The sequence below is a fragment of the Nocardia heshunensis genome, from assembly GCF_054782115.1.
Genome location: NZ_BAAGTC010000009.1, coordinates 1,181,998 through 1,294,762, shown reverse-complemented (window position 1 = coordinate 1,294,762; position 112,765 = coordinate 1,181,998). Strand labels below are relative to the sequence as shown.

Below are 112,765 nucleotides of genomic sequence, written 5' to 3'. Positions count from 1 at the left end.
CAAGACTCGGGTGTCGCGCGCCGGATCCAAGCCGAGCAGTCGCATCGCGCGCACCCGGTCCTCGCGGCGTTCCTTTTCTGAGAGCACGACTTCCAGGAGCGCTGGATCATCCATGCGCAGTGGGTTCGCGGCCTGCCGCGCCGACACCACCCGCAGGCAGTGCCGCAGCCGATCCAGCACCACCTGATCAAGCGGATGCGCGATGCCGACCCTCCCCATCTCCTGTCGCACCGGCTCATCCGGCCGACGTGCGGCCGGGCGCTCCAGCCATACGGCGGGCTCCGCTCCGTTCGCGTGGTCGGGTGTGGCGGTGGCGGGCAGTAGGCGACCGGCGGCGTCGTAGCGGATCACCGTGTCGGGGGGGCCAGATTGCGCCGACCGGGCATTCGGTCAGGAGGGCGGCGGCGCGGATTATGGTGTCGGCATTGGCTGCGGACTCGGTGAAGGCGTCGAAGTAGGCGATCACCTGCAGCATTCCGGTCGAATCGGCGGGGAGCTCGGACAGGCGCAGTGCCTTCGGTGCAGCCTCGATCACGCCGGTCCCTCCACTCCGATGGGATTTCGGATCAGCGTGGCGACAACCTGGTCCGGCGTGCCGGGATTCGGGCAAACAGTCCGACTGGGTGGGACTCGGTGTGGCGGGTTACGTTCCGGACGGAGTCTGTTTGCCGCGCGGGGGCAGGACGCCGGTGCGGAGCAACCGGACGAGGGCTACCAGGCGATCGGTGGTGGCTTCGGCCGGGTCGGTCAGGCGGGATTGGAGGAGTTCGCGGCCTGCGGCGTGCAGGATCCGCGCGGTGTATTCGGGGTCGGGGAGGTTGGGGAAGGCTTGTAGCAGTTCCTTTTCCAGGAAGGCGCGGACCAGGTCGCGGGATTGGGCGAGGCGCTGGTGGAGTTGGGGTGGGGCGCCCTCGGGTGGGAAGAGGAACAGTCGCCAGGTGGCGGGGTGGGCGTCGATCGCGTGCAGGGAACCGGCGAAGGCGTTGATGAAGGGGTCGGGGTCGCGCAGTTCGGTGATCGCCTCGGCGAATTGGGTTGCGGCGCGCGCCGATTCGCGGTCGATGAGGGCGATGAAGACGCCTGCCAGGTCGCCGAACTGCTGGTAGAGGACCGGGCGGGTGATACCCGCGGCGTCGGCGATGCGGTTGGGGGAGGCGGCGTGGAAGCCTTCGGCGTCGACGATGGCATGCGTGATGTCGAGGATTTGCTCGCGGCGGTTCTCCGCGGTCATCCGCCTGCGCACACCGGGGCTCGTCACCCTTGACAGTCTAACTTACAACCTGTCAGTCTATAACTAACAGGTTGAAAGTTGAGGTGTGCGATGACGCTCCACTACCCGGAACTCGCCGAAAGAGTGCGCAGCCAACAGGATTTGCAGCCCGGCCTCTACGGCGGCATCGACTTCCACTCCTCCCCTTACCGATTCACCACCGACCCCGCCGACAAATCATCACTCCCGAAATGGGTCGCCGAGCGAGAGCCGCTGCTCGCCGATGAGCGCATGGTCGAATTGATGCGGACGGCAACCATGCTCGGCGATGTGGTCGCCGACCCTTATGCCGCGCTGGTGGCGCGCTGCGGCGTGCCAGGTCTGATCGGCATGCTGCGGCAGGCGTGCCGCGGCGGCGTCGACTCGGTCCCCGACGCACCCACCGAACTGCGCGCCTTCCTCGCAGCCATGGAGGCGACCCCCGACTGGGTGGACATGGACTTGGTCGAGAGAGGCGCGCGGCACATGCGGATCGGCGCGGCGTACCTGTCGCCCTTCCTGATTCGCGGCGCCTTCCTCGCGACCTTCCTCAATACCTATGCGGCCCTGCCGATGGCCATCACCGGCGCGCTGTCCGGACGCCGCGCCGCACACCGCGTCAACGAGACCGCGACCTTCTTCACCGTCACCACCCTGCCCGGCGCGCTCGCCCGCCACGGCGAGGGCTTCGAAGCCGCGGCCATGGTCCGGCTGATGCATTCGATGGTGCGCTACAACGCCCTCGAACGCTCCACCCGCTGGGACGCCGAGGTGTACGGCATCCCGGTGCCGCAGGTCGACCAGATGCCCGCCGGGCTCATCAACATGTACCTGCTCGCCGCCCTCGCCCGGCAACGCGGCCGCACCGAATTCAGTCGACGCGAACGCGCCATGCTCGAATTCAGCCGCTGCCGCTGCTTCCTGCTCGGCCTCCCCGAGGAACTGCTGCCCACCACCGCCGAGGGCATCATCGAGGTCTTCCACGCCCGCGCCGCCCTGCTGCGCGACGGCTTCGACGACACCACCTGCGGCGAACTCGTCCGCTCCACCATGGACGCCTACCTGCGGCCGGGCCGGTCCCCGTTCGACCGCGCCGCCGAGGCGGTCGAAAACAGTTGGAGCCGAGCCTTCTTCCTGGGATTCAGCGGCGGCAACCGGAAGGCGGCCGCCGCCATGAGCGTCCACCTGAGTCCCGCCGATGCCGTCCGCGTCGCTGCCACCGCCCCCTTCATCATCACTCGCTTCCTGCTGATGACGATCGCCGGTCACCGCCCGGCCCTCCGCAAGGCCGTCGACGCTCGCACCATTCGCGTCATCAGGAAGCGCCTCGCCACCTACGGCAGTGCCGAATACACCACCGACGCAAGCACTTACACACCATCCCACCCCTCGACCGCCGCTGGATCCTGACCCGCCTGCATCCTCGAGCGGCTAACCGCAAGGCGTTCAGCCCGAATCGGACTCCGCCGTGCGCCACTCGCCGGTGCATATGATGGGCGTGGTGGGGTCTGTGACGTTTCGAGGGACCGCGATCGCCCGGTGTCTACCGGCGGTGCTGGCCGCCGTCGCCGCGGTGCTGGCCACGCTTTTCGTCGTCGGGCCAAGGATTCTCGCGGGCTCGGTACCTGGCGGCGCGGACAACGACGGCATCGGCGACGCCTTCCGAACCGCCTTCCTCACCTACTGGCAATCCGGCGACCACACCTTTACCCCGAGCCTGCAAGCAGCCGTCGATTACTGGTTCCGCTATCACGTGGCCAAGGCGGTATTCGCCGCACTCGCGCTGATCGTGCTCGCAGCCCTCGCCACGCTGTTGTGGAAGGCGTTCCTGAACTCCGCAGGCCCCGGAGTCGGCAAGCGGATCGCGGGCGCTACCGCCGCAGTCTTCGTCACCCTCTGCGCACTGGCCTCATTGTTGTTGGTGATGGCCAACATTCAAGGCGTGCTGGCCCCGTTCTCGTCGCTACTTCCGATGCTGATGGACGACGAGAGCAACCCCGATCTGGCGGCCGCGATCGACCAGGCCAGATCCCAGGCGGACGCCTACCCCAGCACCCGAACCCAACCCGCCACCCAGGTGATGATCGACGACTTCGCCTGGTATCACCTGATCATGGCGGTATTGACCGCGCTGGTCGGCGTCGCCTCGCTAGCCGCAATCGCATTGCTGTGGAGACGCTTCCGGCGCACGGATCCCACCGACAGAAGAACCCGCCGCGCCACGCTCTCCTTCACCATCGCCGCACTTCTGCTGGCCCTGACCATGTTCGTGGTCGCCACCGCCAACACCCTCACCACGGCAACCCCCGCCCCAGCACTGGCCGCCCTCCTGAACGGTGGCTGGTAGCCGCCCAGTGGCACATCCTGGAGGGCCTTGCCCGAATTCGCCTCCAGGGTGTGCCATTCGGCGAACTAGTTGTCGCCGTCGTCGTTGGCCCAGCCGCAGGTGACGTTGCCGTTGCCGTCGTCGTTGCAGACGGTGCCTGCGGCGCACGGGCGGACTATCCATTGGCCGTTGGAGCAGGTGGCGTAATTGGAGTCATCCCAGCAGACGTCGACCTGGCCGTCCGCGACGTCGCAGTCGCCGCCCTCGATGACGTCGGTGGAGGAATCGGACATTGGGAAATCCTTTCGGTTGGGGATCTCGCAGAGATATTGAAGCAATCCCGAGATCGGGTGCACGCGAATTCCGCTGTATTCGTTACGAATCCATCGGCGTGTGTGAATCTTGGGATATGTGGTCGGCGGTGGCGGCGTGGACAATTCGGGCAATATTCGCAGCGGTGTTCGTCGTGGCCGCGTATGGAAAGGTGAAAGCCCCGGCCGCTACTCGGGATGCGCTGGCAGCGTTCGGAGTAGCGGCGCGGCTGGTTCCGACGGTGGCGTGGTCGCTGCCGATGGTGGAGGCATCGATCGCGCTCGGCGTTGCCGCGCCCTACGTCTGTGTACCCGCCTCCGTTGCCGGAGTGATCCTGATGGGCGTCTTCACCGGCGCGGTGGCATGGCGGCTGTGGCAGGGTGAACGACCGGCCTGCGCCTGTTTCGGCGAGCCCAGCGCCACCCCGATCGGGCCCGGCACGCTGGTGCGCAATCTCGTACTCCTCGCCGTCGGTGTCGCCGCGACGGTCGGCGCCGTGCGGTATCCGCGTCTTCCGATCACGGGGATCAGCGGCGATCGGCTGCTGTTGGTAACCGCCTGCGTCGTACTCGCTGCGGTCCAGGTCCGCCAGGCGATGGCGATGCGTGCCTTGCACGCCCGCATCGAGGAGTCGAACGGCAAAGTGGCGGTGCAACTCCCGATCGGTTCCCGCGCACCGAGTTTCGAGCTGCCCTCCACCACGGGCAGTACCTCCCTACGGCAGCTGCTCACCTCCGGCCGCCCACAATTACTCGTCTTCCTCCAACCCGCCTGCGGCCCCTGCAAGTCCATCGCCGGAGTTCTCCCCGAACTCGCCGCCGGGGTCCGCGAATGGGTCGATGTCGTTGTCATCGGCTCGGGCACTCTCGAAGAAAATGCGTTGTGGCGCACCGAATATGGCATCAACGACTATCTGGTCCAACGCTCCAGCGAGATAGGCCGCCGCTACGCGATCACGGGCACCCCCGCGGCGATCCAGATCGACCCCGGCGGCCGCATCCAATCCGAACCTGCGGCGGGTTCGGGTGGCATCCGCAAACTGTTCCGCGAGAATCCCGCCATCCCTCATCCCTCGGATTTGCCTGTCCCGTAAGTGACAGCGGCCGCCGACAGGATGGCCACGGCGGCGCAGCATGCCGTTCCCGTCCAGCCAAACCAGCCGACCGCGGCCGCACCGAACGCCGTACCCACGCTGCCGCCGACGAAATAGACGACCATGTAGGCGCTGTTGAAGCGGGCCGGGGCGGAGGGGTCCAGGGCGAGGACCGTGCTCTGGTTGGCTACCTGGGCGGCGAACAGGCCCGCGTCGAAAAGGCCGAGGCAGAGCAGGGTCAGCGGGGTGATCGACAAGGAGACGGCGAGGGTCACGGTGCTGACGATGGCCAGGGCCAGGCCGATGAGGATGACGCGGCGGGCGCCGATGCGGTCGGTCCAGGCTCCCGAGATTCGGGTGGCGATGATGCCGAGCAGGCCCGCGAAGGCGTACAGGCCGATTCGTTCCGACGAATACGAGAACGGCGGTTGGGATAGCGCAACCGCGAGGCCGGACCAGATCGTGCAGAAGGCGAAAAACCAGAGCGAACCGCGACCTGCTGCCGCTCGGAGGGCCGGATACTGGGCGAACAGGGTGGGCATGTTGCGCAGTGTCGCAAGGTAACTCGCGGTAGCGGAGGCCGCCGAGGTCGGCAGTGCCATGCGGGATGCTCCGGCGATCACAACGCAGGCGGCAGCGAATACGAGCAGCATTCCTCGCCAACCCAGCGCGTCCGACAGCCAACCACCCGCAATCCGGCCCGCCAGCACCCCGGCCGAGATGCCGGCGGTCACGATCCCCAGCACGGTGGCCCGACGCGACGGTGGGGCGAAACGGCCTGCGACCGAACTCAATTGCGCGCCCACCGACGAGGCCGCGCCGATCAGGCCGACGGCCACACCGAGCAGCCACACCGACCCGACCGCCGAGGTCGCGGCCAAAGCCAGTGCCAGCGAACAGAATTGGGCCGAAATCACGGTGCGCGGCGCGATCCGGTCGACCAGCGGCACCAGCAGCGCCAGGCCCAGTAGATAGCCGATCGGACCGCAGGCCAATGCCGTCCCCACCGCCGCGACCGGGACGTGCAGGGACCGCGCCAACTCCGAAATCGCCGGCTGCAGTGGATAAATGCTCGCGGTGCCGATCCCCGCCGCCAAGGCCATGAACCACACCGTGGGCGTCCGCAACACCGTGACACGGGGTTCGGGGATGAGATCGAGTTCCATATTTCTGACGGTAAGGATGCGCGGATCGAGAATCCGGCGGGAATCGGTCCCCATAGTGATGACCCACCAGTTACGACCAGCGCCCGCCCGATCGCATTGCGAACCGACCCGAGCCGACCAGACCGAGCCGGGTCCGGCCGGGTCCAGTCGAGCCGGGCGTTATGATGCGGCTACCGTATGACGGTCGTTATATCCAGGAGGTGGAGGTGGCCGGGGAGTCGTCGGACTCGCGTCGGAAGCTGGTGGCCGGTGCCGCGGACATGATCCGGCGGCGCGGGTTGAACGCGACCAGTGTTCGTGAGCTGGCGAAGTACGCGCATGCGCCGCTCGGGTCGACCTACCACTACTTTCCGGGCGGCAAGACTCAGCTCGCCACCGAGGCGGTCACGTTCGCGGGCGATCTGACCGCGGAGCTGCTCACCCGCGAACTCGCCGATGGCCCCGTCGACGCATTGCGCGCCTTTCTGCGGATGTGGCGGAAACTCCTCGTGGACACCGATTTTCGTGCCGGATGCCCGGTGCTCGCGGTGGCCGTCGAGGACCTGCCCGACGGCGAGGACGCACCGCGGCTCGCGGCGGCGGCCGCCTTCCGCCAGTGGACCGACCTGATCGCCGGTTCCCTGCGCGAGCACGGCGCGGACCAGGCCGACGCCGAACGCACCGCCACCTTGATCATCGCCGCCGTCGAGGGCAGCGTGGCCCTGTGCCGCGCCGAACGCGGCGTCGAACCACTCGACAAGATCGGCGAGCAGCTCGAGCTGCTCGTGCGTCACGCCATCACACCGGCGAATCCGTAACTCTGCGAAGGAGAATCAGTCTTGGGATCGGCCACCGCCCTCGAGCACCCGTTCGACAATGCCACCGAACTGACGCCCGTCAGCGAGGGCGTCTTCCTCGGTCGCTCCGCCCCCGCATACTCGAACATGGTGGGCCCGTTCGGCGGCCTCACCGCGGCGACGATGCTGCGGCCCGTCCTCGACGACCCACGCCGCATCGGAAGCCCGCTGTCGATCACCGTCAACTTCGCGGGTCCCGTCGCCGATGGCGCGTTCACCATCGAGGCCGATCCGGTCCGCACCAACCGCAGCACCCAGCACTGGATGGTCACCATGAGCCAGGACGACGCCGTGGTCACCACCGCGACCGTGGTGTGCGCGGTGCGCCGCGAGACCTGGTCCGACACGGAGATCACCCCGCCCGCCGCACCCGCCCCGGATACCGTCGAACCGGCGAAGATGCCGGAATTCCCCGCGTGGCTGGGCAATTACGAGATGCGCTTCGTCGAAGGCGGCATCGCCTTCGACGCCGACAGCCCCGCCGCCCCGACCTCCACCACCACCCTGTGGGTCCGCGACACCCCCGCCCGCCCCCTGGACCACCTGTCCCTGACGGCCATGAGCGACATCTTCTTCCCCCGGATCATGATCCGCCTCGGCCACATGGTCCCCGCCGGCACCGTCTCCATGACCGTCTACTTCCACACCGACACCACCCAATTCCCCACCAACCCGGCGGATTTCGTCCTCGCCACCGCCCGCGCCCAGCACTTCGGCAACGGCTTCTTCGACCAGTCCGCCCACCTGTGGACCGCCGACGGCACTCCCCTGACCACCAGCCACCAGGTCGTCTACTTCAAGGCGTGACCGGCGTTCAGACGAGAGAGCGAGTGAGCATCAGCGTCGCATCGTCATCGAGGGTGAACGTCTCCCCGAACTCGACGGTCCGATTGGCATAGGCGACCCCGTATCCATCGGGCATATAACCGCGCCGAATGTACAACCGCTGTGCCGCACCGTAATCCGCGTGCAGTCCGACGCCGAGCCCCACGACGTCGGACCGCTCCCGCGCCACCCCCTCGACCGCATCGAGCAGCCTGGCACCGACACCCCGATTCCGATGCCGCGGAAGCACATTCAAATCCTGGATCTCGGGTATCCCCTTGACCCGAAACGGCTCGTACGACGATCGCCACACCAGCGTGCAATACCCGGCCAACACCGAATCAAGCTCCGCCACAAGGCAAACGCGCCCACCACCCGCCTGCTCGGCCAGATACCCGACATACTGCCCAACAGGTTTGGTAGTCCACCCCAACTCGGCGAAGGCCGCCGCGATCGGCACAGGATCGGCAGCAGCCATCGGACGGATGCGGAAGTCGGCACTCACCCCCGGATCATCGCCGCACAGCGGCGAACCGGCAACCGCGTTCCCGCGCGCCGTCAGCGCGCCCAGATACCGCTGGCGATGAAGGACCGCCAATCCCCCTCCGGGAACCACAGTTCCGGACCGCAATCCTTCGAATCCCGGACTCCCACCATCGATTCGCCGAAGTAGACCTCGACGCACTCGTTCTGGGTGGCAGACCTGGTCGACTTGAACCATGTCGCAAGAGGCGGGTTGCTGGTCACGCCGCATACTCCTTCGCCAACCTCAGCACCAGATCCCTGGTCGCTTCCTCCGTCAAAGCTACCATCTGCATATCAGCCACAGCCGCCGAAAAACGTGCGACCAGATCGGTTTCGTCGGTATAGAGCGACTCGCCTGCCGTTTCGGCATACACAACAGGGGGTGCCGCAATCTTGTTCGGCAACATCAGCGGAAATCGAAGCAGGGTAAACGATCCGGTCGCCAGGCCGGAATGGAAACCAACCGCCATCGGAACGACGCGAACTGTTACGTTCGGCCTCTCACTATCGGCGATGAGCTGAAACAGCTGCACCGCCATAGTTTTCGGGTCGCAGGGCCGATGATGAAGCACGGCCTCGGACAACAACGCCGTCACCCGACACGACTCTTCATCCAGCTTTTGCCGCCGTCTGGTGCGGAGCAGGTTCAAAGCGAGTTCGGCGTCGAGCGAGGTGGTTTCAGGTTTGGTGCCCTTGATCATCGCGCGCCGATACTCAGGGGCCTGGAGCAGGCCGGGTACGACTACGAGTTGATGGGTCGTCAGATGCTCAGTGGCAGATTCGAGCAGTAGATACCTCTCGAAGTCCCGGGCGTAGTGATCGCTATAGCCCTGCCACCAACCTTTGAAGGTCCCCGCCGCTTTCGCGATCTTCTCCTGAGTCTTGATGTCAGCCCAGAGACCGAGTGCATGTGCCAACTGGTCGGCATCCGCCGCGTAGTACTCGAGCAGAACGCGTATCTGAGGCGTCGAAATCTTCGATGGGAACCCATCTTCCATGCGCATGATGGTCGGCGGTGAGACCTCGATCTGCTGCCCGGCCCTGGTCATGCTTCGCGGCCCGCGCAGTTGGCGCATGAATCCACCGAATGCCATTCGAACCGCAGTTACGCCAGCCATTTCGTTATCCTCGCTATCCAACAGTCGTTCGCGGTGAAATGTTTCATGCTGTAGCCCACAGTATTTCGAGACGACTTCGCTCCGATTGTTTCATGGAACCCGAACTCGGGTGTCTACTGATCGAAGAGCGCTCGCGAAAACAATTTTCGGCCCAGGTGTCACATCTGGGCCATTCCCTCCGATAGGACATCGGGAGTCGCAATGCCTTGGGATGAGTGGATTTTGTCGCTTATGACGGTTATGGGCGGAGCGCTGATGGCGTTCTGTGTTCTTGAAGACATCAAAGGTTCTGGGAATTCTCATCGCAAACGATCCGGTCGGCATCGTGCAGCGCGGCGACAGGTCGGGAGTTGAGCTGTGGCGCAAGCAATCAGCCATGAGGTACCCGACTATCCGGTACAGAATCTCGAAACAGCTCGGCGCGGACTGGAGACCCACCGAGCCTGCACGAAAGGATGTGAGGCCAAGCGGTACTTTGTTGCCCTCGTACCACATTTGGAGATGATCGCGCGACGGCGCGCAGCCTCCGCGGGATGGAACCTCTGGACGAATCACACGTAGGGATCGGTGATTTCGCGTAGGCGGCTCATGATCTCGCGGAGTTGACGGGTGCGGGTCGCGGACATCGACTGGATGCACGGCACGGGCCCCGAAATCCGCGGGCCGATCACCGCCTTGCTGCTACTCATCACGGGCCGCCCCACCCACGTCCCCGACCTCACCGGGGACGGCGTCCCCCTCGCCACCGCTCGCCTCCGAATACGTAGCACGTAGCGACTCCGGCCGAGCTCATGCGCACAGGACCGAGGGGTCTGCGCGGATTGGGTTGTAGGAAGGGGTCAGGGAGTACTCAGCGCGGAAAATCGGACAGATTTCCGCGCTGAGTACTCCCTGATCTTGAAGCTGACTTACTCGGCGGCGGGTTCGGTTCCGGCGTGGGCGTACTCGGCGAGGGGGCCCGCGAGGGAGGCGGGGACTCGGGCTCGGACGCGGGTGCCGGATTCCTCGTGGTCGGAGCTGAGGATTTTGCCGTCGGCGTGGATGCGGGCCAGTAGGTCGCCTCGGGTGTAGGGCAGCAGGACGCTGACTTCCACGTCGAGGCCGCCGAGGATCTGGGCCAGGCGGTCGCGGAGTTGGTCGACGCCTTGGCCGGTTTTGGCCGAGACGAAGGCCGCGTCCGGGAGCCAACCGCGCAGCTGGGTGACTTCCAGCGGGTCCAGTGCGTCGATCTTGTTGACCACCAGGAACTCCGGCGGGGCCGGGGTCTTGGATTCCTTCAGCACATCGGTGATGACCTCGCGGACCGCCTTGATCTGCTGATCGGGCAGCGGGTCCGAACCATCCACCACGTGCAGCAGCAGATCGGCGCCGGTCACTTCCTCCAGCGTCGAGCGGAACGCCTCGACCAGCTGCGTGGGCAGGTGGCGGACGAAACCGACGGTGTCGGTGAAGACCACCTCGCGGCCGTCCTCGAGGGCGGCGCGACGCGTCGTCGGATCCAGGGTGGCGAACAGCGCGTCCTGCACCAGGATTCCGGCGTCGGTGAGCGCGTTCATCAGCGAGGACTTGCCCGCATTGGTGTAGCCGACGATCGCGACCTGCGGGATGCCGCTGGCCGCACGCTTGGCGCGCTTGGTGTCGCGAGCGGTCTTCATCTCGCGGATCTCGCGGCGCAACTTCGCCATTCGCTCACGGATGCGGCGACGGTCGGTCTCGATCTTCGTCTCACCGGGACCACGCAGACCCACACCGCCATTGCTGCCCGCGCGACCACCGGCCTGCCGGGACATGGACTCACCCCAACCACGCAGACGCGGGAGCATGTACTCCATCTGCGCGAGCGAGACCTGCGCCTTGCCCTCACGCGACGTGGCGTGCTGGGCGAAGATGTCCAGAATCAGGGCGGTGCGGTCGATGACCTTCACCTTGACGACCTTCTCCAGCGCGGTCAGCTGCGCGGGGGAAAGCTCACCATCACAGACGACGGTGTCGGCGCCGGTCTCGAGGACCATGCCGCGCAACTCGTCCGCCTTGCCCGAACCCAGGTAGGTGGACTTGTCCGGCTTGTCACGGCGCTGCACCAATGTGTCGAGCACCTCGGAACCCGCGGTCTCGGCGAGTGCGGCCAGTTCGGCCATGCTCGCCTCCGCCTGCTCGGCCGAGCCCTCGGTCCACACGCCGCACAACACCACGCGTTCGAGGCGTAGCTGCCGGTACTCGACCTCGGTGACATCTTCGAGTTCGGTGGACAGACCCGCGGTGCGACGCAGGGCGGCGCGCTCATCGAGCTGCAGCTCACCGACGGTCGGCGCGGCCTGCCAGCCGTCACGACCGGTCTCGGGGGCGTCGTTGATCTCCTCGTCGATCTCTTCGGCGGGAGTGAACTCATACGTTTCTGGCTTACTCATACACCTCCATAGTCCCACGTCCCAACGAGCAACCGCATTCGGTTATTTCGCCGCGACCTTCGTCACTGCGCGGCGAAGCGTTCCCCGGCCCGATCGATCACGTCGTCGAGCACCTCACGAGAACGCAACAGGTCGGCGATGGTGCGATCGATGCGGTCGCGCTCGGAGCGTAGTTCGTGGACCAGCTCGGGCGTGGCGCGCTCGTTCGCGCCGCCGTCGGTGTCGCGCATGCACGGGAGGATCTCGAAGATCTTCTTGCTGTTCAGGCCCGCCGCGAACAGTTCCTGAATGTGGATGACGCGGTCCACGGCCAGCTCGGGATAGTCGCGCTGGCCGCCGGGAGTGCGCGACGCCACCAGCAGGCCCTGCTCCTCGTAGTAGCGCAGCGAGCGTTCGCTCACGCCGGTGCGTTTGGCCAGCTCACCGATTCGCATGCGGCACTCCAGATTCCAGGGCTTGCACCTCACATCAATGTCAAGTTTTACCTTACCGGCATGACGAACACAGACCTCTTCAGCACCGGCCGCATCGGCGCACTGGAACTCCCGAACCGCCTGGTCATGGCGCCGTTGACCCGCAATCGCGCCGAGGCCGACGGGACTCCGTCGACGCTCATGCGGACCCACTACACCCAGCGGGCCGGGGCCGGCCTGATCATCGCGGAGGGCACCACACCCAATCGGGTCGGGCAGACGTACCCGAATATTCCTGGCATCTACAGCGATTCACACATCGCGGGCTGGCGGCACGTTACCGATTCGGTGCGGGACGCGGGTGGGCGGATGTTCCTGCAGTTGCAGCACGGCGGCCGCGTCGGCCACCCCGACAACAGCGGGCTGGTGCCGGTCGCGCCGTCGGCGATCGCGTTGCCGGAAGGCATTCACACCCCGTCCGGGCATCAGGAGGCGGTGACTCCTCGCGAACTCAGCCCGGACGAAATCCAGTCCACCATCGCCGATTTCGCCCAGGCCGCCCGCAATGCGGTGGCCGCCGGATTCGACGGCGTGGAGATCCACAGCGCCAACGGCCATCTGCTGCACCAATTCCTGGCAGGGAACACCAACCACCGCACCGACGCCTACGGCGGGTCCATCGCCAACCGCGTCCGATTCACCTTGGAGGTGGTCGACGCGGTCATCGCGGCAATCGGAGCAGACAGGGTCGGAATCCGTATCGCGCCCGCAGTTACCACCAACGGGATCGCCGAAGACGACACCGACGACCTGTACCCGGCCCTAGTCAGAGCACTCGCACCCCGGAATCCCGCCTATTTGCACGTGGTCTTCGCCACCCCGGAAAGCGCTCTGTTCCAGCAGATTCGGCAGCTCTGGCCGCACACCCTGATCGCAAACCCGAACCTCGGTTGGGGCGTCCCGCTCCCCGTCGACGGCGGCAAGGCCGCCGCCGAAGCCCTACTCGCCGCGGGCGCGGACCTCGTCTCCCTCGGCCGGGCATTCCTGGCGAATCCGGATCTGGTGGACCGCCTGCGAATCGGCGCACCCCTCAACCCCATTCGCGACACACCGCTGATGTACGTCGGCGGCCCGGAGGGCTACAACGACTACCCCACCCTCACCGACTCGCCCGCGCTGAGCGCCGCGGCAGTCGCGTGATCAGCCCGTCATCCCGGCGTGGGTTTGGCCGGGATCCACACCTAGAGGCGCGGTGGCCGCTCGTGTGGATTCCGGCCAAGAGCACGCCGGAATGACGGACGTGATGACCTGCCTACCGATGCAGGGGTTAGGCGTCCTGCCACCACTTGGCGGCGAGGCGGCCCGTCGCGACGAGTTCCGACGGGCCGCGCAAGGTCGCTGTGCCGTGGTCGATGCCAACGGTGACCACGCCGCCGGGGATGCGGACCTTGATGTGGCCGGTGTCGGAGGTGAGGTCGAAGCCGTCGCGGGCTAGGGCGGCTGCGGCGGCAGCTACGGTTCCGGTTCCGCAGGAGCGGGTTTCGCCGACGCCGCGTTCGTAGACGCGCATGTCTACGCCGCGTTCGCCGTCGGAGCCGACGCTCAACGGGGTGAGGATTTCGAGGTTCACGCCGTGGGGGAAGAGGGTGTGGTCGAAGCCGGGGGCGTGTTCGAGGTTGAGGGCGGCCAGGAGCGCGGGGGTCAGGTCGGGGGTGACGCAGGCGAGGTGGGGGTTGCCGACATCGATTCCGAGACCGGTGAATTCGCGGCCGTCGAGGGTGGCGGTGGAGGTGCCGAGGGTTTTGACGCGGCCCATGGCCACGGTCACCTCACCGTGCACGGGGTCGGCGTGATGCACGATCACCGGGCGGGCACCGGCACGGGAGCCGACCACGAATTCGGATTGCTGCTCGAGCCCGGTCGCGACCAGGTAATGGGCGAAGACCCGCACGCCGTTGCCGCACATCTCCGCGATCGAGCCGTCGGCATTGCGGTAGTCCATGAACCAGTCGGCCGCGCTGACGCCCTCCGGCAGCGCGCCGAGCACACCGGTCTCGATGAGCGCGCCCGCGCGCGCCACCCGCAGCACCCCGTCCGCGCCGAGTCCGCGCTGCCGGTCACACAGCGCCGCGACCCGGGATTCGGTGAGCTCGAGCCACGCGTCGGGGTCGGGCAGCACCACGAAATCGTTCTGGGTGCCGTGTCCCTTGCTGAACTCGATGTCGGCGGCGTCGTTCTCGCTCATAGTCCTCACCGTAGCGTCCGGCGCTGCCGGGATATTTCGTAGAGGGCCACCGCCGCCGCGGCGGGCACACCGAGAGTGCCGTCGGTCGGAATGCACACCAGCTCGTCGCACACCTGCTGCCAGGCAGGGGCCAGGGATTCGCTCTCGTCGCCGAGGACCAGCACCGTGCCGCCGGTGAAGTCCACGTCGTCGAGGGCGACGCCGCCGTGATCGTCACTGCCGACGATGCGGGTCCGCACGCCCCGCGCCCGCTGCCGATCCCGGAAGGCAGCCACCTGCGCCGGACCGGACACCCGCAGCACCGGCACCGAGAACAAGGCCCCGTCGGAGGCCCGCACGCTCTGCGGGTCGTAATGGTCGACGCCGGAACCGGTCACGATCACCCCGCCCGCGCCGAACGCCACCGCCGAACGAATCAGCGAACCCAGCCGGATCGCCGAGGAGGGCCGGTCGATGACCACCACCGTGGCCGGGTCGTCGGGCGTGCCCGGCGCGAACTCCTCGATTTCCGGCCGCTGCGTCACCGCCACGGCCACCAGTTCCGGCACCGCTTCCAGGGGTTCGGCCAGCCCGGCCATCACCTCCGGCACCAGCCCGACGCTCGGCACGCCACTGGAGTCGAGGACCTGCCGCGCCCACGGCGACGGCTCCGGCCCGCCCAACCGGTAGACGAGAGTCTCCAGCGGCCAACGACATTCGAGGGCGCGGCTGATCGGCCGCATGCCCTGCACCAGAAATCGGCCATCCCGGATGCGAGCGGCACGGGTGGTCAGGTACGCCTGCCACACCGCGACCGCGGCGGTGCGAGTGTTCTCGCGACGCGTCACTATGGTTCCTGTTCGTCCCTCATGTGGAGGAGTCGACGAGCGCCAGCGCGGTGTCCGCCAGGGCGGGATCCGCGCCGTCCACCCATCGCACCCGTTGGTCTCGGCGGAACCACGAACGCTGTCTCCGGACATAGCGCCGGGTGCCGATGAAGGTGCGCTCCTGAGCTTCGTTCAGGTCGTATTCGTTGTCCAGGAAATCGAGGACTTGCGCGTAACCGATGGCGCGCCGGGCAGTTTGGCCGTGCCGCAGGCCGTGGGTGATGAGCCGCTCGGTCTCCTCGACGAGACCCGAGTCGAACATCTTCGCGGTGCGCAACTCGATACGGGCATCCAATTCGGCGGTGTCGCGATCGACACCGATAATGACCGTGCCCCAACGGGGTTCACCGATCTGCGGAGCGGACGCGGCGAACGGTTGACCGGTGAGCTCCACCACCTCCAGCGCGCGCACCATGCGACGGCCGTCGGTGGGCAGGATGGTCGCGGCGGCCACCGGATCGGCCTGCTTCAGCGCCTCGTGCACGGCGACCGTGCCGCGATCGGCCAGCACCGTCTCCCATTTCGCGCGGATCTCCGGATCGGTGGCGGGGAAATCCCAATCGTCCAGCAGCGCTTGGACGTACATCATGGAGCCGCCGACGATGACCGGGGTGTGACCGCGCGCCATGATCGCCTCCACATCGGCACGGGCCGCCGACTGATAGGTGGCGACGGTGGCGGTCTCGGTGACGTCGAGCACATCCAGTTGGTGATGTGGGATGCCGCGGCGTTCGGCGACCGGCAGTTTTGCGGTGCCGATATCCATGCCGCGGTAGAGCTGCATGGCGTCGATATTGACGATCTCGCCGTGCAGGCGCTGCGCCAATTCCAAGGCCAGGTCGGATTTTCCGGTCGCGGTGGGGCCGACGACGGCGATGGGCCGGGTCACCGGGCGGCCCCCGGACGCCATACGCTGACGTGGTAGGCGACACCGAACGGGGCTGCGGCGTACAACGTTTCGACCTCCGGATCGACCGGATCGGCGGTGAAGAGCCCGGCCAGCACCTGGTAGGCCGCGCGGCCCTCGACGGCGATCTCGCCGCACAGCCCGGTGTCCAGGGCGGCGATAGCCGCGCGGTCGCCAGCACTCAGTGCGCGGTCGATATCGGCCTGCACCGCTTCGGCGCGCTCGTCGAGGTAGCGAGGGGCCTTGAGCGAAAGGGTTGCCGCACCGTCGCCGACTACCAGAACGGCGACCGGTTCGGACTCGGCGTCGAGTTCGGCGCGCAGGTGGCGGCCGAAGGTCGAGCAGTCGGCCGCAGAGGCATCGGCGGAGATCAGACGGCATTCCGCGGATGCCTCGGGCGCGACTTGCTCACGCAGCCAGCCCGCGATGAGCGCGGGAAGCGGCAGCAGCGGATCCGCGACGGCGGTATCGGTGACCGATCCGGTCAAACCAACCCGGACATCCACGCCGTATCCCCGGAATGTGCCCACCGCGTCAGAACCGATCAGCCGGTTCGCTTCTGTGGTGCCGGAGATTTCCTCCGGTTCCGCCACGCCGATGACAATCCACCGCGACGCGCGGGCCGCCAACTCCCCCGCCGCGGACAACACCGCAGCTCGCAGGGCCGCAACCTCGGTATCGGCCGCCGCACCGGCCGCGCCCTCGAGTTCGGGCACCAGCACGGGCGGTGAGGGAACCAGCGACGCAACACAGAACACGCCGTCAACCGTAGCGCTAACGCACCTCACCAGCCCCACCCCGGCCGGGTCGCCGCGCCGCCGAAGCGGGCTCAAAGACAGCATTTCCCATCTCAGCCTGGTTGAATGGGATGCAGTTAGACGAATGAGCTAGGGCGTAACCAGGCAGCCGTGACGCGCGGCAGGGACGAGGAGCAATGACCGAGAACAACGGAACCGAGAAGGCTACCCACCCGGAGTCGACCCCGACGCCCAAGCCCGGCGCCGCCGCACCCGCTGCACCCAACGCATCCGCATCTACTGCGAGCGAAGCATCGGTGCCCTCCCCGAGTTCAGCCCCGGTCCCCACCCCCAGCGAGAGCCCCAAGCCGTCTCCGGCGGCCGCCGCCGCGCCACGGCCCGGCGCCCCTCGTAATAAACCCGAATCCCCCAAACCTCATGCCGTCAAACCCACGCCCGGCTCGGCACATCCGCACCCCCATCCGGTGGTCGTGCCGTCGGTGAGCGACCCCAGCCAGTGGGGCCGGGTCGACGACGACGGCACCGCCTGGGTCAAGAGCGCCGACGGCGAACGCGTCATCGGTTCCTGGCAGGCCGGTGACGCCGCCGAAGGGCTGGCCCACTTCGGCCGCCGCTACGACGATCTGGCCACCGAGGTCGCGCTGCTCGAGGCCAGGCTGGCCGCCGGCACCGACGCCCGCAAGACGAAGACCGCCGCCACCGCGCTTGCCGAAACATTGCCGACGGCCTCGGTCATCGGCGATCTCGACGGGCTGACCACGCGGCTGCGGGCCATCATCGAACACTCCGACGAGGCGGCCGCGCACGCCAAGGAGGAGAAGGAACGCAGCCGGCACGAGCAGACCGAGCGCAAGGAAACCCTGGCCGCCGAGGCCGAGCAGATCGCCAACGAATCCACCCAGTGGAAGGCCGCCGGGGATCGGCTGCGGGAAATCCTGGACGAGTGGAAGACCATTCGCGGCGTGGACCGCAAGGTCGACGACGCGCTGTGGCGGCGCTTCTCCAAGGCCCGCGAGGCCTTCAACCGCCGCCGTGGGGCCCACTTCGCCGAACTCGATCGCGAACGCGCCTCGGCGAAGACCCGCAAGGAAGAACTCTGCGTCCGCGCCGAGGAACTCTCCGGGTCCACCGATTGGCCCGGCACCGCGGCCGTCTTCCGCGATCTGCTCACCGAATGGAAGGCCGCCGGCCGCGCCCCCCGCGAGGCCGACGAGCAGCTGTGGCGTCGTTTCAAGGCCGCCCAGGACATCTTCTTCGCCGCCCGCAACTCCGCGGCCACCGAACGCGACCACGAGTTCGAGGCCAATGCGTCCGCCAAGGAAGAACTCCTCGCCGCCTACGCCCACATCAACCCCGACACCGACCTCGACGCCGCCCGCAACGGCCTGCGCGAACTGCAGGAAAAGTGGGACGCCCTCGGCAAGGTCCCGCGCGAACGCATGCACGACCTGGAATCGCGTCTGCGCGCCATCGAAAAGAAGGTTCGCGAGGCCGTCGACGCCCAATGGCGCCGCAGCGACCCCGAGGCCATGGCTCGCGCCGCCCAATTCCGCGAACGCGTAGCCCAATTCGAGGAACAGGCCGCCAAGGCCCAGGCCGCGGGCAAGGCCAAGGACGCCGAAAAGGCTTTGGAACAGGCCAAACAGTGGCGCGAATGGGCCGAAGCCGCCGAAGGCGCCGTCAGCCAGCGCTGAGAACCAGCACCGGACAACCGAATCCGGCCCGGCCAGCAGGCCGGGCCGGATTCGTGGCCTCACAGGGTGGTCCGCAGGGTTGCGCGTTCGCGGTTAGGCTCGCGGGCATGGCACCGAGTCGGGAAGAGTTGATTGCGCATCTGCTGGCCACGGGGATGGCCGGGCGGGTGGCTACGCCTCGGGAGAACAATCTGGCGCATTATTGGCGGCTGGCGCAGCGGGATCCGGGGTATACGTTCGGGTTGGAGATCGGGCCGGAGTGGGATGTCGACGCCATTTTCGAGTTGATGGTGCGGCGGGTGGGGGTGGATGCGCGGCGGAATCATCGGCGTGGAGTGGACACCATCGATCCGGAACGGACTGTGGCGGCGCTGGATCGGTATGCGAAACGGTTCGACAAGGCATTGCGGGAGCGGCAGCGGGTGTTGTTCGCGACCGGGCATCCGCAGCGGCTCGGGCCGATGTATCAGCGGTTGGCTTCAGCGCTGGCCAAGGCCGGGGGGACGGTGGTCGAGGCGGGCGCGGGGGCGGGGTACAACGATGAAACACGGTATGGCGCAAAGCGGCTCGTGATCGATTACTTCTTCGGCGTGGGTACGTTGATGGATGCCGGTGGATCGATCCACACGCATTCGGCGATGCCGATCAGACTGGCTCTCGACGCGCTACGCAGATCCGGGCAGCCGATGCCGGATCTTGTTGTCGCCGACCACGGTTGGTGCGGTGGCGCGGCGCAAGCGGGCATCGACGCCATCGGGTTCGCCGACTGCAACGATCCCGCGTTGTTCGTGGGTGAGGAAATCGGCGTCGTCGCGGTGGCGGTCCCCCTCGACGACGGTCTCGCGCCCGAACAGTACGGGCTGCTCGCGGAATACATTCTCAGCGTGTCATCTGCGAGCTGAAACTAGTTACCGCTCAAAGCAGTTGGGCGGATTCGGTGACCACCTCGTGACGGGTGGGGCGGTGCGAGCGGCGATATTCGCTCGGTGAAACGCCTACCTCGCGATTGAAGTGGGTGCGCAGATTAGCGGGGCTGCCCAGACCGCAACGGTCGGCGACCACATCGACGGGGAGATCAGTGAGCTCGAGCAGTTCCCGGGCGCGGATCAGACGTTGAGTGAGCAGCCAGCGCAGCGGAGTCGCGCCGAGTTCGGCGTGGAAGCGGCGGGCCAGGGTGCGGTCGGACAGGTTGGCATGCGTGGCAAGATCCGAAACCGTCAGGGGGCGTTCGAGATTGGTGAGCGCCCAGTCGAGGGTGGTCGACAGGCCGGAATCCGCGGGCTGGGTGGGAACCGGGGACTGCAGGTATTGGGCTTGGCCGCCCGCGCGATGCGGGGAGACGACCAGGTAGCGGGCGGCGGCATTGGCGGCCTGCGCGCCGAGGTCCTTGCGGATCAGGTGAATACACAGGTCCAGCCCGGCGGTGGTGCCCGCGCTGGTGAGGATGCGGCCGTCGTCGATGTAGAGCACGCCCGGATCGATCTCGAGGTGCGGGTGGCGGGCACGCATGGCGTCGATGTGTCGCCAGTGCGTGGTCGAGCGGCGGCCGTCGAGCAGGCCCGCGGCGGCCAGCACGAACGCGCCGGTGCACAGCGAGGCGATGCGCGCGCCACGCTCGTGAGCCGCGCGCACGGCCTCGACCAAATCGGCGGGCGGATCCTCGCGAACGTTCGGGGTGGACGGGACGATCACCGTGTCCGCACGGATCAGATCGTCGTAGTCGTATTCGGTCAAGGCCACGAAGGGATCTCGCAGCGTGGCGTGGTGCGTACCGCGGGGACCGCAGAGCCGAAAGTCGTACCAGTTGTCGGGGTCGACGCCGATGGGCGGCTCGTAGAACACCTGATACGGGATGGCCACCTCGAAGATGGGCATGCCGGGTGCGACGGCGACGGCCAGGGTGCCGGGACCCGTCGCGGAGGGCTGGCCGATGCGATCCATGACTCCAACCTAACGCCGGTCGTGTCAGAAATCTAGCGCACTATGGCATTCCTGCCACTCGTCGCCGAAGCCGCGACTTCGGATAGTCGAAGGCATGACCACGACGACCGAACGCACTCCCCCGGTCCCGCAACCGGATACGGCCCCCGACCCGCGCCGCTGGCGGGTACTCGCCATCGCGGGCATCGCCCAATACCTGGCAATCCTGGACCTTTTCGCGGTCATCGTCGCGTTCCCGGCCCTGCAGCAGTCCTTCGGGAACGCCTCGACGAGCGCGGTGTCGTGGACGTTGAACGCCTACACCATCGTGATGGCCGCACTGCTGGTTCCGGCCGGTCGGTTCGCTGACGATACCGGCCGCAAACGCGGATTCCTGCTCGGCATCGCGCTTTTCGGCCTCGCCTCCATCGCCTGCGGCCTCGCCCCGAACCTGCCGATCCTGATCGTCGCCCGCATCCTGCAGGCCGCGGCCGCCGCCCTGCTCATCCCGACCGGACTGGGCCTGGTGCTGCCGGTGTTCGCAAAGCGGGAGCACACCACCGTCATGGGCATCTGGACCGCCATCGCCGCGGCGGGCGGCGCGAGCGGACCGGTGATCGGCGGGCTACTGTTGCAGGCCGGATGGCGGTGGATCTTCCTGCTCAACGTGCCGTTCACGGTGGTGGCCTTCGCTTTCGGGCTGCGGATCCTGCCCGATATCCAGCAGCGCGCCAACCGTCGCCTGGATCTACTCGGCGCGTCCCTCATCCTCGGCGCGACAGCGGCGTTCACCACCGTGTTCGTGCAGGCCACCGACTGGGGCTTCACCGCACCCGCGACCCTCGGCTGCCTGCTCGCCGCCATCGTCCTGACCGCGTTGTTCGTCTGGCACGTGCGTCGCCACCCCGACCCGGTGGTGAGCCCGATCGTGTTGCGGCACAAACTGTTCCGCACCGCCACGCTCGGCGTGTTCTGCTACTACCTCGCCTTCGCCGCCATGATCCTGGAGGCGACGCTGTTCATGACCGAGGAATGGCACTACTCGACGCTGCGGGCCAGTCTGGGCGTGGCCGCCATGCCGATCAGCTGCCTGCTGCTGTCCCCGTTCTCGGGCCGTTTCGTCGCACTGGTCGGGGCCCGCGCCTCGGCGGCGCTGGGCGGTGCCGCCATTGCGCTCGGCTGCGCTTGGTGGGTGCTGGCCAGCAGCTTCTCGAACTCCTATGCGCTGGTGATGATTCCGGGTGCCATCCTGGCCGGGGCCAGCACCGCCCTGCTGCAGCCGCCGCTGTTCGGGGCCTCGACCCTGCTGCCCGCCGACCAGATCTCGCTGGGCTCGGGCACGCTGATGATGGCGCGCCAGACCAGTTCCGCGCTCGGCGTCGCCATCCTCACCGCGATGCTGGGTGACGCGGCCACCCGGACCATGTCGGAGTTCCGGGCAGGCTGGATCTACATGGTGGTTGCGGGCCTGGCCGCCATGGCCGCGGGACTCGCCTACCGCCCGGACCGCGCCCCGGCCATGCCTGCGTAGCCGTCCGCCCCCGGGTACGAGAAAGGCCCGGTGGCAACCGGATTCGGTTTGCCCCCGGGCCTTGCGTGAAAGCTCAGTCGTCGCCGAACAACCGGCGGCGCTGCTGCTCTTCTGCCTTCGCCGCGGCCAGGCGGCGCTGTTCCTCGGCGGCCAGGTGCACATTGGTGCGCGCCCACACCACGCGCACCCAGTGGAAGGTCAGCACGATGATGGCGATGGTGGCCAGGATCAGGCCGATGCCCGGGCCCGCACCGTGATAGTTGCCGATGCCGGGCGTCTGGCGGTGCCAGATCGACAGCACGCCGAACACGCTACCGATGGCCGAGCCCGCCACCGCGATCCACGCCAGCAGCCAGCGGCGGGTGATGAGCGCCAGCACCGAGAACCCGATACCGAAGATCACCACGAACCAGACGAACAGTCGCGACGGCAGCCCGATGTGGTCGCCCTGGGCGACGGTGTCGTACAGCAGCACGTCGAAGCCGCGGGTCTTGCCCGCATGCGGCAGTACCAGCGAGGCCAGCAGCACGAACACCGCACCGGCGACCACCATGGCGCGCACGCCCGGATCGATCTCCCCGGCGATCTTGCGTTCGACGGCCTCGAGGTCCGCGCGGAACTGCTCGAAGTCCTGATTGTTCTCCGCGGCCTTCATGCTCTCCTCGTTCGCCTCGGTCGGTTGCGCCTGTGCCGCTTCGCCTTCGGGATGCGCCGGGCCGGCCGGGGGTTCCGGCCGCTCGGCCGACTCGTCGGGGCCGGTGGGCTGCTGCTCGGTCATTCCGCTCGCGATCCTCGCTCACGCACCGCGTTCGCGCGCGGTACTGAAATGGTCGGCGGCGTGCGGTCGGAAGTTCCCGGCTACGGGCGAATCCTGCCGCACGTACCCCAGGCATCCTGCCCTATGACGCTGCGTAGTTGACAGCGACCCCGGCGTTCGCGACGTCGGCACCTGGGCAGGACCGATCCGGTCAGTCGCCGCAGGACGAACCGCAGCCTGCGGCCGCGGTCTCGACCACGATCGGGGCGCCGATGCTGGGCAGGCCCAGGCCGACGCCGATGGGGGCGGTCTTGGGGGTGATGCCGCGTTCGTGGGCGTCGCCCGCGCGGGTGCGGCGGTGGGTCAGGACCTCGCCGTCGGCGATCAGGTAGTGCGGGGCCGCGCCGGTGACATCGACGGTGATGACGTCGCCGGGGCGAATCTCGCTGCCGGGGGCCGGGTTCGGGGTGGGGCGGAAGTGCACGAGGCGGCCGTCGCGGGCGCGGCCGGACATGCGGGCGGTCTTGTCGTTCTTCTTGCCCGCGCCGTCGGCGACCAACAGCTCGACCGTGGCGCCGATGAGCGCCTGATTGCCCTCCAGCGAAATCTGTTCCTGCAGTTCGATGAGCCGGTCGTAGCGTTCCTGCACGACCTCCTTGGGCAGCTGATCGGGCATGGTCGCGGCGGGCGTGCCGGGCCGGATCGAGTATTGGAAGGTGAAGGCGCTGGTGAATCGGGCCTGCCGCACCACATCCAGGGTCGCCTGGAAGTCTTCCTCGGTCTCGCCCGGGAAGCCGACGATGATGTCGGTGGTGATGGCGGCGTGCGGCATGGCCGCGCGCACCTTCTCGATGATGCCCAGGAACTTGGCGCTGCGGTAGGAGCGGCGCATGGCCTTGAGCACGCGGTCGGAACCGGACTGCAGCGGCATGTGCAACTGCGGGCACACATTCGGCGTCTCGGCCATGGCCTCGATGACGTCGTCGGTGAATTCGGCCGGGTGTGGGGAGGTGAAGCGGACCCGCTCGAGGCCCTCGATGGTGCCGGTGGCACGCAGCAGTTTCGCGAACGCGCCGCGGTCGCGCTCCTCGGTCGGGTCGGCGAAGAAGACGCCGTAGGAGTTCACGTTCTGCCCCAGCAGTGTGACCTCGAGCACGCCCTGATCGACCAGCGCCTGCATCTCGGCGAGCACGTCACCCGGGCGGCGATCGACCTCCTTGCCGCGCAGCGCCGGCACGATGCAGAAGGTGCAGGTGTTGTTGCAGCCCACCGAGATCGACACCCAGCCCGCGTAGGCGGACTCGCGCTTGGCGGGCAGCGTCGACGGAAACGCTTCCAGCGCTTCGATGATCTCGACCTGGGCTTCCTCATTGTGGCGGGCCCGCTCCAGCAGCACCGGCAGCGAACCGATGTTGTGGGTGCCGAACACCACGTCCACCCAGGGGGCCTTCTTCACGACGGTGTCGCGATCCTTCTGCGCCAGACAGCCGCCGACCGCGATCTGCATGCCCGGCCGACCGGCCTTGATCGGCGCGAGGTGGCCGAGGGTGCCGTAGAGCTTGTTGTCGGCGTTCTCGCGGACCGCGCAGGTGTTGAAGACGATCAGATCGGCGGTCGCGCCGGTGTCCGCCTTCACATATCCGGCGTCCTCGAGCAGACCCGAGAGGCGTTCGGAGTCGTGCACGTTCATCTGGCAGCCGAAGGTGCGGACCTCGTAGGTCCGCGCATCGGCCTGGACTGCCTCATCACGCGCTGAAACCTGCGCCAACGAATTCACCCAACCAGGGTAATGGCTGACCTCGAACGACCCTAAAACGCATCCGCATCTCGCAGCCGATCCCCAGGCCGTTCGCAGGGTTACGGGAGGATGTCGAATTCCCTCGGCGCACCCATGTGCCACCCAAAGGCGAGCAAATCGGGCACGGTGTGGATAGGGTCACTGGTCATGACCGATGCTGCCGATTCCATCAGCACGTCCGCGCCGATGATCTCTATGCGGAATGTGGACAAGCACTTCGGCTCGCTGCACGTATTGCGTGACATCAATCTCGAGGTGCCCCGGGGGCAGGTCGTGATCGTGGTGGGACCCTCGGGCTCCGGCAAGTCGACGCTGTGCCGAACCATCAACCGGCTCGAAACCATCGACTCCGGCGACATTGCCGTCGACGGAGTCCAACTGCCCGCCGAAGGCAAGGCGCTCGCGCAGCTGCGCGCGGACGTGGGCATGGTGTTCCAGCAGTTCAACCTGTTCGCGCACAAGACCATTCTCGAGAACGTGATGCTCGCACCCGTGAAGGTGCGCCGCATCGACAAGTCCAAGGCCCGCGCCCGCGCGCTGGAACTGCTGGAGCGGGTCGGCATCGCCAACCAGGCCCAGAAGTATCCGGCGCAGCTGTCGGGCGGGCAGCAGCAGCGCGTCGCGATCGCGCGGGCACTGGCCATGGACCCGAAGGTGATGCTCTTCGACGAGCCCACCTCCGCGCTCGACCCCGAAATGGTGTCCGAGGTCCTCGACGTCATGGTGCAGTTGGCCAAGGACGGCATGACCATGCTGGTCGTCACCCACGAGATGGGCTTCGCGCGCCGCGCGGGCAATCGGGTGCTGTTCATGGCCGACGGGCAGATCGTCGAGGACACCGAACCCGAATCCTTCTTCACCGCACCGAAATCGGATCGCGCCAGGGACTTCCTGGGCAAGATCCTCTCCCACTGAGAGAACAGGACGTTCGATGAGGATCAACCACGCGATCCGGATCGCCGCCGGAGTGGCTGCCCTGGCGCTCACCGTCACCGCCTGCGGCGGCAGCAGCAACAAGACGGCCAGCCAGCACGCGGCCGACGGCAAACTCACCGTCGGCATCAAGTACGACCAGCCGGGCCTGGGACTGCAGAACAAGGACGGCAGCTTCAGCGGCTTCGACGTCGACGTCGCCAAGTTCGTGGCCGACAAGATGGGCGTGAAGCCGGAGAACATCACCTTCAAGGAAGCGCCGTCGGCGCAGCGCGAGACGCTGATCCAGAACGGGCAGGTCGACTTCATCGCCGCGACCTACTCGATCACCGACGCGCGCAAGGAGAAGGTCGACTTCGCCGGGCCGTACTTCCTGACCGGACAGTCGCTGCTGGTGCGCAACGACAACACCGACATCACCGGGCCGGAATCGCTCAACGGCAACAAGAAGCTGTGCTCGGTGAAGGGTTCCACCCCGGCACAGAACATCAAGGACAAGTACGCGCACGAGGTGCAGCTGCAGACCTACGACACGTATTCACTGTGCGTGGAGGCGCTGAAGTCCGGTTCGGTCGACGCGGTCACCACCGACGACATCATCCTGCGCGGTTACGCGGCGCAGTCGCCGGGCGCGCTCAAGGTGGTCGGCAATCAGTTCACCGTCGAGAAGTACGGCATCGGCGTGAAGAAGGGCGACACCGAATCGCGCGGCAAGATCAATGACGCCATCGACGCCATGATCTCCTCCGGCGCGTGGAAGGCGGCGCTGGAGAAGGAATTCGGTTCCACCGGCTACCAGGTCCCGGATGCGCCGAAGGTCGACCGGTACTGATCCACGGACGCGCGCCGGGCGGTTGCTTGCTGCTGAAGCCATGCACTGATCCGCCTGGCGCGCTTCGTTTTCCGATCGGAGGAATGGGGCAGTCGTGTTCGACTTGATCTCCAACTATCACACCAAACTGCTCGACGCGTTCTGGGTGACCATCAAACTCACGCTGTACTCCGGGTTCTGGGCGTTGATCCTCGGCACCCTGATCACGGCCATGCGGGTGTCGCCGATTCCGATCGCACGCTGGATCGGGACGCTCTACGTCAACATCATCCGCAATACGCCGCTGACACTGATCATCGTGTTCTGCTCGATCGGCCTGTACTCGACGCTGGGGCTGCGGCTCGCGGCCGAAGGGCCGGACAGCATCTCGGAGAACAACTTTCGGTTCGCCATCATCGGATTGAGCGTCTACACGGCGGCTTTCGTGTGCGAATCGCTGCGGTCGGGCATCAATACCGTGCCGTTCGGGCAGTCGGAGGCAGGGCGGTCGCTCGGGTTCACCTTCGGGCAGAATCTGCGCTATGTGGTGCTGCCGCAGGCGTTTCGGGCGGTCATCGCGCCGCTGGGCAGCGTGCTCATCGCGTTGACCAAGAACTCCACCATCGCCTCCGCCATCGGCGTCGGTGAGGCCGCACTGCTGATGGCCGAGATGAACGAGAACGAGGCGGCGGTGCTCAACATCGGCGCCATCTTCGCGCTCGGATTCGTGATCCTCACCCTGCCGACCGGACTGTTCTTCGGGTGGCTGGCCAAACGATACGAGGTGAAGCGATGACCGCGGCATCCGTCCTCTACGACGCGCCCGGACCCCGCGCGCGACTGCGGTATCGCATCTACTCGGTGATCGCCATCCTGGTGGCGGCCGTCGCGGCCTGGTTCGTGATCAAGGGACTCGCCGACAAGGGGCAGTTCAGCTCCGAGAAATGGAAGCCGTTCACCGACGCCGAGGTGTGGAAGACCTACCTGCTGCCGGGTCTGCGCGGCACACTGGTAGCGGCGGCGCTCTCGATCGTGTTCGCGCTCGTACTCGGCATGGTGTTCGGCATTCTGCGGCTGTCGGATCATCGGGTGGTGCGATGGGTGGCGGGCGCGGTCGTGGAGATCTCGCGGGCCATTCCCGTGCTGGTCCTGATGATCTTCCTGTTCAACCTGTTCGCGCAGAACAACATCTTCCCGTCCGACCAGCTGGCACTCTCGGCGGTCGTGGTGGCCTTGACCATCTACAACGGATCGGTCATCGCCGAGATCGTGCGCTCCGGCATCAAATCGCTGCCCAAGGGGCAGACCGAGGCCGCCGTCGCGCTCGGGATGCGCAAGACGCAGGTGATGGTGTCCATCCTGCTGCCGCAGGCGATCACCGCCATGCTGCCCGCGCTGATCTCGCAGATGGTGGTGGCGCTGAAGGACTCGGCGCTGGGCTATCAGATCACCTACCTGGAAATCGTGCGCAAGGGCACGCAGCTCGGTGCGGCGGAACAGAATCCGATTCCGTCGCTGATCGTGGTGGCCGTCATCATGATCGGGCTCAATTACGCGCTGACCTTGTTCGCCACCTTCGTGGAGAAGTGGGTGCGCACCCGCAAACGGGGTTCCGGGACCTCACTACCCGCGGGGACGGTCGCCGCGCCACCGGGAATGTCGGTTGTCATGACGGGGCAGACCACCGGCGGACTGTAGTCGCCGACACCGTGACCGGGCGACCGGTTCGGGAGCCACTACTCCCGAACCGGTGCCGGGCATCGGATGTGGGTGCGGGGTATTGCGGGAATGCTCGCCGACCTGCAGACAATTCTCATGTTCGGCTCGCATACTGATTTTCATGAACGAAGACGACAGCGCTCGAAGAGAATTCGTCTTCGGGCTTTTTCTCATCACCGTCATCGCGCCACTCGCCGCAGGGCTCACCGCCTTCGCGGCGCTGCTCGGGGCCGCATGGATCACCGACGGGCGAGCCCGGCTGCGGGCGCAGCGGGGACAGGGCGTGAACGGGGCGACCGCGCCGGTACGACCGGCCACGCAACGGCCCCGCAGCCGAGTGCGCCAGCGTCATCCCCGCCGGGTGTTGTCGAATAGCCGACCCGGCGGTGTCCTGCACTGATTCTCAGCGGTGCGCTGGACCGAACCTCGTCAGGCCGCGCCCATATCGGCGGAGAGCCACTGCTCCGGCCGCATGAACACCGCGACCTGCTCACCCAGCGATTCCGCGAACTTCAAATAGGGTTCAACCCGTTCCGGCGCTAGGTAACGCGCCGCCATTTCGCGCAACATCGCATCGGTCGCGGGCGCGATCCGCAATACCGGCCCCTCCGCGGTCACATACCGCACCCGCGGTGTCACCGTCTGCACCATGATGCTGAACCGCCCCGCGCCCTCCAGCGCCTTGACCTTCCGCGAGCCCGCCCCGGTCGTCACCCACAACTCCCCGCCGGGCGAATACTGATACCAGATCGGCACATTGAGCGGAGCCCGATCCGGCCCCACGGCCACGGCAAGCGCACCGATATGTGGCTGAGCCAAGAATTCCTGTCGTTCCTCAGACGTCAATGCCATACCCCCACCGTACGGACAGGCACCGACATCCCCTCTGACCGACATGATGCTGTCCCACAACAACTTCCGCCCCGCCGCGACGGCCACCTATTCGACAAAATAGAACAGACCCCAGCCGCGCCGGTCGGCCTCCTGGACGACCTCGCCCCAATCCGTCAGTACCGTCGCCCACTGATCGAATGTGTCGTACCAACCGGTCCATTCGGTAATCTGGGCGGTCAGGGGTGCGCGCAGTTCCTCGAGCCGGGCGGCACAGAACGGCCAATGCCGCGCCAGCGCCGCGACTTCCACCGGCGAGCAGGCCGCGTACAAACCTTGCGCTCCATCGGTCTTCAAACCCGACGGTCCAACCAAATCAGCCTCGCCGTCGGCACCACGCCACAGCAGTCTGCCGATGAACACATCGAACAACGCCACCAGATCGGAAGCGACATCGTCCCTGTCACGGACACCCTCCCATGCTTCCCCGAGCCACCAATGTGGCTTGAACGACCTACCGAATCGAAACGCGCACTCGCCGAACCACGGCACCGGGTCGTCGTGACGCCAAAGGAAACGGCCCTCCTCGAAGTACGCGCCATCCTCCTCCGACGGATGGCCCCAGATCAGCATCCAGAGCTCTTCCGCACCAACATGACCCAGGGTCTCGACCACACGATCCCACCGCCCGATCGCCGCATAGATATCCACACCCACACCCGCATCCTGAACCGTTACGGCCCTAGCAGCCAGTGGTTTAGCGTGCGCCACCCTCACACGGCGCTGAAGGCCGCTGCGAGATCGTGAGCGTGAGCGAAAGCATCGGACCATTCCGGGTCGGCGGAATTGTCTTCGAATGCGTGCAACAGCCTGTCGCGCACGGATTCCCGGCCGAGCCAGAGGCGGATTTCGGGGTTCGGGCGGCGGACGGAGTAGAAAGCTATGACGAATTCGGCGAGCCGCCGATCGGCTGGCGACGTGTGCGTCGCATCCCAGACCGACAGGAAGCGGTCCGAGGGTATGTTCGCGGTCGCAACCGCCGCCAGGAATTTCGCGGCATTGGTGAAAGTGCCTGTTTGCGAGGGGAATTCCGACAGGAGTGCCAGCCATATCTCGTTGAGAACGGCGTCGACGGCTGTGCGCTCCGGCGGTGGCCACGACAGCCAGTCGTGCTGCGGCAGCTTGCCCAGGACGATGCCGGGGTCGAGGTCGCCTGTAGTTGCGAGGCGCTCGAACAGCAACGGCAGCAAGGCTTTGACGTCGTCGGCATTACCGACGGTGTTGCCGAGTTTGAGGCTCAACCAGTACAGGTCGACTTCCGCCACGCGCACCGGAGGACCGCAGTGCGGGCAGCGTTCCAGGATGGGGCGGCGCGGGTAGCGGTCGAATGCGGACGCGAGATCCCGCAGGGCGGCGGATATCCCCTCGGTCATGGCGCGATTCTCTCAGTCCGGGGGTGGGGGCGACTAATAGTTATTCGCAAGTTCGGACTTCACTACCGAATATGCGGTGGATTGGGAGAAGCCGCGGCGAGCAAGGAGACCGACCAGACGGTTCGTGGCCTTGGCTCGGTCCAGGTTCGGGGGCAGGGTGCGGAGTTTGGCGCGGACGAGGTCGGCGGCACGGGCGAACTCGTCGTCCTCAGAGGTGGCGGGGTCGTCTTCGACATTCACACCTGCATCTAGGTGCTCCGGGCGGTCGGTGTGGGCAACCTGATCGGTGTCACGATCCGAGGCGCGGCCCGCACGGCGAGCCAATGACGACCGCGGGAACTCGGAAGTTGGCTCGGGGTGATCGCCGGACTCCGCCGGCTGGAGCGCCGCGGCAGCCTCGAGTTCCGCCGAGACGACGCGGTAGGCGGTGCCCGCGGTGAAGCCGCGGCGGGCGAGCATGCCTACCAGGCGGCGGGTGGCGGTTTCGCGGTCGAGGTTCGGGGAGAGGGTGCGGAGTTTCGCGCGGACCAGGTCGGCGGCGGAATCGGTGTCGTCGGAGGCGAATTCGCGGCGCTTCACGTCACGCTTCGACGGTGATCGGGTTGAGGAGGGCGGGAGGTCGGCTTCCGGCGATCCGTCGACGAGCGGTCCGTCCGTGGTGGAGTCGCGACGGGTCGCGGCTCGGGGCGAGCGCACGGGCAGGCGGGGCGAGAGGTCGGAGTCGTGGTCCGGGTGCTGGCGGCGTTCCGCGGCGGCAGCCAGTTCCGCGGTCGCGACGGCGTAGGCGGTGCCGGGGGTGTAGCCGCGGCGGGCAAGTAGGCCCGCGAGGCGGCTGATCACCTTGTCGCGGTCGAGATCCGGAGACAGGGTGGCCAGCTTGCGGCGGGCCAACTCGGCTGCGCGGGCAGCCTCGGCTTCCGGCGTAATCGTTTCGAGGGCGGGCTCGGCGTCCCCCGGGGCAATGCCCTTGCGGCGCAGTTCCTCGGCGAGGACCTTCTTGCCCTTGCCCGAGTAGGTGTGGCGGGAATACACCCACTGTTGGGCGAACGCCGCATCATCGACGAGTCCCACCTCGGCAAGCCGGTCCAACGCCCGCTTCGCCACCGCGGCCGCAAACCCTTTCTCCGCCAAGCGATCCGCCATCTCGGCCCGGCTCCGCGCCCGATCCGCCAGCATCCGCAGACAGACCTCCTTCGCCTGCGCCTCCGTCCCCCCACCAACCGGCGCGCCCGGTTGCGGCGACTCCTCCCCCGAGTCGCCACGTCCACGCCGCCTACCACGACGGCCTCGCCTCTCCCCCGAATCCCCGGCAGCATCGGCATGCTCGGGGTCCTCCTCCCGGAGGTACCCGCCTCGACGACGAGTCCCCCGCCGTGAGGTTTCGGTGGTGTCGTTGTCGAACCCGCCCCCGTACGAGTAATCCCCCGCCATCGGTGAATTCACGTCATCTCGGCGACTGCTGCGGCGTGCGATCGGCTCGCGATCGGCCGAATCCGAGTCGCCAGACCCGTGACGAAGGTCCGTCGTGTGATCGATCGGTCGGCCGCGCCGGTTCGCTCCCGGCGCGGCTCCCTCCGCATCGCCGAATTCGGCGGACTCCCGCTTGGTCGCTACCGAGTCCCGTGTCGTCCGGCGGCTACGTGTCTTCGAATCCTGAGCGCCTTCGGCAGCTTTCGCCGCTGCGGTCGCTTCAGCCAAGGCCGCCCGAGCGGCCTGCAGCTTCTCCTCTCGGCTCGCGGTCGGTGAGATCGGGACGATGTCGGGGGATTCCGGCGCCCGCAAGGATCGCCCGGTACCGGTGTCGCCTACCGCGCCGCCGTCGCCGGGGGCAGTGGGCGCTTCCTCTCGCCACTGCCCCGGCGCGCGGCGTCGCCCGGTGGGCGGACGGCGGTGGGGGCGGGAAGGATTCGGGGCGGGTTCGACATCGGCGGGGGCCAGGTCGAGGGTGTCGTCGGCCGGGTGGGCCGGACGCTGGAGGTCGCGACCGTGGGCGGTCCGAGGCGTTGGCGGCTCGGGAAAGTCAGGTCGTGAGTTGTCGGCGATATCGCGTTGCGGGGACACGGACTGGTCGTCCGAGGTGGTCGCGTTGTCGGTGGTTCGCCAGCTCGAGCGCTGGTAGTCCGATGAATCTGCTTCGGGGGCAGGCGAATAGGCGACGGCGCGGTCGGGGCCGTAATTCCAGGTGCCGGTGCCGGACGCGTAGGGGTCGGTGGAGTCGCGGCCGAAGAGGTCGTGGCTCTGGTCGGGAGACGGAGACCTGGGCGCACGGGGGGCGCGTTTGGCGGCGCGGGCGGTGGTGGCCTCGAGTTGGCGGCGGAGGCGTTCTACCGCGTCCAGGCGGGGGGTGGGCCCCGGCGAGTCAGGCCGGGGCCCTTCGGAATCCCGAGGGGTCATCGATCAGAAGTCGGCGGGGGCAGCCTCGTCGGCGGTGACGTCGGCGCCGATGCCGAGCTTCTCCTTGATCTTCTTCTCGACCTCGTCGCGGACGTCGGTGTTCTCGAGCAGGAACTTGCGGGCGTTCTCCTTGCCCTGACCGAGCTGGTCGCCCTCGTAGGTGTACCAGGAGCCGGACTTGCGGATGAAGCCGTGCTCGACACCCATGTCGATGATCGAGCCCTCCTTGGAGATGCCGACACCGTAGAGAATGTCGAACTCGGCCTGCTTGAACGGCGGCGCGACCTTGTTCTTGACGACCTTCACGCGAGTGCGGTTACCGACCGCGTCGGTGCCGTCCTTCAGGGTCTCGATGCGGCGGACGTCCAGGCGGACCGAGGCGTAGAACTTCAGCGCCTTACCACCGGTCGTGGTCTCCGGCGAACCGAACATGACGCCGATCTTCTCGCGCAGCTGGTTGATGAAGATGGCGGTGGTGCCCGAATTGTTCAGGGCCGAGGTCATCTTGCGCAGCGCCTGGCTCATCAGACGCGCCTGCAGACCGACGTGGCTGTCACCCATCTCGCCCTCGATCTCGGCGCGCGGCACCAGGGCGGCGACGGAGTCGATGACGATGATGTCGATGGCGCCGGAACGCACCAGCATGTCGGCGATTTCGAGCGCCTGCTCACCGGTGTCGGGCTGCGAGACCAACAGGGCGTCGGTGTCGACACCGAGCTTGCGGGCGTACTCCGGATCCAGCGCGTGCTCGGCGTCGATGAAGGCGGCGACACCGCCGGCGGCCTGGGCATTGGCCACCGCGTGCAGCGCGACCGTGGTCTTACCCGAGGATTCCGGGCCGTAGACCTCGACGATGCGGCCACGCGGCAGGCCACCGATGCCGAGGGCGACATCCAGCGCGATGGACCCGGTAGGGATCACGGAGATGGGCTGACGCTGCTCCTCTCCCAGACGCATGAGCGCGCCTTTGCCGAAGCTCTTCTCAACCTGGGCCATTGCCAGTTCGAGGGCCTTGTCACGGTCGAAAGCCGCTGGTGCCATCGTCAGTTCCCCTTCTCAACGGGTGTGTCTCATGCTGTGGTTGGCGCCCACGTTAGAGGGAGGCACCGACAAGTTCCGACGCCGAGCTTAGACGAACAGATGTTCGACGCAAGCGACGCGCTGAACGACACGCGAAAGACCTCGCGACACACGGCAGGCAATCACTCAGCAACCCATCGGCGTGCAGGCTCAGGGCACAACCGCGATCTTGCGGGCGTCGATCAGGCTCTGGGACTGCTTGAAAATTCGCAACGCGGGGGTCACCTCGACATCGTTGATCCCCGGCAGCGGGCCCAGGCGTTCGGTGACGAACCGGTAGAGATGGGCATTGTCGCGGCAGACCACCGACACGTTCAGATTCGCCGTGCCGGTGACCGCGGCCAGATATGCCACCTCCGGATGCTGGGCGATCACCATGCCCACCTCCTCCAGATGCGCCGGATGGACCTTCAGCCACAAGGCCGCCCGCGCGGTGTAACCCATGAGTTCCAAGGCGAAGTCGAGATCGAAGTACAGCACCCCCGACTCCGTCAACTCGCTCATCCGTCGCGCCACCCGGGTCGCACTCCAGCCCGTGGCGGCGGCCAGTTGCGCATACGGCGCGCGACCGTCGCGCGCCAGAATCGCCAGCATCGCCTCATCCTCCCGCGACAACGTGACCGGGGACTCCGGCCCGAGCGGGTCCCACATGGGCGGGCGCGGGCCGAGTTCGGCCAACTGTTCGGGGGTCAGCAGCCGGCCGTAGCGCGGCCACTCCTCGGTGAACGGGAACTGCCGCAGCACCTCGAAGACGCTCAGCCCGAGCACCGGGGTGGCGCGCGGAATCATGCGCAGTAGCAACTCGTCCCGGCGCTGCAGCGACCGAGTCCGACCCACGCACATCACATCGAAGCCGGTGCTCAACAGGGAAACCCAGCTCAATTCCGGCACCCGGGCCAGGGATTCGGCCAGCGCCACCGCTTTGGCGGGAGTCGAGGTGATGCGCATGATCCAGCGGGGTTGACCCAGCGGCTGGGTATTCACCTGCCCCGCCACGTGAATCACGCCCCGCGTGAGCAACGACCGATACCGCCGCGCCACCGTCTGTTCGGAGACCCCGAGGATCGCCCCCAGCCGCGCGAAGGGGATGCGCGCGTCGGTGACCAGGCCGTGCACGATCTGCTTGTCGAGCACATCCAGAACGGAGGAATCATCCAGGTCTTCCTCAGGCATAGGAGGATTCTAACGCCATTGACCGGATAGCTAGGTAGATCCGAGCGCCTCTCGCATTCTTGGAGTCGAAATCATTCGCTCTTCTGGAGGTTCCCATGCGGAAATGGCTACCCCTCTTCGCGGCCTGCTTGGGGACGCTGATGCTCCTCATCGACGTCACCATCGTGAACGTCGCGCTGCCCGATATCGCCGACGATCTCGGCACCGGCCTGTCCGGATTGCAGTGGGTCGTGGACGGTTATGCTCTCGCGCTGGCCGCACTGCTGCTGGTCCTGGGGTCGCTCGCGGACCGGGTCGGCGCGAAGCCCACCTACCTGGTCGGTCTGGTCCTGTTCGCGGCGGCCTCGCTCGCCTGCGGTGTCGCACACTCCGCCGAGGTGCTGGTGGCGGCGCGGACCGCGCAGGGCATCGGCGGCGCGGCCATGCTCGCGACCACGTTGTCGCTGCTGCACGCCACCTACACCGGCCGCGATCGCGGTGTCGCGTTCGGGGCGTGGGGTGCGGTGGCGGGCGCGTCCGCCGGAATCGGCGTGGTGCTCGGCGGCGTGCTCACCGATCTGCTGTCGTGGCGGTGGATCTTCTTCGTCAACCTGCCGATCGCCGCGATCACGATTCCCTTGACCGCCATTGCTTTCGGCCCGTCGCCGCGTCGCGCCGATCGCAAGATCGACCTGCCGGGCATGGCGGCCTTCGCGCTGGCCGCAACTGCGGTCATCTACGGCATCATCCGCGGCGGCGAGCACGGCTGGACCGACACCCGCGCCGTCGCCGCCCTGATCGCCGGTGCGGTGGCACTGGTTTCGTTCCTCGTCATCGAATCCCGCAGTGCCGCACCGATGTTGCCGCTGCCACTGCTGCGCCACACCGGCCTGGTCGCCACCCTGATCGCCGCGCTCGGAATGAGTTTCGCCGCCTTCGCGGCCAGTCCGCTGATCTCGCTGTGGCTGCAGCAGCAACTGCATCTGACTCCGCTGCGGGCGGGCCTGTCGCTGCTGCCGATGTCGGTGAGCGCGTTCCTGGTGTCCGGTGTGTTCGGCCGCCAACTACACGACCTGTCCCCGCGGTGGACCATCGGCGGTGGCCTGGTCACGATCGGCATCGGCAGCGGACTGCTGACCCTGATCGACGCCGGATCCTCCTGGACCGCTTCGGTTCCCGGCCTGCTGGTGATCGGCGCGGGCGTCGGTGTGATGGCACCGCCGCTGGTGGCCGTCGGCATGGCCGCGGTCCCGCCGCAGCAGAGCGGCACGGCAGCTGGCGCGGTGAACACGGCGCGACAACTGGGCCTCGCCCTCGGTGTCGCGGTACTGGGCACGGTCTTCCGCAGCGCCGCCGGTGACAGCCGCCCGACCCTGTCACACTTCGTGACCGGCCTGGACTCCGCCGTCGCGGTGGCGAGCGCCGTCGGAATCACCTGCGGTGTAGTGGTTTACGCCCTCTTCCGCGCCCACGAGCGGGTGCCGGAAGCAGAGCCCCTCCCGATTCCGGTCGGCTGACGCCGTCTCGCCGCATGAAATACAAGGTCAGGGAGTACTCAGCGCGGAATTCGTCCGAATTCACCGCGGTGAGTACTCCCTGATCTTGTTCTACTGGAGGGGAAGGGGGGCGTCGGATTCCGATTCGGGGCGGGGGCCGAAGATGCGGCGGGCGGATTCGGGGATGGGGGTGTCGTTGATGCTGGCTTCGCGGCGGGACATGCGGCCGTCGGGGGCGAATTCCCAGAGTTCGTTGCCGTAGCTGCGGTACCACTGGCCGTTGTCGTCGTGCCATTCGTATTGGAAGCGGACGGCCATGCGGTTGTTGCGGAAGCCCCAGAGTTCTTTGCGTAGGGCGTAGCCGTTCTCCTTGGCCCACTTGCGCTTCAGGAAGTCGACTATCTCGGCGTGGCCGGTGATGAACTCGTCGCGATTGCGCCACACGCAATCCTCGGTGTACGCCTGGGCGACGGTTTCGGGATCGCGGGTGTTCCAGGCGTTTTCGGCGGCGCGGACCTTGGCCTCGGCCGATTCCATGTCGACGAAGGGGGGAAGCGGTGGACGCACGGATGGACCTTTCGGATCGGTGGTCAGGGGTTGACCGGGGAGAGTTCGGGCTCGCTCCAGCGCAAGGGTGTCGCGCCCGAGATTTCCACGATCTCGGTGAGGGTGAAGTCGATGGAGCATTGCGCTCCGGTGGTGAAGGTGGTTTCGTCCCAGGTTATTTCGGCGGTGCCGGTGAGCTGGAGGGTGACGCCGGTCTGCCAGTCCGGGATCAGCAGCCCACAGCGAGGATCGGCGGCGATATTGCCGAGCGTCATGAACATGGAGTTGCCGCGATAGTCCGGCCAGCGCAGCCGGGTCGGGGAAAGCACCTGCAGGAAGCCGGGATTGCCGCCGCGATGGGAGGCGTCGGCATGGCCGTTCGCGTCGGCGGAGGCCACGAAGAAGGCGTCGGTTCGTGAAACGAGCTGCTGCTGAGCGCTATCCAGCGCCGCGCCCCGACGGACCATCGGGGTCGCTCCGGTCACCCACTCGCGGACCTCCCGCCGGGAGATGTATTTCGGGCAGTTGGAATACACCTGCTCGGTATCGATGTGCAGCCCGTGTGCGGTCGGTGCGATCACGCCGTTGACCCGCATCCGCCGCCGCAATCCTGGTTGCAGCGCGATCATGCCGACATTCCTGGTGCTGTGCAGCGGGTCCGCGAGCGGGTCACCGGCCACCGGCACCGTGTCGACTTCGATGGCCCGATCGCCGGAGGTGTGCACGAACCCTGGCGGACCGGACAGTTGACTCGCCCACATCCGCCCGTCCGCGTCGGCCGCCGCGATCACGATCATCGGCTGCTCGGTCAGGAATTCCGCTGCGGCAAAAGGAATATCGGCGCGAATCATGCGTCCGACCCGCGCGGCGATATCGGCCTGCCCCATGCGTTGCTGCACTGCCAGCTCCCCGGCGTGAAAGACGCTCTTCAGCGTGTTCATCTGGGTGCTCCCTCCGGTCGCCGCGGTGGGCGGCCTGTCGATGCGAGTTCCGGAGTTTCAGGTCAGAAGAAGCCGCAGGTGGGGGCCGCGCCGGAGGGGGCGGGGGCGGATTCGGCGCCGGTGGGGGCGAAGACTTCGAGGCGGATGCCGTCGGGGTCGAGGAAGAAGACGCCGCCGGAGGCCGCGCCCTCACGGTGGGCCACGACGCCGTCCTGGGCGAAGGTCACGTCCAGTTCCTTCAAGGCCGATTCGACTTCGCGTACCTGGTCGATGGTTTCTACCTGGAACGAGAGGTGATGCAGGCCCGGGGTTTTCGAGGAGAACTCGCCGTCGCTCTGCTGCCAGAGGGTGAGCTGGAGTTGTCCGTCGCGGCCGAGGAAGGCGAAGCGGCGTGCGTCCTCGCCACCCGCGCCGAGCTGTTCGAAGCCGAGGGCCTGCCGATAGAAGGCGACCGACCGGTCAATATCGGTGACATTGAGGCCGATGTGCCCGGTGGCGAGAACAGGTGCGGTCATGAGAAACCCCTTCGGATGATCTAACCGGCATAGATTGTTTTACTAGTTAGAAGTTAACGACGAAGCCCGCCCAGGGTCAACCCCTATAGTCGATTTGAGTGGTTAGAAAGGAGTCGTGGACCGGATGCCGACAGCCCGACCGTTACCCTCAGGCGTGCCCGATCCACGCCCTCACCTCGGCGAACCGCTCGCCCTCGACCTGCTCAACACCCGTTGGATGAGCGTGGACGGCTTGCAGGATCTGCTCACCGACGTGGCCGGCGTCCGGCAGTGGCTCGCGGACAACAACCTGGATCTGCCCGCCGACGAACCGACCCGGCAGGCACTGATCACCGCACGCGAGGCGATCCTGCGCGCGGTCAAGGGCGAGACCGCCGACGACCTCAACAAGGTCCTGTCCCACGGTCGCATCCGCCGCGCCCTCACCCCGGACGGCCCGGCCGACATGCCCGAAGTCGCCAATCCGGCGCAGCTACCCGGCTGGCTCGCCGCCGACAACCTGCTGCACCTGCTGGCGAGCGCCCCCGACCGCATCAAGCAATGCGCGCACCCGCATTGCGTCCTGTTCTTCCTCGACACCTCGAAGAACGGCACCCGCCGCTGGCATTCGATGGCGGCCTGCGGCAATCGCGCCAAGGCCACCCGGCACTACGCGCGCAAGATCGGCTCGGATCAGAACCCGTAGCGGCTCAGCGCGATTCGGTCACCAACGTGACTTGGGGACATCGAATTCCGCGCACAGCGCCCGCCACACGTCCCGCGGATCCACCCCGGACTCGATGGCCTGCGCCCCCGTCCTCCCCATGGACGGCAGCACATGATCGTTCAGCAGCACGTCTCCCCGCGCCGTCCCGAACTCGGTATGCAACAGCTCCTGGAACTCCGTCAACCGCACGGCACGACCCTATTGGATGGCGGCGTGGCAGACGGCGATGGGGTCGGAGACGACGGAGATGCCGGTCGCGGCGGAGCAGGCGGCGGTGGTGAAGGCCGGGTCGTCGAGGATGCGTTTGACGGCGTCGCGCAGTGCCTCGGGGGTGAGCGGGCGGACCAGGATCGAACTGCCCTGGCGGGCGGCACGATTGGCGAGTTCCCACTGGTCACCGCCGCCGGGGACGGTGACGATGGGGACACCGGCCAGCAGCGTCTTGGCCAGCAGGCCGTGGCCGCCGCCGCCGATGACCACGGAAGTGTGCCGCAGGAGTTCGTCCTGGCGGCCCAAACCGGCTGTGGCCCAGGCGGGCAGGTTCGTGGGCGGGGTGTCCAGCTGGGAGATGGCGACGCGGACGCCCGCGCCCTCCAACGCCTCCAGCGCGACTTCGGCCAGGCCCGCCTGACCGGTCTGAGCCGTGGAAGGTGCGACCATGACCAGCGGATCATCGCCCGGCGGCAGCTCCAGGACGTGATCGGTGGGCTCCCGCAGCAGCGGGCCGACCAGGTGCGCATTGTCGGGCCAATCCGGGCGCGGCACCTCGAGCGCGGGCAGGGTGGCGACCAGCCGCGCGGTGGCACCCGGATCCTGCGGCGGCAGACCAATACTCGCGCGCGCCTGCTCACGCTGCAGCTCCCCGCGCCGGACCGCACGCGAACTCAGGCCGCGCAGCACCGAATCCCGCGCCCGCCCGCGCATCCCCTCCCCCGCCGCGAGCCCACTCCCGATGGGCGGCAACCCCTTCGACTGCAGGTAGAGCGGATGCGGCGACAACTCCACCCACGGCAGCTTCAACCGCTCCGCCGCCATCCCGCCCCCGGCGGTCAGCACATCCGACACCACCAGCTCCGGCAGCATCGCGCTCAGATCCGGCAGGATCTCCGTCGAAATATGCGCGGCCCGTTGATGAATCCGCGCCCCCGCATCCTCGTCGTCATCTTCGGGCCGAGGCGCCAGCCCTTTGAGCCGCCGCACCCCGATCCCGACATCCCGCGCCGCGTCGAACCACCGCGGACTGGTGAACAACACCGGCTCATCCCCGGCCGCCAGCAATCGCTCACACAACGCAATCGCCGGAAACGCATGCCCAGGATCCGGCCCAGCCACCACCGCTACTCGCACGCCGCCACCATACTGGTCCGCCTCCCCACGCCTTCAGCGCCCGGCTGAGCCGCTCGGATCTACCCTGCGAAGTAGAAGAGCTCGAAGGCCACCGCGCGGGCGGCGGGGAAGCCTTGCTTGGGGCCGGTGGTGCGGTCGAGGACGGCGCGGGCCTGGGATTCGACGGGGTCGGGGCTGAGGGCCTCGAGGTAGCGGTGGTGGGCGGTGAGGGATTGGACGGCGATCTCGAAGGTGTCGGTGACGTCTACGGCGTGGCTGCCGTCGGAGACGCCGCAGACAGCGGCCCAGCGGGGGGAGAAGGCGGGGAGGTCGGCGAGGTCGGGGTGGATCCATTCGTTGCCGGCGTCGGAGACGGCGTCGAGTGCGGCGCGGCCGACGGCACGGTGGTCGGCGGAGTTGGCGTAGCCCCGGGCCCAGGTGTCGCCGAAGTTGAACAGCACCACCATTTCCGCGCGATGGCGGCGGATGGCGGCGGCCAGGTCGCGGCGTAGCTCCAGGGATTCTTGGATGCGGCCGTCGGGGTGACCGAGGAACTCCACCTCGGTGACGCCGACGATCTTGGCGGAGGCGCGCTCCTCGTCCTCGCGCAGCGGGCCGGCCTCGGCGGGGCTCAGGCCCGCGATACCGGCCTCGCCGCTGCTGACCAGCACATAGCGAATGTCCTTGCCCTGCCGCGTCCACCGCGCGACGGCCGCCGCCGCACCGTATTCGATGTCATCGGGGTGCGCGACGATGACGATGCCGCGCTGCCAGTCCTCGGGGAGTTGCTCCATGCGGCCATTCAACCGCAGCCCGGTAGCACCGACCAGCGGCGCGGCCAAGGCGGCCACCGCCAGGGCGAAGTCGACCTCCACCCGGCCGGTTAGTACGCAACGTCACTCGGCTTGTCCTTCGTCATCCCGGCGTGTCTTTGGCCGGGATCCACACCGCGAGGTGCCACCACCGATGTGTCGATTCCGGCCAAGAGCACGCCGGAATGACGGGAGTGCCGTCGCAGAATCAGAGCATCGCGAGTACGCCTTCGAAGGCCGCTTCCGCCGCCCCGAGCAGTTTCAAATCGCCGCCCAGTCGGGACTTTTCGATCCGCACCCCACCCATGGCGCGACTGACCATGCTGCGACGGCGGACCTGATCGCCGACGTGGGCCACGGCCCCGTCGGGCAGCGCGGTGAACAGGTCGCCGAGCACAACCAGTTCGGGGCCGAGGATGTTCACGACGTTCACCAGGCCAAGGGTGAGCCAGTCCAGGTAGTCGTGCAGCTGTGTTTCCCAATCACCGTGCAGTTCACGCAGTTCGGCGACGATCGCGCCGCGTGGGCCGTGCTCGGGCATACCGAGCGCGCGGCACAGGGCGGCCTCGCCGACCTCGGTCTCCCAGCAGCCCTCGTTGCCGCAGTGGCAGATTCGGCCGCCGGGGTTCACGGTCATGTGGCCGATCTCGCCGAGATAGCCCGCCGAACCGCGCAGCAGCGCCCCCTGCGCGATCAGTCCCCCGCCGACGCCGACATCGGCGGAGACGAACACCGCGTCGTCGGCTCCGCGCCCCGCACCTCGGACATGCTCTGCGAGCGCACCGAATTCGGCGTCGTTGCCGACCACCACCGGCAGGTCCAGAACCGTGCGCAGCCGCTGCCCCAATGCCACCTCGACCCAGCACAGGTTGGAGGCGGAGTGCACCAGGCCGTCGGAGCGGCGCACCACCCCGGGAATGCACACCCCGGCCGCCATCGGCCGCAGATCCAGATCCTGCGCCAGCATGGCCGCGGACTCCGCGACGTGCGTGATGACCTCGTCCGGTTCCCGTTGCCGCCCACGCAGATTCCAGCTGTTGCGGCCCAGTATCTGCCCGCCGAAACCGACCAGCGCGATCCCAGCGTGCTCGACCTGCACGTCCACCGCCAGCACCACCGCCGCCTGCGGTTGCGGCAGCACCAGCAGCGACGGGCGACCGGCGGTGCGCGCCAGGCGCGGCACCTTCTCCTCCACCACGCCGTCCTCGGCCAGCCCGTCGACCAGCATTTTGATGGTGGAGCGATTGAGCCCGAGCGAAGTCGCCAGCGCCGCACGGGTGGCGGGGCCTCCGGTGTGGAGCAGCCGCAGGAGGCTGGACCGGTTGAACCGGCGCACCTCGTCCGGTCGGGCGACGGTCATGGACCGGTTTCTACCATTGCGCGACACCACCGTCCGCCATCGCCACGGCTCGACCGACCGCCATCACCAACGCGGCGGGCAGCCCCGCCGCGTCGAATCGGCTCCCGGTCACCGGTGTTCATCGGACCGCGGTCGCCGCACGGCGTCGCGACAACGCATCCACGGTCGCCGCCAGCAGCAGCACCAAACCGGTCACGATGGATACCACCGCCGCCGGTTGCTGGAGCAGCCCAAGCCCGTTGGACACCACCGCCAGCACCGCGCCACCGATCACCGCGTCGGCCACCCGGCCCCGGCCGCCGAACAGCGAGGTGCCGCCGATCACCGCCGCACCCACCGCGAACAGCAGGGTGTTGAGCCCGCCCGCCTGTGGATCGACCGAGCCGACCTTCGAGGAGTAGACGATCGCGCCGACCGCCGCACACGCCGAGCTGATCACGAAAACGCTTGCCCGCAACTGGGTTACGTTGATGCCCGCACGCCGCGCCGCCTCGACATTGCCGCCGACAGCGTAGATGTGGCGGCCGTAGGTGGTGCGGGTCAGCACGTAGGTTCCGGCGACCAGCAGTACCAGCACGATCGGAACCACGTACGGCACACCGGAAATGACGATCAGCTTGGACGGCGAACGGTTCACGGTGAGCAGCGCCGTCACCACGATCGCGAACACCACCAGCGCGGCGACCTTCGCGATCACCAGCGGCGTGGGCGAGGTGACCAGACCTCGACGCCTACGCAGCGCATGCCCGCCGAGGGTGACCCCCGCGTATCCACCGGCCGCCAGCACACACAGCACCCAACTCCCCGCCGTCGACAGGTTCCCGTTGGCCACCGCATCCAGCACGTGCGAGGAGCTGATCCCCAGCACCCCGCCCTGCCCGATGAGCTGCAGGATCACGCCCTGCCACGCCAGGAACAACGCCAGCGTCACCACGAACGACGGCATGCCGATCTTGGCGATCAGGAACCCGGTGATGGAACCGATGGCCGCGCCGACACACACCGCGAACAGCATCTCGATCCACGGATTCGCTTCCAACCCAAGGACCGTCAGCAGAATCCCGACCAGGGAGAACGCCACCCCCGGCCAGATCCGCAGCAGGCCCGCGAGGATCGCCGCGAGCACCAGCAACGCGATGAAGATGTAGAACACCGTGGAACCCATGCCGTGCATCAGATTCCCGTTGTCCACATAGTGCAGGGCCAGCACCGCGGCCGCCACGCCCGAGGCGGTGCCGGCCGACAGATCGATCTCGCCGATCAACAGTACGAACACGATCCCGATGGCGATGATGGTCTGTCCCGCACCCTGCGCCAGCAGATTGGCGATGTTGTTGAGCGAGAAGAACACATCCGACATCAGCGAGAACAGCACCACCAGCGCGATCAGTCCGAGAATCGCTGGTAGGGAACCGATTTCGCCGCCGCGCAGCCGGGCCACGTAGTCGCGCAGGGCATCCCTGGTCGACAACGTCGTGGTGTCGATCCCGAAGTCGGTGATCGCGGTATCGGTGGCCGCGGATTCCGAAACATTGGTCATATCAGTGGATTCCTCGCTCACAGCGCCCCAGCTTCCTCACAACGCCACAGCTCATTCACAACGCCACGGCCTCGGGCCGGGCCAGGCCCAGATCACCCGAGCGGCCCGCGGTGATCAACTCCACCACCTGCGAGGTGGTCACGTCCGCGGTCCGCACCTGCGCGGCCATCCGGCCCAGGTACAGCACCGCGATCCGGTCCGCGACCTCGAACACGTCGGCCAGGTTGTGGCTGATCAGCACCACGCCCAGTCCCTGCTCGGCCAGTCGCCGCACCAGATCCAGCACCTGCCGCGTCTGCGCCACACCCAGGGCCGCGGTCGGTTCGTCCAGCAGCACCAGATTGCTGTTCCACAGCACCGCTTTCGCGATCGCCACGGTCTGCCGCTGCCCGCCGGACAGGGCTGCGACCGGGGTGCGCACCGATTTCACGGTGCGCACCCCCAACGAGGCCAGGGTGCGCCGCGCCGCCTCCTCCATGCTCGCCTCGTCCAGCAGCCACGGTTTCCCGCGCTCCCGGCCGAGGAACATGTTGGCCACGATGTCGAGGTTGTCGCACAGGGCCAGGTCCTGGTAGACCACCTCGATGCCGAGCGCCGCCGCGTCCTTGGCGCCACGCAGATGAACGGGTTCACCCCGGAATCGCACCTCGCCGGAGTCGGCGGCGTGGATTCCGGCAACACATTTCACCAGCGTGGATTTGCCCGCGCCATTGTCGCCGACGAGCGCGGTGACCTCGCCCGCCGGCACGGTGAGGTCGACGTCGTGCAGCACGTGCACCGGTCCGAAACTCTTGTTCAGTCCGGTGATTTGGAGCAGCGGCTCACTCATGTCTCTGATTCCTTAGGAGATGCCGAGATCGGTGCAGGCCTGCTTCACGTCCCCCGAGCAAACGTCGGCGGCCTTCACGAAACCGGAGTCCACCACCTGCTTGACCTCGGTCTTGGTGATCAACTGCGGTTGCAGCAGCACCGATTTCACCTGGCGCTTACCCTTCGGGTCCTGGCTCACGCCTACCGCCAGCGCATCCGCGCTCGCCTTGTCGCCCTTGGCCAGCGCCACAGCGAGTTTCGCGGCATTCTCGGCCTCGTCCTTGATGGGCTTGAACACCGTCATGTACTGGTCGCCGCGCAGCACCGCCTTGAGGCCGTCGACGGTGGCGTCCTGACCGGTCACCGGCACCTTGCCATTGAGGCCGTTCTTCTTCAGCACGGTGATCACCGCGCCCGCGAGACCGTCGTTGGCCGCGACCACACCATCGACCTTGCCGCCGTTGCCGGTGAGGATCTGCTCGAAGGTGGTGCCGCCCGTCTGGTTGTTCCAGTCGTCGATGGCCTGGCTGCGCACCAGCTTCAGCGTGCCCGCGTCATACAGCGGCTGCAGCACCGTCTCCTGGCCCTGATGGAACAGGGTCGCGTTGTTGTCGGTGGGCGCGCCCTCGATCTCGACGACCTGCGCGCCCGGCTTGTCCTTGAGCGCGGTGGCCAGGCCCTGACCCTGCAGCGCACCGACCTTCACATTGTCGAAAGACACGTAGTAGTCCGACGATCCGCCCAGGTTGAGCCGGTCGTAGTCGATGGTCGGGATCCCGGCCTTCTGCGCCTTCGACGCGACCGCGCTACCCACCTCGCTGTTGATCGAGGCGATGACCAGTACCTTCACGCCCTTGGCGATCATGCCGTCGGCGAGGGTGGAGAACTTCTGCACATCGCCCTGCGCGTTCTGCACGTCGGCGGCGAAACCGGCGTCGCCCAACGCCTTCTGCAGCAGCGGCTTGTCGAAGGATTCCCAGCGGGCCGAGGTGGCGGTCTCGGGGAGGATCACCCCGACCGTGCCGTTCGCGCCGCCGCCCGAAGGGGCGTTCGACGAGGACGTGCCGCTGCTGGAATTGGATCCGCAGGCAGTGAGGGTGAGCAGGCCGGACAATGCCAGCGCGACAGCGAATTTCGTCCTCATCAGGGTGACCTTTCAGGCGGCAGCCGCTGGTTGCGGCCGCACACACGGCATATGTTGTGGGCAACAACATATGCCGTGTGAGTCACTCATATGGGACGTTTCGATAAATCGATCGGCCCGGTTCAGGGCAGCAGGATCACCTTGCCGCCGGCATGGCCGTCCATCACGAACTCGTGCGCCGCGGACACCTCGGACAGCGGGAAGGTCTTGGCGATCGCCAGCTCCAACTTGCCGGCGGCCAGCAGCGGCAGTAGCTCCCGCCAGGCATTGCCGCGGATCTCGGTGCCCGGATCCGCGCCCGGACCGCCGCCCAGCACCTGGAAGCCGTCGGTCGCGGCCCGGCCGAAGGCGACAATGGAGGCGATCCGGCGGCGGTCGGGCACCAGCTCCAGCGAGACATCCACCGCCTCGTCGGTGCCGACCGTGTCGAGGGCGGCCTCGATACCATTGGGGGCCAAGGCCCGGACGCGGTCGGCCAGCCCCGGACCGTACTCGACGGGCTCGACCCCGTAGGCCCGCAACCGTTCGTGGCGGCTCGCCGACGCGGTGCCGATCACGCGCGCACCCCGGGCCACCGCCAGCTGCGCTGCCAGCGCGCCGACACTGCCCGCGGCACCGTGCACCAGCACGGTGTCTCCCGGGCCGACACCGGTCGCGGCCAGCATGTGCACGGCCGTGCCGCCGACACTCAGCACACCCGCGGCCTGCTTCCAATCCACATCGGCGGGCTTGGGCACGACGCGTGCCGCGGGAGCGTTGACGACCGAGGCGTAGCCGCCCGACACCGGCGCGAGCACCTCGTCCCCGACCGACAGCGGACCGGCGGGACCGATCGCGTCCGGACCGACCGCGGTGACGACGCCCGCGACCTCCAGGCCCGGCCGCAACGGCAGCTTGCTCGGATCGGTGCCGAACGCACCGCTGTAGACCTTGTGATCGAAGGGATTCACCCCGGCGGCGCGAACCGCGATGGTGACCTCACCCGGTCCCGGATCGGGGACCTCGATCTCGATGAGCGACAAGACTTCCGGTCCACCGTACGAGGTGGCGACGACAGCAGTGGCCATGCGGTGATAATACGGAAAAAGGACCGTCCGCCCCGGAGCATCGGGGTGGACGGTCCTGCAGTGGTCGCGGCGCGCGCGGCCCGGCCGATCAGTACTTGCCGAGCGGCGACTTGTTCTTCGAACCCGACATCGCCTTGTACACCCAGTACAGGCCGAAGACGATCGCGGTGATGACGAGAATCGGGAACAGCGCCTTGATCAGCGCGCCCAGAATGGCGAAGGCGATCCACACGAGGACGACGACGCCGAGAATCTTCCAAAACATTTCATGCCTCCTGGTCTCCGAACCGCCGTCCGGCAGATCCGTCACCATCCATACTGCGTCGTGTTCCTGAGAAAATCACCAGGTCAAGAGCAATATCCGGGGAATTTCAGGGTTCACCCTGAGCGGTGCGGACGCTCCGCATCGGACGCGGGTCAGGGATTGGCGCGATAACGCTGGTCGGCGAGGTCGGTCAACGCCTGTGCCCAGCCGTCGAGCCGGTCGGCGGCATCGCGCAGATTGACCATGGCCCAGCCGAGTTGGTCGGCCACGGCCGCACTGTCGGGCACCGCGAGCACGCGGGCCGCGGCGGCCACCATGCCCTCGTACTCGACGACACCGCCGTCCAGCCGAATCGACACCGCCCGGACATGCTCGCCGAGAGGCGAATTCACGCCCAGCGCACCCGAGGCCCGCTCCATGGCGACCACATCCTGCGCGAGCGCGTGCAGGGCGGCCGCACCCGAGGCCGCGGTCTCCACGGTGTCCTCGAGGTCGTCCTCCGGCAATCGGCCCGAACGCGCGATCTGCGTGTGCAATCCGTGCAGCGCCCGCTCCGCCTTCACCAGCCGCGCGATCGACGCCCGCGCCGCCGAGCGGATCGGCGGCAGCTTGCGCGGCACGAACGCCGCCTGCGGCAACGGTTCCCGCCGCATCTCCAAATACCGCTTCGCGGTCACCGCGGTCCCGGTGACCAGCGCCACCGCACCGCCGCCGACGATGACCACCGCCCACGCCGGTGCCGAGATCAACATCAGCCCAACGGTTCCCGCCGTCGTCAACCCCGACGCCGTCCCCAACCGAAAACTCCGCCGCCGAGCCCGCCGCCGCTTGCGCAACTCCCGCTCCCGCGGATCGGCCCACTTCCGCACGGCCACCAACGCCTGCTCCCCCACCCCGCGCAAGGTATCCGGCAGCCGCTGCGCCAACTCCTCGGGCTCGAACCCGGTAGGCGCCAACACCTCCCGCACCGCCTCGGTAGCCCGCTCCCGCTTCCCCCGCTTCCGCCGACCGCGCTTCCCCGGGTCACCGCCCGGACTGGAAGCCGACCCCGGCGGAGGGGTCCACGGCGCACCCGCTGCGCCGACGTGCGCTGCCGAAGGAGGGAATGGCGAAGCGACACCTGCTACCGGAGCGCCCATTCCCGCCGCAGGAGGCGCGGAATGTCGTGCAGGGTCGAAAGTCTGGTTCGCGGCCGAACTCTGGGCAACCGCAGCGGGTGGCCGGGCCGCCTGCGGGGCCCGGGCCGCGCTGGTCTGGGAAGTCTGATTCGCCGCTGCCCGCGGCTGCGCCGATTCCACCGCGCCACCGTATCCGGAGGCACCGACAAACGGGCTCGCCTCGACGGAGGTGGGCGTCCAGTCCCAGAGTGCATCGGTTGCCGATGTCGCTGCGGCGGTGGCGGATTCGGGCGCTACCGGCGGCTGGGGGTTAGCGGGTGGGCCGAACGGGGAGGGGAAACCGGGGATGGGGTCCGGGGTTTTGGTGCGGGTTCGGCGGAGGAAACGCGCAGGGGAGGTCGCGGGGTCGTGTTCGGCCCGCGATCTCCCCATCGTGCACTACCTTTCGCGCAGCAGTTACTGCTGGGCGGCCTGGCCCTTGTTGAAGTTGGGCTGGGTGGCGGGCTGCGCGGGGGCGGCCTGACCGGGCTGGATCTGCGGCTGGGCGGCATTGCCTCCGGCGGGGAGGGCATCGCCGCGCATGGAGGCGCGGATCTGCTCGAGGCGGCTGTGGCCGGCCATCTGGACGCTGGCCTGCTGGACCTCGAGCATGCGGCCCTGCACCGAGTTGCCCGCGAGCTCGGCAGCACCGAGGGCATTGGCGTAGCGGCGTTCGATCTTCTCGCGCACCGCATCCAGGCTCGGAACCGCGCCGGGAGCCGACAGGGTGGAGTCCATCTGCTGCAGGGAGGCGGAGACCTGCTCCTGCATCTTGGCCTGCTCCAGCTGGGACAGCAGCTTGGTGCGCTCGGCGACCTTCTGCTGCAGCAGCATGGCGTTCTGCTCGACGGCCTTCTTGGCCTGGGCGGCGGCCTGCAGCGACTGGTCGTGCAGCACCTTCAGGTCCTCGACGGACTGCTCGGCGGTCACCAGCTGCGCGGCGAAAGCCTCAGCGGCATTGGTGTACTGGATCGCCTTCTCGGTGTCGCCGGCGCCACTGGCCTGGTCGGCGAGCATAACCGCCTGGCGCGCATTGGCATTGAGCTTCTCGACCTCGTCCAGCTGACGGTTGAGCTTCATCTCCAGCTGGCGCTGGTTGCCGATCACCGACGCGGCCTGCTGTGACAGGGCCTGATGCTGGCGCTGGGCTTCCTCGATGGCCTGCTGGATCTGAACCTTCGGATCCGCATGCTCTTCGATCTTCGAGTCGAAGAGGGCCATCAGGTACTTCCAGGCCTTCACGAACGGATTAGCCATCGATTGATCCCGCCTCCATATGACGTGCCGCGCCCCGTAGCGCGACAGTAGTGCGCGACCGTCGCGCACCCCTGCTGTCCCATATCTCCACTGTGCAACGGCCGTTCCGGAGATTTCGGCAACAGCGCGACGCCTCCGGGACGAAGCCTACAGAGAATTTATCCCTTTCGGCTCCGGAGCACAGCGATCACTTGGCGGCCACCAGCACCAGACGATCCGACTTGGGGGCCGGAATCACAATGCGGGGACCGAACGTTCCGTCCGCGGCCATCACCATTTCACCGTCGCCGCCCCTGGGCGTGACCTTCGCGGAAACCTTGCCCGCGCCCGCCTTGGCGGGCAGCTTGGTCACGGCGCCGACCTTCGCGGTGGCCTTCTCGCGCGCCAGCGCGGTGGCCTTGTCGGCGTCGGCCATGGCCGAGCTCACATCGAAGAGCACCTGTGCCAGTGGCACATCCAGGGCCTGGCAGATGGCGGCCAGCAGTTCGCTGGAGGCCTCCTTGCGCCCGCGTTCCACCTCGGACAGGTAACCCAGACTCACGCGCGCGGAGGTGGAGACCTCACGCAGTGTCCGGCTCTGGGCGACCCGAGCACGACGCAGGCTTTCCCCGATCGCTTCTCGCAGCAGCGTCATCTCGTTCTCCTCACACTCGTCTCGCCGGACCCAGCGTTTGACTGGACAACGTCCGGCGTCGGCCGCGCGTTCCCGGCCTCTTCACTCGCCCCTGACGGAGCGGACGAGTTCGGTGACCGCGGCGCGGACCGCGCCCACCCTGATCGTCCACCGGTCCCCCGACAACTTCAACCGAAGTACCTCGGTGGACTGCGGACCCGCTATACCAAGAAATACCGTGCCGACCGGCTTGCCGTCCTGCGGTTCGGGTCCGGCGACGCCGGTGAGCCCGATTCCCCAGTCCGATCCGCAACGCCGGCGGGCCCCGACCGCGAGCTGTTCGGCGGTGCTTGCGGCCACCGGTCCGTCCGTGGTCAGCGTGTCCGCGCTCACATCCGCGAGGGATTGCTTGAGGTCGGTGGCGTAGACGATCAGTCCACCCCGCAACACCGCACTCGCGCCCGGAATTCCCGCGATGGTGGCGGCGAGTAGACCGGCGGTCAGCGACTCCGCGGTGGCCACGGTCTGGCCGGCCTCGGCCAGGACGGCCACCAGCTCCCCGGCCGGGGCCACGGTGACGAGCGGATCCGGCGGGATGGGCCCGGCGGTCGCCACCCGGGACAGAATTCCCTCGATATCGGGCCGGACCCTACGCGCCACGGCTGCCGCCCGGCGAGCCGAACCACAGCCGACCCGCCTGCACGACGTAGTCCAGGCCGGTGACGACGGTCAGCACGACCGCCACGTACATCAAGTCCATTCCGGCAGAAGCGAATCCGCCCGACAGCGGCAGCAACAGCACGGCAATCGCAACGGACTGGACCAGCGTCTTGATCTTGCCGCCGCGACCCGCCGGAATCACGCCGCGGCGCACCACCGCCAACCGCAGCAGGGTGATGCCCAGCTCGCGGGCCACGATGACCAGGGTGATCCACCACGGCAGATCGTGCAGCATCGACAGCCCGATCAGCGCGGCCCCGATCAGGGCCTTGTCCGCGATCGGATCCATCAACTTGCCGAAGTCCGTGACCAGGCCGTACTTCCGGGCCAGCTGCCCGTCGATGCGGTCGGTGATGGCGGCGACGCCGAACAGCCCGGCCGCGATCCAGCGCCACGAGGTGTTATGGCCGCCCGCGGCGAACAGGGCCAGCAGGAACAGCGGCACGATCAGGATGCGCAGGATGGTCAGGATGTTGGCGATGTTCATCAGCGGCACGGCCGCCGGCTCCACCACTGCCTCCGGGCGCGGGGTGGGAATGAACCCCGGGCTCGCCGCCGGAACGGCTTCCGCCCAGCGACCCTCGATCTCGTCCGGCTGCACGGTCACCAGCGCCCCCACCGGCCGTGGCGGCGGCCCTGGTTTCCGGACCATGCCGGGCTGCGGAGGGACTGGATGTGCGACACACCGACAAGCCTATCGGTACGCGGGCCGACTACTGTGCACCCCATGACAACACGGGCACCAAACAGCGGTTCCATCGACGGGCAGGCGGCGAATACGCCGGTCGTCCGTCGAGCGCGAACCTCTGACGTGCCCCAGATCAAGCACCTCATCGACATCTACGCCGGACGGATCCTGCTCGAGAAGAACCTGGTCACCCTGTATGAGGCCGTGCAGGAATTCTGGGTCGCCGAACTGAACGGGCAGATCCTGGGCTGCGGGGCGCTGCACGTGCTGTGGGCCGACCTCGGCGAGATCCGCACGGTCGCGGTGCATCCGGACATCAAGGGCACCGGCGCGGGCCGGTTGCTGGTCGAGCAGCTCATCACGGTGGCGCGCGACCTCGACCTGAGCCGGGTGTTCGTGCTGACCTTCGAGGTGGACTTCTTCGCCCGGCACGGCTTCGTGGAGATCGAGGGCACGCCGGTGACCGCCGAGGTCTACGCCGAGATGTGCCGCTCCTACGACACCGGTGTCGCCGAATTCCTGGATCTGTCCTACGTCAAGCCCAACACGCTCGGGAATACCCGAATGCTGTTGACGCTCTGACACTTCCGCATACCGACTCCGAGAGGGATCAACCATGGCCGTCTTCGCCGTCCACTACGTCTACTCCGATGCCACCGCCCCCGCGCGCGACATTCACCGCCCCGACCACCGCGCCTGGCTCAACAGCCTGGTCGACGAGGGCACCGTCCTCACCAGCGGCCCGTACCCGGACGGCTCCGGCGCACTCATCCTGGTGCAGGCCGATTCGCTCGACGCCGCCGCCAAGCTCTTCGAGAACGACCCGTTCAACCGTGAGGGCCTGCTGACCGACAAGCGCATCGTGGAGTGGCTGCCGACCATGGGCGCGTTCGTGGCCGGCGCATAGACACTGTCTACGCATTCGTAGACAACGTCTACGGAACGTCAACTCCGTTCAGCCCCATCCGGACCGGGCCGGGTGGGGCTTTCGCGTATCCGTAGGTCAGGACGGGATTGTCACGCGGACACCGGAATCCGCGCTGCGGCGGATGGCGTCCAGGACGCGATGCATCCGCAGGCCCGTAATAAAGGAGGGGACGGTGTCGCCGTCGGTGTGGATGTCCTCGGCGAGACGGGCGTAGAGCCTAGCCACATTGCGGGATTCGACGGGTAGGGCGGCAATGGGGGCGGGATCGGCGGGGGTGAGGTCCCGCCAGGGTGCGCCGGGGCCGCGGGCCGCCAGCAGTTTCAGGTCGCTCATCTGGATGCCGCCCGCATGCAGGCCGGGGGCTCCGGTGGCGGTGTCGTTGGCGAGCACCAGATCGCCCTCGGTGCCGGAGATTTCGATGCGGGTGTGGGCGTTGGTGAGTTTGCCGTCGTGGAGGTGGGCCGATACCGCCACGTTTTCGCGGGTGCGGGCGTTGAGCAGCAGGTGGTCGGGGCTGGTGACGGGTACCCGCTCCCCGGTTTCGACGATGGTGTTGTGGGAGTTGCGGACTGCGAGGTCCGCGGAGAGCTCGGTGAGGGCGCCCAGCAGGAATTCCACCGGGTCGAGGGTGTGGCCGCCCGCGACCTCGAGGAGTCCGGCGGCGTTGTCGCGGTCGAGGGTGTAGGCCGCCCACTGCGGAATGACGCCGCCCGCGCCCTTGCCGCGCGAGGAGTAGACGGTGGCCGAGACCGGTTCGCCCACAAAGCCTTCGGCGAGCAGCTCGCGGGCGCGCAGGACCGCGGGGGCGAAGCGGGCCTGGAGGCCGACGACGTGGTGGCCGGGTGCGTCGGCGGACGCAGCGACGAGGGCCTCGGCCTCGGAAGTCGTTCGGGTGAGCGGCCATTCGGAGTAGACGTGCTTGCCCGCGGCGAGGGCGGCGCTGATCAGTTCGGCGTGCGCGGGGACCTTCACGGTGATGACGACCAGGTCGACGTCCGGGTGTTCGGCCAGCGCGCTCGCGTCGGTGAAGGCGTGCTGCGCGCCGAATTCGCGGGCGGCCTGGTCGGCACTCTCGCGGCGGCTGGTGCCGACGGCGGTCAGTTCGAAGTCGGGCAGGGCACGCAGGGCCGGGATGTGAGCCCGGGAGGCCCAGCCACGGTCGGGGCTCGCGCCGATGATTCCCACTCGGATGCGGTCGGACATCGCTCTCTCCTTGACGCTGGACTAAACGGACTCAGTTGGTCCGTTTGTGACGCTAGCCAAGCGGACCAGGAAAGTCCACTTTTGCTAGAGTCCAGGTCATGACCGCCGTCGATCGTCTGCTGGCCCGCGAATCCGGGCCGTCCCCGCGCGCCGACGCGCGCCGGAATTTGGAACGGCTGGTCACGGCCGCACGCTCGGCCGTCGCGGAGGTCGGGGTGAATGTCACCGCGCAGGAGGTCGCGCAGCGCGCCGGCGTCGGCAAGGGGACGTTCTATCGACGCGTGCCCTCGCTGGAGGTGCTGCTGCAGGTCGTCCTGGAGGAGGTGCTCGAACAGGGCGTCGCCGCCGCCGACCGCGCGCTCGAAAACCCGGATCCTTGGCTGGGATTCACCGAGTTCGCCGCCGCCTACGTGAGTTTGCGAAAGGAAAGCTGTGGCGTGAACGAGGCCCTCGGCGGGGCCGGGAGCTGCAATCTGGAGCGCTGCCTCGGCGATCTGCGTGAGCGCTTGCGCGAATTGGTCGGGCGCGCACAGGAAAACGGGTCGATGCGCGCCGACACCACCTGGGAGGATGTCGCCTTCGTCCTGGCCGGGGTGGCGACCGCGGACCACACCATCGGCCTGGACGCCGCCCCCGATCAATGGCACCGCAATCTGCGCATTGTTCTGGACGGCCTGACCGCCCGCTCGTGAAGGACCCTTTACGATCCTGGTAGCGGGACATTTGCCTCTGCAAAGGAAATCAGCGTTTCGGGAAAGATCGGCTAGCGACAGGACCCGAAAGGACATCGCAATGGCGCGAAAATCCCTGCTCCGTTTCGCCGGTCTGATTGTCGGCGCGGCACTGGTGGTCACCGGGTGCGGCGGCAATTCCGGCGACTCCGCGCACTCCACCTCCACCCCCGTGGCGACCTCCCAGGCCGCCCCCGGCAAGGCCGACGACGCGGCCCCGGCCCCCGGAGCCCAGCCGCGCATCGCCATTCTGGCGACCGGCGGCACCATCGCGGGCAAGGCCAATGCCAATTCGGCGGTCGGCTACACCGCCGGTGAGGCCACCGCGCAGGATCTGATCGACGCGGTCCCCGGCCTCGACAAAATCGCCAAGCTGAGTGCCGAGCAGGTCTCCAATATCGGCAGCCAGGACATGAACGAGGACGTCTGGCTGAAACTGGCCAACCGGATCAACGAGCTGTTCGCCAGCGATCAGGTCGACGGCGTGGTGGTCACGCACGGCACCGACACCATCGAGGAGACCGCGTTCTTCCTCGACAATGTCATCTCCAGCGACAAGCCCGTGGTGCTGGTCGGGTCGATGCGTCCCTCGACCGCGCTGAGCGCCGACGGTCCCGCCAATCTGCGCTCGGCCGTGCAGGTCGCCGCCTCCCCCGAGGCTCGGGGCCGCGGCTCGATGGTCGTGCTGAACGACACCATTCACAGCGCCAGCGACGTCACCAAGACCAATACCACCAGCGTGCAGACCTTCAAGTCGCTCAATACCGGCCCGATCGGTTACGTGGACGCGGCGGCGGTCACCTTCACGCGACCGGCTGCGCCGCAACAGCATTCGCACTTCCCGGTCCCGGGCGGCGCCCCGTTGCCGCGGGTCGACATCGTCTACTCGCATGCGGGCATGAACGCCGATCAGGTCAATGACGCGGTCGCGCACGGCGCGAAGGGCATCGTGCTGGCCGGTGTCGGCGACGGCAATACCGCCAAGTCGGTGGTCGACGCGCTGTCGAAGGCCGCCAAGAGCGGCGTGGTCGTGGTTCGTTCCAGCCGGGTCGGCTCGGGCGAGACGGTCCGCAATGCCGAACTCAACGACGACGAGCTGGGTACCAGCGCCTCGCTGTTCCTGAACCCGGCCAAGGCCCGGGTCCTGGTGCAGCTGCTGCTGGCCGAGGGCGTCACCGATCCGGCCAAGGTCCAAGCCGAATTCCGTACCCGCTTCTGATCTCGTGAACTGGACCGCCGAGGGCGCACCGCCCTCGGCGGTCTAGCGTCTATTCCGTGCGAACGGAACGGTCCATCGCCCTGGCCAGGTTCCGGGCGGCCCGGGTGGCGCGCCTGGCCACCGTCGATGCCGCGGGGCAGCCGCATCTGGTGCCCGTCACTTTCGCCGTCTCCCCCACGGACACACCGCTTCTCGTGGTCATCGCCATCGACCACAAGCCCAAGACCACGAAAGATCTACGGCGGCTACGCAATATCGCGGCACAGCCGAAGGTCTCGCTACTGGCCGACCACTATGACGAGGACTGGGTCCAGCTGTGGTGGACTCGTCTGGACGGTGCGGCCGAGATCCTCACCGCCCCAGCCGATCTCATCGAGCCGTTGGACTGGCTGACCGCGAGATACCCCCAGTACCGAGCCGACCCACCGACCGGCCCGGTGATCCGGGTGACGGTCGAGTCGGTGCGCGGCTGGTCGTATTCGTAAGACTCAGTGCTCGTGGTCGTCGTCGCCGTGCGGGTGGCCGTGCTCGAGCTCGTCTTCGGTGGCGTCCCGGATGTCGATGACCTTCACGGTGAAGTGCAGGCGCTGCCCGGCCAGCGGGTGGTTGGCGTCGATGGTGACCTCGTCGCCGTCCACGGCGCGCACGACCACGATCTGCGAGTCGCCGTCCGGCGCCTCGGCCTCGAACTCCATGCCGACCTCGAGCTCGTCGATGCCGACGAACGCGTCCCGCTCCACGGTGCTGACCAGTTCGGCCAGGTATTCGCCGTAGCCGTCCTCGGGCTCGACCACGACCACGACCTCGTCGCCCGCATTGCGGCCCTCGAGTGCCTTCTCCAGCCCGTCGACGATGTTCTCCGCACCGTGCAGGTAGATCAGGGGCTCGTCGCCGACGGAGGTGTCCAGCACCTCACCGTCGTCGTCGGTCAAGGTGTATTCGATGGAAACGACCTTGTCAGCGGCAATCGACATGGTGGTGGACCTTTCGCGGAGGAATGCGTACCGGGTCAATGTATCGCCTGAGCACCACGGCGCTCGTCACCAGCTGCACCAGCACATAGCACCCGGCGTAGGTCGGCACGGTGAAATAGGCGAACCACACGGAGTTGTCCGCGCGCGGCAGCATGAACAGGCCGATCCCGATCGGGTGTGGCGAGTCCTCGAAGGGCGGCCGGTCGGCGAAGGTCCACCACCAGCAGAAGCCGACCGCCACGATGCCCGCGGGGGCCAGCCACGCCCATCGGGTCTCGGCGGTGCGGGCGTACTGCCAGGCGAGGATCACCAGTGGCACGAACCACACCCAGTGGTGTCCCCACGAGAACGGGGAGGCGCACGCGGAGGTCATGCCCGTCACGGTGACCGCCAGCAATTCCCGCCCGGCCCGATGCGCGACGGTGGCCGCGGCCAGGCCGAGCGTGATCACCGGCACGACGGCCAGCAGCCACAGCCAGGTCGGCGGTTGGAAGACGGTTCCGCCGAACACGTTCGAGGTGAAGCGCTGCACGTCGAAGAAGCGCAGCAGCTGCGCGACCAGGCCGTTGACCGACTGGTTGCCCGGTGAGTCGACCGCCCCGACCCGCCCGGCCGCAGTGACCTGACCCCGCCAATACGTGTACGCGTCGTGCGGGCGCAGCAGGAAGCCGACCGCGATGGTCGCGGCGAACGTGCCACTCGCGATGCCGAGGCTGCGCCACTGCCGGGTGCAGGCGAGGTAGATCAGGAACAGTGCCGGGGTCAGCTTCATCCCGGCGGCGATGCCGACACCCACCCCGCGCAGTCGTGCCGACGGCGGTCGGGTGAGGTCCCAGACGACCATCAACACCAGGAACACATTGATCTGCCCGAGCCACAGCGTGGTGCGCACCGGTTCGAGCACCGTGCACAACACCGCCAGCGACGCCGCGAACACCCACGTGCGCACCGTATTCCGGTATTTCAGCACCAGCAGGCACCGCCCGGTCAGCGCGACCAGCGCCAGCATGGTCGCCGCAAACCACACCACCTTGGCCTTCGCCAACGAGATCACCGTGAGCGGCACGAACGCCAATGCCGCGAACGGGGTGTAAGTGAATTCCATCCCGAACACGACCGGCCCGTCATAGAGCCCACTGCGCTCGCGAATCACCTCCCCGCCCGCGCGATAAACCTCCAGATCCAGCCCGTTGTGGAACAGCCCGTAGTACGGATTGCCGATGGGCAGCGCGTACACGTGCCACACCAGCGCCGCGACCGCCAGCACCAGGCCCGCGATCAACATTCGGGTGCTGACCTCCGGTGCCGCGCGATGCGGCTGCGGCCGAACGCCTTCGTCGTCACCGACCGCCTCCAGGCAGGCGACCACGCCGGTATTCGCTTCCGCGGCACCGGAAAAGCTTTCAGCCCCCGAAATCATCCGCCTACGATAACCAGCTCCGCCCGAAATCCACGGCAAGGGCGGTCGTGGGCACCGCGCGAGGCCGCGGCACCCGTCCGCGCCGATCGGGATGTCAGCGGTGACTTACTCGGAATCGGTGGTTGCATCACCGAAGCGTGAACCCCGGTGCGCGCCACCGCGATCACGTCGGTGATCAGCTGGTGGGTGCGGGCGCCGTGGTCGGGGTGGCGTCGCAGACCGCGGGGACGCCGCCTTCGATGCGGAGCAGATCGCAGAAGGTGGCGGACGCGACCTTCCAGGCGCCGTCGAGTTGGAGGGCGGTGCCGTGGCGGTTGGGGAGGAGCGGGATGCCGTGCTTTTTGATGGTGAAGGTGACGGCGGCGCGGGCGGGGCCGTCGGCGTTCACCTGCGACACGGTCGCCGACGCGCCGCCGGCGATGGACGAATGTGCCTGGTGTTCGAGGGTTTCGGTGAAGGCCTGGCCATTTTGCAGCAGCGCCATCTTCTGCTCGACGGGCAGGGAACTGTCGAAGAAGCGCTCGAAAGCGGAGGTGATGGCCTGCACGTCGGCGGCGGAGGTGCCGGGAGAGGCGGAGGGTGGACCGTCGTTTCCGCAGGAGGCCACCAGCACCGGCAGGGCGCAGGCCACCACCGATCGCATCACCAGCTTTCGCGATAGCGGTGCCACGGTTCGCGCGACCATCTTCGTGCTGCCTCCTCCGGCTCGGATTCGACGAGTACAACACAGAAGTGGCTGAGGATTAGCCAGCGGGGCCGGGTTCCCGACCGGTCGCGTCGGCGCGAAGTAAATGCCCGTTTCGGTCCGCTCGCAGCGGGCATCCCGAGTTCGGACGTCTTCGACAGCCGAGGGGAATTCCGATGCCCGACAGCCGCCCTGTGCCCACCACCCGCTCGCAACCCCCGGAAACCATCCTCGACGGCGTCGACTGGCCCGGCCCCGCGCTGCTGCTGGCCGGTGTCACCCTGTTCGCCTGGACGTGTCATCACACCGAGGGCCGATTATTCGGTGGCACCGTGGGCACGGTGATCATGCTGGTCATCGGCTTCACCTGGATCACCGTCGAGCACTTGCGTTTTCGCGCTCGGCAGGGTTCAGCAGCGCCGGATCCGCTGTTAGTGTCGGATGATGAGCGACGACACGCACCCCAGCCTGCGGATCGGGATTCTCGGGGCGGCGAACATCGCGCCGACCGCGCTGATCGGACCGGCCCACCGGAATCCGGAAGTCGTGGTGGCGGCGGTCGCGGCCCGCGATGGCGCGCGTGCCCGGGAGTTCGCCCGCGCGCACGGGATCGAGCGCAGTTATGACAGCTATGCCGCGCTGATCGACGCCCCCGATCTCGACGCGATCTACATTCCGCTGCCCAACGGCCTACACGGCCGCTGGATCCGCGCCGCGCTCGCGGCGGGCAAGCATGTGCTGTGCGAGAAGCCGTTCACCGCCAATGCCGAGGAGGCGCGCGAGATCGCCGCGCTGGCGGCGGATTCCGATCGGGTGGTGATGGAGGCATTCCACTACCGCTATCACCCGCTGACCCGGGAGGCCGAAAAGATCATCGCCGCAGGCGAATTGGGCAAGCTGGTGAGCGTCGACACCGCGCTGTGCTTCCCGCTGCCGAAGTTCGGCGATATCCGCTACAACTACGACCTGGCGGGCGGCGCGCTCATGGACGCCGGCTGCTACGCCGTGCACATGGCCCGCACCTTCGCCGGTGAGGAGCCGGAAGTCGTTGTCGCGCAGGCGAAGTTGCGCGATGCCCGGATCGATCGGGCGATGCGCGCGGAACTACGCTTCCCGTCCGGCACGATCGGCAGCATCCGCTGTTCGATGTGGTCGAAGGATCTGGTGCGCATCGCGGCCACGATCGTCGGCGAGCACGGCAGCGTCCGGCTGCTCAATCCGGTGGCGCCGCAGTTCGGGCACCTGTTGGCGGTGCGCACCGATTCCGGTCGCACGCTGCGCACGCTCAGCCGCCGCCCCTCCTACGACTATCAGCTCGACGCGTTCGCCGACGCCGTCCTGCGGGGCGCGCCGATCCTGACCACACCGGAGGAGGCGATCGCCAATATGTCCGCGATCGACGCCATCTACAAGGCCGCCGGACTGCCGCTGCGCCAGCCGAGCTGAGTCACTCACCGACAACATCTGTTGTCTTGACAAATTTTTTTGTCGGTAGCATCCTGGACCGGTGCTCGACATTGCAGTGATCGACGAACCCGCCGCGGCCGGGGCTTCCCTGGATCCGATCCGATCCCGGATCCTGGCCGCGTTGACGGAACCCGGGTCGGCGTCCATGCTGGCCGCCCGGTTGGATCTGCCCCGGCAGAAGGTCAATTACCACCTCAAGGAGCTGGAGCGGTACGGGCTCGTCGAGCTCGAGGCCGAACGCCGCAAGGGCAATGTCACCGAGCGCGTGTTCCGCGCGACCGCCGCCTCCTACGTCATCTCCCCCGGCGTGCTCGGTGCGGTCACCCCGGACCCGGCGAAGTCCCCCGACCAACTGTCCGCGCGCTGGCTGCTCGCTTTGGGTTCGCGACTGGTCCAGGAGGTCGGGACGCTGCTGACCGGAGCCGCCCGGGCGCAGCGGCGCGTCGCCACCTTCGGTATGGACGCGCAGGTCCGCTTCGCCTCCGCGGCCGACCGGGCGGCCTTCGCCGAGGAACTGGCCACCACCGTGGCGGCGCTGGTCGCCCGGTATCACGACGAGTCCGCGACCGGTGGCCGCGACCACCGCGTCGTCGTCGGACTGCATCAAATCCCCGCCGAATCCCAAGCCACACAGGAGAATCGACCATGACGCACCCGTTCGAGATCGAACTGGAGACGACCCTGCAGGCCAGTCCGGAGCAGGTATGGGAGGCGATCGCGACGGGACCCGGCATCGATTCCTGGTTCATGGGACGCAATGACGTCGAACCCCGCGAGGGCGGGACCGCCGCCATGGAAACCGGTGGGCGCCGCGAGGAATCGACGATCACCGCCTTCGATCCGGGCAAGCGTTTCGCCACCCGGACCGGCACCGCAGAGGACGGCCGGTTCATGGCCTTCGAATATCTGCTCGAGGGCCGCGACGGCGGCAGCACCGTGCTGCGGGTCGTGCACAGCGGCATGCTCGGCGACGACTGGCAGGACGAGTACGACGCGCTGCGCCGCGGCTGGCCGTTCCACCTGCACACCCTGGGCGAGTACCTGCGCCACTTCGCCGGGCGCACCGGCGTTCCCGTCTTCGCCGTCGCCAACGGCGGTTCGGCGCAACAGGTTCGGGCGGCACTGAGCAGTGCGCTGTCGCTGCCGACGCCGCTCGTGGTCGGCGCGCGGGTGCAGGCCCGCCCCGAGGGTCTGCCGCCGCTGGACGGCGAGGTGGTGTGGGCGGACGACGAACGCTTCGAGATCCGCACCGCCGACGGGCTTTACAGCTTCCACCAGGGCCCGACCGGGCTCACCCTGATGTTCCATCACCTCTTCGGCACCGACACCGACGGGGCCGAAAACGCTTGGCAGCACTGGCTCACCGACCTCGTGGCCTGACAAGAAATCCCTGACAAGAAAGCAAGGAGAAATCATGCGCACCCTGATCACCTCGGCCTTCATTTCCCTCGACGGTGTCGTGGAGGGCCCCGGCGGCGAGCCCGGCTACCGCAATTCCGGCTGGACCTTCAAGAACGTCGAATTCGTGCCCGAGGCCTACGAGATCAAGGGCACCGAGCAGGAGGAGGCGAGCGCCATCCTGCTGGGCCGGGTCAGCTACGAGGCGTTCAGCCCGGTGTGGCCGGACATGGTCGAGTTCGCGGGCTACAAGGTGATGCCCAAGTACGTGGTCTCCACCACCTTGAAAGAGGCCGACCTGGTGTCGAACTGGGGCGAGACCACGATCCTGCGCTCCCTCGATGATGTTGCCGCCCTGAAGGAGACCGAAGGCGGCCCGATCATCGTGCACGGCAGCGCGTCGCTGAACCGGGCACTGTCGGACGCGGGCCTGATCGACCGCTACCACCTGCTCGTCTACCCGCTGCTGCTGGGCGCGGGCAAGCGCCTGTTCAGCGACGCCGACAAGGACGTCCAGAAGTTGCGGCTCGTCGAGTCCGCCACCTACTCGAACGGCTTGCAGAAGAACGTCTTCGACGTCGTGCGCTGAATTCGCCGATATCCGGAAACGCCGAAAAGCCTGCCGCGCAACGCTGTCTGTTGCGCGGCAGACTGCTGCCGGGGGCTCGGGATCAGTGGGTGGGCGCGGAGGATCCCAGCGCGACACCGACGGTGTTGACGATCTGGGTCCAGAAGTTGCCCAGCGGCGTGGTGATGGCGCTGGAGCTGAGGCTGGAGGAACCGGTGGTGGAGGAGCCGGACGGGGTGTCGGCGAGGGCGGGGCCGGTGGCTCCGACCAGGAGGGCGGCGAGGGCGATGGTGACGAATCCGGCACGACGAGTGTTTTGGATCATGACCGCGAAGAGTAGTGAAACCTAGTCATTTCAGACTCCGTTCGGAGACATTGGTTCCGAAAAGCTGCACGCCCGTAGAATCTTCGCCGATCATTCGATTTTCCAGCCGATTACAGCGTTCACCAGGGACTTTTCATCCCATCAACGGATGTCACTCGGTGGAATACCGATGGCCGCCACCGGATTTCGCCGTGTACATGGCCCGGTCCGCGGCGTGGATCAGGCTGGTGGCATCCCGGTTGTCGGCCGTGGTGGTGGCAATGCCGATGCTGGCCCGAATCTGCACCGATCCGGCCGAGAGCTGGAACGGGCGGGCGATATCGGTCAAGATGCGATCGGCGATCGCTTGGGCCACATCGTCCTCGCCGGTGATCGCGATGACGAATTCGTCACCGCCGTAACGGCATACGCAATCGTCGGATCCGGTCACCGCGCGCAGCCGATCGGCGACGGCGATGAGCAGTTCGTCACCGACGCGGTGGCCGTGCTGGTCGTTGATCTGCTTGAAGCCGTCCAGATCGACCACCAGGATGGCGGTCGGCAACGGCCCGGACAGCGACTCGGCGCAATGCGCCTCGAGCATGGACCGATTGGGCAGTCCGGTGAGCCGGTCGTGGGTGGCGGCGTGGTGCAGCCGGTCCTGCAGCTCGCTGATGCGGTGTTCACGGGCGGCGACCGCGGCACGCAGGATCGTCTCGTGTTCCCCGAGCGCTCGCTCGGCCAGCGACTCGGCGTATCCGGCGACCGCGTACCCGGCGTGCAGCGCCCAGGCGTCGGCGGCCTCGGCCGGGGCGGCCAGCAGCACCGCGGTGGCCAGCGGGCCGACGAAGCGGGAGCTGGTGGGCAGCCCGGGCACGCCGGTGGCCAGCTCGGCGCCGAGAATCCTTGCCGCGTCGATATTCTCGGTGCGTTCGTGGCTGATCCGGTCGAGTTCGCGCAGGAACCCGGTGGCCCGTTCGGTGGCCAGCGCGGGATCGGTCGGGTGGTACCCGGCGGCGGCCAGCAGGCGCAGGTACTCGGCGGCGGCGCGGCGCAGGGCGTGCTCGCGGTCGGGTGACCCCGATCGCGTCACGCCCACCGGCCGCATGGTCATCACAGGCGCCCCACCCCGGCATACCCGGGGCTGCGTAGATGGAGTGGAGTGCCGGGTGGTTCGGGCCGCCACTCCGACGGTCCGATCAAGCCGGGTTCGACGAGTTCGAACCCGTCGAAGAGACGAAATATATCTTCGCGCGGGCGCATGGCGACCGGACTCGGCGTCCGCCGGTACATGTCCTCGACCGCGTGGTGGGCTTCGGCTTCGGCGCTGGCGTGCACGATGACGAGGTAACTGCCGGGGGCCAGTCGGTCGCGAATGCCCGCCACGATCGCCCACGGATCGTCGGCGTCGGGAACGAAATGCAGGACCGCGAGCAGCAGGACCGCGACCGGCCGGGTGAAATCGATGAGTTGACCGGCGCCGTCGGGGCCGAGGAACTCGGCGGGGGTGCGCAGGTCGCCCTCGAGGACGAGGGTGTCGGGGTCGTCGTGCAGCAGCGCGCGGCCGTGGGTGACGGCGACCGGATCGTTGTCCACGTAGACGACGCGCGCGCCGGGTCGGATCGCGCGCGCGGCCTCGTGCACATTGCCGACGGTGGGGATGCCGGAACCGATGTCCACGAACTGGGTGATGCCCTGCTCGGTGAGGTAGCGGACCGCCCGGCGGAGAAAGGCCCGATTCTCGCGGGCCACCACGGGCGCGTTCGGCATCTGGGTCATGATCTCGCGGGCGAAGGCGCGGTCTACCTGGAAGTTGTGCGATCCGCCCAGGAAGTAATCCCATACCCGCGCCGCGCTGGGCCGGTCCAGATCAACGGTGAGCGGCGCCCACTCCGGACGGATGTCCGCGTTCTCGGGTTGCCGTGCATGGGTGTTCTCGGGCTGCATCGACACGCTTCCTCCCCACCATTGATCAACTGTCCCCACAGAAAACAACACTCGCCCTGCCAGTTGATCAGCCTACCGAGAAACGCACGCGGGCGCAGGCGGGCAACACGGCCGTGATCCGGGCCACAGCCAGGTAAAATCGGGTTGTCGGCCCCGGAAAGCCGGTCGACTCCGGAAAGCACGGAACCCGCGCCGGATCGGCGCGGGTTCCGTTTCGCGGGCTCTCAGATAGCGCGGACGCTCTGGGCCTGCGGGCCCTTGCGGCCCTCACCGATCTCGAACTCGACTCGCTGGCCCTCTTCGAGGGACTTGAAGCCGGAGCCGGAAATCTCGGAGTAATGAACGAAAAGATCGGGACCGCCGCCATCCTGCGCGATGAAACCGAAGCCCTTTTCGCCGTCAAACCACTTCACACTGCCTTGCGACATACTCTTTGTTTTGCTTTCTGTTGCGAGCCGAGCGATCACATCAACTACCCGTGCTCGGCATCCAGCATGGCATACGCCGCCCCGGGCGAGTCCGGCTCACCCCGCCGATCGATCATTCCCGCGGCCCGATCGCCGCCGAAATCCCGCTGCCGCAAGGTGATCCGTCGGCACCTGCCGATCCCCCAGCGTCAGGAACTGTCAACGCGATGGCCGGGCAGGTCATGGTCGGCGCGGACGGGCGCCCATAGCGTGCAGAAAACGCCACAGGTGAGCGTTTTTCGCTCGCGACCGCGGGCGAAGTGAGATCGTGACATCGGGGTGCGCGATAGGGAGGAGGTATCAATGAAACCTGTTCCTGATACCCGTTCGCGCTCGGCCACTTCCGGTCCACGCTCGGGACCAACCGCGTGGCAGATCGTGCGGCAGAACTTCACCGAGGTGGCACTCGGCAGCCTGCGCACCTTCGGTCGCACGGTCGGACTCGGCATCGAAGCGGTGCGCGGCGGGTTCACCGATGTGCTCGCGCGCAAGTTCCAGTGGCGCGAAATGCTGTATCAGGCTTGGTATCTCATCACCGTCACCACGCTGCCCGCGATCTTGATGGCGGTGCCGTTCGGAGTCGTGGTCTCGGTGCAGGTGGGCAATCTCATCCACCAACTGGGGGCGGATTCACTGATCGGCGCGGCGGGCGGGCTCGGGGTCATCCAGCAGGGCGCGCCGATCGCGACCGGGCTGCTGCTCGGGGGCGCCGGGGCCTCGGCCATCGCCTCGGATCTGGGGGCGCGCACGGTGCGCGAGGAGATCGACGCGTTGCGGGTGATGGGCATCGATCCGGTGCACCGCCTGGTGATTCCGCGGGTGGCGGCCATGCTGCTGGTCGCGCCGCTGCTCAATATTCTGATCATCTTCGTGGGCGTGGTCGCCGGGTATTTCGTAGCGATCGGCGCGCAGAACGTCACCCCGGGCAGCTACTGGGCGACCTTCGGCGCGTTCACCGTGCTCGACGATGTCTGGATTTCCCTCGCCAAGGCACTGCTTTTCGGCTTCCTGGTGGTGATCGTGGCCTGCCAGCGCGGGCTGGAGGCGCGGGGTGGGCCGCGCGGGGTGGCCGACGGCGTGAACGCGGCGGTGGTGTTGTCGGTGGCCTCGATCATCGTGGCCAATCTGGTGATCACCCAGGTCGTGACCATGTTCCTGCCGTTGCGGGTGGCCTGATGCCGCCGACTCCGTACTCCCCCAAGGGTTTCCGCCTCGCCAACCGCGTGGTGCGCGACCGGGGCGCGGTGCTGACGCCGTTGGAGACGGCCGGGTTCATGCTCGGCTTCGCGTGGCAGGCGCTGGCGGGGATTCCGCTGACACTGCGCCGGTATCGCGGCCAGACGCTGCGGACCATCACCGATATGACCTGGGGCCGTGGGTCGTTGATCGTGGGCGGCGGCACGGTGCCGATGCTGATCGTGCTCGGGCTCGCCATCGGCGCGGGCGTCGGCATCCAGGCGTTCGCGGCGCTGGATCTGATCGGTCTGGGTTCGGCCACCGGGGTGGTGTCGGCATTCGCGAATACCCGTGAGCTGGCGCCGATCGCGGCGGCCATCGGTTTCGCGGCGCAGGCCGGGTGCCGGATGACGGCAGAGATCGGGGCCATGCGCATCTCCGAGGAGATCGACGCCATCGAATCGCTCGGGCTGCGCTCGGTGCCGTTCGTGGTGACCACCCGCATCATCGCCGGGGCGGTCGCGATCGTGCCGACCTTCCTGATCGCGCTGATCCTGACGTATCTGTCGTGTTCGACGGTGGTGGTGCTGCTGCACGGTCAGGCGAGCGGCATCTACGGGCACTATTTCGCCCAATTCGCCAGCGGCTACGACATTTTCGCGGCCGTGATCAAGATTCTGGTGTTCGGCGTCGCAGTGATTCTCATCCACTGCTATTACGGCTTCTTCGCCAGCGGCGGTCCGGAGGGCGTGGGCATCGCGTCGGGGCGGGCGGTGCGGGCCAGCTTCGTCGCCATCATCGCGCTGGACATGGTGTTGACGTTGCTGCTGTGGGGCGTCAATTCCGCGATCGAATTCCCGGGGTAGGGGTATGCCGAACTATTCGATTCCCGGTGTGGCCGTGAGCCGCACCCGTGCGCGCCTGCTGGGCGTGGTGGTGGTCGCGCTGATCGCGGCGCTGGTGGTGGCCTGGTACGCCTATTCGCATGCGCCGGTCGCCGATCGGGTGCGAATCCAGTTGCGCACCAGCGAGATCGGCGACGGCATCGTGGCGGGCACGACGGTGCGGCTGGACGGGGTGCCGGTGGGACGCATCACCGCGGTACAGCCGGTGGATCAGGGGCGGCAGCTACTCAGCCTGGATCTGGACCGGACGCAGACCTTGGAACTGACCGACACGCTGAGCGTGGACTACGCCCCGGAGAACCTCTTCGGGATCAGCGCGGTCACCGTGCATCCCGGCACCGGCGGCCTACCGCTGCGGGCGGGCATGGTGATCGATCTGGGCGGGCGCGTCGACGATGTCACCATGGGCGCGCTGCTGCGCAGCCTCACCGATACTTCCACGCAGGTGCTGACCCCGAAGCTCACCGAGCTGCTCACCCAGTTCAGTTCGGATCTGCGGGCCTTCGCGCCGATGCTGCGGGCGGTGGTCACGCTGGCCCGCACGGTGTCGGATACCCAGCGCTACCCCTCGTCCTTTCTGATCGACCAGTACGGGTCGTTCCTGCGCGGTTTCGGAGACTTCAGTTCGGCGACCTTCAAGCTCTTCGACAGCATCATGAATATCGAAGTGTTCGTGAATGATCGGGCCAAATACGACGCATCGGTCAATATGATCGCCAATCAGACGTTTCCGGCGGTCGGCGCGCTCGCCGACACCCTGGGCACGTATTTCGGCTCGGCCGCCGACATGTTCGCGCCACTGTTGTCCGCGATGGCGGCGATGGTGCCGGATCCGGCCGCGGCGCAGGCGAATCTGTCGGAGCTGATCGATCGCCTGGACCGGATGTTCGCCGCCGGACCCGACGGGAGCGCGATCAATGTCGCGGTGACCCTGCGCGGGGTGCCGGGGGTGGCGATACCACTGCTGGGTCAGCAGGCGTTCGCCGCGCTCACCGCACCGGGGGCGAGCCGATGAGGCGGCCGACACTGCGGGGCGTGCTGGTGCGGCTGGGGGTGTTCACCGCTGTCATGGGAGTGCTGCTGGCGGTCGTGATCACCGCGATCACGCGGCCGGTCGGCGGCAAGACCGATGGCTACAGTGCCGCATTCACCGATGCCAGCGGGCTGCGTTCCGGGGACGACGTGCGCATGTTCGGGGTGCAGGTCGGCAAGGTCACCGGCATCGAGTTGCGCGGTAATCAGGCGCGGGTGCGGTTCTCGGTGCAGTCCGACCGACCGATCTACACCGCGAGCGTGCTCGCCATCCGCTACCAGTCGCTCACCGGGCAGCGGTACATCGATGTCCGGCAACCGGATTCACCCGGGACGCGGCTGTCGCCGGGCAGCGCCATCGACGTCGACAAGACCGTGCCGTCCTTCGACATCACCCAACTGTTCAACGGTCTGCAACCGGTGCTGCAGGAGTTCTCCCCCGGCGCGCTCAACAAGTTCGCCGAGAGCGTGCTGGCGGTGATCCAGGGTGACGGCACCGGGATCGGGCCCGCCCTGGACGCTTTCGAGAAGCTCAGCCGCTACGTCACCGATCGGCAGACCGTGCTCAGCGCCATCGTGTCCAACCTGCGGTCGATCTCCGATCAGATCGGCGGCAAGTCCCCGTATCTGATCACCCTGCTGCAGGGCCTGGCGGATGTGTTCACGGTCTTTCAGGACAAGGTGGACGGCCTGTTGCAGCTGGCCGCCGTCACCCCGTCCACGCTCGCGCCGCTCAACAGCATCATGTCGATTCTCGGGCTCACGGTCTTCGACAATCCGAGCCTGGACAAGGACATCCGGCAGCTGTTCCCGGATCCGCAGGCCGCGCTGGATCTGCTCGGCACGCTGCCCGGGCTGTTGCAGTCGATGAGCAATCTGCTGCCGCCGGCGGATGTGCCGCCCGGGCAGCTGGAGCTGTCGTGTTCCAAGGGGCAGGCGCAGCTGCCCGCTCCCCTGTCGATTCTCGTTTCCGGCCAAAGGATTTCCGTATGCAATGGCTGAGGAATCGCAGTGACCGGGACCTGCGCTTGGGCCTGTACGGTGCCGCGGCGCTGGTCATGCTGCTGATCGCGGTCGGCGCGCTGTACGCGCTGCCGATCGGGAAGACCACCTATACCGCCGACCTGACCGAGGGTCGCTCGGTGCAGGCCGGGGATGAGATCCGTATCGCGGGGGTGCACGTCGGGAGCGTGAAATCGCTGCGTCTGCTGCCGGATCGGGTACGGATGACCTTCACCGTCAGCGACAATGTCGTGCTCGGCGATCAGACCACCCTGGAAGTGCGCATGCTGACGGTGGTGGGCGGCCATTACGTGGCGGCCTTCCCCGCCGGTGACAAGCCGCTGGGCAAGTCGGTGATCTCGCCGGACCGGGTTCGCCTGCCCTACAGCCTCATTCGCACACTGCAGGACGCCGCCACCCCGATCGCCCAGGTCGACGGGGACACGCTGCGCAAGAACCTGGCGGCCCTGGAAGGTTCGCTGGACGGCAGCCCGGATGCGTTGCGCCGCATCGGCAATGCGACGCAGACCTTCGTCGGCATCCTCGACCGCCAGAATGCGGAGGTCTCGCGCGCGCTGACGGTGACCGACGAATTCCTCACCGCCATCGATAAGAACAAGTCGCTGCTGGGCACGTTCGTGCGCAAGATCGGGCTGCTCGAGACCGAGGGCCTCGGCCAGGCGGCCGCCATCAAGGAGGCGCTGCAGGTAGCGGGTGAACTGCTTGCCCGCATCGCCGGACTCGAACCGACCTGGCGCACCCAGCTGGAGCCGCTGGTGGACAAGCTGCTCGCGGCGCTACCCCAGCTGAAAGATCTGGGGGCACGCCTGGATTCACTGGTGGCGACGCTCACCGGATTGCAGTTGCGGCTGAAGCAGGATGTGACGCCCGCGAGCGGCATCGTGGTGGACCAGTCCGCGGTCACCGTGTGTGTCCCGGTCCCGGGCCGGGGGTGCTGAGGCGTGAAACGCGTACTGGGATCACAAGGTTTCATCACCGCCGTCGGCGTGACGTTGGCGGTGCTCGTCGCGGTGGTGGCCTACCTGATCGCCTTCGATCCACTGAAGAAGACGCAGAGCTACTGCGCGATCATGCCCGACGCCGTGGGCCTCTATCCCGGCAATCACGTCACCATGCTCGGCCTCCCGGTCGGCACCGTGCGCGCGCTGCGCGCTGAAGGGGGCAGCGTGCGCGTCGATTTCGACCTCGAGGCCGATCATCCGCTGCGCGGTGACGCCATGGCCACCACCGTCTCCGACACCCTGCTCGCCGATCGCGACCTGGAGGTGCTGGGCGACAGCAAGTCCCGCACCGACTGGAACCGATCCACCTGCGTCACCAAGACTTTCACGCCCAAGAGCATCACCGACACGCTGCGGGCCTTCACCGGGCTCGCCGATCAGCTCGGCGGCTCCGGCGATCCCGCCGAGAGCAGCCGGGTGCGCGACGCGGTCGCCGCCTTCCAACACGCCACCGACAACACCGGCCAGCAGCTCAATCAGCTGATCAAGGATCTCGGCACCGCGCTGCGGCAGCCCGACGCCGCCATCGGGCATCTGGGCGATCTCATCGACGCCTTCGCCGCGCTGGCCGCGAGCATCTCGGTCAACTGGGCCGACATCAAACACATGATCACCGATTTCGCGCCGGGCATCACCCTGGTGAACGAGGTGTGGGCCAGCGCCGTGCAGCTGCTCAACGGACTGCTGGTGGATTTCCCCATGTTCAACAATATTTCGCACAAGTACGGGCACGAGATCCTCGAGGGGCTCGACGAGATCATCCCGTACCTGAAGCTGTTGTCGGCGAACATCGGCACGCTGAAAAAGATCATCGACATGATTCCGTCGTTGGCCGACGCCTTCGGCCAGACCGTCGATCCGGACACCGGCCAGGTCCGCATCACCTATGCCGCACCGAAGGTCGCGTTGCCACAGGACCTGGCCGACCAGGTGTGTGCCGTGGCGATACCCGGGCAGTGCCGCAGCGCGTCGGGCGGGCTGGCCGCGGTGAATCTCGTCCCCCTCGTGCTCGGACTGGCAGGTGCGCGATGACTCTTTCGGACTACCGCCGCCACGGCCTCTACGCCGGGCTCGCGCTCGGCCTGGCCGCGACCATGACAGGGTGCGCGCTGGATCCGGCCAAGGTACCCATGCCGGGCGCGACGGTGTCGGGCCCCACCTATGCCGTCACCATCGAATTCGCCAATGCCCTGAATCTGCCCGCGCAGGCGAAGGTGGTCGCCAACGGCGCCAAGATCGGCAGCCTGCGCTCGGTGCGAGTGGTCGATCCGTCCGCCGCCGGGCCCGGCCGGGTGGAGGCGGTGGTGGATATTTCTTCCTCGGTGCGCCTGCCCGAGACCACCACCGCGCAATTGCGGCAGAACACCATTCTGGGCGACGTCTTCATCGGCTTGACCACGCCCACCACGGGTTTCGACCACACGATTCCCCCCGGCGGCAGCATCCCGCTGGACCGGACCAAGGCACCGCTGCAGGTGGAGGATCTGCTGGCGGGGCTGTCGCAGTTCATCGGCGGCGGCGCGCTGCATCAGGTGCAGCAGATCATCGACCAGTCCAATGCGGTGCTGCCCGAGCAGCCCGCCGACACCGCCCGCATCTTCGGCACCCTCGGCCACGATATCGAGGACGTGAGCGGCAATCTCGACACCGTCGACCGCTTCCTGGACGGCATACAGGCCAATCTCGGTGCAGTGCTGGACAATCCGCGCCAGCTCGACGAGCTGCTGAGCCCGCGCGGATCGGTGGAGATCCCCGCCGACGCGAACTCACTCATCCAAACCCTCGGCGTGGTCGGCAATCTCAGCATCATCGCCCAGGCGATCCGGTGGCTGGGGCCACTGTTGACCGCCGGTGAGGCCACCGCGAAAGCGTTCGTGCCCTTACTGTTCGGGTCCAATCCGCTGGATCTGAGTGCGCCGTCGAACCTGAATCGGCTCGTGGCGCTGGTGCGCGACAAGGTGGTTCCCTTCGCACAGAAGCCCGAGGTGAACATCACCGGGATCACCGTCGAGGGTGCACCACCGCTGGCCGGTGACCCGCAGGTCGACGCCGTCGCCCGGGCGCTGCGCATGATCGGTCTGGTGCGATGAAGCCGAGTTCCCTTGTCTCGCTGGGCAGCATCATGGTGATCCTGATCGCAGGCACCCTCTACCTCGGTTTTGGGGTGGCCGATGTGCAGTGGTTCCACCGCGAAATCCGCGTCACCCTGTCGGTGCCGGAATCCGGTGGGCTGCTGCCCCGCTCGAAGGTGCTGCTGTCGGGTATCGAGGTCGGGCAGGTGACAGCGGTACGGCACGTCGGGTCCGGCGTCCGGGTCGACTTCCGGGTGGACGCGAAATACCGCATCCCGGTGGGCAGTCCGGCCCGCATCGACGACCTGTCCGCACTGGGTGAGCCGTCGCTGGACTTCCGGCCCACCGGCGGCGACGGACCGTATCTGCGCGACGGCCAGACCGTGCAGGCCGACCAGGTCACCCGGCCGCTGTCCATCCCGGAGGTCGCCAAGACCCTCACCGCCCTGCTGCGACAGGTGGATCCGGCCGCGCTGACCTCTATCGTGGACACCTTCAGCCGCGCCCTGGCCGGGACCGAGCAGATCATTCCGCAGCTCTCGCACTCCACCGATCTGCTGGCCGCCACCCTGCTCAGCCGCACCGACGCCCTACACCGGCTGCTGACCTCCCTGCAGGAGCATGCCACCGATATGTCCTGGGCGGGACCGGCATTGGTGGACGCGTCCGGGCCGTGGGCGGAGTTCGGGCCGCGCGTCGCCGACGTGGCCGAGGCCATTGCCCGGGTCATCCGGGTCGGCGATGTGCCGGGCGACTATCTCGTGGACACCCCGGACACGATCGGGTTGGTGCCGCTGCTCAATCAGCTCACGACCCGGTTGAAGGAACTGGGACCCGCACTCTCACCGTTCATTCCGCTGTTCCAGCCGCTGGTCACCGCGGGCACCGACGCCGCGGGCAAGCTCGATCTCGGCGCCCTGATCACGCAGGCCCTGCACACCACCGGCCCCGACGGGACTCTGCGCCTGCAGATCTCGGTGAAGTAGCCACCACACGAAAACCTGGGAGTAGCAATGGACAAGGACGCGGACACCGAACAGCCTGCTGAGGCCGCAGTGACGACCGAGGCCGCAGTGCCCGCGAAACCGGCCCGCCCGCAACAGCGGACCGTATCGCTGTCGGTGTCGTCGCTGGGCTGGACGGCCGCGGTGGCGGTGCTGGCGATCAGCACCGTGACCGTGTCCGGGTTCCTGATCGCCGCACGCCGCGATATCTCCCACCGCGATGCCCGGGCCGCCGACGACCGGCACGCCGAACAGGTCGCCACCGATTACGCGGTCGGCGCGTCCACGGTCAACTTCGCCGACTTCAACTCCTGGGTGGGCCGGTTGAAGGCGAATACCGCGCCCGCCCTGGCCAACAAGTTCGACACCTCCGCGCCCAAGCTGCAGGAGATCCTGACACCGCTGAAGTGGACCTCCACGGCCGCACCGATCACCGCCAAGGTGATGTCGGAGTCCGCCGGCATCTACAAGGTCAATGTCTTCATCAACGTCACGTCCACCAATGCGCAGAACCCGGACGGCGCGCAGACCACGGTCACCTACAACGTGACCGTGGACAGCGGCTCGGACTGGAAGGTCACCGACGTCGGCGGTATGGACGGCGCGCTCCCCCTCAAATAACTCGGTCCGCTGAACGATCCGGCATGCTGCGTCGTGGTATCAGTCCAGGTGAGGCCCCCTGCTCACCCGAGATCGACCACTCGGAGATGTGTCATGCACCTGTTGACCACGGAGACGCGACCCCGCACCGAACCCACTACGCTCGGCGGGATCGTGCTGGGCCTGTTCCGCATTCTGATCGGCATTTCCTTCGCCCTGCACGGCTATTCCGAACTGTTCGGAAAGCCCGTCCACCCCTACGGCCACCTGCCCGCTCTCTTCAGCTGGCCGCATTGGTGGGCGGGCATCATCGAACTGGTAGCCGGGGCCGCCGTGGCACTGGGCTTGGGCACCCGGCTCGCCGCTCTACTGTGCTCGGGCGCGATGGCCTACGCCTTCCTGACCGTGCACCTGAAACACGGCATCCTGCCGATCGTCAACGGCGGCGAACCGGCGGTCCTGTTCTGCTGGTCGTTCTTCCTCATCGCCGTGCTGGGCCCTGGCATGTTCGCCCTCGACACGCTGCTAGCGCGCCGCGGTCACGGATTGAAGGGGATGGGGGTTCCCGCCGGGACGCAAAGGGCCGGGTCGGCCTGACCGTAGAGCCGTGACAGCGCGACCTTCAACGGTGTGAACAGCAGGGTTTCGGCGTCGTTGCGGCCCGGCGAGGTGATGCAGTAGCTCGGCCCGGCCGCACCCTGGGGCGAGACCTCGGCCGCGGTGGATTCGGAGAGGTTGGCGTCGGGGGTGGTGGCGCGGGCGCAGGCATCCGCGGATTTCTGGATATTGCAGTCGAGCCAGTCGACCGCGAAATGGGTTGAGGCGGCCCAGGATCCGACTGCGCGCGGCGTGGCGAAGTCGATGTTCGAGGTGTCGCCGTGGCTGCCACCCTTCAGCACCAGGAATTGCAGGGGCGCGTTGTCGCGGGCATTGGCGCGGACCCAGTCGTACCAGGATTTGCCGCCCAGCGGACCGTCGGTCGGGTCGAAGCCGATGTGCGCACCGGCGAGATTGATGTCATTGACGGGGAAGACGCCGCCGATGGTCACGCCGGGGATGTCGGTGTCGGCGGTCTGGATCTGGGTGGGCACATTGCCGAAGCTCGGTTCGAAGCCCGACATGAGTACCGCCGCAGCGGGTTTCGGGAGCGGACGGCCATCCATGCCCTGCCCCTGGCCGATGTCGTAGAGGTAGTGGCTGGTGGCGATGGATCCCATGGACTGCGCCATCAGCCCGATCCGGTCGGTGTCGACGAGATCCAGCAGGGGGTTGCGGTCGTTGTCACCGGCGGGGGCATACGCGGGGTCGTAGCGTTGACCGACGCGCGGAATGTGCACGGTGTTCCAGAAGCCGACCAGGTTGGAGGTGTCACCGAGCAGGGTTTGAGTGTCGGATGCGGGGAGAATGTCGTCGCCGACCACCCAGCGCACCACGTCCTCGATGTCTCGGCACGGGCCCGACGCGAAGCAGTGCGGGGTGTTGTAGGGCACGACCTCGTCGAGAACCGTGCCGTCGCTCGCACCCTGCCCGGCCTCGTCGTAGGTGAGTCCGATGTAGCCGTGCCGGACCGCGGTCATGGTGTAGGCGTAGTACGAAGACTGCGGCACCACAGCGCCATTGGAGAACACCGTCATCGGGAACTTGCGGCCCGGATTCGGTCCGAGCGCGTCCTCGGGCAGCCACAGTGTCGCCGCCATGCGCAGGCCGCGCGAGTTCACGATCTGGATCTTGCGGGCCTCGCCGAGTTTGAAGTCCGCGCCCGGGGTGTCGCCGGGAACGCAGTCGCCGCTGCGGGTTTCGTAGAGCACGGTGTCGTCGGGCTGGATGCAGGGGTAGCGGAACGCGCCGGTGAGTCCGACATTGCCGGGGCTGGTGGTCGGCGAGTCGCCGTCGAGGACATTGTCGGCGGCGTCGCCGAAGACGCCGCTGTGACTCCAGTTCGGCAGGAACAGCCGGTTCGCCGGAATCGGTTGTGCGCCCAGGGCGGTCGGGAGCTGACGGACGGTTTCGTCGAGCACCTTCTGGATATTGTCGCGCAGCTTCTGCTGCCCGTCAGGACCCTGGTACTGCACGGGATCCAGCATGGGCGCCAGGTCGGCGAAGGCTCGGCCGGGCAGGCTGGTCAGGTGGGCGATCCAGTACTGCCATTCGGCCGGCTGCGCCCAGTCGTGCTGATAGCCCTGCAGCAGCATGGCCATGTTCTGCAGGATGTAGGCCGGATCCACGACATCGGGGGTGGCGGGTGCGGTCGCCGCGGGTTCGGGCGGGTCGGCGACGGCGGGGGCGGCGGCGCAGCCCAGCAGGCCGACGGCGAATAGTGCCGTGGCGCAGCGAATCCGAGCCCGGGTCGAAACGTTCACGATGGGTCCCTCCTCTTTGTTCCGCGGTGCATCAGACAGTGAAATCCAGGACGCGCACCGGGCACGAGGGCGTGATCAGCCAAGTTGTTGTCGTTATCAGCCGCCGGGAATCTGTCGATTTATGTCAACCACCTGTCTTCCGGCGAACTGCCCCGCGGTTGTCTGAGCCAGTTCAATTCGTAGAGACCCGGGTCACAGTCGACCCGGGCCGCGAACGAGGTGAACCAGGAGGTCCGGGTGCGTAGAGCCCGTCGTATTCGTGGTCTGGCAGCGCTGCCGGCGGTGGCGTTGCTGGCGCTGGGCGGACTGTCGGCCGCCCCCGCGCAGGCCGACGCCTATCCCGGGCCGCAGCCGCCGGACCCGTCGTACGTGTTCACCGAGATCGGGCAGCTGTTCACCGGGACCTTCGTCGACGCGATGACACCCGGGCAGCTCCAATACTTCGTGCAGGCAGGCATTCTCGATACGGCGGGCCGGTTGTCCGAGCCGTTCGTGGACCTGACCAAGCCCGAGACCTGGCACACCCCGCAGGGCGCGTCGGGTGCCGCGGCGGCCGCGCAGAAGTTCTGGGATGCGCTGACCCATGTCGCGCCGTTCGGGCTCGGGCTGCCGACGCATCCGGCCTACATTCCGGACTGGAATCACAACGGGCGCTTCGGTGTCGCGGACGCCGACGACGCGCTGCACGACGACGACTACGACGATCCGGGCTACGCGCAAGCGCAGTACCGGCTGCCGTGCAACAACCCCGACGGCACGGTGTGGTTCGAGACCGAGGACGGCTCGTGTGCCCCCGCCGAATCCGGGGCGGCGTTCAAAGAGGCCACTGTGAAGAAGTTCCGGATCGTGAACGCGCGCGGAATCTCGTTGGCGGGCAAGGTGTTCTTCCCCGCCGGTGTCGATCCGGATCATCCCGATACCAAGAAGTATCCGGTGACCATCGGCTTCCCGGGCGCGTCGGAGCATCAGAGCGATGTGGGCATGTACGCGATGGGCGCGGCCCGCAACGGCTTCATCAGCTTCACCTTCGCGCAGGCCGGGCAGCCGGGCAGTGACGGCAACGCGCTGGATCTGATCACGCCGCTGCTGGCGTCGTGGGGTTGCTTCGCGCCGGGTTCGTGCCTGGACGCGCAGGATGTGACGCGCTGGGTCGCGGGGCAGGACATCACGGCCATCAGCGATCTGAACAATGAGGTCGGAAACCTGCTGCGCCTGCAGAATCCGCGCCTGGTCCGGATCAATCCGGCGTATGCGCCCGAGGGCGAGAATCAGCGCAATCCGTGGCTGGATCTGCTGGATCTCGACCACATCAACCTGTGGGGTCAGTCGGTCGGCTCGATCGGCATGTCCTCGTATCTGCGCTGGCAGGATCAGGGCCACGGCTACGACGGCCGGCCGATCCCCCGGGTCGACTCGTTCGTAGGGATGTCCGGGTTCACGCAGTCGGTGGCGTCGGCGGCGGTGCAGTACCAGACCGCCGATCTCGATATCCCCGGGCTCAACGAGAACGGTCTCATCATCCCGAATCCGATCCTCTCGGCGACCGACGGCCCGATCGGCACCAAGGACCTCTACGACTTCGAACGGCGCGACCCGCGCAGCACCTCGCCGATGATGACGGTCACCTATGAGGGCGGCAGCCACGGCGACTCCATCAACTGGCTGGGCGTGCCGCACAACGTGAAATCGCCTGCGCTGTCGGTGCATTACGCCATGTCGTGGTTCAACTGTTACGGCCGCGCCGACACCGATCAAGCGGCCTGTGACGCGCTGAGCACGCCGATCGACGGCCTGTCGCGGGCGGTGGCCACCGAGTACGCGCCGCAAGGCCACGACGGGCCGAGCCTGTGCGTGACCATCCCCGACCGCGCCACCCTCGAGCAGGTGCTGCGGCCGCAGATCTTCCTCCAGAACCTCACCTCCAGTCCCGGCTGGCACGACTGCACCCCGCAGTGACGCCGAATTCCTCAGGAAAGCAACACATGTCGAAACACAAGACGCTGCTCACCACCGGCGCGCTGGCGGCCTCGCTGGCGCTGGCCGGGCTGAGCGTGCCGGGCGTGGTGAGCGCCGCCCCGGACACCGGGTCCAGCCTCACCGGGTCCACGGGACCGGATCCGGTGTTCGAGGATTCGGTCGAGTACTACGCGGGCGGGCTGGGCGCCGGGTACGGCTCGCAGACCATGGCCACGGGCGACTTCTTCCACGACGGCAATCAGTCGGTGGCCGCCACGGGCGTGGCGGGCGGGGTCGCGATCCTGCGGGGCGACGGGCACGGTCATTTGCACCGAACCCAGTTCATTCCCACCGAGATCGGCGCGAACGCCGTGGTCGCGGGCGATCTGCGGGGCACCGGGAATCTGGACCTGGTGGTGAGCAATCAGCTCAGCATCACCGTGCTGTTCAACGACGGCAGCGGCAATTTCACCGTCGACCGGGTGTACTCACGCGACCCGAATCCCAATGTCACCTACCGCACCGGCGGGCTGCCGGTGGGTGTGGAGCTCGGCGATTTCAACCACACCGGGCATCTGGATCTCGCCTTCAACAATCTGGTGCCGGCGCCCGGCGCGATCGGCGTCATGCACAACGACGGCACCGGTCACTTCGCCGAACCCCAGTGGCTGGCAGCGGGTTTGATCCGCTCCACGGTGCTGGTCGCCGATGTCGACAATGACGGCTACGACGACATCATCACCGGCGATCTGGGCACCACCGGGTTCTGGGTGCTGATCAACGACCATCACGGCGGGTTCCTGCCGCCGCGCTGGAATCTGCTGCCGCTGCCGGACGAAGACCTCAAGGTCGTCGACATGGACGGCGACGGCAATGTCGATGTCATCTCCGCGAATGTCGCCGCATTCAGCTTCTCGATCATGTACGGCGACGGCCACGGCAATTTCGGGCCGCCGCAGATGACCTTCGGCCCGATCGCCCCGTGCGCCATCGCGATCGGCGACTTCACCGGCAGCGGTCGCAAGGATATCGCCGCGATGCAATACGTTCCGTCGACCGCGATGGTCTATCGCAACAACGGCGACCGCACCTTCAGCTATGTCGAGCAGCACACGATCGGGCTGGGTTCGCAGGCCGGTGAGGCCGCGCACCTGGACAACGACCGCCATGACGACATCATCACGATGAGCATGCTGTCGGAGTCCGTGGCCGTGCTGCGCAACCGCATTCCCCTCAATCCCGATGAAGGACAACAGGATCGATGAAGAGCATGATCACGGCCGGGCTTGCGGTGACCGGGAGCGCCCTCGCTGTCACCGCGTCGCTCGGCGCACCCGGGGCGAACGCGGTGGAGCCGATGCTGTCGTGGGGCACCAGCTTCGGCGGCACCAGCATCAACCACCTCACCACGGCCCCGGCCGGTGCGGTGTTCGACGGTGACATCGGCACGCTGACCCCGGCCGTCGCACCGGGAGTGCTGGGTGTGCTGGCGACAACCGCTGGCGGGCACTGTGTTTCGGGACAGTACGCCTTCTATCCCAAGGACGGCAGCGCACCGGAGTTGGTACCGGTGGGCACCACCTGCGGACTGCCGGTGATCTACGCGATCACCGCGAGCCGTCCCGCGGGCGTGTACGCCGAGGTGTGCGCGGAGATCACCACCGACCCGTACCGGACTCGCACCTGCCTGCGTTTCCCCAACGACTGACGAAAGCCCTTTCATGACTGCCTCTTTCACCCGCCGGATGCTGTCCGGCGCGGCCCTGGCCGCCCTCGCGGTGGTGCCCGCCACCCCGGCGCTCGCCGATACTCCCGCCCCGGCCGACGCTCCCCCGCCTGCGGTCAACGAACCGGCAGCGCCGCAGCCCGCACCGCTGCCACCGGGCCTGAGCACCAGCGCCGGGTGGCTGCCGCCGCTGAACTTCAACGTCAACCTGGCCGGATTCGACTTCAAGCACACCGATCTCACGCCGGAGTGGGCCACCTACGACGCGGGCAACTGGTATGTCAGCCCCGACCTGCCGATCTGGACGCTGGGCTGGCTGGCCGATCTCAAGCTGGGCGACCCGAACGGTGTGGACGCCGAGATGACGCTGTATCTCAAGGACGGCACGCAGGAGGTGGTCCCGCTGCACTCGAACCTGAGCATCTGGAACTACCTGTCGAAGCATCCGGGCCGCGACTACGCCATGGTGTGCCATCGCGCCATGCAGCCCGGAGATGCCGGGCAGCGCACCTGCTTCCGCTTCGTCAACTGACCGACACGACAACAGAGGTATCCCACCGATGCGATCCCCCACCCGCCTGCGCGGCCGGACGGCCCTGCGCAGTCTGACGACGTTGACCGCCGTGGCGGTCACGACCTCGAGCTGCCTGGTCGCGGCCGGTCTCGCCACCGCCGAAACACCCGGGCGCACCGAGCAGGTCGTCGAGAACTGGGGCGGCATCGAGGTCCGCGAGATCACCCTGGACAGCCCGATGCTGCCGTCCGCGGGCCCACACCCGCCGGAATGCGACAAGATCAGCTACCTGCGCTACAAGCTCACGGACGGACCCGAGGATCCCGAGCAGGCCGACGCCGTGCTGGTGATGCAGCCGGGCGCGACCGGCAGCGCGTACTCGATGGATCGAGTGGCGCGAAACACGCTGCACCGGTTGGCCGGAGAGGACAAGAAGGCGGAGTGGTGGTCCATCGCCCGGCGGGGCGTCTGCCAGCAGGACAACACCGGCATCGACGCCGCCCGCGCGGCCGGGGATTATCGCCTCGCCCTCGATTACTACTACAACGGCAAGGAGATCGACGGGAAGACGTTCCCGGGCTGGCGCGGGCTGTGGGGCGACAAGATGGGCGCGGACTTCGGTGTCGCGCAGACCTCGCAGGACGAGTACGAGCTGCTCACCCGGGAACTGCCCGATCAGGGGTTCCGGCAGACGAAGACGTTGTGCGGCGGGCATTCCCAGGGCGGACTGCTGACCGGGCTTTTCGCGGCCACGGACTTCACCGGCAACCGGGCCGATGCGGGGTACAACCAGTGCGCCGGATTCGTCGCGCTGGATACGCTGGTTACCGCGGACCCGGTGGGTTTGAAGGTCGATCCGCTGTTCGCCAAGCTCAGCGAGCTGGGAACGGCGCTGCCGGAGGCGATTTCGACGGCGCTGCTGAAGTTCGGCCTGGCACCGGCCGACAATGCGCTGATCCCGATCTTCAACCCGCAGACGTTCAACGCGCTGGCGATTCTCGGGCTGGCCGCCCAGTTCGAGCCCGACGCCGAATCCGATGTGCTGAAACGTCTTCCGGTGACGTGGGGGTTGGACAGCACCTTCCGTGTCGGCGGCGCCAACACCTGGGCCGACTTCCTCACCGGCGCGAACAACCTGCGTGACTTCCGCTTCACCAATCAGGCGGCGTTCGGCGAGCTCCTCAGCAAGAACGGCATGAACATCGGCCTGGACCAGGTGAGCCTGGGCACGCTGGCGGGTGGCCCGGTGGAAGAGAAGACCTTCCCGCTACCGGATGGGCTACAGAACATTCCGCTCGTCGGCCTGGGTGTGGGTGGCGCGCTCGGACACGAGAAGCGGGTGGGCCCGGTCGATCCGAACACGCTCTACAGCTGGGACGACTACCGCCACACCCCGACCACGTTCTACACCGACCCGTCCAAGGAAGTCGTCGACATCAACGACTTCGCCCGAATGGTCACCGGGCCACTGGGATTCACCGAATGGTATTTCCCGACCCGGGTGCTGTACGACACGTTCCTCGCGCTGGGCGGCAGCCGGACCGGTTCGCTGTCGAACATCAAGTACAACGCCGAGGTCATGCAGAAGCCGATGATCACCATCAACGGCAGTGACAGCATCGTGCACGACATTCTCGACGCCCAGGATCTGGCGGCCTCGATCATCCCGACGGCACCGCACTTCCAGCGGGTGATCGTGCCCGGCTACACCCATATCGACACGCTCGCCGGGGCGGAGACCCAGAACGACGGCAGCCCCGACCCGGTCGGCGTCGCCATCGCCGATTTCACCGCCCGCACCGTCGGCTGAGGCCGAAACTCCTTGGCCGAGGATGTAACTCCTCGGCTGACGCCGCACTCTCTCACGAAGGAATCGCCGTGATCGTCAAAACCGATGTCGCGGCTCGACTCGACGCCTCGCCGCACTGGCGGGGCGCTCGCGCCGAGCTCGCTCCCGAGCTCGGGCGGTTCCGCAGCACGCACACGTTCACCTGGCTGGCATCCCGCGCCGGGGGCGGGATCGGCGGCGGCGGACGGGTCAAGCTGCTCGAGGTGATGGGACTGAGCGGGGCGATGGCGCTGTGCTACGCCCCGCTCGGCCTGCGGGTGGTGTTGCGCAGCAGGCTGTCTCGCGTCGACTGCGAGCTGGCGACGCTGCGCACGGCTTGGAACGCACGGGCCCGCTACGAATGGCATCACCACGTGTACGCCTCACGTTTCAGCGGGTTGTCACTGGAGACGGTGGAGCGCGTCACCCGCGGCCCCGATGCGCCGGGTTGGACACCGGCCCAGCGGATGCTGATACACGCCGTGGACGAACTCTGCGCCGACCGGATGATCAGCGAGCCGACCAGCGCGGCTCTACTGCAACATCTTTCGCATGCCCAGCTGGTCGACCTGTGCATGCTGGTCGGTCACTACGACATGCTCGCCATGCTGCTCATGACCTTCGGTATCGAACCCGAAACCGAGACCTGGCGGCGCGGTCCCCTGCGCTGGCTGCGCGACACCACGACCGGGGACGGGATCGCGCCCGCATGGCTACCGGCGTTCAACCGACGCGTCACCAACCGCGTGGCGCGCCTCTACGCCGGAAAACTGCCGCCCTACAGCCTGATTCACCACCGGGGGCGCAAATCCGGGACGCCTTTCACCACCCCCGTCGTGGCCCACTACGACGACTCCCTCCTCATCGTTCCCCTTATATATGGCACGAACGCCGACTGGGTCCGCAATATCCTTGCCGCGGACGGTGGTTCCGCGACTTACCGCCACCGGACTGTCGGCTTCAAGAATCCACGGCTGGTCGATGCCGCTGGCGCAACCGACCTCCCGGTTCGCGCTCGCCGCTACACCCGCCTGATCCAGGTACTCGTCGCCGATCTTGACACGGCCTAACTTCGATCGAATTATGTTGCCATACTGGACATTTCGGGTTCCCAGGGGTGTTGCGCGGCGGTAGAATTAGCACATGCATTCGAAGGGGGATCGACTCGACACCTGCGGCATCACCACCTTGGTGACAGCAGTCCAACAACTCACCGACGCCGTCCAGCACGACGGCCTGAACTCACTGCCCGACTCTGCTTTCATGGAGTTCCTGCGCGACCTCGAAACCTGCAAACGCCAACTCTCCGCCCTGGATTCACCCCTCATCATCGAGATCGCCAACCGCGGCCTCGCCCAGTCCACCGGTGCAGGCTCGTTGAAGGAGTTCCTCCGCCAAACCCTCGGCCTGTCCCGCTACGACGCCGCCGGCCGCGTGAAGATCACCGAGGCCTGCGGCGAATTCCTCACCTCCACCGGCAAGCCCCGTCCGGTAGCCCTGTCTGCAACCGCGGAAGCCTATGAGTCAGGCGCAATCTCACGCGACCACGTCCGCCACCTGGTGGAGGTCATGACTCACCTGCCCGCCGACATCGCCCCCGAGGCTTACGCCGAAACCGAGCAGCACTTGCTCGAGCACTGCTTGACCGGCCACCCCGACGACCTGCCGAAGATCGGCCGCGAAATCCTCGCCCGCCTCGATCCGGAAGGCACCGTCATCTCCGACGCCGACCGTCGCCGCCGTCGCGGCATCACGATCGGCCGCCCAGGTGTGGACGGCATGTCGAAGATCGAGGGCTGGCTGACCCCGGAACTGCGCGCCTACCTGGATGCCTTCCTGGCCAAGTACGCGCGTCCGGGCATGTGCAACCTCGACGACGCCGAACCGCTTGCCCTGTCGGTCAAGTCGATCGACTCGAAGGTTCTCGACGACGCCGCCCGCCGCGACCGTCGTGACGCCGGTCAGCGCACCCACGACGCGTTGTACGCCCTGCTGCAGCCTGCTGCCCCGGCCGCTCCGGGCAAGTGCGCCGCCGAGAGCGGCGAGCCTGCAACGTGCGACATGCCCGGTGCGGCAACCGGGTTCGGTCAGCACCGTGGCCTCAAGACCCAAGTCATCCTCACCATGAGCCTGGCCGATCTGGAGCGTGGTGCGGGCCTGGCGACCACCGCCACCGGCGGGCACGTCTCGATCAACGAAGCCTTGAAGATGGCGGCAGGCACCCGCCCGGTGCTGGCAGTGCTTGACGCGCACGGCATTCCACTGTTCCTGGGCAAGAGCCAGCGTCTCGCCAGCCCCGGCCAACGCCTCGCCCTCATCGCCCGCGACAAGGGCTGCACGCGTCCCGGCTGCGATGCACCCGCCTCGATGTGCGCGGCTCACCACATCACCGACTGGGCCGACGGCGGTCCTACCGATCTGTCGAATCTTGCTCTGGCGTGCGATCACTGCCACGCGTTGGTCAACGATTCCGCCGATGGCTGGAAGACCGTGGTCATGGGTAAGGATTCCGGCTTCTCGGGCCGCTGCGGCTGGATCGCGCCGAAGCATGTTGATCCGTCCGGCACGCCACAGGTGAACCAGCGTCATCACTTGGCTGGGTTGGCAGCAGCGGCGGTGGATTCCAGTTGCCAACAGTGGGGTTCACGGGTCGCATGAACCCCGGGCCGCGGATGTACAGCTGGCGTTCGCAGGGCAATGGAGGTGTGGTGGCGTCGCCTGCCCTACCGGACTTGGGCTGACGCCAAGCCGCCTACCGTCAGCCGCCGATCCCGGCCCACGGACTGCACGCATCACCTTCTCGAGACAAGACCCAAAGAACCAAAGCCCAAAGAACCAAAGAGCCAAAAGCCTAGAGACTCGAGACAAGCCGGATCTCTCCACTCTGCGTTGCAAGCCTTCTCGAACGTTCTTTGACAACTCCATAGAGCACTGAAATCCCGGTAGCGGTAGCCGTCACCACTTCCTTATTGGCCGTAGCCACCGCCTTCCGGGCGGCGATCCGCTTGTTCCGCGTGAAGGAACGATCGGGCCGCACACCCGTACCGCACCGTCGACCAGGTCTAAAAGCGGCGTGGAAGCCTACTTCGGCCAGTCGGATCGCGATGTACTGCGGGCGCTCGTCCGCTCGGTATTCGAAAGCCACCACCGGCCAGCAGATTCAGAGCGCGGCCAGACCACCGCGCTGATCGCCCGCCCCGCCCGCCCACCCACCGTTCCCGCACGCGCCGCGCCCCGTGAGCGGATCCGGAAACGCGGCTACGCCGCCCGCCCGAGCCCGCCAGCCGGTGCGCAAACGCGGCTACGCCGCCTACCCGCGCACCCTGTATCGGTTCCGCACTGAACCTGTTTTCGCTCTTCGTCCTTGTTCTTTGACAGCCACCCCGGGCCGATGAACGGCCGAGCCGTGAGGCGGCTGGTACCGCCGGTATGCGAGCCCAACCCAGCCCCGTCCTATCTCCTTCTCCTGGCGCCTTTTGTCTTTTCCGCTTTTCTTCTTTGGCTTTTGTCCGTCAGCGCTGAGCCGGACGAAGGTGGGCCGCCTGCCCACGCCGGGCCGACGAACGGCCGAGCGATAGGCGGCTGGGACCGGTGGTGGGCGAGCCCAACCCAACCACGTCCTATCTCCTCCTCCTGGCGTCTTTTGTCTTTGAGGCTTTTGTCTTTGAGGCTTTTGGTTTTGCGGGGTGGATGTGGGACATGGCGGCTTCGGTCATGGCGCAGATGGTGAGGCTGGGGTTTACGCCTACGTTGGCGGGGACTGCGGAGCCGTCGCAGACCAGGAGGTTGGTGTAGCCGAAGACTCGGTGGTGGCGGTCGATTACGCCTTGGGTGGGGTCGCGGCCGATTACTGCGCCGCCGAGGAAATGGGCGGTCATGGGGGCTGAGCCGAGGGTTTCGCCGAGGGAAGCCAGGGGGCGGCCGTTCATGCGGCGGGCGGCGAGGGTGGAGATTTGGCGGGCGATGTCTATGGCGGAGATGCCGTCGGGGGGTGTTCCGGTGGATTCGGTTTGGAGGCGGCCGGGGCCGAATCCTCTTCGTAGGCGTAGGGATACGTCGGTGCCGCGCATGACGGTGAAGATGATGGTGCGGCGGGACCATTGCCGGGTGCGGAGCAGTTGGAGGAGGTAGCCGGGGTAGGTGCGGAGGAATTGGGCCCAGCGGCCAAACGCGGTGTGAGCGGTGGTGGCGGGGCCGTAGGTGAGGGCTAGGAGGCCGCCACCGTCGCCGTAGGTGTTGTTGGTGACGTGGGTGTGGTCGTCGAGGAAGATGCTGGAAGTGATGGCGACGTCGCTGCGGTAGTCGGAGTCACGGGCCAGAGTGGTGGCGGCGGGGATGGATTCGTCGTTGGTGCGGACCACATCGCCGAGCCGGTCGGACAGGTCGGGTAGGGAACCACGGCGCTTGCAGGCGGCCAGTAGTTCGTTGGTACCCAAGGCGCCGGCGGCGACCACGATCCCGCGAGCGGTGAATTCCCTGGCACCGCTTCGCAGTAGACCCGGCCGATGCGCTCGTACCCGGTATCCGCAGGCCCCGGAGCGATCACCGAGTGGGATGATGTCGACCACCTTGAGCTCGGGAACGACCGTGGCACCGGCTTTCTCGGCGAGCCAGAGATAGTTCTTCGGCAGGCTGTTCTTCGCCCCGTACCGGCACCCGAGCATGCACTGCCCGCACCGCACGCATCCGGTGCGCTCCGGGCCCACCCCGCCGAAGTACGGGTCCGGCACCGTTTTGCCACTCTCGCCGAAGTAGACGGCGGTCGGCGTGTGCCGATACCCCTGCGGCACACCGAGTTCGAGTGCCAGCTCACGCATGAGCCCGTCGACGGCCCGCTCTCCCTGATACGGCTCGACCCCGAACATGCGTCGCGCGGTGTCGAAGTGTGGCGCCAATTCCGTTCGCCAGTCGGCCAGTTCACCCCATTGCGGATGCCGGTAGAACTCGTCGCCCTGCGGTTGGTACATGGTGTTGGCGTAGACCAGGCTCCCGCCGCCCACCCCGACCCCGGCCAGCACCATGGCGTGCCGATAGGGCGCGAGCCGCAGGATGCCGCGCAGGCCGAGGCTCGGCAGCCACAGGAATCGCCTCAGCTGGGTGGCGCGTTCGGCGAAGTCGGTGTCGGCGAAGCGGCGACCCTGTTCGAGGACGCCGACCCGGTATCCCTTCTCGGACAGCCGTAATGCGCTGACGCTCGCCCCGAATCCGCTGCCGACGACGAGCCAATCGAAGTCGAAGCCCTCGCCTTCGAAACCGTCGGCCTCGAAACCCTCGTTCCCGGATTGGGAATTTTCCACGTCGCAACCTCCGCGCAGCCGATGTCCCGGGGACGCTATCGGTGCACGGGTGGCCCCGACCAGCGCCGTCGCGGCCTGGCGATTGACATTTCTTGTCTGAAACGCCAATTCTTCGAAAGAGCTACGCCGGTTCGAGCAACCCGGTCTATGCCGGTTCGAGCAATCGGGCCGGGGCACGACCGTGGCGGGCGCGGTATTCCTGTGGCGGGCAACCCTTCCACCGCCGGAAGGCCCGGATGAACGAGGCGGCTTCCGCATAACCCAGCCGCGCGGCGACCTGTTCGGTGGTCATATCGGTGTGGTCGAGCAGTTCTTCCGACAGCGTCTGACGGATCTCGTCCAGCAGTGCCCGGAAGGAGGTGCCCTCCTCGGCCAGCCGTCGCGACAGCGTGCGCGGGCTGATGAACAGCTCGGCCGCCACCGCTACTTGATCGGGGATCCGGCCCGGGTCGCGCAGCAGCAGATCGCGGACCTCTCCCGCCACCCCGGTGCGTGCCTGGCGGCGGTCCAGCAGGTCGCGGCACAGTTGCTCGCAGGTGCTGCGCGCCCACTCGTTGGCCTGGGGCAGCGGCACATCCAGGTAGGCCGCGTCGAACACGAATTCGTTTCGGGCGGCGTCGAATTCGGGTTCCAGGCCGAAGACCTCCCGGTAGCGCGTGGTGTCGGCGGGGCCGCGATGCCGGAAGGTCATGCGGGACACCGGGACTCCGCCGGGGAACAATTCTCGCGCGAGCATCAGGATGCCGGTCATCACCCGCTCGGTGAGGAAGCCGCGCACGTCGGCGGGGACCTCGCTGTCGTCGAGCACCAGCCGCGCCTCGGTCTCGGTCTCCTCGAAGTCCAGCTGTCCGAACGCGAAGGCGAGCCCCACGTACCGCAGCGCCACCTCGACCGCATCGCGCAGGGTGCGACTCGACAGCATGGCCAGACCCCACGGCCCGTAGAGCGAGATGTGGTACTCGCTGCCCGCTTCCACACCCAGCCCGGCCTCGTGGCCGAAGCGGGTGAGCAGATTGCGGACCACGGCGAGCTCCTGGCGCGCGGTGACCGTCGCATTCGGATCGATCATCGCCTCGGGCAGCAGCCCGCTGCCCGCCAAGCATGCCGTCGCCGGCATTCCCCGTTCCTCCGCGATCCGCGTCATGATGTGAACGCTGGAGGTGTTCCTCGATAAATCCCAGTCGAACATGTGCGCGTTGTCCTCATCGACTCCCGGCCCGCATCGACTCCCGGCCCGCCAATGTGGCACAACTTACACGGATAGGTGTGCCGCATGTTAGCGGTAATTTCGGTCCGGTTGACCGCCGCGGCCGTCCCTTTCGCCCTTTCTGCCGCCTTATCCCCGGCCAGGCGTGGATTCCCGCTCGGCTGCCTACTCTGACGCCGAGTGACTCGGGCACCGCACATGGGGTGGTTGACGATGACACGGGGAGGTTGGGCGATGACCCGCACTGAGATGACCCGCAGCGAAACAGCGCTGGAGATCCGCGACGGCATCCGGCTGAGCATGGTGACGCATCACGTCCCACTGCCGGAGTCGGCACCGGAGCATCCGGCCGAGTGCGACCAGCTGCGGCACCTGCGGGTCAGAGCGGCGGACGCCCCCGATGATCCGGCCCGCGCCGATGGGGTGATCGTGCTGCTGCCCGGGGCCATCGCCGGTGCTCGATCGCTGCAACCGCTGGGCCGCAATACCGTCCGCAACCTGGCCGCGGCCGGGGTGCGCGCCGAAGTGTGGGTGCTGGATCGGCGGGCCAACGGCGTGGAGGACCACTCCGCGATCGAGGTGGCGATGGCCGAGGGTGATTACCACCTGGCCTTCGACTACTTCTACGGCGGCAAGCAGGTCGGCGGCCGTAGCTTCGGCGGTTTCCACCGCGACCGTGACCTCGGCTTCCTGGCCGAATTCGGTTCCGCCCGCACCGTCGAGGACACGCACGCGGTGTTGTGCCGGGAGATCCCGGATGCCGACACCCGGGCGCAGAAGCTGTTCCTGGGTGGGCATTCGCTCGGCGGGATCCAGGCCGGGACCTATGCGGCGTGGGACTTCGACGGCCGTCCGGGGCACGACCAGATCGCGGGGCTGATTGCGCTCGACACCATCACGCATCTGGATCCGCTGCGGCTGCAACGGCGACGGACCCTGGCCGGGCCGCTGGGCATACTGGGCCGGGCGACCGGGATGGCTCCGGCGCTCATGCGGCGCAGGCTCGCGCCCAACAGCACCGCCTTCTTGAAGGGCGGTTGGGGCAATGCCGAGACGTTCGCCATCGTCGCCGCGGCGGGTGCGGCCGCGACCCTGGCACCGCACGAGGAGTCCGACATTCTGCGGCTGCTGCCCGACCGTGGCACCCCGGATCTGATCGTGCGCGGTTCCACCGCCCGCACCTGGCGTGAATTCCTCACCCGCACACCCGATTACCGCAGACTCAGACTCACCAATCAGGCGGTGTTGGGACTGCTCGGCGGCGCGCACACCTCGGTCAATCTCGCTGTGCTGTCGATGAGTTGCGGCACCCTCGACAGCGCGGACGTCGCGCCACGCACCTTCCCGATCTCGTTCGAGGCAGGCCGAACCCCTGGTGTGCGCCCGCTATATCAGGCCGCGTGCGGAACCGCCCCGCGCTACAGCCCGACATCCTTCGACACCCTCTACCGATGGCGTGACTACGATCGCTGCGGAACCCCCGACGCCCCAGCACAATTCACCCGCACCGGTATTCCCGCCGCCACCGGCGACAGCGAGGTGGTCAGTCTGGCGGAGCTGGCCGGGATCCTGGCCGGCGGTCGGCTCAATGTGTTCGAGGACTACTTCCCGATCCGCCAGCCCCTCGACGCCTTCGCCACCCTGGCCGGGTGCCGCACCGGTTCGCTCGCCGCAATACAGCATGAGAAGGGCGCTGCCAGACTGCCTTTCGTCAATCTGATGGGCGGCTCCAGCTTCACCCAGGTCATCGCCGGGCTGGGCGTGTACCCGGAAGACAACGTGCAATGGTTCCCCGGTTACCTGCATTGCGATCTGGCGGCCGGAGCCGATCCGCGCACGGACGGCAGCCCGGAGCCGATCGCCGCCCATCTGGCCGAGTTCGTCAGGTCTTATCTGCCCCGAACCGGCGCGCTACCGCTCGAGCAAAAGGAGTCACTGTGACGCACGACTTCGACTGGCTGGTCATCGGTTCCGGTTTCGGTGGCAGTGTTTCCGCACTCCGGTTGCAGGAGAAGGGATATCGCGTCGGCGTCCTGGAGGCCGGGCGACGCTTCGCCGACACCGATTTCGCCGAACGGGCCTCGCAGGTACGGCGCTACTACTTCCTGCCCGCGCTCGGGATGCGCGGCATCTTCCGTCCCACCCTGTTCAAGGATGTGTTCGTGGTGACCGGCGCCGGGGTCGGCGGCGGCTCACTCACCTACGCCAACACGCTGTATCGCAGCCGACCGGAGTTCGCGCGGAATCCGCAGTGGGCGCATCTGGGCGACTGGGATGCCGAACTCGCCCCGCACTATGACACCGCCGAACGCATGCTCGGGGTGACCAGCCTGCCGGAGGACACCGCCGCCGACACCCTGTTGCGGGAGTACGCCGCCGAGCACGGCTTCGCCGACACGTACGCCCGCAGCCGGGTCGGAGTGTTCCTCGGCGAGCCCGGAAAGACCGTCCCCGACCCGTATTTCGGCGGTGAGGGCCCCGACCGCGCCGGTTGCGTGCGCTGCGGATCCTGTCTGCTGGGCTGCCGTCACAATGCCAAGAACACCCTCGTCAAGAACTACCTCTGGTTCGCCGAGAGACGCGGCGCGCAGATCATGGCCGACCGCACCGTGATCGACATCCGGCCATTGGGCGCGGCCGACGGCAGCGACGGGTACGCGGTGACCACCGAGCGCACCGGAAGCTGGGTGCGACGCGACCGGCGGACACACACGGCCGGCGGCGTCGTGGTGGCGGGCGGGGCGCTGGGCACCAATCGACTGTTGTTGCGCTGCAAACTGTCCGGCTCTCTGCCGAACCTCTCGGAGCGGCTGGGAACGCTGGTGCGGACCAACAGCGAATCTATTCTCGCGGTGACCGCCCGCGACGACACCTACAACTTCGCGCAGGGTGTCGCCCTCACCTCCGGTGTCTACCCGACCCCGACCACCCACATCCAGCCCGTGACCTACGGCGCGGGAGGCGATTTCATGTCCCTGCTCACCACCCTGGCCACGTCGCGCGGCACCCGCCGTACCCGACCGTTCCACTGGGCGGCCACCGTCCTGCGCCACCCCGTCCGCTTCGCCCGCGCTTCCCGCATCCGGCACGCCTCACGGCGCACCATGCTGCTCACCACCATGGAGTCGGTCGACAATTCCGTCCGGCTACGGGTGCGCTTCCGCCTCCCGACCGGATACCCGGTCCTCACCACGGTCCAGGACCCGAATCACCCCATTCCCCAGTTCATTCCGGCCGCCTATGCCGCCGCCCAGGCCATTGCCGACCGGATCGGTGGCGTCGTGCGCGCCGCAGTGCCGGAGGCGATTCTGTCGATCCCCACCACCGCGCACATTCTCGGCGGCGCGGCCATCGGCGACTCCCCCGGCACGGGCGTCATCGACGCCCGGCATCGGGTGTACGGCTACCGCAATCTACTGGTGTGCGACGGTGCGGCCATCCCGGCGAATGTGGGCGTCAATCCGAGCCTCACCATTACCGCGATGGCCGAACGCGCCATGGCCTTGCTCGAGTAGACGCCCCGCGAATTACTTTCCGGTCCATCGGGGTTCGCGGCGTTCCAGGAATGCCGCGATGCCCTCGGCCGTGTCGTGAGATGACAGCGTCGCCGCCATGGCCGCCTCGGTGACCTGCCAGGCGCGCACGTCGTCGGCGGAGTTGAGGCGTTCGAGCGCGGTCAGGCTCTCGCGCACCGAGACCGGGGCGTTGCGGCAGATCCGTTGCGCCAGTGCGCGAGCCGACTGTTCGGCGGTCCCCGACTCGGCGACCTGGTTGACGAAGCCGAGCTGATAGGCCCGCTCGGCGGTCAGCGGATCACCGGTCAGCAGTATTTCCTTCGCCACGTTCAGCGGCAGCGCCCGGCGAGTGCGGAACAGGCCGCCGCAGGTGGCGATCACCCCCCGGGTCACCTCCGGCAGTCCGAAGGTGGCGGTGCGCCCGGCCACCACCAGGTCGCACGCCAGCACCAGTTCCATGCCGCCGCCGAACGCGTGGCCCTCGACCGCGGCGATCAACGGCTTGCCGATGCGGCGGCGGATGACACCGTATTCACCGCCGCGCGCGGTCTTCTCGCCCGATCCGGCGCTCAGGTCGGTGCCCGCCGAGAACATGGACTCGGTGCCGGTCAGCACCGCCACCCACAGGTCCGGGTCGTCCTCGAAGGCATTCAGGGCGGCGTCGAGCCCGGCGGTCATCTCGGCGTCGATCGCATTGCGCTTGTGCGGTCGGTGCATCCGGATGATGAGGGTCCGGTCGTCTCGTTCATGTTCGACGGTCATGCCTCGATCATGGCCGACCGTCCGGCGGGCCTCCGGGGGCGTGTCCGGTGCGGTCAATCAATTGGCACGCGAGGAATGACTCTCCGGCGGTGCCTGGACATAGGTTCCGTAACCATGACGCCGTTCTTCCAGATTCCCCTTCGCTCGCAGCGAGCTCAGGACGCCGGGCACAGCGAGCCCGATCTCGAGGTCGCGATCATCGGGGCCGGGTTCGGCGGGCTGGGTGCGGCCGTCGAGCTGCGGCGCGCCGGGATCGACCGGTTCGTGATCGTGGACAAGAATTCCGATATCGGCGGTACCTGGCACGCCAACACCTATCCCGGTGTGGCCGTTGATATTCCGTCCGTGTACTACAGCTTCTCCTACGAGCCGCCGCAGACCTGGTCGCGACTGTTCGCACCCGGTCACGAGGTGAAGGCGTACGCCGATCAGATCGCCGACAAGTACGGGCTGCGCGAACACCTGCTACTCGACACCCTGGTGGAGGGTGCGACCTGGGACGAGAAGAACCAACTCTGGCACATCGACACCGCCGAGGGTGGCACGTTCACCGCTCGGCATCTCATCGCGGCCATCGGCGGTCTCGAAGTCCCCCGCATGCCGGAGATTCCGGGCATCGACGAGTACACGGGCAAGGTGGTGCACACCGCCCGCTGGGATCACGAGTACGACTACCGCGGCAAACGGATCGCGGTCATCGGCACCGGAGCCACTGCGCTGCAACTGATTCCGGAACTGGCCGAAGAGGCGAAGCATCTGTCGGTCTTTCAGCGCACCCCGATCTGGGTGGTGCCCAAACCCGACTTCCGGGTCGACCGGGGCGTGAAGCAGGCCCTCGATACCGTGCCCGGTCTGCGCAGGCTGGTGCGGCTGGCCGTCATGGCGACCTTCGACACCGGTGTCTCGACGGCGGGCGTGTTCTATCGCGCCACCGGTCCGGTCATCGGGGCCACCGGACGAATCATCGAGCGCTGGTACGGAACCCAGGTCGACGACCCGCAGCTGCGCGACCGGCTGGCACCCGATTACGCGCTGGGTTGCAAGCGCCCATCAGTATCCAACCGCTACCTGCGCACCTTCACCCGCGATCACGTCGAGCTGATCACCGACCCAATCGAGAAGATCACCCCCACCGCCGTCGTGACCGCCGATGGCACCGAGCACGAGATCGACGTGCTGGTCTGCGCGACCGGGTTCAAGGTCATGGAGACCGGCGCGACCCCGCCGTTCCCGATCCGCGGCCGCCAGGGTATCGAGCTCGGAAAGTTCTGGCAGGACAACCGCTTCCAGGCATACCAGGGTGTCTCGGTGCCCGGGTTCCCTAACCTGTTCCTGATCACCGGCCCCTACGGTTTCGCCGCGGCCTCCTACCTCGCGATGATCGAGTGCACGGCCCGGCACGCCCGCCGCGTCATCACCGCCGCGCATGAGCGGCGGGCCACAACCGTCGAGATCCGCCAGGAACCGCACGACCGCTACTGGCGCAAATGCCTGCAGCGGCATCGCAATGCGCTGTGGCTCAACAACGACTGCGAGTCCTCACGGACCTATTACATCAACAGCCATCACGATGTGGCGGCCATCCGGCCCACCACGCATCTCGAAATGTGGTGGGGTAACAGCCGTTTCCCCCTCGACCATTACAGCTACACCCGCGCTTGAGCCTATTTGTTCGCGGGCACCTCGCTGAAGTGGACGTTCTGGGCCACCGCGGTGGCCTTCAACCCCTTGGCGTCCGGCTGGATACCGGTCAGCTTGGCACCGAGCGGCAGTTGCTTCAACGGCACGGTGAAGGTGAGCGATTTCCGCAGCGAGGCCAGGGGAATCGGGATTCCGCCCGCCACGGTCTTGACCGACGTGGGCGTGATCTCGATGCCCTCGTCGGTGGGGGTCACGGTCACCACCACGGTCGCCGGGACCGAGACGCCGCCGACCGGGAAGTTGCCCTTCACCGACAGTCCGTCCGCACCGTAGGACAGTGACTCGACACTGGAGGGCGCGTAGGTCTGCACGGTGTCGTAGGTGACCAGGGCGGTCGCCGTGGCGGTGCCCGCCACGAAGTTCGAGGTGCGTCCGTTCATCACGTCGCCCACCGAGGCGGAGACATCGGTCAACGCCACATCGACATCCTGGACCGACACCTTCTGCACGCTCCAATCCCCGACCTTGACGTCGATGTGGCCGTAGGAACCACTCAAGGCCTGGGTCAGGAACGGTATCCCGCCGATCGTCACCCGCGGCTGCGCCGTCAGGTTGTACTCGGTCTGGATGTGTCGGCCGATCTCGTTCTGCGCGAACACGACCCCCACCCGGTCGCCGACGATCACGGCGATCGCCAGTATCACGACCAATATCAACAATGTCCGCATGTGCTCATCCTCCCGGCCATCCCACCATCATGCTGGTATCGCGTCCGGGAGGGTCGAGCGAAACGTCTGCCGCTACTCCGGTATCCGGAATCCGCCGATCCGCTCTTCCAGCAGTTCGGCCACGCGCAGCGGAGTGCGGTCCTGATACATCGGGCCGATGAGCTGCACGCCGACCGGCAGGCCCGCCGGGGAGAGGCCGGTGGGGATCGCGGTGGCGGGCAGGCCGGGCATGGTCGCGACACCGGCCCAGATGATCTGGTCGCCATAGGGATAGGCGACGCCGTCGATATCGATGTGACGGGCGCGCATATCGGGGTTGTGGTCGTGCGGGAACGCGGGAGTCGGCGTGATCGGGCAGACGACGACATCGAATTCGGTGAAGAACTGCCGCCAGGCCCGGCGGACCAGTTCGCGGCGACTGCTCGCCAGTAGCCAGTCGCGGTGGCTGAGCACGGCGGACCGCAACCAGATGGCGTCGGCCTCCGGGGTGTCGGCGGGCAGTGCGGCGGCCATGGTCCGCAGCTGTTCGTACTGCTCCTCGGGCATGCCCATCGAGAAGCCCGAGACCAGCAATTGGGTGTAGAGCCGCGCGCTTTCGGTCAGATCCGGCAGCAGATCACTGTGCCGCTCGACGCGGGCACCGGCGGCGGTCAGCGCGTCGGCGACCCGGTTCACCCCGGCCCGTACCGCCGCGCCCGAGGGCAGCAGCGGATGGTCTTCCAGAATCAGCACCCGGTAATCGGAGAGCTTCTCGTGCCGGGCCGACGGCAGATCCAAGTCGTAGGCGAGGCCGCCGGTCAGCGGATCCGGTCCGGCCATCACGTCGAACAGCAGGGTGAGATCGCGGGCCGTGCGCGCCATCGGGCCCGCGACGGCGAGATCGAGATCGGCCGGAAGCGCAGGCAGCGGCGGCGGCACCATGCCGCGCGTGGCGACCAGCCCGAGCGTCGGCTTGTGCGCGTAGACGCCGCAGTAATGGGCCGGCACCCGCAATGACCCGCCGATGTCGGAACCCAGCGACAGCGCACCGAATCCGGCCGCCAGCGCCGCCGACGAACCGCCCGAGGACCCGCCCGGCGACCGGCTGTGATCCCACGGATTGTTGGTAGTCCCATAGATCTCGTTGTAGCTCTGCCAATCCTGCAGCATGAGCGGCACATTGGTCTTGCCCAGCACCACCGCTCCCGCCGCGACCACCCGTGCCACCGCCAGCGCGTCCTCGTCCGGGACGAAATCCCGCTGCGCGGGCATGCCCCACGTGGTGGGCAACCCTGCCATGTTGTAGGACTCCTTGACCGTCACCGGAACCCCGAGCAGCGCCCGCTCCTCGCCCCGGGCCCGCGCCGCGTCCGCCGCCCGCGCCGCCACCCGCGCCCGCTCGAAGTCCGGCACGCAGATCGCATTGATCGCCTTGTCGTCCCGTTCGATCCGGGCGATGGCCTCCTCGGTCAGTTCCACCGAGGTGACCTCTCCCGCCCGCATCGCGGTCAAAAGTTCCTCGGCCCCAAGAAAACTCCACTCCATACCAACGAAGCTACCCGCGCGTCGCCGGATCCCCGTGGAATCCGGCGACCAACGGCGGGCGCTATCAGCTGGCGGGGCCGAGGGCCAGCGGCTCGTATTCCACAGTGTCGGTGCCGGTTTCGTCGGCGACCGGGGATACCGCGCTGCCGGTACCCAGTGCCGCGCTGCCGCTGACGATCAATGCGGCAATGCCGGTGCCGGCGGCGGCGCCCACCGGAGCGGCCGCGGCGCTGCCCGCGCCGAGCGCTCCGCTGCCCGTGCCTGCCAACGCGGCGAGCGGTGCGGTCGCGGTACCCGCGGCGGCCAGTCCGGCACTGCCGGTGCCGAGTGCCGCACTGCCGGTGCCCAGCAGCGCCAGCGGTGTGCCGATACCCGCGGTGGCGGCACTGCCGGAGGCCCCGGCGGCCGCACTGCCGGTGCCCAATGCCAAAGCCGCCGCGCCCAATACGTCGCCGACGGGAGCTGCCGCCGCACTGCCCGCCCCGAGCGCGGCACTGCCGGTCCCCGCTCCTGCGGCCCACGGGGCGACGGCCACACTTCCGGTACCGAGCGCCGCACTACCACTCGCGATCAGCCCGGCGAGTCCGATTCCCGTTGCGGCGCTGCCGGTTCCGGCGAGCGCGACGGGGGTGACCGTGACCGCTCCAGCGGGGGTCGAAGCCGCACCGATCGCGGCCATCCCGAAGGCCAGGCCGAGGACTGTCACTCTTGCTACCAGCATGGTCGAGCACCTTTCGCCGGAGAATCCCGCGCGACCCGACATCGCACGGTCACGGCGACCATAAGATGAACCAGGCAGTCTCACAGTGCCAAAATCCGCCATCCAGCAAACAGGAAATGTCGATAGCGACCTGCTATTTCACGACAAACTTGAAGCGAACACCGTTGCCGCCGAGCAGATTTGGTGCAGTTGTTTCCAAATGGAATAGCTGTGACCAGTGAGGGGAATCAATCGGCGAACAGATGGTTACAGCCGGGCGACTGGATTCGCCCCGCGGCGACCCCCGTTCGCCGCGCGGTGCGGCCCCATGAGTTCGATCACACCGTGCTCGAGATGCCCGCTTCGAGCAGGTGGGCGGCGCGCTTGACGTCGGCGTTCACGGCCTGCTCGATCTTCGCGATCGCCCGGTTACCCTTCAGATGAACGTCGAGACTGCGGGATTGGATGCGCCACAAGCCGATCAGCGCGATCGCCGCGATATGAGATTCGGGGGCGTCGGCGGCGGCCCCCCAGCGCCGAGCGAGAGTCTCGGTGGCGATCTCCACCAGCCGATCGGTCATCCGATGCTGATGGGCCCGCAGGCCTGCGCGATCTCCGCCACGCTGACCGCGGCGAACCCCCGTTCGAGGAACATCTCGGTGGCGGTGTCGGACAGCTGCCCACGCAGCAGCCGCTTCTTTCGCTCGCGAAGCCCCTCGGGCTGCGACGCTTCCCAGTCAACGGTGCGCATCCGAAAACTTCCACACGGTCGTGGGCACCGAATTTCGTTTCATCGCGAAACCCAAGCCGGGCTGGAGCGGCATCGTCGACTGCGAGGTCCTCGAGGTCGACGAGCCACGGCTGCTGCGTTACTCGTGGCAGGGCGATGACGGCGACCACACCGAGGTGACCTACCGCCTCGAACCCCTGGCCACCGGCACCCGATTCACCTACGACCACACCGGATTCACCGGCCTCGGCGGCTGGTTCCTGTCGACCCTGCTGGGTAGCGTGCGGCGCAAGATGCTCACCGTCGGCCTGCCGGCCGTCCTCGACGATCTCGCGTCGTAACGCATCACGCGTGGTCGCGTCGGCCCCACGCGGGGGCCGACGCGCAGTTTCTTACCGGTGTTCGGTGTTGGCGTACGCGGATCCCGAGCTCGCCACTCCGGCGGCTCCCGACAACAGACTCATGATGACTCCAATGATGGCGCCCATGTTGATCTACATTCCTCACTGCGATTGCATTGGCGGATCTTCTATTCCGATGACAACCGTTATCACATGCCCACGAGTCCCGCTGCCGGACCGAATCAGTCATCGAATCGGTTACCGAATCCGCATCCCCGCAAAGTAAACGGAAAAAGAACGCTCGCGAAATTCGAATGAGAAAAGCCTCTTGTCCACATAGCATCGGCGTTAACACCCCGAACGGGAGTGGCGGCCTTCACATTTCCGGCCCACACGGCATGAGTGGGCAAATCCGTTGCCGAATAGGTCATCGAATCGGTCATCGCCTCGTAGCAAAACCGACGCAGCGCCCCTGAACAGCACTTATCCGGTCGATGGCCGGAATCCGCGACCCCGCAGCGCATTTGCGAACTCCGCCGCCACGCATTAACGTCACGCAAAACTGCAAAATCCGAGCAGGATTGCGAGCCCTCGTGCTCATCAAGTTCGCTGCCGGGGAGGAAACAGTTCGTCAGCGAGCAGATGCGATGCCACCGGAGGGAGTGTGGCATCGCCTGTCGGAAAGCATCAGGGGCAGTTCATGACAGCGGTCGTTTCGGTTCATACCGAACCGGAAGACATTACCGATATCCACCCACAGTTCGCCTTCCGCGGCGTCGCCGTGATGGCCGCGATCTCGACGATCGTGCTGACGGTGACCGCCGGGCGCTACGAGTTCTTCGGCGACGAACTCTATTTCCTCTCCGCCGGACGCCGGCTCGACTACACCTACGCCGATCAGGGCGTGGTGGTGGCCTTCTTCGCACACCTCGCGGACGTGCTGGCGCCGGGATCGGTGACGGCGGTGCGCTTTCCGGCCGTCCTGATGGCGGTCGGCGCGATCGTGGTGTCGGCGCTGATCGCCTACGAACTGCGCGGCAGCCGCCGCATCCAGCTGCTCGCCGCGGGCACCTACGCGACCTCCTACCTGCTGGTCACCCAGTGCGCGTTGAGCACCTTCTCCTTCGACGCCACCCTGACCGCCGTGATCACCTGGCTGTTCATCCGCTGGGTGCGCACCCGCCAGGACCGGCTGATCATCATCGCGGGATTGGTTGCGGCGCTCGACATGCAGGTCAAGTGGATGATCCCGCTGGTCTGGGCCTGCCTGGGCGTGGGTGTCATCCTGTGCGGCCCGCGCGAGATCCTGCGCCGCCCCGCGCTGTGGATCGCCACCGGCATTCTGGCGCTGTCGCTGGTCCCGATCCTGTACTGGCAGTCCCAGCACAACTGGCCGCAGCTGGCCATGGGCAGCATCATCGGCGCGGAGCAGGACGCCACGGGCTACGGCCCGCCGGGCTTCTTCCCGCAGTGGCTCGGTCTCGCCGGGTTCCTCGGCACGGTACTGATGGCGATCGGATTCTGGGCGATCGTCAAGCAGAAGTCGTTGCGCCCCTACCGTTTCATCGCCGTCGCCCTGTTGCTGATGACCGCGTTCGTCGTCATCACCCACGGCCGCCCCTACTACCCGACCGGCTTCTTCCCCGCCATGTTCGCGATCGGCGCCGTCGGTTTCGCACAGTATCCGCGCAAGCAGTGGATGAACCTGGCGGTGATCCCGCTCGTGGTGGTCACGGTGGTGACCTACATCGGCACGCTCACCGTGCTGCCGCTGCCGTCCAGCTGGCGCACCCAGACCGAGAACGCCATCGATCTCGGCATCCGTTCGGCGTTCTGGGGCACCACCAATTGGGACCGCATGGTCGCGGCCGTCGACGCCGGCTACGAAACCCTCACCCCCGAGGAGAAGGCGCACTCCGCCATCCTCACCCAGGGCTACTGGCAGGGCGGCGCGGTCGAGGAGTTCGGCGGCAAGTACGACCTGCCCGCCACCTACAGCCCCAGCCGCGGCTTCGGATTCTTCGGTCCCCCACCGACTTCGGTCACCACGGTCGTCTTCGTCGGCCTCGACACCGCCGAACCGGGCCTGCGCTCCCACTTCACCGACGTCGAGCGCGTCGGCACCCTCGACGACCCCATGGGCATCCCCGGCATCGACCGCATGGTCGCCGTCTGGAAATGCAAGGGCCCCAAGCAACCCTGGCCCACGCTCTGGGACTCCATGACCACCCTGTACTTCGACCTCGGCCACTGGCACGACCCCCGAGCCACCACCCGCCCCACCCGCTGAGCATTTTTCGGTTCCGGTCCGGAATTCCGGCGAGAACTCCTGAGCTGGCCCGATCCGCCCGCTCCGACACAGCGTTGTAGTCGGGAGCGGGCGCGCGATCGCACCGTGGTGGTGTCCTATCTGGAACCGCTTCGGGGAGAACACATGAACCGCTCGCGCATCATCGTCGCCGCAATCGCGATCGCACTCTCGGCCGGTCTCGCCGGTTGCGCCAAGACCGCCGAGAGCGCCGGACTCGGCGACTGCCTCGACCGTGGCGGCGACTTCACGCACCTGCGCGATATCAAGGTCGTCGACTGTTCCTCGGCCGATGCCAAGTACAAGGTCAGTGCCGTCTACGGGAAAGGCCATACGGCACAGGACTGTCCTGGCACCGGCGAGATCCTGTACTTCTACCGCGACGACAGCGTCTACTGCGTGTCCAAGGTCTGATCGTCGGCCTTTGCCTCCTGCCGCCTCGCGAGTTAGGTTACGCTCACCAAACATGGCGTGGCTCGAGGTGAAGGTGGGTTCGTGAGGGTTTCTCGGCGGCAGTTCATCGCGGGCTCGGGGCTGGGTGTGGCCGGGCTGTTGGTTGCGGCCTGCGGGTCGTCGGGGTCGAGTGGGAACGGGCCGCGTAGCGGTGGGGTGTTGCGGGTCGGGGCGTTGGGGAAGTCGGCGAAGATCGAGCGGGATCCGCACAAGACGTTGAGCAATGACAGTGACTTCATGATCGCGTCACTGGTTTTCGATGCGTTGACGGTGCCCGCGGCCAAGCCGAATGTCGCGCCGCGGCTCGCTTCGGGGTGGACGCAGCTGGAGGATCCGCGCAGTTGGCGGTTCACCATTGCGGCGGGTGCGAAGTTCCACGACGGGAGCCCGGTGCGGGCCGAGGATGTGGTGTGGTCGTTGCGGCGGCTGCGCGAGATCGCCGGGGAGACCAAGGTTCCGGTGGCTTCCGCGGATGCGATCAGCGCCGACGGGGTCGACGGGGTCCGGATCACGACGGCATCGCCGAATCGGGATCTGCCGATGTTGTTGCGGCTGATGACGTTTGTGGTCAAGGAGGGCACGACGGACTTCACCACGGCGGTCGGGAGCGGGCCGTTCCGGCTGGAGTCCTATCACGACGGCAATGCGCGTCTGGTACGCAACGACGCCTGGCACGGTGGCGCGCCGAAGCTGGACGCGATCGAGGTGCAGCGGTTCGAGAGCACGACCGCGCTGGCCAATGCGGTGCTGGCGGGGCAGATCGATCTGGCCTCCAATGTGGGCGCGGTCGCGGGGCGCACCGCGGCCGGACGCCGGGAACTGTCGGTGGTGCGGCGCGCCAACGACGTGGTCATCCCGATCGTGATGCGCACGGCCGACGGGCCTTTCGCCGACGCCCGGGTGCGGACCGCACTTCGGCTGGCGGTGGATCGCGACACGATGGTCAAGCAGATCACCTCCGGCTACGGCAGCCCCGCCAACGATGTCCTCGGCACCGCGGACGCGACCTACGACACCACCCTGCCGCAGCGCGGACGCGATCTCGCGCGGGCCCGGACCCTGCTGGCCGAGGCCGGTTTCGACACCGGTCGCACCTACCAGCTGGTGACCAAGGACGAGGCGGTCGGCGAGGTGGACTCGGCGCGGCTGTTCGCCACCCAGGCCGCGGAGGCCGGGGTCAAGCTGGAGGTGGTGGTGCAGGACGCGAACGTCTTCTACGACCAGACCTGGCTGAAAGCCCCGCTGTACACCGCGAATTGGGGCACCAACGACTCGGTGATCTTCTTCGCCAGCAAGACCATGGTCTCCACGACCAAATGGAACGAAGCCGGGATCCACGACCCGGATCTCGACGCCGCCTACCTGCGCGCCCTCTCGGCCACCGACGACAACGCCTATGCGGCGGCCAGCCGGGAGATCCAGCGCATCGAGTACGACCGGGGCGGCTATCTGGTGTGGGGCGCCGCGGACGGCGTCGACGTGGCGTCGACCAAGGTGCGTGACCTGCCGACGCTGGCCGGGTACGGGCGCGTGCAACTCGAACGGGCCTGGCTGGCCGGGTGACCATGTCAGGGGTGCCGATGTCACTGCTGCCGAAGGCATTACGGCCGCCGAACGGCTTGCGGCAAGTGACACCGTGGCTGCATCAGCTCGCCGTGCGGATGGCCACCCTGCTGCTGGTGCTTGGCGTGGTGTTCACCACGGTCGCGGTGCTCCCGGGCGGCGGTGCCGCGTCGGTGCTGGGCCGCGATGCGACACCGGAGCAGATCGCCGCCTACGAGACGGCCCACGGCATGAATCGGCCGCTGCCGCTGCGGTTCTGGTCCTGGCTGACGGGTCTGCTGCACGGCGACCTGGGCACCAGCCTGCGGGGCACGGCGATCAACGAGATGCTCGCGACGAAGTTCCCGAACACGTTGCTGCTCGGCGGAATCGCGTTGGCGCTCACCACCCTGGCCGCGATCACGGTGGGCGCGTGGTGGTTTCTGCATCCACGTGGACCGGCCCGGCTGCTCGACCCGGTCACCACCGCGGCGGTGGCGGTGCCGGAATTCGTGGTGGCCACGGTATTGGTGTTCACCTTCGCCCTTGGCCTGGGCTGGCTGCCCGCGGCGACCGTCACCGACGCCACCGGCGCACCCGATCCGGCATCGCTGGTGCTGCCCGTGCTGGCCTTGGCGATTCCCCAGTCCGCGTGGAATATTCGCGTCGCTCGCGCCGCCCTGGGCGAGGCCGCGACGCTGCCGCACGTGCACGCCGCCGAACTCGACGGCCTGGCGCCCCGGCGCATTCTGATCCGCCATGTGCTGCCCATCGCGGCCCCCACGATCGCCGCCTCGCTGGCGACGTCGGTCGGGATGCTGCTCGGCGGCGCGCTGGTGGTGGAGTCGGTGTTCAACTATCCGGGCATCGGATCGGTGCTGGCGGGCTCGGTCACCGACCGCGACCCGGCCGTGGTCGCCGCCGTCGTCGCGCTCGCGGGCGCGGCGATCACCGGGGTACTGCTGGTGGCGGATCTGGTGCGCGGCTGGTCGCTGCGGGGGCAACTGTGAACGCCACCAAGAGATTCGGCCTCCGCGCGTTGCTCGCAGTGCTCGCGGCAGTAGCGCTGGTTACCGTCGCGGGCCCGTGGATCGCCCCGCACGGCGTGCACGACAGTCTCGACATTCCCTTCACCGGGCCGTCGGGCGCGGCGTGGCTGGGCACCGATCACCTCGGCCAGGACGTGACGAGCAATCTGCTCGCCGGCGGTTGGGGTCTCATCACCCTCGCCGCGGTGATCGCGGTCGCGGTGACGGGCTGCGCCGCTGTGCTCGGTGCGACGGCGGCGTTGCGTCCGCGACTGGGTGTGGTGGTCGAACGGCTCACCGACGCTTCGATGTTGGTGCCGCCCATCCTCGCGATGCTGCTGGTCATGCTGTCGTGGCCCGATTCGGGAGCCGTGGGGCTGGTCGTCCTCGCCACCCTTATCGGCACCCCCTACTCGGCACGGGTCTTCGCCGCCGCGGCCGCCTCGGTGGCGGCGAGCGGGTATGTGGAAGTGGCTGTCGCGAGCGGGGAATCGCTGCCGTATCTGCTGGCGCGCGAGGTGCTGCCGAATCTGCGACCGACCGTTCTCGCCCAGCTCGGGCTGCGATTCGTCGAGGCCGTGTACCTGGTCAGCACTGCGGCGTTCCTGCAACTGCCCGCCGCGCTCGGGCAGACGAACTGGGCGATCATGGTGCGCGACAACAGCTCCGGCATCCTGCTCAATCCCTGGTCGGTCCTCGCCCCGGCCGCGGCGATCGCCATCGTCTCGATCGGCGTCGCCTGCGCCATCCGAACCTTCGAACCCCGGGAGCGGAGTCGATGAGCGAAACGCCGGTCGTCCTCGACGATCTCACCCTCACTGACCGCCGCACCGGGACGCCGATCATCGACGGCCTGTCGATGTCGCTGGCCACGGGCACCGTCACCGCGCTCACCGGCGGTTCGGGGTCCGGCAAGACGACCGTCATGAAGGCGATGCTGGGGTGGCTTCCGGACACGATCGGGCACGACGGCGGGACGCTGCGGGTCGCCGGGCAACAGGTCCTCGGACTCGATGCGGAATCCGTGCGGGCGTTGCGGCGCAACCAGATCTGCTTCGCCGGACAGGATCCGGGGTCGGCGCTCAACCCGACGCAACGGGTGCGGACGCTGCTCGGCGAGGCGGGCCCCGGCGGCAAGGCCGGACCCGGCACCGAGGCGGTCGAGCGGGCGCTGGCCCGGGTCGGGCTGGCACCGGCACTGCTGAACCGGCGGCCGGCGCAGCTGTCGGGTGGACAGCAGCGTCGGGTCGCGCTCGCCCGCGCACTGCTGCGGGACACCCCGATCCTGATCATCGACGAGCCGTTCGCCGGGCTCGATACCCGCGCCCGCGCAACCGTTTCCGAGCTGCTGCGCGAGCTGGCCGAGCAGGGCAAAACCGTTCTCGTCTCCGGACACGACCTGGACACCCTGCACGCGCTGGCCGATCACCACGTTCATCTCGGACCCCGCATGCGCACTATGGCCGCCGCTGCCGGTGCGGTCGAGGCGCCGTCGACCCCGAACCTGCTGACCGCCAGCGGAATCGGTCTCGACCGCGGCGGTCGCACGGTTCTCTCCGGTGTCGATTTCGCCGCCCCGGCCCGCTGCCTCACCGCCGTCCTCGGTGAATCGGGGGCCGGAAAGACCACGCTCGCACGAATTCTCGCCGGACTCGAACCCACGGCGACCGGATGCATGGCCCTGCACGAGCACACAGTTCCGCTGGCCGGGCGTCGCCGCGACAAGCTCACCCGCGCCCGGATCCAACTGGTCCCCCAGAATCCGCTCTCCACCCTCAATCCGTGCCGCACCATTGCCCAGATCCTCGAAAGACCGCTGGCCCGCAGCGGAATTCGCCGCCAGGACCGCGTCGCCGCCGTGGCCGACGCGCTGACGGCCGTCGACCTGGATCCGGGCCTGCGCGCCCGTCGTCCACACGAACTCTCCGGCGGGCAACGCCAGCGCGTCGCCATCGCCCGCGCGCTCGCCTATCGCCCCGATGTCCTGATCTGTGATGAGGTGACCTCCGCGCTCGACCCCGCCACCGCCGAGACCGTCATGGCGCTGTTGGCCCGCATCGCCGCCGACTCCGGTATCGCGGTCATCGCCATCGGGCACGACCTCGCATTGCTGGGCCGCCATTGCGGGCACGGCATCCTCGTCCACGAAGGCATCCGGGTGGCTACGGGACCCGTGCACGAACTGGTCGGGGCCTTGCAGAAGAATTGAGGGCATGGACACAGCCGTGAGCCGATATCGCGAGGAGATGGACCCCGCTCTGCAACCGCTGTTCGATCGACTCGACCGACTGATCGTCGGCACCTGCCCGGACGCCGAGGTCACGATGGCCTACGACATGCCGACCTATCGGGTGGGACGGCGTCGTCTGCATATCGCGGCCTGGAAGCACGGGCTGTCGCTGTATGTCGCGCCCGCTCGCGATGGTGGTTTCTCGGCACGCCATCCCGAACTCGCCTCCGGAAAGAGCACCATCAAGCTCCGGCCGGAGGACGCCGCGGGCATCCCGGATACGGATTTCCAGAACCTGGTGCGCGCCGCGCTGATCGAGGCGGGGTAGCCGATCGTGGGTAAGCCGAACCGCAAGCATCGGGCGGCCAAGCAGCGGGCGAGATCCGGCGGGCCCGACTTCTCGAGTCTGGCCGGGACCGACGGGCGGCCACCGACCGCCGCGGACATCGGCAACGCGATCATGACGGCCGCGATGGACGCGGCGCAGCGCGGGATCCGCGGCTCGGCCGCCGGTGATCCGGTCATCGCGTTCGCCGAGCGGCTGGCCGTCGACGATCCGCTCGCCGCCGAACTGGAACGCGGGGTATCCCTGGCGGGGCAGCACATCGTGACGCGGGCCTTCGAGAACGGCTGGCTGCCGGTGGACCTCGAGCAGGCGGCGCGACGCCGGGTCGACGAGTTCGCGGTCGGGTTTCTGATCGACATGATCGCCGGTTACATGGCTCCTTTCGAGCCCGCGACCGTCGACGAGACCTGGCTTGTTCAACTCGGTGATCTCGCCGCGGAGGTCTGGTGGTCGGAGGCGACGCCGTATTTCGGTCAGTGGGCGGCGAAACACATGCTGACCACCGCCGAGGCGCTCGGCACCGTGATCGACGCGCTCGCCCTGCTGATGCTGCTGCCGAAGCTGGAACTCATCCGGTCCTTGCCCGGCACCGCGCGCGCGACAGTCGTTGTCCCCCACCATGTCGATGAGAAGGTCCTCGGCCGGGTGCGCGGTCTGCTCGCCAAGGCCGAGTCCACCTCCTTTCCCGAGGAGGCCGAGACCCTCTCGGCCAAGGCGCAGGAGCTGATGACCAAGTACGCGCTGGATCGGGTGCTCGTCGACGCCGACCACGCCGTGCCGGATCTGCCCGGGGCGCGGCGTATCTGGCTCGACACCCCGTACACCGACGCGAAGGCCCTGCTGATCGACGTGGTCGCCACGGCCAACCGCTGCCGCGCCATCTTCGCCTCGTCCTGGGGCTTCATGACCGTCATCGGCGACGACGCGGATCTCGACGCCATCGAAATCCTGTCCACCTCGCTGCTGGTGCAGGCGACCCGGGCCATGATCGCCAACGGCGACAATGCTTCCCGCACCGACGAGGCCCGCACCCGAGCCTTCCGCAAGGCGTTCCTCATCGCCTACGCCACCCGCATCGGCGAACGCCTGGCCGCCGCCACCGCCGCCACCATCGCGGAATCCCCCGAGCCCCAACGACTCCTGCCGGTCCTGGCCTCCCACCAGCTCGCGGTCGACACAGCCTTCGACACCCTGTTCCCCCAAACCCGCAACCGCGGCATCAGCATTCGCAGTGCCGCCGGGTGGGACGCGGGCCGCGCCGCCGCCGACCACGCCCACCTCCAGCACTGAGGACCGAGCGCGCCAACCGGGTCACGCCGGGGGTCGCCGGACCATACACTCCGGCGATGTACGTTCTCAGCCTTGTAGTGCACGCGATCCTGGGCGTCGCGGTGACGGCCTGGATCCTGTGGGAAAACCGTTCCGCTTTCGCCTCGACGCGCGTCAGCCGACTCGAACTCGCGTATTGGGCAGTGGGTTTCGGGTCGGTCGCGCTGGGCTGGTTCTTCAATATCCGCTTCGTGCTCGAATACCACCACGTCGACCTGAACCCGCTGTGGGGTCCCGGGGCGAGTTGGACCGAATACGTCTACCTCATGTTCCCCAACTGGGCAGCCGACTCCGCCTCGCAGGACTACCTCTTCCTCAATGTCCTGGTCCTGCCGCTCATGTCGATCGCGGGCGGACTCCGCCATCGCATACCGAAACCTTGGCTGTTCTTTCTCAGCAGTCTGTTCACCAGTGCCGCCTTCGGATTCGTCCTCTACCTCATCGTGGCCGGGCGTCGGCGCTCAGCGGGCGGTCATGCGCAGCGGGAGGTGGCGGACGCCGGTGTGGCGGCTGCTGCGGGTCCACTCGACGGGTCCGGCGAGTTCGAAGGCGTCGAAGCGGGCGAGTAGTTCCTCGAAGACGACGCGCAGCTCCAGACGGGCGAGGTGGGCGCCCAGGCAGAAGTGAATGCCGTGGCCGAAGCCCAAGTGCGGGTTGGGGTCCCGGTGGATGTCGAAGGTGCTCGCGTGTGGGAAGCGGTTCTCGTCTCGATTGGCGGAGGCCTCCCAGACCAGGACCTTCTGGCCCGGTGTCAGGTGGTGTCCGCCCAGTTCGGTGTCGCGGGTGACGGTGCGGCGCTTGGACGGCGAGGGGGCGGTCCAGCGCACGATCTCCTCGACGGCGCTCGGCAGCAGCTGGGGATCGGCGCGCAATTCGGCTAGTTGCGAAGGGTTTTCGAGCAGCACCAGCAAACCGGCGGCGATGGCGTTGCGGGTGGTGTCCGAGCCGCCCGAGAACAGCAGGTTGAAGAACGAGCGCAGTTCCTCGTCCGACAGGCGCGACGGATTCTCCTCGGGCATCTCGGCGTGCACGACCAGCGAGAGCATGTCCGTGCCCGGATGCGCACGGCGCTGGGCGATCTGGGCGAGACCGTAGGCGTAGAGCTCCTCCATCGAGGACTTCCGCGCCGGGGTCATCGTCAGATAATCCTGCCCGCCGGGAATGTCGAAGACGTGCTCGATGAGACCGAACAGGTGATGGCGGTCCTGCTCGGGGATGCCGAGCAGGAAGCAGATGGCCTGCATCGGCAGTTCCGCGGCGATCTCGGTGAGGAAGTCGTGTTCGGCGCCGCTGACCACCGAGTCCAGCAACCGACCGGTCCGTGCGCGGAGATCGTCTTCCAGTGCACGAATCGTCCTGGGCGTCAAACCTTTCGACACCAGTCGACGGATCCGGGCGTGACGTGGGTCGTCCATCATGTTGAGCACCACGCCCGCCATCGGCAGATCCTGCAGCACGGTCCCGCCGTAGGCGCGGCTCCCGCCGGTCTCGGAGGAGCTCGGAGGAGAAGGTGACCGGGTCGGCCAGCACCTCCTTGGTTTCGGCGTAGGTCGCCACCGACCAGAACCCCTCACCGTCGGGCGTGTGCGAGGTGGGTTCGTGCCAGAACACCGGGGATTCGGCGCGATGCAGCGCGAAGAGCTCGTGCGGGAACCCCGCGGCGAAGTTGTCCAGATCGGTGAGATCCAGGGAGGAGAGCGACACTGCCATGTTCAACAAGCTATACAGGCCGCGCGCTCTGGGAGGTGCACTCGGCCGATCGCCGCCGGGCGACCGCGCGGTGGATTTGCTTCCGCGACAACCGGATAGCGGTGTTGCGTAGGCCACAGTCGCCGCCGCCGCGCCACACCGACCAGCAGGTTTCCATGGCCGGGGTGCGCGTGATTCACGTTGCGACCGGCCGAGTCTTGACTCCGCTGAATCGAAATGATTCGATCTGAATCATCATGGTTCCAGTGAATCGACCCGCGGAGGGCGCAACCGGAGCGGCGCAGGGGGCCGCGAATCCGATTGCGCACCAGTCGCGCCCGCGCCAGCAACTGGCCGCGGAGCTGCGGCGGTTGCGGGATCTGGCCGGGATCTCCGGTCGGGAGCTGGCCAAGCAGGTCGGAATCAGCCAGTCGACGCTCTCGCGGATCGAGGCCGGGCACGTGGTCCCGCCCCTACCTCAGGTGCTCGACTGGGCCAAAGCAGTTGGGGCGGAAGCTGATTACCATGCCTCGCTACGCGCGCTCACCGAGGCAGCGCACACGCCGGAGGTGCACGACTGGGCGGCTTCACTGGCCCAACGGCCGCACCTCCAGGACGATGTTCGAGCCTTCGAGGAAGACGCACAGATCGTGCGGAACTTCCAGCCCGCGCTGGTGCCGGGTTTACTGCAGACCGCCGACTACGCCCGCCGGGTGTTCGCGACGTTCGATCCGCCCTATGCGCCCGATGCGCTGGCCGCCGCGCTCGCCGCCCGCCTGGATCGCCAGCGGGTGCTGTACGACCCGGCCAAGCGTTTCGAATTCTTGATTACCGAAGCGGCGCTGCGCTTTCGGCCCGGCCCGCATCGCGTACTGCTCGCCCAACTGGACCGGATCATTTCGATCGAGACCCTGGATACGGTCGTGATCGGAATAATTCCGCAGGATATCGAGGCGAGCACCACCATCCCGCACGGTTTCGTCATCTACGAGAACGAGGATCATGCCCTCGCCTCCGCGGAACCGATTCCCGGAAACATGGTGACACGCGGTCCCGAACTCGTCGATGCCCATCGTCGCCGCTGGGTGGCCTTGACCCGAATGGCCTTATTCGACAGCGATGCCCGGGTATTCCTCGCCGAATTGCGAGACGAAATCCACCGCATCGCAACCAACTGACCTGTTTCCAGCGGCCGCACGAGGGGTCGGCCGCATGTGGGGGTGGTGGTGTCGCAGCGCATACGCTGCGACACCACCTTTCCCGTCAGTCGACGAAATCGAATTCACCGGCACGCACGCCCGAAACGAACGCCCGCCACTCGGACCGGGTGAACCACAAGGTCGGGCTGTGCCGATCCTTGGAATCGCGCACCGCGATCTGACCCTCGTGGTGAGCGACCTCGACACAATCGCCGCCACCGTAGCTGAAACTGCTCTTGAAGAACTTCGGACCGCGATACTCGCCGCGAACCATGTTGCAGTTCACATTCATTCCTTCCCCCCGGAGCGCCACTCCCCATGGCCCTCGCATGAATCACTTACACCGACCACACTGCTATCCGAACCACCTACCGCGCAACCGAATTCGTCCGGACTTGCCCGCCGCCGCTTCGATTTCCTCATACACGCAACCCTACGGCGACCCACCGACAAGAAACCGCCTCCCAACGGGCCGAGAAAATTCGATCTTCAATCACGCGTTACGGGTGGTAATACCGGTGATTCGTACACGACTCGGATGGTCGCATGCGGGCTGCCACAACGGCATCCGATTTTTGCGGGTGCCGGTCGTGTGCTCAGGGTGTGGTCAAGCCCATGCCTTGGGCGAGGAGGGGCCAGGAGTCGTGGAGGGCCTGTTCCCAGTAGGGCCAGTAGTGGGTGCCTACCGGGGTGAATTGGTAGGTGGCGGGGATGGAGAGGGTGTCTAGGCGGGATTTGAGGTTGTGGGTGCAGGCGTTGACGGCGGCTTCGATGATGATGCCCAGGGCCAGGGAGGTGGGGCCGCCGGTGGAGAGGTAGTAGTGGACGTCGTCGGCTACCGGGATGCCGCTGCCGCTGGAGATGTAGAGCTGTGTGCCGCGGAGCTTTTCGGCATTGATGACGGGGTCGTTGGCGGCCCACAGGGGGCTGTCGGAGGGGCCGTACATGTTGGCGGTGTTGCCGCCGCCCCAGGCTTCGACGGAGAACTTGACGAATTGCTGGCCCATCGGGTCGGCGATCTGGGCGCAGCCGCTGTAGGCGGCGACGGTCTGCCACAGGCCGGGTTTGGCCTCGGCGAGCGCCAATACCGAAGTGCCGGAGGTGGATAGGCCGGTCAACGCGTTGCGGCCGGTCGAGTGCAGGGCGTCGTCGAGCAGCGGCGGTAGCTCCTCGGTGAAGAACGTCTTCCATTCGTTCACGCCCAGCTGGGGATCCGGTTTCAGCCAGTCGGCGTAGTAGCTGCCGAATCCGCCGATCGGCTGAATCACGTTGACCTGCTTGTCGGCCAGCCAGCCGATGGCGTCGGTCTGGGCCTTCCAGTTCGCGGTGCCCTCACCGCCGTCGAGACCGTTGAGCATGTAGAGATTCGGGGCGGGCGTCGACTCGTCGACCGGCCGCTGCACGTCGACGGTGATGTCCTTGCCCATCGCCGCCGAGTACACCTTCAGATGCCAGTTGCGCCCGTCCTTGGTGATCGAGCTGATGGCCGAAGGCTTTTCGGGTTCCGCCGACCCGGCGCCACTGAGCATGGTGGTGGAAAGTGCTGCGGCGAGGGCGAACACACCTGTCCGGACAACGGCCGCGCCACGTAGTGCAGAGAATCTCATCGAACAGTCGGTTCCCAT

114 protein-coding genes and 3 pseudogenes (1 of these 117 cut by a window edge) are annotated in these 112,765 nt (G+C 67.6%); 56 read left to right on the top strand and 61 right to left on the bottom strand.

Annotated features, from left to right (window positions below):
* Both ACYVN4_RS34320 and ACYVN4_RS34315 read right to left on the bottom strand, forming a co-directional pair.
* Positions 1-351: the beginning of a helix-turn-helix domain-containing protein gene (locus ACYVN4_RS34320; RefSeq protein WP_460726329.1), read on the bottom strand. Its footprint begins 693 nt before the window's first position; only the first 351 of its 1,044 coding nucleotides appear in the window; the start codon lies at positions 349-351; the stop codon falls past the left edge of the window.
* Positions 352-643: 292 nt separating this feature from the next.
* Positions 644-1,231 (bottom strand): TetR/AcrR family transcriptional regulator, encoded by a 588-nt coding sequence (locus tag ACYVN4_RS34315; RefSeq protein WP_460726835.1) that lies wholly within the window; start codon positions 1,229-1,231, stop codon positions 644-646.
* 90 nt (positions 1,232-1,321) lie between these two features.
* Between ACYVN4_RS34315 and ACYVN4_RS34310 the strand changes: the two genes are divergently transcribed.
* Complete coding sequence (locus ACYVN4_RS34310) at positions 1,322-2,659, top strand: oxygenase MpaB family protein (RefSeq protein WP_460726327.1); 1,338 nt, start codon at positions 1,322-1,324, stop codon at positions 2,657-2,659.
* Between the two features lie 100 nt (positions 2,660-2,759).
* On the top strand, positions 2,760-3,596 hold the full coding sequence (locus ACYVN4_RS34305; RefSeq protein WP_460726325.1) for a hypothetical protein: 837 nt from the start codon (positions 2,760-2,762) through the stop codon (positions 3,594-3,596).
* Positions 3,597-3,661: 65 nt separating this feature from the next.
* On the opposite strand, the gene ACYVN4_RS34300 is transcribed toward ACYVN4_RS34305, so the two are convergent.
* Positions 3,662-3,868, bottom strand: coding sequence for a hypothetical protein (locus ACYVN4_RS34300; RefSeq protein ID WP_460726323.1), 207 nt, complete (start codon positions 3,866-3,868; stop codon positions 3,662-3,664).
* 116 nt (positions 3,869-3,984) lie between these two features.
* Between ACYVN4_RS34300 and ACYVN4_RS34295 the strand changes: the two genes are divergently transcribed.
* Positions 3,985-4,980, top strand: coding sequence for a MauE/DoxX family redox-associated membrane protein (locus ACYVN4_RS34295; RefSeq protein ID WP_460726321.1), 996 nt, complete (start codon positions 3,985-3,987; stop codon positions 4,978-4,980).
* On the opposite strand, the gene ACYVN4_RS34290 is transcribed toward ACYVN4_RS34295, so the two are convergent.
* Positions 4,953-6,146, bottom strand: a complete 1,194-nt coding sequence (locus ACYVN4_RS34290; protein WP_460726319.1) for an MFS transporter — start codon at positions 6,144-6,146, stop codon at positions 4,953-4,955. The genes ACYVN4_RS34295 and ACYVN4_RS34290 overlap by 28 nt on opposite strands.
* Positions 6,147-6,352: 206 nt before the next feature.
* On the opposite strand from ACYVN4_RS34290, the gene ACYVN4_RS34285 reads away from it, so the two are divergent.
* Entirely contained in the window at positions 6,353-6,943 is a 591-nt protein-coding gene (locus tag ACYVN4_RS34285; RefSeq protein WP_460726317.1) for a TetR/AcrR family transcriptional regulator, read from the top strand.
* A 21-nt stretch (positions 6,944-6,964) separates the two neighbouring features.
* Positions 6,965-7,789: an acyl-CoA thioesterase gene (locus tag ACYVN4_RS34280; RefSeq protein WP_460726315.1), complete on the top strand. Its 825-nt coding sequence runs from the start codon at positions 6,965-6,967 to the stop codon at positions 7,787-7,789.
* Positions 7,790-7,796: 7 nt separating this feature from the next.
* Here the strand turns inward: ACYVN4_RS34280 and ACYVN4_RS34275 are convergent, their stop codons facing one another.
* From ACYVN4_RS34275 to ACYVN4_RS34250, 6 genes are all read right to left on the bottom strand, one after another.
* Entirely contained in the window at positions 7,797-8,312 is a 516-nt protein-coding gene (locus tag ACYVN4_RS34275) for a GNAT family N-acetyltransferase (protein ID WP_460726313.1), read from the bottom strand.
* Positions 8,313-8,365: 53 nt separating this feature from the next.
* A complete protein-coding gene (locus ACYVN4_RS34270; RefSeq protein ID WP_460726311.1) occupies positions 8,366-8,554 on the bottom strand; it encodes a DUF397 domain-containing protein in 189 nt (62 codons plus the stop codon).
* Positions 8,551-9,450 (bottom strand): helix-turn-helix domain-containing protein, encoded by a 900-nt coding sequence (locus ACYVN4_RS34265; protein WP_460726309.1) that lies wholly within the window; start codon positions 9,448-9,450, stop codon positions 8,551-8,553. The genes ACYVN4_RS34270 and ACYVN4_RS34265 overlap by 4 nt, the downstream gene beginning before the upstream one ends.
* 551 nt (positions 9,451-10,001) lie before the next feature.
* Positions 10,002-10,139 (bottom strand): hypothetical protein, encoded by a 138-nt coding sequence (locus tag ACYVN4_RS34260; RefSeq protein WP_460726307.1) that lies wholly within the window; start codon positions 10,137-10,139, stop codon positions 10,002-10,004.
* Positions 10,140-10,358: 219 nt separating this feature from the next.
* Positions 10,359-11,858 carry a GTPase HflX gene (gene hflX / locus ACYVN4_RS34255; protein WP_460726305.1) on the bottom strand — a complete coding sequence of 500 codons (1,500 nt, stop codon included), beginning with the start codon at positions 11,856-11,858 and terminating at the stop codon, positions 10,359-10,361.
* A 62-nt stretch (positions 11,859-11,920) separates the two neighbouring features.
* Positions 11,921-12,292 carry a MerR family transcriptional regulator gene (locus ACYVN4_RS34250; RefSeq protein WP_460726303.1) on the bottom strand — a complete coding sequence of 124 codons (372 nt, stop codon included), beginning with the start codon at positions 12,290-12,292 and terminating at the stop codon, positions 11,921-11,923.
* Between the two features lie 60 nt (positions 12,293-12,352).
* Between ACYVN4_RS34250 and ACYVN4_RS34245 the strand changes: the two genes are divergently transcribed.
* Positions 12,353-13,471 (top strand): alkene reductase, encoded by a 1,119-nt coding sequence (locus ACYVN4_RS34245; protein ID WP_460726300.1) that lies wholly within the window; start codon positions 12,353-12,355, stop codon positions 13,469-13,471.
* 127 nt (positions 13,472-13,598) lie between these two features.
* Here ACYVN4_RS34245 and dapF read toward each other — a convergent pair whose 3' ends face one another.
* From dapF to ACYVN4_RS34225, 4 genes are read right to left on the bottom strand one after another with little or no spacing between them, the layout of a single operon-like run.
* On the bottom strand, positions 13,599-14,516 hold the full coding sequence (dapF, locus tag ACYVN4_RS34240; RefSeq protein ID WP_460726298.1) for a diaminopimelate epimerase: 918 nt from the start codon (positions 14,514-14,516) through the stop codon (positions 13,599-13,601).
* Between the two features lie 5 nt (positions 14,517-14,521).
* Complete coding sequence (locus ACYVN4_RS34235; protein ID WP_460726296.1) at positions 14,522-15,343, bottom strand: TrmH family RNA methyltransferase; 822 nt, start codon at positions 15,341-15,343, stop codon at positions 14,522-14,524.
* Between the two features lie 19 nt (positions 15,344-15,362).
* Positions 15,363-16,292 carry a tRNA (adenosine(37)-N6)-dimethylallyltransferase MiaA gene (gene miaA, locus ACYVN4_RS34230; protein WP_460726294.1) on the bottom strand — a complete coding sequence of 310 codons (930 nt, stop codon included), beginning with the start codon at positions 16,290-16,292 and terminating at the stop codon, positions 15,363-15,365.
* Positions 16,268-17,047 (bottom strand): class III extradiol ring-cleavage dioxygenase family protein, encoded by a 780-nt coding sequence (locus tag ACYVN4_RS34225; RefSeq protein WP_460726292.1) that lies wholly within the window; start codon positions 17,045-17,047, stop codon positions 16,268-16,270. Before ACYVN4_RS34225 ends, miaA begins: the two co-directional genes overlap by 25 nt.
* 176 nt (positions 17,048-17,223) lie before the next feature.
* Here ACYVN4_RS34225 and ACYVN4_RS34220 point away from each other — a divergent pair, with 176 nt between their 5' ends.
* Positions 17,224-18,741, top strand: a complete 1,518-nt coding sequence (locus ACYVN4_RS34220; RefSeq protein ID WP_460726290.1) for a DUF349 domain-containing protein — start codon at positions 17,224-17,226, stop codon at positions 18,739-18,741.
* A gap of 107 nt (positions 18,742-18,848) precedes the next feature.
* Positions 18,849-19,643, top strand: a complete 795-nt coding sequence (locus ACYVN4_RS34215) for a phosphatase (RefSeq protein ID WP_460726288.1) — start codon at positions 18,849-18,851, stop codon at positions 19,641-19,643.
* A 13-nt stretch (positions 19,644-19,656) separates the two neighbouring features.
* Here the strand turns inward: ACYVN4_RS34215 and ACYVN4_RS34210 are convergent, their stop codons facing one another.
* A complete protein-coding gene (locus tag ACYVN4_RS34210) occupies positions 19,657-20,682 on the bottom strand; it encodes a GlxA family transcriptional regulator (protein WP_460726286.1) in 1,026 nt (341 codons plus the stop codon).
* A 94-nt stretch (positions 20,683-20,776) separates the two neighbouring features.
* Between ACYVN4_RS34210 and ACYVN4_RS34205 the strand changes: the two genes are divergently transcribed.
* A complete protein-coding gene (locus ACYVN4_RS34205) occupies positions 20,777-22,192 on the top strand; it encodes an MFS transporter (RefSeq protein ID WP_460726284.1) in 1,416 nt (471 codons plus the stop codon).
* A 73-nt stretch (positions 22,193-22,265) separates the two neighbouring features.
* Here ACYVN4_RS34205 and ACYVN4_RS34200 read toward each other — a convergent pair whose 3' ends face one another.
* Both ACYVN4_RS34200 and miaB read right to left on the bottom strand, forming a co-directional pair.
* Positions 22,266-22,847 (bottom strand): Rv2732c family membrane protein, encoded by a 582-nt coding sequence (locus ACYVN4_RS34200; RefSeq protein WP_460726833.1) that lies wholly within the window; start codon positions 22,845-22,847, stop codon positions 22,266-22,268.
* 313 nt (positions 22,848-23,160) lie between these two features.
* The gene (gene miaB, locus ACYVN4_RS34195) at positions 23,161-24,717 is read right to left on the bottom strand and encodes a tRNA (N6-isopentenyl adenosine(37)-C2)-methylthiotransferase MiaB (protein WP_460726831.1); all 1,557 of its coding nucleotides are present in this window, start codon (positions 24,715-24,717) and stop codon (positions 23,161-23,163) included.
* A 216-nt stretch (positions 24,718-24,933) separates the two neighbouring features.
* On the opposite strand from miaB, the gene ACYVN4_RS34190 reads away from it, so the two are divergent.
* The 5 genes from ACYVN4_RS34190 to ACYVN4_RS34170 all read left to right on the top strand — a co-directional run bounded on the left by ACYVN4_RS34190 (position 24,934) and on the right by ACYVN4_RS34170 (position 28,610).
* Entirely contained in the window at positions 24,934-25,662 is a 729-nt protein-coding gene (locus tag ACYVN4_RS34190) for an amino acid ABC transporter ATP-binding protein (protein WP_460726829.1), read from the top strand.
* Between the two features lie 16 nt (positions 25,663-25,678).
* Positions 25,679-26,512 carry a glutamate ABC transporter substrate-binding protein gene (locus ACYVN4_RS34185; protein WP_460726282.1) on the top strand — a complete coding sequence of 278 codons (834 nt, stop codon included), beginning with the start codon at positions 25,679-25,681 and terminating at the stop codon, positions 26,510-26,512.
* Positions 26,513-26,606: 94 nt separating this feature from the next.
* Positions 26,607-27,287: an amino acid ABC transporter permease gene (locus ACYVN4_RS34180; protein ID WP_460726280.1), complete on the top strand. Its 681-nt coding sequence runs from the start codon at positions 26,607-26,609 to the stop codon at positions 27,285-27,287.
* Entirely contained in the window at positions 27,284-28,189 is a 906-nt protein-coding gene (locus ACYVN4_RS34175) for an amino acid ABC transporter permease (RefSeq protein WP_460726278.1), read from the top strand. Before ACYVN4_RS34180 ends, ACYVN4_RS34175 begins: the two co-directional genes overlap by 4 nt.
* Before the next feature lie 142 nt (positions 28,190-28,331).
* A complete protein-coding gene (locus ACYVN4_RS34170) occupies positions 28,332-28,610 on the top strand; it encodes a hypothetical protein (RefSeq protein ID WP_460726276.1) in 279 nt (92 codons plus the stop codon).
* Positions 28,611-28,639: 29 nt separating this feature from the next.
* Here ACYVN4_RS34170 and ACYVN4_RS34165 read toward each other — a convergent pair whose 3' ends face one another.
* From ACYVN4_RS34165 to ACYVN4_RS34135, 7 genes and pseudogenes are all read right to left on the bottom strand, one after another.
* Positions 28,640-29,062 (bottom strand): pyridoxamine 5'-phosphate oxidase family protein, encoded by a 423-nt coding sequence (locus tag ACYVN4_RS34165; protein ID WP_460726274.1) that lies wholly within the window; start codon positions 29,060-29,062, stop codon positions 28,640-28,642.
* A gap of 87 nt (positions 29,063-29,149) precedes the next feature.
* Positions 29,150-29,758, bottom strand: a complete 609-nt coding sequence (locus ACYVN4_RS34160; protein ID WP_460726271.1) for a hypothetical protein — start codon at positions 29,756-29,758, stop codon at positions 29,150-29,152.
* 56 nt (positions 29,759-29,814) lie between these two features.
* Entirely contained in the window at positions 29,815-30,474 is a 660-nt protein-coding gene (locus tag ACYVN4_RS34155) for a hypothetical protein (protein WP_460726269.1), read from the bottom strand.
* Between the two features lie 33 nt (positions 30,475-30,507).
* A pseudogene (locus ACYVN4_RS34150) lies at positions 30,508-30,669 on the bottom strand (recombination regulator RecX); the annotation flags it as partial.
* A gap of 555 nt (positions 30,670-31,224) precedes the next feature.
* Positions 31,225-31,698 (bottom strand): annotated as a pseudogene (locus ACYVN4_RS34145) (regulatory protein RecX); the annotation flags it as partial.
* A gap of 1,173 nt (positions 31,699-32,871) precedes the next feature.
* On the bottom strand, positions 32,872-33,909 hold the full coding sequence (gene recA, locus ACYVN4_RS34140) for a recombinase RecA (protein WP_460726267.1): 1,038 nt from the start codon (positions 33,907-33,909) through the stop codon (positions 32,872-32,874).
* 189 nt (positions 33,910-34,098) lie between these two features.
* Positions 34,099-35,121: an Lrp/AsnC family transcriptional regulator gene (locus ACYVN4_RS34135; RefSeq protein WP_460726266.1), complete on the bottom strand. Its 1,023-nt coding sequence runs from the start codon at positions 35,119-35,121 to the stop codon at positions 34,099-34,101.
* Between the two features lie 95 nt (positions 35,122-35,216).
* Here ACYVN4_RS34135 and ACYVN4_RS34130 point away from each other — a divergent pair, with 95 nt between their 5' ends.
* Entirely contained in the window at positions 35,217-36,617 is a 1,401-nt protein-coding gene (locus ACYVN4_RS34130; RefSeq protein WP_460726263.1) for an MFS transporter, read from the top strand.
* A gap of 90 nt (positions 36,618-36,707) precedes the next feature.
* Here ACYVN4_RS34130 and ACYVN4_RS34125 read toward each other — a convergent pair whose 3' ends face one another.
* From ACYVN4_RS34125 to ACYVN4_RS34115, 3 genes are all read right to left on the bottom strand, one after another.
* A complete protein-coding gene (locus ACYVN4_RS34125; protein ID WP_460726261.1) occupies positions 36,708-37,163 on the bottom strand; it encodes a nuclear transport factor 2 family protein in 456 nt (151 codons plus the stop codon).
* A gap of 23 nt (positions 37,164-37,186) precedes the next feature.
* On the bottom strand, positions 37,187-38,083 hold the full coding sequence (locus ACYVN4_RS34120) for a pyridoxamine 5'-phosphate oxidase family protein (RefSeq protein WP_460726260.1): 897 nt from the start codon (positions 38,081-38,083) through the stop codon (positions 37,187-37,189).
* Positions 38,084-38,145: 62 nt separating this feature from the next.
* Positions 38,146-38,598, bottom strand: a complete 453-nt coding sequence (locus ACYVN4_RS34115; protein ID WP_460726258.1) for a VOC family protein — start codon at positions 38,596-38,598, stop codon at positions 38,146-38,148.
* A gap of 154 nt (positions 38,599-38,752) precedes the next feature.
* On the opposite strand from ACYVN4_RS34115, the gene ACYVN4_RS34110 reads away from it, so the two are divergent.
* The gene (locus ACYVN4_RS34110; RefSeq protein ID WP_460726256.1) at positions 38,753-39,283 is read left to right on the top strand and encodes a CGNR zinc finger domain-containing protein; all 531 of its coding nucleotides are present in this window, start codon (positions 38,753-38,755) and stop codon (positions 39,281-39,283) included.
* Positions 39,284-39,301: 18 nt separating this feature from the next.
* Here ACYVN4_RS34110 and ACYVN4_RS34105 read toward each other — a convergent pair whose 3' ends face one another.
* The 14 genes from ACYVN4_RS34105 to pgsA form a co-directional block, all read right to left on the bottom strand.
* Positions 39,302-39,493: a DUF3046 domain-containing protein gene (locus tag ACYVN4_RS34105; protein WP_460726254.1), complete on the bottom strand. Its 192-nt coding sequence runs from the start codon at positions 39,491-39,493 to the stop codon at positions 39,302-39,304.
* Between the two features lie 9 nt (positions 39,494-39,502).
* A complete protein-coding gene (locus ACYVN4_RS34100; protein WP_460726252.1) occupies positions 39,503-40,651 on the bottom strand; it encodes a glycosyltransferase in 1,149 nt (382 codons plus the stop codon).
* Positions 40,652-40,710: 59 nt separating this feature from the next.
* Positions 40,711-41,424: a PIG-L deacetylase family protein gene (locus tag ACYVN4_RS34095; RefSeq protein ID WP_460726827.1), complete on the bottom strand. Its 714-nt coding sequence runs from the start codon at positions 41,422-41,424 to the stop codon at positions 40,711-40,713.
* Positions 41,425-41,650: 226 nt separating this feature from the next.
* Entirely contained in the window at positions 41,651-42,802 is a 1,152-nt protein-coding gene (locus ACYVN4_RS34090) for an ROK family protein (protein ID WP_460726250.1), read from the bottom strand.
* A gap of 118 nt (positions 42,803-42,920) precedes the next feature.
* The gene (locus tag ACYVN4_RS34085) at positions 42,921-44,342 is read right to left on the bottom strand and encodes a sugar ABC transporter permease (RefSeq protein ID WP_460726248.1); all 1,422 of its coding nucleotides are present in this window, start codon (positions 44,340-44,342) and stop codon (positions 42,921-42,923) included.
* A 55-nt stretch (positions 44,343-44,397) separates the two neighbouring features.
* The gene (locus ACYVN4_RS34080) at positions 44,398-45,171 is read right to left on the bottom strand and encodes an ATP-binding cassette domain-containing protein (RefSeq protein ID WP_452401439.1); all 774 of its coding nucleotides are present in this window, start codon (positions 45,169-45,171) and stop codon (positions 44,398-44,400) included.
* A gap of 12 nt (positions 45,172-45,183) precedes the next feature.
* Positions 45,184-46,296, bottom strand: coding sequence for a sugar ABC transporter substrate-binding protein (locus ACYVN4_RS34075; protein WP_460726246.1), 1,113 nt, complete (start codon positions 46,294-46,296; stop codon positions 45,184-45,186).
* A gap of 122 nt (positions 46,297-46,418) precedes the next feature.
* Positions 46,419-47,363, bottom strand: a complete 945-nt coding sequence (locus tag ACYVN4_RS34070; protein ID WP_460726244.1) for a quinone oxidoreductase family protein — start codon at positions 47,361-47,363, stop codon at positions 46,419-46,421.
* 88 nt (positions 47,364-47,451) lie between these two features.
* A complete protein-coding gene (locus tag ACYVN4_RS34065; RefSeq protein WP_460726242.1) occupies positions 47,452-47,628 on the bottom strand; it encodes a hypothetical protein in 177 nt (58 codons plus the stop codon).
* Between the two features lie 152 nt (positions 47,629-47,780).
* A complete protein-coding gene (gene pspM, locus ACYVN4_RS34060) occupies positions 47,781-48,587 on the bottom strand; it encodes a phage shock envelope stress response protein PspM (protein WP_460726240.1) in 807 nt (268 codons plus the stop codon).
* A 615-nt stretch (positions 48,588-49,202) separates the two neighbouring features.
* A complete protein-coding gene (gene pspA, locus ACYVN4_RS34055; RefSeq protein WP_379355759.1) occupies positions 49,203-50,042 on the bottom strand; it encodes a phage shock protein PspA in 840 nt (279 codons plus the stop codon).
* A 187-nt stretch (positions 50,043-50,229) separates the two neighbouring features.
* Positions 50,230-50,676: a helix-turn-helix domain-containing protein gene (locus tag ACYVN4_RS34050; RefSeq protein WP_460726238.1), complete on the bottom strand. Its 447-nt coding sequence runs from the start codon at positions 50,674-50,676 to the stop codon at positions 50,230-50,232.
* 81 nt (positions 50,677-50,757) lie between these two features.
* Positions 50,758-51,252, bottom strand: a complete 495-nt coding sequence (locus tag ACYVN4_RS34045; RefSeq protein ID WP_460726825.1) for a CinA family protein — start codon at positions 51,250-51,252, stop codon at positions 50,758-50,760.
* Positions 51,253-51,304: 52 nt separating this feature from the next.
* A complete protein-coding gene (gene pgsA, locus ACYVN4_RS34040) occupies positions 51,305-51,862 on the bottom strand; it encodes a CDP-diacylglycerol--glycerol-3-phosphate 3-phosphatidyltransferase (RefSeq protein WP_460726823.1) in 558 nt (185 codons plus the stop codon).
* A 240-nt stretch (positions 51,863-52,102) separates the two neighbouring features.
* On the opposite strand from pgsA, the gene ACYVN4_RS34035 reads away from it, so the two are divergent.
* The gene (locus ACYVN4_RS34035; protein ID WP_460726236.1) at positions 52,103-52,645 is read left to right on the top strand and encodes an amino-acid N-acetyltransferase; all 543 of its coding nucleotides are present in this window, start codon (positions 52,103-52,105) and stop codon (positions 52,643-52,645) included.
* A gap of 34 nt (positions 52,646-52,679) precedes the next feature.
* Complete coding sequence (locus tag ACYVN4_RS34030) at positions 52,680-52,970, top strand: YciI family protein (RefSeq protein ID WP_460726234.1); 291 nt, start codon at positions 52,680-52,682, stop codon at positions 52,968-52,970.
* Between the two features lie 96 nt (positions 52,971-53,066).
* Here the strand turns inward: ACYVN4_RS34030 and ACYVN4_RS34025 are convergent, their stop codons facing one another.
* Positions 53,067-54,194, bottom strand: a complete 1,128-nt coding sequence (locus ACYVN4_RS34025) for a Gfo/Idh/MocA family protein (RefSeq protein ID WP_460726232.1) — start codon at positions 54,192-54,194, stop codon at positions 53,067-53,069.
* 98 nt (positions 54,195-54,292) lie between these two features.
* Here ACYVN4_RS34025 and ACYVN4_RS34020 point away from each other — a divergent pair, with 98 nt between their 5' ends.
* From ACYVN4_RS34020 to ACYVN4_RS34010, 3 genes are all read left to right on the top strand, one after another.
* Complete coding sequence (locus tag ACYVN4_RS34020; RefSeq protein ID WP_460726230.1) at positions 54,293-54,886, top strand: TetR/AcrR family transcriptional regulator; 594 nt, start codon at positions 54,293-54,295, stop codon at positions 54,884-54,886.
* Between the two features lie 100 nt (positions 54,887-54,986).
* A complete protein-coding gene (locus tag ACYVN4_RS34015; protein ID WP_460726228.1) occupies positions 54,987-56,144 on the top strand; it encodes an asparaginase in 1,158 nt (385 codons plus the stop codon).
* A gap of 56 nt (positions 56,145-56,200) precedes the next feature.
* Positions 56,201-56,629: a TIGR03668 family PPOX class F420-dependent oxidoreductase gene (locus tag ACYVN4_RS34010; protein WP_460726226.1), complete on the top strand. Its 429-nt coding sequence runs from the start codon at positions 56,201-56,203 to the stop codon at positions 56,627-56,629.
* Between the two features lie 3 nt (positions 56,630-56,632).
* Here the strand turns inward: ACYVN4_RS34010 and ACYVN4_RS34005 are convergent, their stop codons facing one another.
* The 3 genes from ACYVN4_RS34005 to ACYVN4_RS33995 form a co-directional block, all read right to left on the bottom strand.
* Positions 56,633-57,118, bottom strand: a complete 486-nt coding sequence (locus ACYVN4_RS34005) for an FKBP-type peptidyl-prolyl cis-trans isomerase (RefSeq protein WP_460726224.1) — start codon at positions 57,116-57,118, stop codon at positions 56,633-56,635.
* Positions 57,102-58,538, bottom strand: coding sequence for a glycosyltransferase 87 family protein (locus tag ACYVN4_RS34000; protein ID WP_460726222.1), 1,437 nt, complete (start codon positions 58,536-58,538; stop codon positions 57,102-57,104). The genes ACYVN4_RS34005 and ACYVN4_RS34000 overlap by 17 nt, the downstream gene beginning before the upstream one ends.
* Before the next feature lie 175 nt (positions 58,539-58,713).
* Positions 58,714-59,223: a hypothetical protein gene (locus tag ACYVN4_RS33995; RefSeq protein WP_460726220.1), complete on the bottom strand. Its 510-nt coding sequence runs from the start codon at positions 59,221-59,223 to the stop codon at positions 58,714-58,716.
* 444 nt (positions 59,224-59,667) lie between these two features.
* Here ACYVN4_RS33995 and ACYVN4_RS33990 point away from each other — a divergent pair, with 444 nt between their 5' ends.
* From ACYVN4_RS33990 to ACYVN4_RS33975, 4 genes are all read left to right on the top strand, one after another.
* On the top strand, positions 59,668-60,669 hold the full coding sequence (locus ACYVN4_RS33990) for a Gfo/Idh/MocA family protein (RefSeq protein ID WP_460726218.1): 1,002 nt from the start codon (positions 59,668-59,670) through the stop codon (positions 60,667-60,669).
* 61 nt (positions 60,670-60,730) lie between these two features.
* Positions 60,731-61,339 carry an ArsR/SmtB family transcription factor gene (locus ACYVN4_RS33985; RefSeq protein ID WP_460726216.1) on the top strand — a complete coding sequence of 203 codons (609 nt, stop codon included), beginning with the start codon at positions 60,731-60,733 and terminating at the stop codon, positions 61,337-61,339.
* The gene (locus tag ACYVN4_RS33980; protein ID WP_460726214.1) at positions 61,336-62,070 is read left to right on the top strand and encodes an SRPBCC family protein; all 735 of its coding nucleotides are present in this window, start codon (positions 61,336-61,338) and stop codon (positions 62,068-62,070) included. Before ACYVN4_RS33985 ends, ACYVN4_RS33980 begins: the two co-directional genes overlap by 4 nt.
* Before the next feature lie 34 nt (positions 62,071-62,104).
* Positions 62,105-62,677 (top strand): dihydrofolate reductase family protein, encoded by a 573-nt coding sequence (locus ACYVN4_RS33975; RefSeq protein WP_460726212.1) that lies wholly within the window; start codon positions 62,105-62,107, stop codon positions 62,675-62,677.
* 82 nt (positions 62,678-62,759) lie between these two features.
* On the opposite strand, the gene ACYVN4_RS33970 is transcribed toward ACYVN4_RS33975, so the two are convergent.
* The 4 genes from ACYVN4_RS33970 to ACYVN4_RS33955 form a co-directional block, all read right to left on the bottom strand.
* Positions 62,760-62,981, bottom strand: coding sequence for a hypothetical protein (locus ACYVN4_RS33970; protein ID WP_460726210.1), 222 nt, complete (start codon positions 62,979-62,981; stop codon positions 62,760-62,762).
* Positions 62,982-63,132: 151 nt separating this feature from the next.
* Positions 63,133-64,074, bottom strand: a complete 942-nt coding sequence (locus ACYVN4_RS33965; protein ID WP_460726208.1) for a diguanylate cyclase domain-containing protein — start codon at positions 64,072-64,074, stop codon at positions 63,133-63,135.
* Positions 64,074-64,907: an SAM-dependent methyltransferase gene (locus tag ACYVN4_RS33960; protein WP_460726821.1), complete on the bottom strand. Its 834-nt coding sequence runs from the start codon at positions 64,905-64,907 to the stop codon at positions 64,074-64,076. Before ACYVN4_RS33960 ends, ACYVN4_RS33965 begins: the two co-directional genes overlap by 1 nt.
* 224 nt (positions 64,908-65,131) lie before the next feature.
* Positions 65,132-65,335 carry a cold-shock protein gene (locus tag ACYVN4_RS33955; RefSeq protein ID WP_120736761.1) on the bottom strand — a complete coding sequence of 68 codons (204 nt, stop codon included), beginning with the start codon at positions 65,333-65,335 and terminating at the stop codon, positions 65,132-65,134.
* Between the two features lie 342 nt (positions 65,336-65,677).
* On the opposite strand from ACYVN4_RS33955, the gene ACYVN4_RS33950 reads away from it, so the two are divergent.
* The 10 genes from ACYVN4_RS33950 (at position 65,678) to ACYVN4_RS33905 (ending at position 74,784) form a co-directional block, all read left to right on the top strand.
* A complete protein-coding gene (locus ACYVN4_RS33950) occupies positions 65,678-66,550 on the top strand; it encodes an MlaE family ABC transporter permease (protein WP_460726206.1) in 873 nt (290 codons plus the stop codon).
* Positions 66,550-67,416, top strand: coding sequence for an ABC transporter permease (locus tag ACYVN4_RS33945; RefSeq protein WP_460726204.1), 867 nt, complete (start codon positions 66,550-66,552; stop codon positions 67,414-67,416). Before ACYVN4_RS33950 ends, ACYVN4_RS33945 begins: the two co-directional genes overlap by 1 nt.
* Before the next feature lie 4 nt (positions 67,417-67,420).
* Positions 67,421-68,470 (top strand): MlaD family protein, encoded by a 1,050-nt coding sequence (locus ACYVN4_RS33940; protein WP_460726202.1) that lies wholly within the window; start codon positions 67,421-67,423, stop codon positions 68,468-68,470.
* Complete coding sequence (locus ACYVN4_RS33935; RefSeq protein ID WP_460726200.1) at positions 68,467-69,489, top strand: MlaD family protein; 1,023 nt, start codon at positions 68,467-68,469, stop codon at positions 69,487-69,489. The genes ACYVN4_RS33940 and ACYVN4_RS33935 overlap by 4 nt, the downstream gene beginning before the upstream one ends.
* Positions 69,477-70,448, top strand: a complete 972-nt coding sequence (locus ACYVN4_RS33930; RefSeq protein ID WP_460726198.1) for an MlaD family protein — start codon at positions 69,477-69,479, stop codon at positions 70,446-70,448. Before ACYVN4_RS33935 ends, ACYVN4_RS33930 begins: the two co-directional genes overlap by 13 nt.
* A 3-nt stretch (positions 70,449-70,451) precedes the next feature.
* Positions 70,452-71,543: an MlaD family protein gene (locus ACYVN4_RS33925; RefSeq protein WP_460726196.1), complete on the top strand. Its 1,092-nt coding sequence runs from the start codon at positions 70,452-70,454 to the stop codon at positions 71,541-71,543.
* On the top strand, positions 71,540-72,601 hold the full coding sequence (locus tag ACYVN4_RS33920) for an MlaD family protein (protein WP_460726194.1): 1,062 nt from the start codon (positions 71,540-71,542) through the stop codon (positions 72,599-72,601). The genes ACYVN4_RS33925 and ACYVN4_RS33920 overlap by 4 nt, the downstream gene beginning before the upstream one ends.
* Positions 72,598-73,569 (top strand): MlaD family protein, encoded by a 972-nt coding sequence (locus tag ACYVN4_RS33915; protein ID WP_460726192.1) that lies wholly within the window; start codon positions 72,598-72,600, stop codon positions 73,567-73,569. The genes ACYVN4_RS33920 and ACYVN4_RS33915 overlap by 4 nt, the downstream gene beginning before the upstream one ends.
* A gap of 27 nt (positions 73,570-73,596) precedes the next feature.
* On the top strand, positions 73,597-74,208 hold the full coding sequence (locus tag ACYVN4_RS33910; RefSeq protein WP_460726190.1) for a hypothetical protein: 612 nt from the start codon (positions 73,597-73,599) through the stop codon (positions 74,206-74,208).
* A 93-nt stretch (positions 74,209-74,301) separates the two neighbouring features.
* A complete protein-coding gene (locus ACYVN4_RS33905) occupies positions 74,302-74,784 on the top strand; it encodes a DoxX family protein (RefSeq protein WP_460726188.1) in 483 nt (160 codons plus the stop codon).
* On the opposite strand, the gene ACYVN4_RS33900 is transcribed toward ACYVN4_RS33905, so the two are convergent.
* The gene (locus ACYVN4_RS33900) at positions 74,727-76,547 is read right to left on the bottom strand and encodes an alpha/beta hydrolase family protein (protein ID WP_460726186.1); all 1,821 of its coding nucleotides are present in this window, start codon (positions 76,545-76,547) and stop codon (positions 74,727-74,729) included. The two genes, ACYVN4_RS33905 and ACYVN4_RS33900, sit on opposite strands and share 58 nt — an antisense overlap.
* Before the next feature lie 237 nt (positions 76,548-76,784).
* Here ACYVN4_RS33900 and ACYVN4_RS33895 point away from each other — a divergent pair, with 237 nt between their 5' ends.
* From ACYVN4_RS33895 to ACYVN4_RS33865, 7 genes are all read left to right on the top strand, one after another.
* Entirely contained in the window at positions 76,785-78,503 is a 1,719-nt protein-coding gene (locus ACYVN4_RS33895) for a hypothetical protein (RefSeq protein WP_460726184.1), read from the top strand.
* A 26-nt stretch (positions 78,504-78,529) separates the two neighbouring features.
* Positions 78,530-79,768: an FG-GAP repeat domain-containing protein gene (locus tag ACYVN4_RS33890; RefSeq protein ID WP_460726182.1), complete on the top strand. Its 1,239-nt coding sequence runs from the start codon at positions 78,530-78,532 to the stop codon at positions 79,766-79,768.
* Positions 79,765-80,211, top strand: coding sequence for a hypothetical protein (locus ACYVN4_RS33885; protein ID WP_460726180.1), 447 nt, complete (start codon positions 79,765-79,767; stop codon positions 80,209-80,211). Before ACYVN4_RS33890 ends, ACYVN4_RS33885 begins: the two co-directional genes overlap by 4 nt.
* A gap of 13 nt (positions 80,212-80,224) precedes the next feature.
* The gene (locus ACYVN4_RS33880) at positions 80,225-80,761 is read left to right on the top strand and encodes a hypothetical protein (protein ID WP_460726178.1); all 537 of its coding nucleotides are present in this window, start codon (positions 80,225-80,227) and stop codon (positions 80,759-80,761) included.
* 28 nt (positions 80,762-80,789) lie between these two features.
* Positions 80,790-82,553, top strand: coding sequence for a hypothetical protein (locus tag ACYVN4_RS33875; RefSeq protein WP_460726176.1), 1,764 nt, complete (start codon positions 80,790-80,792; stop codon positions 82,551-82,553).
* A gap of 68 nt (positions 82,554-82,621) precedes the next feature.
* A complete protein-coding gene (locus tag ACYVN4_RS33870; RefSeq protein WP_460726174.1) occupies positions 82,622-83,641 on the top strand; it encodes a nitroreductase family deazaflavin-dependent oxidoreductase in 1,020 nt (339 codons plus the stop codon).
* Positions 83,642-83,714: 73 nt separating this feature from the next.
* Positions 83,715-85,229 carry an HNH endonuclease signature motif containing protein gene (locus tag ACYVN4_RS33865; RefSeq protein ID WP_460726172.1) on the top strand — a complete coding sequence of 505 codons (1,515 nt, stop codon included), beginning with the start codon at positions 83,715-83,717 and terminating at the stop codon, positions 85,227-85,229.
* A 962-nt stretch (positions 85,230-86,191) separates the two neighbouring features.
* Here the strand turns inward: ACYVN4_RS33865 and ACYVN4_RS33860 are convergent.
* Both ACYVN4_RS33860 and ACYVN4_RS33855 read right to left on the bottom strand, forming a co-directional pair.
* Positions 86,192-87,868 carry a GMC oxidoreductase gene (locus tag ACYVN4_RS33860; protein ID WP_460726170.1) on the bottom strand — a complete coding sequence of 559 codons (1,677 nt, stop codon included), beginning with the start codon at positions 87,866-87,868 and terminating at the stop codon, positions 86,192-86,194.
* A gap of 145 nt (positions 87,869-88,013) precedes the next feature.
* The gene (locus ACYVN4_RS33855) at positions 88,014-89,012 is read right to left on the bottom strand and encodes an AraC family transcriptional regulator (RefSeq protein WP_460726168.1); all 999 of its coding nucleotides are present in this window, start codon (positions 89,010-89,012) and stop codon (positions 88,014-88,016) included.
* Between the two features lie 297 nt (positions 89,013-89,309).
* Here ACYVN4_RS33855 and ACYVN4_RS33850 point away from each other — a divergent pair, with 297 nt between their 5' ends.
* Complete coding sequence (locus ACYVN4_RS33850) at positions 89,310-91,016, top strand: hypothetical protein (protein ID WP_460726166.1); 1,707 nt, start codon at positions 89,310-89,312, stop codon at positions 91,014-91,016.
* On the top strand, positions 91,013-92,590 hold the full coding sequence (locus tag ACYVN4_RS33845; RefSeq protein WP_460726164.1) for an FAD-dependent oxidoreductase: 1,578 nt from the start codon (positions 91,013-91,015) through the stop codon (positions 92,588-92,590). The genes ACYVN4_RS33850 and ACYVN4_RS33845 overlap by 4 nt, the downstream gene beginning before the upstream one ends.
* Before the next feature lie 12 nt (positions 92,591-92,602).
* On the opposite strand, the gene ACYVN4_RS33840 is transcribed toward ACYVN4_RS33845, so the two are convergent.
* Complete coding sequence (locus ACYVN4_RS33840; RefSeq protein ID WP_460726163.1) at positions 92,603-93,352, bottom strand: enoyl-CoA hydratase-related protein; 750 nt, start codon at positions 93,350-93,352, stop codon at positions 92,603-92,605.
* 114 nt (positions 93,353-93,466) lie between these two features.
* Here ACYVN4_RS33840 and ACYVN4_RS33835 point away from each other — a divergent pair, with 114 nt between their 5' ends.
* Positions 93,467-95,014, top strand: coding sequence for a flavin-containing monooxygenase (locus ACYVN4_RS33835; protein ID WP_460726161.1), 1,548 nt, complete (start codon positions 93,467-93,469; stop codon positions 95,012-95,014).
* Positions 95,015-95,016: 2 nt separating this feature from the next.
* Here ACYVN4_RS33835 and ACYVN4_RS33830 read toward each other — a convergent pair whose 3' ends face one another.
* From ACYVN4_RS33830 to ACYVN4_RS33810, 5 genes are all read right to left on the bottom strand, one after another.
* Positions 95,017-95,721, bottom strand: coding sequence for an LmeA family phospholipid-binding protein (locus ACYVN4_RS33830; protein ID WP_460726159.1), 705 nt, complete (start codon positions 95,719-95,721; stop codon positions 95,017-95,019).
* Positions 95,722-95,793: 72 nt separating this feature from the next.
* Positions 95,794-97,245: an amidase gene (locus ACYVN4_RS33825; protein WP_460726157.1), complete on the bottom strand. Its 1,452-nt coding sequence runs from the start codon at positions 97,243-97,245 to the stop codon at positions 95,794-95,796.
* 64 nt (positions 97,246-97,309) lie between these two features.
* On the bottom strand, positions 97,310-97,966 hold the full coding sequence (locus ACYVN4_RS33820) for a hypothetical protein (RefSeq protein WP_460726155.1): 657 nt from the start codon (positions 97,964-97,966) through the stop codon (positions 97,310-97,312).
* A 317-nt stretch (positions 97,967-98,283) separates the two neighbouring features.
* Positions 98,284-98,526 (bottom strand): hypothetical protein, encoded by a 243-nt coding sequence (locus tag ACYVN4_RS33815; RefSeq protein WP_460726153.1) that lies wholly within the window; start codon positions 98,524-98,526, stop codon positions 98,284-98,286.
* The gene (locus tag ACYVN4_RS33810; protein ID WP_460726151.1) at positions 98,523-98,696 is read right to left on the bottom strand and encodes a TetR family transcriptional regulator; all 174 of its coding nucleotides are present in this window, start codon (positions 98,694-98,696) and stop codon (positions 98,523-98,525) included. The genes ACYVN4_RS33815 and ACYVN4_RS33810 overlap by 4 nt, the downstream gene beginning before the upstream one ends.
* Before the next feature lie 20 nt (positions 98,697-98,716).
* Here ACYVN4_RS33810 and ACYVN4_RS33805 point away from each other — a divergent pair, with 20 nt between their 5' ends.
* The 10 genes from ACYVN4_RS33805 (at position 98,717) to ACYVN4_RS33760 (ending at position 108,821) form a co-directional block, all read left to right on the top strand.
* The gene (locus ACYVN4_RS33805; protein ID WP_460726149.1) at positions 98,717-99,016 is read left to right on the top strand and encodes an SRPBCC family protein; all 300 of its coding nucleotides are present in this window, start codon (positions 98,717-98,719) and stop codon (positions 99,014-99,016) included.
* Between the two features lie 700 nt (positions 99,017-99,716).
* The gene (locus ACYVN4_RS33800; protein WP_460726147.1) at positions 99,717-101,306 is read left to right on the top strand and encodes an ArnT family glycosyltransferase; all 1,590 of its coding nucleotides are present in this window, start codon (positions 99,717-99,719) and stop codon (positions 101,304-101,306) included.
* Positions 101,307-101,450: 144 nt separating this feature from the next.
* Positions 101,451-101,738, top strand: a complete 288-nt coding sequence (locus ACYVN4_RS33795) for an LppU/SCO3897 family protein (RefSeq protein ID WP_460726145.1) — start codon at positions 101,451-101,453, stop codon at positions 101,736-101,738.
* An 81-nt stretch (positions 101,739-101,819) separates the two neighbouring features.
* Positions 101,820-103,340, top strand: coding sequence for an ABC transporter substrate-binding protein (locus ACYVN4_RS33790; protein WP_460726143.1), 1,521 nt, complete (start codon positions 101,820-101,822; stop codon positions 103,338-103,340).
* 17 nt (positions 103,341-103,357) lie between these two features.
* Complete coding sequence (locus ACYVN4_RS33785; protein ID WP_460726141.1) at positions 103,358-104,329, top strand: ABC transporter permease; 972 nt, start codon at positions 103,358-103,360, stop codon at positions 104,327-104,329.
* On the top strand, positions 104,326-105,129 hold the full coding sequence (locus ACYVN4_RS33780) for an ABC transporter permease (RefSeq protein ID WP_460726140.1): 804 nt from the start codon (positions 104,326-104,328) through the stop codon (positions 105,127-105,129). The genes ACYVN4_RS33785 and ACYVN4_RS33780 overlap by 4 nt, the downstream gene beginning before the upstream one ends.
* A complete protein-coding gene (locus tag ACYVN4_RS33775) occupies positions 105,126-106,556 on the top strand; it encodes an ABC transporter ATP-binding protein (protein ID WP_460726138.1) in 1,431 nt (476 codons plus the stop codon). The genes ACYVN4_RS33780 and ACYVN4_RS33775 overlap by 4 nt, the downstream gene beginning before the upstream one ends.
* Positions 106,557-106,560: 4 nt before the next feature.
* On the top strand, positions 106,561-106,905 hold the full coding sequence (locus tag ACYVN4_RS33770) for a DUF1801 domain-containing protein (protein WP_460726136.1): 345 nt from the start codon (positions 106,561-106,563) through the stop codon (positions 106,903-106,905).
* Positions 106,906-106,911: 6 nt separating this feature from the next.
* Entirely contained in the window at positions 106,912-108,213 is a 1,302-nt protein-coding gene (locus ACYVN4_RS33765; protein WP_460726134.1) for a DUF2786 domain-containing protein, read from the top strand.
* Positions 108,214-108,269: 56 nt separating this feature from the next.
* The gene (locus ACYVN4_RS33760; RefSeq protein ID WP_460726132.1) at positions 108,270-108,821 is read left to right on the top strand and encodes a DUF2834 domain-containing protein; all 552 of its coding nucleotides are present in this window, start codon (positions 108,270-108,272) and stop codon (positions 108,819-108,821) included.
* On the opposite strand, the pseudogene ACYVN4_RS33755 reads toward ACYVN4_RS33760, so the two are convergent.
* Positions 108,714-109,968 (bottom strand): annotated as a pseudogene (locus ACYVN4_RS33755) (cytochrome P450). The gene ACYVN4_RS33760 and the pseudogene ACYVN4_RS33755 overlap by 108 nt on opposite strands.
* A 239-nt stretch (positions 109,969-110,207) precedes the next feature.
* Here ACYVN4_RS33755 and ACYVN4_RS33750 point away from each other — a divergent pair.
* On the top strand, positions 110,208-111,119 hold the full coding sequence (locus tag ACYVN4_RS33750) for a helix-turn-helix domain-containing protein (RefSeq protein WP_460726130.1): 912 nt from the start codon (positions 110,208-110,210) through the stop codon (positions 111,117-111,119).
* Positions 111,120-111,204: 85 nt separating this feature from the next.
* Here the strand turns inward: ACYVN4_RS33750 and ACYVN4_RS33745 are convergent, their stop codons facing one another.
* Together ACYVN4_RS33745 and ACYVN4_RS33740 are read right to left on the bottom strand one after the other, a co-directional pair.
* Positions 111,205-111,426 carry a DUF397 domain-containing protein gene (locus ACYVN4_RS33745; protein WP_460726128.1) on the bottom strand — a complete coding sequence of 74 codons (222 nt, stop codon included), beginning with the start codon at positions 111,424-111,426 and terminating at the stop codon, positions 111,205-111,207.
* Between the two features lie 310 nt (positions 111,427-111,736).
* Positions 111,737-112,747, bottom strand: a complete 1,011-nt coding sequence (locus tag ACYVN4_RS33740) for an alpha/beta hydrolase (RefSeq protein ID WP_460726126.1) — start codon at positions 112,745-112,747, stop codon at positions 111,737-111,739.
* Between the last annotated feature and the right edge of the window lie 18 nt (positions 112,748-112,765).

Bases quoted from the DNA above. Each gene is read 5' to 3' on its own strand.
- ACYVN4_RS33920 (WP_460726194.1), top strand. From the start codon at position 71,540: ATGACTCTTTCGGACTACCGCCGCCACGGCCTCTACGCCGGGCTCGCG.
- ACYVN4_RS33930 (WP_460726198.1), top strand. From the start codon at position 69,477: ATGCAATGGCTGAGGAATCGCAGTGACCGGGACCTGCGCTTGGGCCTG.
- ACYVN4_RS33840 (WP_460726163.1), bottom strand. From the start codon at position 93,352: ATGACCGTCGAACATGAACGAGACGACCGGACCCTCATCATCCGGATG.
- ACYVN4_RS34155 (WP_460726269.1), bottom strand. From the start codon at position 30,474: ATGACCGAGGGGATATCCGCCGCCCTGCGGGATCTCGCGTCCGCATTC.
- ACYVN4_RS34295 (WP_460726321.1), top strand. From the start codon at position 3,985: ATGTGGTCGGCGGTGGCGGCGTGGACAATTCGGGCAATATTCGCAGCG.
- ACYVN4_RS34085 (WP_460726248.1), bottom strand. From the start codon at position 44,342: ATGACCAATGTTTCGGAATCCGCGGCCACCGATACCGCGATCACCGAC.
- ACYVN4_RS33965 (WP_460726208.1), bottom strand. From the start codon at position 64,074: ATGACCATGCGGCCGGTGGGCGTGACGCGATCGGGGTCACCCGACCGC.
- ACYVN4_RS34000 (WP_460726222.1), bottom strand. From the start codon at position 58,538: ATGATTTCGGGGGCTGAAAGCTTTTCCGGTGCCGCGGAAGCGAATACC.
- ACYVN4_RS33760 (WP_460726132.1), top strand. From the start codon at position 108,270: ATGTACGTTCTCAGCCTTGTAGTGCACGCGATCCTGGGCGTCGCGGTG.
- ACYVN4_RS34170 (WP_460726276.1), top strand. From the start codon at position 28,332: ATGAACGAAGACGACAGCGCTCGAAGAGAATTCGTCTTCGGGCTTTTT.
- ACYVN4_RS34080 (WP_452401439.1), bottom strand. From the start codon at position 45,171: ATGAGTGAGCCGCTGCTCCAAATCACCGGACTGAACAAGAGTTTCGGA.
- ACYVN4_RS34185 (WP_460726282.1), top strand. From the start codon at position 25,679: ATGAGGATCAACCACGCGATCCGGATCGCCGCCGGAGTGGCTGCCCTG.
- ACYVN4_RS33890 (WP_460726182.1), top strand. From the start codon at position 78,530: ATGTCGAAACACAAGACGCTGCTCACCACCGGCGCGCTGGCGGCCTCG.
- ACYVN4_RS33995 (WP_460726220.1), bottom strand. From the start codon at position 59,223: ATGGTCGCGCGAACCGTGGCACCGCTATCGCGAAAGCTGGTGATGCGA.
- ACYVN4_RS33875 (WP_460726176.1), top strand. From the start codon at position 80,790: ATGCGATCCCCCACCCGCCTGCGCGGCCGGACGGCCCTGCGCAGTCTG.
- ACYVN4_RS33800 (WP_460726147.1), top strand. From the start codon at position 99,717: ATGACAGCGGTCGTTTCGGTTCATACCGAACCGGAAGACATTACCGAT.
- ACYVN4_RS33825 (WP_460726157.1), bottom strand. From the start codon at position 97,245: ATGGAGTGGAGTTTTCTTGGGGCCGAGGAACTTTTGACCGCGATGCGG.
- ACYVN4_RS33820 (WP_460726155.1), bottom strand. From the start codon at position 97,966: ATGCTGGTAGCAAGAGTGACAGTCCTCGGCCTGGCCTTCGGGATGGCC.
- ACYVN4_RS33740 (WP_460726126.1), bottom strand. From the start codon at position 112,747: ATGAGATTCTCTGCACTACGTGGCGCGGCCGTTGTCCGGACAGGTGTG.
- ACYVN4_RS33885 (WP_460726180.1), top strand. From the start codon at position 79,765: ATGAAGAGCATGATCACGGCCGGGCTTGCGGTGACCGGGAGCGCCCTC.
- ACYVN4_RS34165 (WP_460726274.1), bottom strand. From the start codon at position 29,062: ATGGCATTGACGTCTGAGGAACGACAGGAATTCTTGGCTCAGCCACAT.
- ACYVN4_RS33935 (WP_460726200.1), top strand. From the start codon at position 68,467: ATGAGGCGGCCGACACTGCGGGGCGTGCTGGTGCGGCTGGGGGTGTTC.
- ACYVN4_RS34025 (WP_460726232.1), bottom strand. From the start codon at position 54,194: ATGTCCGACCGCATCCGAGTGGGAATCATCGGCGCGAGCCCCGACCGT.
- ACYVN4_RS34315 (WP_460726835.1), bottom strand. From the start codon at position 1,231: ATGACCGCGGAGAACCGCCGCGAGCAAATCCTCGACATCACGCATGCC.
- hflX (WP_460726305.1), bottom strand. From the start codon at position 11,858: ATGAGTAAGCCAGAAACGTATGAGTTCACTCCCGCCGAAGAGATCGAC.
- ACYVN4_RS33975 (WP_460726212.1), top strand. From the start codon at position 62,105: ATGCGCACCCTGATCACCTCGGCCTTCATTTCCCTCGACGGTGTCGTG.
- ACYVN4_RS34035 (WP_460726236.1), top strand. From the start codon at position 52,103: ATGACAACACGGGCACCAAACAGCGGTTCCATCGACGGGCAGGCGGCG.
- ACYVN4_RS34190 (WP_460726829.1), top strand. From the start codon at position 24,934: ATGATCTCTATGCGGAATGTGGACAAGCACTTCGGCTCGCTGCACGTA.
- ACYVN4_RS34215 (WP_460726288.1), top strand. From the start codon at position 18,849: ATGGCACCGAGTCGGGAAGAGTTGATTGCGCATCTGCTGGCCACGGGG.
- ACYVN4_RS34015 (WP_460726228.1), top strand. From the start codon at position 54,987: ATGGCGCGAAAATCCCTGCTCCGTTTCGCCGGTCTGATTGTCGGCGCG.
- ACYVN4_RS34135 (WP_460726266.1), bottom strand. From the start codon at position 35,121: ATGCCTGAGGAAGACCTGGATGATTCCTCCGTTCTGGATGTGCTCGAC.
- ACYVN4_RS33795 (WP_460726145.1), top strand. From the start codon at position 101,451: ATGAACCGCTCGCGCATCATCGTCGCCGCAATCGCGATCGCACTCTCG.
- ACYVN4_RS34020 (WP_460726230.1), top strand. From the start codon at position 54,293: ATGACCGCCGTCGATCGTCTGCTGGCCCGCGAATCCGGGCCGTCCCCG.
- ACYVN4_RS34095 (WP_460726827.1), bottom strand. From the start codon at position 41,424: ATGGAGCAACTCCCCGAGGACTGGCAGCGCGGCATCGTCATCGTCGCG.
- ACYVN4_RS34030 (WP_460726234.1), top strand. From the start codon at position 52,680: ATGGCCGTCTTCGCCGTCCACTACGTCTACTCCGATGCCACCGCCCCC.
- ACYVN4_RS33880 (WP_460726178.1), top strand. From the start codon at position 80,225: ATGACTGCCTCTTTCACCCGCCGGATGCTGTCCGGCGCGGCCCTGGCC.
- ACYVN4_RS34245 (WP_460726300.1), top strand. From the start codon at position 12,353: ATGACGAACACAGACCTCTTCAGCACCGGCCGCATCGGCGCACTGGAA.
- ACYVN4_RS34265 (WP_460726309.1), bottom strand. From the start codon at position 9,450: ATGGCTGGCGTAACTGCGGTTCGAATGGCATTCGGTGGATTCATGCGC.
- ACYVN4_RS33960 (WP_460726821.1), bottom strand. From the start codon at position 64,907: ATGCAGCCCGAGAACACCCATGCACGGCAACCCGAGAACGCGGACATC.
- pspA (WP_379355759.1), bottom strand. From the start codon at position 50,042: ATGGCTAATCCGTTCGTGAAGGCCTGGAAGTACCTGATGGCCCTCTTC.
- ACYVN4_RS34205 (WP_460726284.1), top strand. From the start codon at position 20,777: ATGACCACGACGACCGAACGCACTCCCCCGGTCCCGCAACCGGATACG.
- ACYVN4_RS33945 (WP_460726204.1), top strand. From the start codon at position 66,550: ATGCCGCCGACTCCGTACTCCCCCAAGGGTTTCCGCCTCGCCAACCGC.
- ACYVN4_RS33855 (WP_460726168.1), bottom strand. From the start codon at position 89,012: ATGACGCGGATCGCGGAGGAACGGGGAATGCCGGCGACGGCATGCTTG.
- ACYVN4_RS33905 (WP_460726188.1), top strand. From the start codon at position 74,302: ATGCACCTGTTGACCACGGAGACGCGACCCCGCACCGAACCCACTACG.
- dapF (WP_460726298.1), bottom strand. From the start codon at position 14,516: ATGAGCGAGAACGACGCCGCCGACATCGAGTTCAGCAAGGGACACGGC.
- ACYVN4_RS34120 (WP_460726260.1), bottom strand. From the start codon at position 38,083: ATGAACACGCTGAAGAGCGTCTTTCACGCCGGGGAGCTGGCAGTGCAG.
- ACYVN4_RS34175 (WP_460726278.1), top strand. From the start codon at position 27,284: ATGACCGCGGCATCCGTCCTCTACGACGCGCCCGGACCCCGCGCGCGA.
- ACYVN4_RS34070 (WP_460726244.1), bottom strand. From the start codon at position 47,363: ATGGCCACTGCTGTCGTCGCCACCTCGTACGGTGGACCGGAAGTCTTG.
- ACYVN4_RS34065 (WP_460726242.1), bottom strand. From the start codon at position 47,628: ATGTTTTGGAAGATTCTCGGCGTCGTCGTCCTCGTGTGGATCGCCTTC.
- ACYVN4_RS33835 (WP_460726161.1), top strand. From the start codon at position 93,467: ATGACGCCGTTCTTCCAGATTCCCCTTCGCTCGCAGCGAGCTCAGGAC.
- ACYVN4_RS34310 (WP_460726327.1), top strand. From the start codon at position 1,322: ATGACGCTCCACTACCCGGAACTCGCCGAAAGAGTGCGCAGCCAACAG.
- recA (WP_460726267.1), bottom strand. From the start codon at position 33,909: ATGGCACCAGCGGCTTTCGACCGTGACAAGGCCCTCGAACTGGCAATG.
- pgsA (WP_460726823.1), bottom strand. From the start codon at position 51,862: ATGAACATCGCCAACATCCTGACCATCCTGCGCATCCTGATCGTGCCG.
- ACYVN4_RS33970 (WP_460726210.1), bottom strand. From the start codon at position 62,981: ATGATCCAAAACACTCGTCGTGCCGGATTCGTCACCATCGCCCTCGCC.
- ACYVN4_RS34050 (WP_460726238.1), bottom strand. From the start codon at position 50,676: ATGACGCTGCTGCGAGAAGCGATCGGGGAAAGCCTGCGTCGTGCTCGG.
- ACYVN4_RS33990 (WP_460726218.1), top strand. From the start codon at position 59,668: ATGAGCGACGACACGCACCCCAGCCTGCGGATCGGGATTCTCGGGGCG.
- ACYVN4_RS34090 (WP_460726250.1), bottom strand. From the start codon at position 42,802: ATGACCGTCGCCCGACCGGACGAGGTGCGCCGGTTCAACCGGTCCAGC.
- ACYVN4_RS34210 (WP_460726286.1), bottom strand. From the start codon at position 20,682: ATGGATCGCATCGGCCAGCCCTCCGCGACGGGTCCCGGCACCCTGGCC.
- ACYVN4_RS33940 (WP_460726202.1), top strand. From the start codon at position 67,421: ATGCCGAACTATTCGATTCCCGGTGTGGCCGTGAGCCGCACCCGTGCG.
- ACYVN4_RS33775 (WP_460726138.1), top strand. From the start codon at position 105,126: ATGAGCGAAACGCCGGTCGTCCTCGACGATCTCACCCTCACTGACCGC.
- ACYVN4_RS33830 (WP_460726159.1), bottom strand. From the start codon at position 95,721: ATGCGGACATTGTTGATATTGGTCGTGATACTGGCGATCGCCGTGATC.
- ACYVN4_RS34130 (WP_460726263.1), top strand. From the start codon at position 35,217: ATGCGGAAATGGCTACCCCTCTTCGCGGCCTGCTTGGGGACGCTGATG.
- ACYVN4_RS34200 (WP_460726833.1), bottom strand. From the start codon at position 22,847: ATGAAGGCCGCGGAGAACAATCAGGACTTCGAGCAGTTCCGCGCGGAC.
- ACYVN4_RS33815 (WP_460726153.1), bottom strand. From the start codon at position 98,526: ATGACCGATCGGCTGGTGGAGATCGCCACCGAGACTCTCGCTCGGCGC.
- ACYVN4_RS34220 (WP_460726290.1), top strand. From the start codon at position 17,224: ATGACCGAGAACAACGGAACCGAGAAGGCTACCCACCCGGAGTCGACC.
- ACYVN4_RS33850 (WP_460726166.1), top strand. From the start codon at position 89,310: ATGACCCGCACTGAGATGACCCGCAGCGAAACAGCGCTGGAGATCCGC.
- ACYVN4_RS34005 (WP_460726224.1), bottom strand. From the start codon at position 57,118: ATGTCGATTGCCGCTGACAAGGTCGTTTCCATCGAATACACCTTGACC.
- ACYVN4_RS33915 (WP_460726192.1), top strand. From the start codon at position 72,598: ATGAAGCCGAGTTCCCTTGTCTCGCTGGGCAGCATCATGGTGATCCTG.
- ACYVN4_RS34075 (WP_460726246.1), bottom strand. From the start codon at position 46,296: ATGAGGACGAAATTCGCTGTCGCGCTGGCATTGTCCGGCCTGCTCACC.
- ACYVN4_RS33955 (WP_120736761.1), bottom strand. From the start codon at position 65,335: ATGTCGCAAGGCAGTGTGAAGTGGTTTGACGGCGAAAAGGGCTTCGGT.
- miaA (WP_460726294.1), bottom strand. From the start codon at position 16,292: ATGGCGTCCGGGGGCCGCCCGGTGACCCGGCCCATCGCCGTCGTCGGC.
- ACYVN4_RS34300 (WP_460726323.1), bottom strand. From the start codon at position 3,868: ATGTCCGATTCCTCCACCGACGTCATCGAGGGCGGCGACTGCGACGTC.
- ACYVN4_RS34250 (WP_460726303.1), bottom strand. From the start codon at position 12,292: ATGCGAATCGGTGAGCTGGCCAAACGCACCGGCGTGAGCGAACGCTCG.
- ACYVN4_RS33950 (WP_460726206.1), top strand. From the start codon at position 65,678: ATGAAACCTGTTCCTGATACCCGTTCGCGCTCGGCCACTTCCGGTCCA.
- ACYVN4_RS34260 (WP_460726307.1), bottom strand. From the start codon at position 10,139: ATGAGTAGCAGCAAGGCGGTGATCGGCCCGCGGATTTCGGGGCCCGTG.
- ACYVN4_RS34115 (WP_460726258.1), bottom strand. From the start codon at position 38,598: ATGACCGCACCTGTTCTCGCCACCGGGCACATCGGCCTCAATGTCACC.
- ACYVN4_RS34290 (WP_460726319.1), bottom strand. From the start codon at position 6,146: ATGGAACTCGATCTCATCCCCGAACCCCGTGTCACGGTGTTGCGGACG.
- ACYVN4_RS33785 (WP_460726141.1), top strand. From the start codon at position 103,358: ATGTCACTGCTGCCGAAGGCATTACGGCCGCCGAACGGCTTGCGGCAA.
- ACYVN4_RS33980 (WP_460726214.1), top strand. From the start codon at position 61,336: ATGACGCACCCGTTCGAGATCGAACTGGAGACGACCCTGCAGGCCAGT.
- ACYVN4_RS33810 (WP_460726151.1), bottom strand. From the start codon at position 98,696: ATGCGCACCGTTGACTGGGAAGCGTCGCAGCCCGAGGGGCTTCGCGAG.
- ACYVN4_RS33865 (WP_460726172.1), top strand. From the start codon at position 83,715: ATGCATTCGAAGGGGGATCGACTCGACACCTGCGGCATCACCACCTTG.
- ACYVN4_RS33770 (WP_460726136.1), top strand. From the start codon at position 106,561: ATGGACACAGCCGTGAGCCGATATCGCGAGGAGATGGACCCCGCTCTG.
- ACYVN4_RS33910 (WP_460726190.1), top strand. From the start codon at position 73,597: ATGGACAAGGACGCGGACACCGAACAGCCTGCTGAGGCCGCAGTGACG.